The sequence below is a fragment of the Amycolatopsis sp. VC5-11 genome (genome assembly GCF_037034185.1).
Lineage (GTDB): Bacteria > Actinomycetota > Actinomycetes > Mycobacteriales > Pseudonocardiaceae > Amycolatopsis > Amycolatopsis nivea.
In genome coordinates, this window is record NZ_JBAGKF010000007.1 from 114,510 (window position 1) to 229,852 (window position 115,343).

Genomic DNA, 115,343 nt, shown 5'->3' on the forward strand with positions numbered 1-115,343 from the left:
CCCACCGTCCGCCGGGAGCGAAGTTGACCTGCTCGGCCCGCCTGCGCATGACCCGGCCGCCGCAGGTCCACAGGATCGTGCCGGTCTCGTCGGTGACCGCGGCGATGAAGCCCGCGTCGTCGGCGACGGTCCGCAGTTCGTCCTCGACGCGCCGCACCGGCTCGCGCAGCGGAGACCCGGCCCAGCGCGGCCGGACCACGCCGCCGTCGGCGACCGGTGCGCTGCCGGTCGCGGGGTCGACAGTGGGCAGCGACCTGATCCACGATTCGGTGACCTCGTGGCGGAGCATCAGGTCGCCGGAATCGGCACGGGGCGCCTGCCGCAGCCGGGGCACCACCTCCGCCCACCGCTGTTCGAGATCGATCCTGCGCCGCCGAAGCGCATCGAGTTCGTGCATGGACATCCCGACGTCGTCGTCTTGCGTGCCGGCCATCCATCCTCGCAAGCGCCCCCGCCGCGCGCACCTGTCCGATCGGACAGGTGCGCACGGCCGCGAAGGAGGGGGTGCCGCCGCCGGCGGGGGCTTACCCTGGAGAGCCCTCCGCCGGGCGGCGGAGGGGTTACCCTCGTGCAGGCATCACGCTCCTCAGCAGGTCGGGAGGTCCCGATGCTCCGACTCGCGGAAGGCGCTGCGATCACCATGGACCACGGGGCGGGCGAGGGCGGGCCGGGGGAGCTGTCCGGCCCGCAGGCCGTCGGCGCGCACCCCGCGCGCGAACCGGCGGGGCTGGCGAAGTTCCACGCCCCGGAGATCGTCTTCGGACCCGGTTCCCTGGCCGAGCTGGGCCACTGCACGCTGCGGGTCGGCGCGCGCCGCCCGTTCCTGGTCACCGACCCCGGGCTGATCGAGGCGGGCTGGGTCGACGAGGCCGTCGGGCACCTGCGGCTGGCCGGGCTGGCCCCGGTCGTCTGGCACGGCGTCACGCCCAACCCCAAGGACCACGAGATCCAGAGCGCCTTCGAGCAGTACTGCGAAAGCGGCAGCGACGTGATCGTCGGCCTCGGCGGCGGGTCGTGCATCGACGCGGCGAAGGGCGTCGCGATCCTGTCCGGCAACGGCGGGCGCATCCTCGGCTACGAGGGCGTGGACAAGGTCGTGCACCCGATCCCGCCCACCGTCATGGTGCCCTCCACCTCCGGCACCGGCGCGGACGTGTCGCAGTTCGCCGTCGTCACCGACACCAGCCAGCACGTCAAGATCACCATCATCAGCCGGACGCTGGTGCCGGAGATCTCGGTGATCGACCCGCGGCTGCTGACCACGATGCCGGACCTGCTCAACGCGGCCACCGGCCTCGACGCGCTGACCCACGGCATCGAGGCGTTCGTCTCCAAGGCGCACAACCCGCTCACCGACAACCACGCGCTGCAGGCCGTCGGCCTGATCACCCGCAACCTGCTGCGCACCCAGCTCAAACCGCGCGAAGCCGAGGCGCGCACGGCGATGGCGCAGGGTGCGCTGGAGGCCGGGATGGCCTTCACCAACGCGATCCTCGGCGCCACGCACGCGATGAGCCACCAGGTGGGCGGTCTGCTCGACGCGCCGCACGGCGTGGTCAACGGAGTGCTGCTGCCGCACGTGATCCGGTTCAACGCCGCGCGCGAACCGGAGCGGTTCGTCCCGCTCGCCGCGGCCGCCGGCATCGACACCGCGGGCCTGCCCGGGCTCGAAGCCGCGCACCTGCTCGCCGACCGCGCGCGCCGGCTCGCCGACGAGGTCGGCGTGCCGCGCGGACTGGCCGGGCTCGGCGTCACCGAGGACAAGATCCCGACGCTGGCCCGCACCACGATGAAGGACGCGTGCCTGGCGACCAACCCGCGCCAGGCCCGGGTGGAGGACATCGAGGCGCTGTTCCGGGCGGCGCTGTGAACGATCCTGAGCGAACCACGGCCGACCTGGGCGTCCTGACCGGGGTGCGGTCCGGCAAGCGGTCGTTCTATCCGGAGTACATCCGCTCGACCGAACGGGTTTCGCGGGCGGTCGAAGCGCTCGACGGGATCTCCCGCGCGCTCGTGCGCACCGCGGAGGGGCCGCGGGCGCTGGTCGAAGCGGTGCTCCGGGCGGCGTCGGAGCACCTGCAGGCGGACTGGCTGCTGCTCGCGGTCGCGGACGGCGCGTTGCGCGCCGCGCGGCCGAGGTTCGTGCTGAACGTCGGCGGGACGATCGTCGACGACCGGGCGGACGTTCCCGAGGAGGTCCTCGAACATCTCGACGTGCTGCGCACCCGGCCGTGGGAGCTCGACGGGTGGCCGCACCGGGACGGCCTGGTCCGCGCGACGATGACGCTGGACGACGAGCCGGTCGGCGGGATCGTCGCCCGGCCCGCGCCGGGTCTGGAAATCGCCGCCACCGACGTCGCCATCCTGCGCGTGCTGGGCAACCAGGCCGCGGTCGCGCTGCACAACTCGTTCCTGTTCCACGCGGCCGCCCAGCTGCGCGGCCGCACCGAACGGCTGTCCGAGGCCGCCGAACGCCAGGCCCGCGACCTCGCCGCGCGCAGCGCCGAGCTGGCCCAGACGCAGGAACGCCTGGTCGAGGTCATGCAGCGGCAGGTGCTCGACGACGAACGGCACCGGATCGCCCGCGAACTGCACGACAGCGTGGCGCAGTCCGTGCTGGGCGCGGGCATGACGATCGAGGTCTGCCGGGCCGAACTGGCCGCGCTGGGCGGCCGGGCCGCGGAGATCGCCGGGCAGCTCGCGCCCGCCAAGGAGCTGACGAGGCAGGCGGTCGAGCGGCTGCGCGCGTCGATTTACGCGCTGCACCACACTTCCGGCGAAACGCCCGGGCCGTTGCCGGTGCTGCTGGAACGACTGTCCACTGTGCACGGACTGACCGAATTGTCGGTCCAGGTGCGGGTCGCGGGCAGTCCGGTGGCGCTGCCGCCGCGGGCGGAACAGTCGCTCGTGCGGATGGCAGGCGAGGCGTTGTTCAACGCGGCCGCGCACGGCAAGGCGGAGCGCGCGCTGGTGCGCCTGCAGTACCGGCCGGACGGCTCGGCCGTGGTGCTCAGCGTGTCCGACGACGGCGACGGCGATCCCGCGCAGATCCGCCGGGCGCTGCGGCTGACGAAGGCGGCGGACCTTTCCGGGCGGCACCGCGGCCTGGCGAACATGCTGGCCAGAGCAGAGGAACTGGGCGGGGAGCTGACCATCCGCCGCTCCCGGATGGGCGGGATCCGCCTGCAGGTCCGGGTGCCGCTGCCGGTGCCCGCGGAATGGGAGGCGCCCGATGACGGCTGAGCAGACTGTGCCCGCGGAGGCCGCCGAGCCCGTGCGGATCGTGCTCGTGGACGACCACGCGATCGTCCGGCAGGGCCTGCGCTCGCTGCTGGAGCGCGAAACCGACCTGCAGGTCGTCGGCGAGGCCGGGGCCGCGGACGAGGCGCTGGCGGTGATCGAGTCCGCCCGGCCGTCGATCGTGCTGCTGGACCTCAAGCTGTCCACCGGCGCGGACACCGAAGGGCTGGACCTGTGCGCCCGGCTCACGCGGCGCTATCCGGACCTGGGCGTGCTCGTGCTGACGACGTTCCTCGACGACGCGCTGGTGGTCGACGTGGTCCACCACGGCGCGCGCGGTTACGTGGTCAAGGACGTGGACACCACCGAGCTGCTGCGCTCGATCCGCGCGGTGGCGCGCAACGAAAGCGCGTTCGATTCGCGGTCCGCGGCCGCGATGGCGCGTTCGATGCGGGTGGCGCGCGAACGGCCGTCGTTCACCGACCGGGAGCTGAACGTGCTGCGGCTGCTGGCGAACGGCCTGAGCAACCGCGTCATCGGCGGCAAGCTGTACATCTCCGAGACCACGGTGAAGTTCCACGTCCGCAACATCATGCGCAAACTCGACGCCAGCAGCCGGGCCGAAGCGGTCTACGAGGCCAGCAAGGCGGGCGTGATCTGAGACGGCCGGCCCGCCGCGGACGACACCACGCGACGGACCGGCCGGACCGGGTTCAGCCGACCAGCGGGCGGCCGAGCGGGAGCCCCTTTCCGCCGGTGGCCAGCGAGGCGACGTGGAAGAACAGGTAGACGCCGACCGCGACGAACGCGAACACGCCGACGCCGCCTGCGGTCTGCAGCGTCGCGGAGCCCTGGGCCGTGGCCGTCAGCACCAGCGCGAGCGCCACGTCGACGAGCACGAACAGCAGCGTGAACGCGAGCGGCAGCCGGAGCGTGGCGAGGGTGAGCAGCACGATGGTCACCAGCCACGAGATCAGGAACAGCTCCTGCGTCGCAGTGACGTTCGCGGCCGGGACCGCGAACCAGCTGTGCAGCAGGCCGAACACCAAGACCGCGTAGCTCAGCCAGAAGCCGGAGAAGACGCCGAAGATGCCGGCGACCGCGTTCTGCCCGAGCGCCGCCGCCCACACCGCGGACACGAGCTGGCCGATCCCGGTGGCGACGAGGATGATCGCCAGCGGCGCGCCGACCGCGGCGGCCGGGACGAAGCCGACCAGCGTGAGCCCGAGCGCGATCGAGCCGACGAGGAAGGTCGGCACGCCGATGAGGGCCGGATCGCCGCCGAGCGGCGAGGGCGCCGGGTCCGGTTCGGCGGCCGCGTGGGAAACGGGGACGTCGATTTCCGCTGCAGTCATCACTTCCTCCTTAGGTCGCCGCGCACCGTTGCGCGGCAGTCAGCGGGGATGCAGGATCAGCCAGCCGCCGTGGTGCTCGTGCACGCTGAACCGGCGGCCCGAGCGGACCCCGAGCCGGCGCAGCGCGGGCAGGTCGAAGACGCGGACGTGCCCGTACTCCTCGGCGGGCTCGTCCTCGAACGGCACGGCGAGCACCACCGGCCCGCGCGCCAGCCGCGTCGCCTCGCGCACGACCTCCTCGCCGACGTCCGGGTCCAGGTGCTCCAGCAGGTGCAGCAAGGTCACGGTGTCCGCGGACGCGTCCGGCAACGGCAGCCGGGCCGCGTCGCACACGAGCGTTTCCACCGGGAGATCCCGCCGCGTCGCGTAGGCCTCGAGCAGTTGCATGGCGCCGGCCGACACGTCCGAGGCGACCACCTCGTTGCGGCCGCGTCCGGCGAGCAGCAGGGCGAAAAAACCGAAGCACGAGCCGAGGTCCAGGACGCGGCCGGGCGGCGTGAGGCGCAGCGCGTGCTCGTACACCGGCGCGAATCCGGCGATCACCGAGCGGCCGGGCAGGCGCGGCGGCTCCCGCAGGCACGCGCGGATCCGGTGGAGAGTGTTGTCGTAGAACCGCAGCCACGCTCGCATCGGATCGTCCACAGTGGACTTGACGACGCCGGTGAAAGCGTGCTCGAAAACCTCGGCCCCGGACAGCCAGCCGGGTGCGAAGAGCTCGTCGGCCAGCAGCCCGGCCAGGTCGTTGTCGAGGTCCTCCGGGCGCAGCCGGTGCCGCAGTTCCACCCGGCGTCCGTCCTTGTGCAGGCTGAAGTGCTCGGTCCGTACCAGCGGGGCGGGGCCGTCCTGCCCGGCGGTTTCCCGGGCGACGGCGAGCGGCCGCGCGAAGTACGCCCCGGCGAGGACGGGGGCGAGCGGGTCGAGGAAGCGGCCGGCGGTGCTCGGCGCGGTCGTCGTCATCCCAGCACGTCCTCGGCCAGCCGGAACGCCGCCCGGTCGAGTCCGGCCAGATCCGCGGCGACCTGCACGTGGTCGCAGAACTCCGCGTACGCGGGCAGATCGCATCCGCCGAGCCGCCACGAATACCGCGGTTCCGGGGTCAGCCACAGGGTTTGCCGCACGCGCCGGGTGATTTCCTCGAACACTTCGAGCTTCGGATCGTTGCCGTTGCCGCGGCCGTCCCCGAGCACCAGCAGCGTCGTGCGCCGGTTCAGCGCGGCGCTGTGGTCCTCCATCAGCTGCTCGAACGCCCGTCCGTAATCGGAATTCGCGTCGACGTCCAGCAGTCCGCCCGCGGGCAGTCCGTCGAAAACCAGGCCCAGCGCGCGTTCGAGCGGGTGCTCGGCGAACAGTTCGGTGATCTCGGCCGGTTCGTCGACGAACGCGAACGTGCGCACCTGTCCGAAAAGCGACTGCAGGCCGTGCACCAGGTGCAGGGTGAACCGGGCGGTGGCGCGCACCGACAGCGAAACGTCGGCGAGCACGAGCAGCCGGGGCTTGTCCTCGGCCCGCGTGACTGTCACCGGACGGAACGGCACGCCGTCGTAGCGCATGTTCCGCCGCATCGTGCGGGCCGGATGCACCCGGCCGCGCAACGTGTTGCGCTTGCGGCTGGTCAGCGCGCCGCGCAGGGTGTGCGCCAAGCGCCGCAACGATTCTTCCAGCTGCGCGCGCTCGCGTTCGTCGACCCGCTCGGCCCGCGCCGCCTCGACGACCCGCGTCTCCACCGCGGTTTCGGCGAGTTCGGCCAGCTTCTCCAGATGCCGCCGCAGCAGTTCCGGGAGGTCTTCCAGCACCCCGGCCAGCCCGGGCGGCAGCTGCGCGAGGTCTTCTTCCGCGTCGTTCAGCCAGCCGAGCAAGGCGTTCTCCTGGGCGACGGTCAGCTCGACGTCGAGCCGGCGCCCGGTGGCGGGCGCGAGTTTGCCCGGCACCCCGGCGTTGTGCAGCGACGAGGTTTCCAGCTGCACGCTCGGCGCGGCCGTGCCGCCGGACGCGCTGTCCTTCGAAAGCACGATCTCGTCGGTCATCGCGGCCAGGTCGATCTTGTTCGCTTCCTGGTGCAGGTTGTACTGCTGGGCCAGGTCCTGCTGGTCGAAGTAGTCCCGGATGTCGGCGGGCTTGCCGTGGCTGTGCCCCTGCTCGGGGGTTTCGGACGGCTCCGGCGAGACGGTGAACGTTTCGAGTTCGCCGGTGTCGGACAGGTCGTCGTGGCCGTGCCCGTGCCCGGTTTCTTCGCGCAGCCGCTCGATTTCCCGCAGCGAGAAGTAGGCGTCGAACGCTTCCTCGAACAGTTCGTCGTCCCGCTGGTCCTTGACCAGCGTCATCCGCAACGCCTCGCGCAGGGTGGCGCGCTCGGCGAGAACCCCGGCCTGGGCGGCCGCGCGCATCGCGTCGGTCGCCTCGGAAACCGACATGCGCAAACCGAACAGGCGCAGCAGGCGCACGAACCGGTGCAGGCTGCTCTCCACGGCCGCCGCCTCAGACCGGACGCCGTCGGGTGAACGCCTCGAACGCCCGTCCGCCCTGACCGCCGCTCGACCGCTGCGCCGGGCCGGAGCCTGGAGAGCCGTAGTAGTTCTCGTCGTGGCGGCCGGGCTGGTCCTTGGCCAGCCGCGCCGCCCGGCCTCCGTCGTCCTCGTGGTGCGAATGGCCGTCGTGGTGGCCATGCCCGTGACCATGTCCGTGCCCGTGGCTGTGCGGCAGTTCGGCGGGCAGCTCGCGGTTCGGGTCGACCAGATCCGGCAGCACCTGCAACGCGCGCCCCAGGTCGCGTTCGTACTTCAGCACCACATTCGCCGTCTCGGCCAGGACTTCCGGCGACAGCTCCTCGACGCCGAGCACGGCGAGCGTGCGGGCCCAGTCGATGGTTTCGGAGATGCTCGGGCTCTTGCGCAGCCGCAGCCCGCGCAGCTTCCGCACCACCTCGACGAGCGTGCGCGCGGCCGCGTCGGGCAGCCCGGTTTTCTTGGAACGCAGGATCTCCAGTTCGCGTTCAGTGTCCGGGTAGTCCAGGAACAGGTGGAGGCAACGCCGTTTCAGCGCGGCGGAAAGGTCGCGCGTGTTGTTGGACGTGAGCACCACCAGCGGCGGGACCTTCGCGACGTAGGTGCCGACCTCCGGTACCGAAACCTGGTACTCCGCAAGGCATTCCAGCAGCACCGCCTCCAGCGCCTCGTCCGCGCGGTCGACCTCGTCGATCAGCAGCACCGCCGGTTCCTCGCCGCGCACCGCGTCCAGCAGCGGCCGCGGCGCGAGGAAGTGGTCGGAGAAGAACACGCTGTCCTGCGCGTCGATCCGGGCGACCGCACTGGCCAGGTCCGGTGCGTCGGCGATCACGTCGCCGATTTTCTCGCGCAGCATCTGGATGTAGAGCAACTGCTTGCCGTAGTCCCACTCGTAGAGGGCTTTCGTCTCGTCCTGGCCCTCGTAGCACTGCAGCCGCAGCAGCCTGCGGCCGGTGACCGCGGCGAGGGTCTTGGCCAGTTCGGTCTTGCCGACGCCGGCCGGGCCCTCCAGCAGCACCGGTTTGTCCAATGCAGACATCAGGTAGACGGTGGCGGCCAGCCGGCGGTCCGCGATGTAGCCGGCGCCGGCGAACCGGTCGGCCACCTCTTCGATCGAGCCGAACCGGGCGTGGTCGGGGATTGCGGTGGGCACGTCGCCTCCGGTGCGTCGAAGTCGGGAAGAAGCGCGGCGGGGCCGGAGCGAGCCCCGCCGCGCGGGATCAGCCGAGCAGGTCGTCGAGGTCGCCGTTGAGGCAGTGGTCGACGACCGGGCGGACCGTGTCGAAGGTGCACTCCTTGGCGTTGCCCGGGGTGCACGCGTCGCCGAGGACGTGGTTGGTGATGCGGTCCACGTCGGCGTCGTCGCCCTTGATCACCTTCGCCCGCTCGTAGTACTTGGTCGGGCCCTGGCCCAGCCGGTTCTTCGAGTAGGAGTCCGAGGTGACGTCGGTGAACTTCTCCGGGATGCCCACGTCGCGCAGCAACCGGATGGCCGCGGCGAGCGCGGCGTCGGCGGCCTGCACGTCGGTTTTGCCGTAGGTGTCGACGCCGAGCGCCTCGGCGATGTCAGCGAACCGCTTGTACGCGGCCGGCATGTTGAACGCCCACACCCGCGGCAGCGCGATCGCGTTGTTCAGGCCGTGATGGGTGTCGTAGAACGCGCTCACCGCGTGCGAGATCGAGTGGATGATCCCGAGTCCGCCGGAGTTGAACGCCTGCGCGGCGATGTACTGGGCGTACATCATGCCCTCGCGGCCGGCGAGGTCCTGGCCGTTCCACACCGCGGCTCGCAGATTCTGGCCGGTCAGCTTGATCGCGTGCAGCGCGTTTCCCAGCGACGGCTCGAAATTCAGCCGGGACACGTACGGTTCGGAGGCGTGCGCCAGCACGTCGAAACCGCACTGTGCGGTGTAGTCGATCGGGCAGTCGTAGTAGAGAACGGGGTCGTCGATCGCCAGCGTGGTCACCGACGCGTCGTCGAACGCCACGTACTTGTGCGGGTTCTCCGGATCGGTGGTGGTGTCGGTGATGACGTAGGCCCACGACGTCTCGGAACCGGTGCCCGCGGTGGTGGAAACCGCGATGTGCGGCGGGTTCTTCGGGTTCTCGGATTTGTTGAAGCCCTCGAACTCGTTGACGTTGCGGCCGTCGTGCGCGACCGAAATGCGCGCGCCCTTGCACGCGTCGTGCGAGGAACCGCCGCCGATCGAGACGAACGAATCGCACTTGTTCTCCTGGTACAGCGTCACGGCGTCCATGACGTTGTAGTCCTTGGGATTCGACTCCACCTGGTCGTACACGACGACCTCGAGACCGTGGTACTTCATCGACTCCACGATCTTGTGCACGATGTCCGTCCCGCGCAGGCCGGACGTCATGACGAGCACCTTCTTGAACCCCATCTTGAGGGCTTCCGGCCCGATCAGCTCGTGCGAGCCGGGACCGAGCAGCGCCCGCGGGAACGGGTGGAACTCCTTGATGGGAAACGGTTTCAACAGCTCATCGACCTGCATGATCGCACTGGTCCTCTCGGCACGTCCGGGCGACGTGCGTGCGGCGGGCGGCTGCTCTGGCAAGAGCACGGACAACCGGAAAGCTAGGCGCGCCACCGCGGTCCGGGAACCCGGCGCGGGCCGATCCCGGCCGACCGGAGACCCCGCTCGGCACGATCGGACGGGGCCCGCCTGCCCGATCGGCCAGGTGCGCGGTCCCGGCCCGCGAGCGAATCCGCGGTACCTGCCCGCCCGGACAGGTACGGCGCGCCCGATCGCACGGCGAGAACCGGGCCCGGGCCGACCTATCGTCGATCGGCGGACCAGCCCGCGCCCGAAACCCGAGGTGATGCCCGATGACGTCGATCGCGAGTACCCGCCCCGCCGCGCGCCGCCGGCTGTCGCGCCGGGAACGGGCGCACGTCGGCGGGATGGCCGCGTTCATCGCCCTGCTGCACGTCGTGGGCTGGGGCGTGCTGCTCCTGCTCGTCGTCCCCGGCCACTATCGGATCGGCGCGGGGGTGTTCGGCGCGGGAACCGGGCTGACCGCCTACCTGCTCGGGCTGCGGCACGCCTTCGACGCCGACCACATCGCCGCGATCGACAACACCACGCGCAAGCTGATCGCCGAGGGCAAACGCCCGCTCTCGGTGGGCTTCTGGTTCTCGCTCGGGCATTCCACCGTGGTGGTCGTGCTGACGCTGCTGCTCGCGTCCGGGATCCGGACGCTGGGCATCGAACTGACCGACGACGGGTCGCCGCTGCGCACGTTCGGCGGCCTGATCGGCACGGTTGTGTCCGGCGGGTTCCTGTGGCTGCTCGGCATCGTCAACCTGGTCGTGCTCGCCGGGATCGTGCGCGTCTTCCGTCGGATGCGCCGGGGAGACTACGACGAGGCGGCACTGGACACGCACCTGGAGAACCGCGGTTTCCTCACCCGGATCCTCCGTCGGACGATGCGCGCGATCTCCGCGCCGTGGCAGATCTATCCGGTCGGCATCCTGTTCGGGCTCGGCTTCGACACGGTCAGCGAAATCGCCCTGCTGGTGCTCGCGGGCACGAGCGTGGGCGCCGGACTCCCTTGGTACGCCGTGATGTGCCTGCCGGTGCTCTTCGCGGCGGGCATGTCGCTGCTCGACACCATCGACGGATCGTTCATGAACTACGCCTACGGCTGGGCGCTGTCACAGCCGCTGCGCAAGGTCTACTACAACCTGACGCTCACCGGCCTGTCCGTCGCGGTCGCGCTGCTCGTCGGCACCGTCGAACTGCTGTCGGTGCTGGCGGAAAAGCTCGGGCTGACCGGCGGGCTCTGGGACTGGGTCGCCGGACTCGACGTGAACCGGATGGGATTCGGGATCGTCGGAGTGTTCGTCCTCGGCTGGGCGATCGCGATCGGAGTGTGGAAACTGGGGCGGCTCGAAGAGCGATGGCCGGTGCCGGCCGGTGCGGAAGCCGTTCGCGGAGAGGGATCGGATCGGACTGGCTGAGCCGCTGGGGAAAGATGCGGGAGCCCCTGCTCGGCAAGGGCTCCCGCGTTCCGGATCAGCAGGCGTTGAGCTTCCAGTAGTCGGCGTTGTCGTTGGCGCCGGGGATGTTGGCCAGGTTCGGCACGTCCCCGTACGGCGGGACCTTGATCAGCAGCTTGTCGGGCGCGAGCACGACGTCGTTGTAGACGCAGATGGTGCGGTTGCCGTTGTTGATGATCGACGACAGCTGGTTGCGCTTGTTGCCGCTGGACGCGGGCGGGTTGTTGAAGTCCCCGGACTGCGTGCTGTTGTAGTTGAGATGCCAGCCGGTGGTGCCGCGGTTGTAGTTGGCGTCCTGGTAGAAGCAGTAGTAGCCGGCCGGGCACGGCGCGGTGGCCGCGGAGGCCGGGGCCGCGGCAAGGACGGTGCCGGCGGCGGCGCCGGCCACGGCGGCCGCGAGCGCCACTGCGGAGCGGATCGTGGGCATGCGGGTTTCTCCCCTCGAAGCGGTCGCCACCGGAGCGGGCGACCGGACGAGCACTACGCTGCCGGGATCCGTCCCCGTCTCGTCCTCGCGCTGTCCTCCCGCAGGTCAGGCCGATGAAGATCGCGGTTGGTCGAGCCACCAGCGGGAGCGATCTCTCAGCCGTGCTCGATCAGGGGCGGCGCGGGACTGGTTCGATGCGGGGGAGATGTCGCGCGGGATCTCGGCGGTGATCCCCGCGCCGCGTTCGAAATCGGCTGTCGTGAGGCGATTCCGCCGCTGAATCAGCCGTTTAGGGGCGTCGCGCGACTGGGCGGCGGAGCAGGTCGTGTCCGCGCACCGCCAGTTGAAGGCGTTGCTGTGATTCGCTGCTGCTCAGGTCGAGTCCGAGCAGCGCGGAAATGCGATCCAGCCGGTAATACAACGTCCGGCGCTGGACGAAAAGCATCTCCGCGGCGCGCGCTTTGTTGCCCGCCGCGTCCAGGAAAGCCCGCAGGGTGGGCAGCAGAGGATTCGTGCTTTGCGCGTCGTTGGCGAGGAGCGCGCCGATCTCGTCTTCGACGTAGCGGGCGAGCTCCGGGCCTTCGGCGAGCGTCACGAGCAGCCGGAGGGCGCCGAGGTCGTCGAAATGGAGGAAATGGCCGGCGGAGGTCGCGCAGGCTGCCGCCGCGGCGCTGCGGCCTTGCCGGACCGCGGCGGGCAACGCTGCCGCCGGGACGGTCCGGCTCACTCCGCCCCAATGTCCGGCTCCGGCGAGTGCCGCTTCGATCGCCGCCGCGGTCGTCCGACGGCCGGGCGCGACGACGGACAGGGCGAAATCGCCAAGGTCTCCGACGACGGCGCTCGCGTCCAGTCCGTGCAGGACGGAGTCCGCGGAGTGGACCGGGGACTGATCGGGCGAATCGCGGAGTGCGGACACGAAGACGACGAGGGTCTTGCTGCGCAAGTCTCGGCCGAGGGTGCGTGCGAGGCGGACGAAGTCCTCGCCGGAGATTTCCCCGAGCATGAGGCGGTTCAGCAGCGCACCCTGCCGCTGCGCTGAGCGTGCTCCGCTTTCCCGTTCGCTGAGCAGGCTGATCGCGACCGCGGCGGAAGCCCTTTCCAGCGCGTGGAGATCGGCTGGAGCGGGTGCCGCGGCCCCGTGGAGCAGATGCAGCCAGCCCCAGGACTCGCCGCGCAGGACGACAGGTCTGCGCGCGCAAGCGGCGACCTCGCGGAAGGAGCCCGCCTTGGCGACCGGCGCGGCGGACCCGTCGGTGATGGCGGGACGGTGCAGTTCGTGCATCGCGCGAGAGTGCGCTGCCCAGTCCTCGGCGACAGCGTCGGATTCGGCGGTCGCGCCCGCGTAGGCCAGCATCTGGTGGGCCACGTTTTCCAGCACCGCGGGCATTCCCGTCCGGCGCGACAGCTCCTCGACCATCGCGAGGTAGTCCTGATCGGACAGCAGGAGATTGAGAAACGCCTGCCCGGCTTCTTCTTCCGCGAGCAACTGCGAAACCCGGCCCTCGACCAGCATCTCGTGCACCTGTGCCGACGCTTCGGCGAACGGGATCTCGTCCAGGAGCCCGACGAGCGGCAGCCCGGCCGCCTCCGCCTCCTCGATCGCGGCGGCGGGCATCTCGTCGAACATCCGCCCCGCCAGTTCGACCACCAGCACGGACGCCCGCGCGTCGGCGACTCGCTTGACGAACGCCCGTTGCCGTTCCGGCGTGTCGCCCATGCCGAGACCCGCGGTCAGCAGCATCTCGTGGCCGCTGAGGAAGCGGTGGATGTCCGGGATCTCGCCGGTGTGCACCCACCGGACCGGCCGGTCTAGGTGCTGCTCACCGGCGTAGACCCGGGCGACGGTGCGCTGGAAGACCTCGAGGCGCAAAGCGGTGCGCGCGGTCAGGATTTCGGGCATGGTCCACCTCAGCCACAACAAAGGACGATCGGTTCTTCGGCGGGAAACGGGGGAGAGGCAAGCGTTTCAGCGCCGGCGCAAGGGCTATCCCGCGGGCGCGGCAGTGGTTTCTCGCACGACGAGGTCCACCGGCAGTTCGACCGTCTCCGCCGGGGTGCGTCCGTTCAGCAGGTCGTGCAGCATTTCCGCGACGATCCGGCCCTTCTCCCGCATCGGCTGGCGCATGGTGGTGAGCGACCAGCGCTCGGCGTCCGGGGCGTCGTCGAACCCGATCACCGACAGGTCTTCCGGCACTCGCAACCCGCGTGCGCGGGCGGCTTCCAGCGCCGCGATCGCCATGGTGTCCGAGGTCGCCGCGATCGCCGTGAGCGGTGCGGTGTCGAGGAGTTCGTGCGCGGCGGCGGTCCCGGCCGCGCGGTCGAAGCCCCCGGCCTCCATCACCGGGACCGGCCCGGCGGCGACGTCCAGGTAGCCGGCGACGCGTTCGCGCACCACCCGTTCCGTGGCTTCGGCCCGGCGGCCGGGTCCGGCGAGGCCGCGGCGGCCGTCGGGGGAGAGCCGTTCGGCCAGCACGCCGGTCTTCCGGTGGCCGAGGTTGAGCAGGTGCCGCATCTGGTCCCGGGCGGCGAGCCGGTCCTGGACGCACACCCGCGGCACGCCGGGCAGCAGCGGCGCGTCGACGACCACCATCGGCAGCCCGCGGGACTGCAAGGTCCGCAGGGACCGGTGGTCGTCCGGCAGGCAGTGCACGATCATGCCGTCGACGATCCCTTGCAGCGCAGCCTGATCGGGCAGCCCGTCGTCCGCGGCGACGGGCGAGCGCGGCAGCGGGACGAGCGTCAGCGCGTGGTCGTCGAACTTGCGGCTCTGCGCGATGCCTTCGAGCAGAGCCCGCGTCGACGGGTCGGTGAAGGCGTACTCGAGGCTGTCCATCACCATCACGCCGATGGCGCCGACCTTGCCCGCGCGCAGCCCCGCGCCCAGCACATTCGGCCCGGCGTACCCGAGCCGCGCCGCCGTGTCGAGGATGTGCCGCCGCTGCGTCTCGGACAGTTTCGCCGGGCGGTTGTACGCGTAGGACACCGCCGCCTGGGACACGCCCGCCGCTCGCGCGATCTCGCGCATGGTCACCATCAGGTCATTCTCCCGACCGTTGACGCCGCAGGGGCGCTATGTCAGAGTTGCCGCTCGTAGTTAATCGTATCACCGCAGTTCAGAGGTGTGAAGTGGGGACTACGGACGGTGCCGTCGGCGGTGGTGAGCGCGGTCTGCGCGGCGGACCAGGGTGTGCAACCGGCGCGGCGGACGCTGCACAGCTTGTGCCTGTCCCGCGCCGCGGCCCGAAGCCAGAATTCCTTCTCGAATCCACGGCAGCCGACCAGTTCGTCAAGGAGCGTGCAGTGTCCACTTCGGTCAAGATCGTGAAGGAGCGGCTCGCGGCGGAGCCGGTGCGGGCCGGCCGCCCGGAGATCGCCGACACGGTCGCGGAGATCATCGAGGACGTCCGGTCCGAGGGCGACGCCGCGGTGCGCCGGTGGTCGGAAAAATTCGACTCGTGGAGCCCGGAGTCGTTCCGGCTCGGGCCCGACGAGGTCGCGCGCGTGGTGTCCGGGGTGCCCGAGACGGTGCTGGACGACCTGCGCTTCGTGCAGCGGCAGGTGCGCGGATTCGCCAAGGCGCAACGGGATTCGCTCGCCGACTTCGAGGTCGAGACGCTGCCCGGAGTCTGCTTGGGACAGCGGAACATCCCGGTCGACGCGGCCGGGGCCTACGTTCCCGGCGGACGCTACCCGCTCACCGCGTCCGCGCACATGACCGTCGTGACCGCGAAGGTCGCCGGCGTCGGGCGGGTCGCCGCGACGACTCCGCCGGACCGCGGCCACCCGCCCGCGGTCAGCATCGCGGCGATGCACCTCGCCGGCGCCGACGAGATCTACGTGCTCGGCGGGGTCCAGGCGATCGCGGCGCTCGCGCTCGGCACCGAATCGATCGCCAAGACCGACCTGCTGGCCGGGCCCGGCAACGCCTACGTCGCCGAGGCCAAGCGGCAGCTGTTCGGCGAAGTGGGCATCGACCTGTTCGCCGGGCCGACCGAGGTCCTGATCGTCGCCGACGACAGCGCCGCCCCGTTCGTCGTCGCGACCGATCTGCTTTCGCAGGCGGAGCACGGACCGGATTCCCCGGCAGTGCTGATCACGACCTCGGACCGGGTCGCGACCGAAACCATCGGGTGGGTCGAGGAGCTGCTGCCCGGTCTGCCCACCCGCGACGTCGCCGGGGTCGCGTGGCGCCAGCACGGGGAGGTCCTCGTCGTGCCCGATCTCGACGCCGCCTATGCCCTCGCCGACGAATACGCCAGCGAGCACGTCCAGATCCTCACCGAACACCCGCGTGCCGCGCTCTCCGCGATGCGCAATTACGGCGCGCTTTTCCTCGGCGACAAGACGTGCGTCGCCTACGGCGACAAAGTGATCGGCACCAACCACGTCCTGCCGACGCGCAAGGCCGCGCGCTACACCGGCGGCCTGTGGGTCGGCAAGTACCTGAAAACCGTTACCTACCAGGAAGTCCAGGACCCGGCCGCGAGCGCCGAACTCGGCGCGCTGTGCGGCCGCGCGTCCCGGCTGGAGAACTTCGAAGGGCACGCGCGCTCGGGCGACATCCGGGCCGCGCGTTTCGGTTCGGCCGCCCTGGACTGGACCGACCACGTTTTCGGCCGCGCCTGACCGGCGCCTTTTCCCCTTGCCCGCCCGATCCCGATCCGGAGGTCGACGATGACCCCGACACACGAAACCCCCACGACCCCGCCGCCCAGCGGGCCGGTCGCGTCCGCGGAGGACGTCGAACTGCTCGCCGCGCTCGGCTACGAACAACGCTTCGACCGCAAAGTCAGCCTCTGGGGCAACTTCGCCCTCGGCTTCGTCTACCTGTCCCCGCTGGTCGGGGTCCTGTCGCTGTTCGCGGTGGGGTTGTCCACCGCGGGCGGCCCGTCCGTGTTCTGGATCGTCCTCATCGGACTCGGGCAGCTGCTCGTCGCGCTCGTGTTCGGCGAGATCGTGTCGCAGTTCCCGCTCGCCGGCGGTCTCTACCAATGGGCGCGCCGGCTCTGGAACGGCAGGTACGCCTGGTTCACCGCGTGGACCTACATCTGCTGCATCACCATCGGCATCACGAGCACCGCGCTGTTCAGCTCCGACTTCGTGGCCAGCCTCTTCGGCGGCACCGCGCAGCACCCCGGCGTGGCCTCGACACCGTTGCAGCGCTTGCTGATCGCGGTCGCCGTGACGGCGGTCTGCCTGGTGTGCAACAGTTTCGGCACCCGGGTGCTCGCTCTGATCTCGAAGATCGGCCTCGCCGCGGAGCTGATCGGCATCGTGCTGGTCGGGCTGTACCTGCTGCTGTTCCAGCGGCGCAACCCGGTCTCGATCTTCTTCCACGGCAGTTCGGCCAGCCACCCGGGCAGCTACTTCGCGGCCTTCGTCGCGGCTTCGCTGGTCGGCCTGTTCCTCTACTACGGCTTCGAGGCCTGCGGAGAGATCGCGGAGGAGGTGCCCAATCCGGCCCGGAGCATCCCGAAGGCCATGCAGCTCACCGTCGTCGTCGGCGGGCTCGCCGCGCTGCTCGCGTTCGCCGGCTACGCGCTGGCCGCGCCCGACCTCGAAGCCGTCCTGACCGGTTCCGACACCAACCCGATCCCCGCGATCCTGCAGAGTTCGGTCGGCACCGTCGGCACGAAGCTGATCCTGCTCGTCGCGCTGACGTCGTTCATCGCGGGCGTGATGAGCCAGCAGGCGGCGGCGAGCCGGATCGTGTTCTCCTTCGCCCGCGACGAGATGTTCCCGGGCGCGCGGATCTTCTCCCGCGTGACGAGCCGCTACCGGGTGCCGCGGAACGCGTTGCTCGCGGTCAATGTCGCCCCGCTGCTGATCTTCGTGTTCGTCTACTTCTCGCCGGATTCGCTGGTGCGGATCGCCGCGTTCCAGGTGCTCGCGGGCTACGCCGCGTTCCAGATGGTCGTGCTCGCCGCGTTGCGCATGCGGCTGAAGGGCTGGCGCCCGGCGGGAGCGTGGTCGCTCGGCCGGTACGGGTTCGCGGTGAATGTCGCCGCGCTCGTCTACGGCGTGCTGGCGATGATTCTGCTCGCCGCGCCGACCGGGGACCCGAACGCGTCCTTCGCGGACCGCTGGATCGCGCTGATCGGCTTCCTCGTCGTGTCGGCCGTGGGCCTGGTGTACCTGCTGACGGCGAAGCCGGACCGGAAGTCGACCGCGCCGGAAGGCGACGCACTGGAAATCGCGCAGCGGCTGCGCGACCGCGCCGCTTCGGCGGCCTCCGCGGAAAGGAGCGAAGCATGACCAGGGTCCTGTACCTCTACGGCGGCTGGCCGGGGCACAAGCCTTACGAGATCGCGAACGAGTGGGCGCTGCCGCTGTTCAAGGAACTCGGCTTCGACGTCGACCAGACCAACGACGTCTTCGCCCTCGACGCGGACCTCACCGGCTACGACCTCATCGCCCTCAACTGGAACAACGCGCTGCTGTCCGAAGGGCTTTCGGTCGCGCAGGAGGACGGCCTGCTGCACGCGGTCGAAGCGGGCACCGGGATCGCCGCCTGGCACGGCGCCGCGGCAGCGTTCCGCACCAGCATCCGCTACCACCTGATGCTGGGCGGCAGCTTCCTCGAACACCCGGCGGGGGAGGGCGTGAAGGACCCGTACCGGGTGTCCATTGTGGACCGCGACAGCGAGATCACCCGCGGGGTGGCGGATTTCGACGTCGCGTCCGAGCAGTACTACCTGTCGCTCGACCCGAACAACCACGTGCTCGCCGAGACCGAGTTCACCGGCGAGCACGTCCCGTGGCTCGCCGGGCGGCGGATGCCGCAGGCCTGGACGCGGACCTGGGGCGCCGGCCGGGTGTTCTACAGCGCCGTCGGCCACGACCTGGACGACCTGCAGCACCCCGATGTCACCCGGCTGTGCGCGCAGGGCTTCGCCTGGGCCGCGCGCCGCACCGCCTGAACCGGACCGAAACACCGAGGAGCAATCATGCCTGTCCTGACCGGAGGCCAGATCGTCGCGCGGACGCTGCGCAACTACGGCGTCGACTACGTGGCCGGGATCCCCGGCCACGGGATCTGGTCGCTGACCGACGCGTTCCTCGACGAGGAAGCGAAGATCCCGTTCGTCCAGACCTTCCACGAGCAGAGCGCGGTGCACCTGGCCGACGGGTACTACCGCGCCACCGGCCGCCCGATCGCCGCGGTGACCTCGATCGGCGCGGGGGCCAGCAACACCGTGATCGGGATGGGCACCGCGTTCACCGACTCGACCAGCGTCCTGGTGATCACCGGCGGCCCGCCGACACACATGCGCGGGCACGGCCTGCTGCAGGAGCTGGACCGCTACACCGCCAACGACTTCCCGAAGGTCGCCGAGGCGGTGTCGAAGCGGCACTGGGTGGTGACCCGCGCCGAGGAGCTGCCGTTCGTGCTGCACCGGTGCTTCAACTCGATGCTGACCGGGCGGCCCGGCCCGGTGCACCTGGAAGTCCCGATGGACGTGCAGGCCGAAGCCGCCGACGTCCAGTTGCACGACCTGGAACGCCGCCTCCCGGTCGGCCGCCAGCACCCCGACCCGGCCGCGGTCGAGCGGGCGGCGGCGGTGCTGCGCGCGGCCCGGCGGCCGGTGATCGTCGTTGGCGGCGGCACGGTCACCTCCGAAGCGGGGGACGCGGTGCGGGCGCTGGCTGAACACTGGCAGATCCCGGTCGTGACGACGTGGAACGGAAAGAGCGCCTTCCCCGAGGACCACGAGCTGTTCGCGGGCAGCGTCGGGCAGACCGGCACGATCGTCGGCAACGCGATCGCGAGCTCCGCGGACGTGGTCGTCTCGGTCGGCTGCCGGTTCACCGACTGGTCCGCCTCCAGCTACGCGCAGGGCGTCAGCTTCTCGATCCCGCCCGCCAAACTGATCCACATCGACATCGACCCGCACGAGATCGGCAAGAACTACCCGGCCGAAGTGGGGATCGTGGCGGACGCGCAGCGCACCGTCTCGGCGATCGCCGATTCGCTCCCGTCGGCGCGGGCGGAACGCGGCGAGTACCTGGCGGAACTGGCCGAGCACAAACGGAAATGGGAGGAGCAGCTGGCCGGTCGCCGCGACAGCGACCGGTTCCCGTTCACCTCGCAGCGTCCGCTCGGCGCCCTTCGGTCGGTCCTGCCGCGCGACTCGATCATCGTCGCGGGCTCGGGCAACACCCAGGGCGCGGTGAAGCAGACGTTCCCCGTTTTCGAGCCGCGGACGCACCTGACGTCCGGCGGTTTCTCCTCGATGGGCTGGGCGGTCCCGGCCGCGGTGGGCGCGAAGCTCGGCCGGCCGGACCGGACGGTCGCGTGTGTGCTCGGCGACGGCGATTTCCTCATGACCGCCCAGGAAATCGCGCTCAGCATCACGATGGACGCGCCGGTCGTGTTCGTCGTGCAGAACAACGCGGGCTACATGTCCATCCGCGGCGGCCAGCGCAAGCAGACCTCGCGGCACATCGGCACCGAGTTCTCGCGGCCGGACGGATCGCCCTACAGCCCGGATTTCGCCGCGCTCGGCGCCTCCTTCGGCATCGAGTCCTGGCGGGTGCCGGACGCCGGTTCGCTCGAGCCGATCCTGCGCAAGGCCGTCCAGTCCGGCGAGCCCGCGCTGGTCGAGGTCCCGACCGACCGGGACGCCGCCGGGCCGTGGGTGCCGGGCTGGTGGGACTTCCCGGTCCCGGCCTACATCACCGACGAACGGCAGGACGAGTACCACCGCACGCGCGCCACCGAACAGCATCTCTGAACGGGAGAACCCGCATGACCGACTACGACTACATCGTGCTGGGCGCCGGATCGGCGGGCTGCGCGGTCGCCGGGCGGCTGTCCGAGGACCCCGGCGTCCGGGTCGCGCTCGTCGAAGCCGGCCCGCCCGCGGCCGGGCGGCTGTTCGAGATCCCGGCGCTGTTCTCCCGGCAGATGAAAACGGCCTACGACTGGGATTTCGAGACCGAACCGGAGCCGGGGCTCGGCGGCCGTCGCGCGTATCTGCCGAGGGGCCGGGCGATCGGCGGCACCAGTTCGATGAACACCATGCTGTACGTGCGCGGCCACCGCCACGATTACGACACCTGGGAGCAACTGGGCAACAAGGGCTGGGGCTACGCCGACGTGTTGCCGTACTTCAAGAAGTCGGAGGACAACCAGCGCGGCGCCGACGAGTTCCACGGGATCGGCGGCCCGCTGACGGTGAGCGACCCGGTGTTCGTGCACCCCTTGCTGGCCGCGTGGGTCGAAGCGGCGCAGAACGCCGGGCACGCGTTCAACCCGGACTTCAACGGCGCGGAGCAGGACGGGGTCGGCTACTACCAGGTGACCCAGCGCGACGGACTGCGCTGTAGCAGCGCGGTCGCGTTCCTTGCCGAACGGCCGAATCTGACGGTCCTCACGTCGACGCTCGCCCTGCGGCTGCGGTTCGACGGCACGCGGGCGTCCGGAGTGGACGTCGACCACCTCGGCACGGTTCGAACGCTGCGGGCTTCGCGGGAGATCGTGGTGTCGCTCGGCGCCTACAACTCGCCGCATCTGCTGCTGCAGTCCGGCGTCGGCCCCGCGGGCGAACTCCGCGCCGCGGGCGTGGAACCGCTGCACGACCTGCCCGATGTCGGACGGAACCTGCAGGACCACGCCGGGTGTTTCCTCAGCTTCTCCAGCCGGGCCGAACCGGTGCCCGGCCCGGACACCTCGGCGGAGGAGCGGCGGCTGCGCGAGCACGGCGACGGCCCGATGGCCTGGACCGAGGTCGGCGGGTTCCTGCGGTCCGGCGACGGCCTGCCCGCGCCGGACCTCCAGGTGCACGCGGCGCTCGGGATCGTGCGCGACCAGGGGCTCACCGCGTCGGCCGAACCGGGGATGTCGTTCGGGCCCTACGTCGCGCGGCCCGCGAGCCGCGGCTCGGTCCGGCTGCGGCACAACCACCCGTACGCCAAGCCCCGTATCGTGCACAACTACCTCGACGACGCCGACGACCGGCAGCGCCTGCGCGAGGGGGTCCGGATGTGCATGCGGATCGCCCGGGAAACCCGGCTGACCGGGATGCTGGACGCGGACCTCGCCGGGGCCGCGGCGGCCGGCCTGGCCCCGGCTTCCGATCGCGACCACGACATCGACGAGTTCATCCGCACGCAGTCGTTCTCGTTCTACCACCCGTCCGGCACCTGCGTGCTGGGCAAGGTCGTCGACGAAAAACTGCGCGTGCGCGGACTGGACAATGTCCGCGTTGCTGACACCTCCGTGATGCCGACGCTCGTCACAGGCAACACCAACGCCCCGGCGATCATGATCGGCGAACGCGCCGCGGACTTCCTCCGCGGCGACGCCTGAGAAGGAGAACCTGTGTACATCCCGCCGGAGGCTCCCGCGGAGTCCATCGTTACGCCGGAGGACGAACTCGAAACCGATGTGCTGATCATCGGTTCCGGGATGGGCGGTTCGGCGCTCGCGTGGGCGCTGCGCTCGTCGGGGCTGCGCGTGCTCGTCGTGGAACGCGGCGGCTTCCTCCCGCGCGAGCCGGAGAATTCGCAGCCGGCGGAGATGTATCTCAAGGGCCGGTACAAGAACGCCGGCGAGTGGGTGGACGGCCGGACCGGACGGCCGTTCGCGCCCGGCGTCTACTACTGGGTCGGCGGCAACACGAGGTTCTACGGGGCGATGCTGCCGCGGTTCCGGCGCAGCGACTTCGGCGAGGTCGAGCACCACGACGGGGTCTCGCGGGCGTGGCCGTTCCCGTACGAGGAGCTGGAGCCGTACTACGGCCTCGCCGAGCGGCTGCTCGAAGTGCACGGCCAGCTCGGCGAGGACCCGACCGAACCGCCGCATTCGACGCCGTACCCGCATCCGCCGCTCGCGCACGAGCCGGTGATCGAGCGGTTCGCGGCGTCGTTGCGGCGGTCCGGGCTGCACCCGTTCCACACGCCGAACGCGCTGAACGTCGCGACCGACGCCGACCGGGCCGCGGTCACCGCCGCCGACGGGTGCCCCGACGAGACGGGACGCAAGTCCGACGCGGAGAACCGGCTGCTGCTGCCCGCATTGCGCGAGGGCGTGCGGCTGCTGCCCGAAGCCGAGGCGACCCGGTTGGTCGTCTCGCCCGACGGCAGCCGGGTCGCCGCCGCCGAGGTCCAGCACCGGGGGCGGACGCTGCGGATCAACGCCGGCCGGTTCGCCCTGGCCGGGGGAGCGGCGAACTCCGCGGCGCTCCTGCTGCGGTCGGCCTCGGCGCGCCATCCGGACGGGCTGGGCAACTCGTCCGGGCTCGTCGGGCGGAACTACATGGTGCACAACAGCACCTTCTTCGTCGGGGTGAACCCGTTCCGCACGAACCCCACGAAGTGGCAGAAAACGCTGGGAATCAACGACTTCTACGAGGCGCGGCCGTATCCGCTCGGCAACGTGCAGATGCTCGGCAAGCTCCAGGCCCCGATGCTGAAACCCGCCCGCCGGTGGGCCCCGATGCCCGCGCTCGCGTTCATGGCCGCGCGCAGCCTCGACCTGTACCTGACCACCGAGGACCTGCCCTCGCCGGACAACCGGGTCCGGGTCGAAGGCGGCCGGACGGTCGTCGACTGGACGCCGAACAACGTCGCGCCGCACCGAGAACTCGTCGCCCGGATGCGGCGGCTGGTGCGCAAAGCGGGGTATCCGTTGCTGTTCACCCAGCGCATGGGGATCGAGACCAACTCCCACATGTGCGGCACCGCGGTCGCCGGCCCCGACCCGGCGACCAGCGTCCTGGACGCCTCGTGCCGCAGCCACGACGTGGAGAACCTGTGGCTCGCCGATTCGTCGTTCTTCCCGTCCTCGGCAGCGGTCAACCCGGCACTGACGATCGCGGCGAACGCGCTCCGGATCGCGAAGTCGGTCGCCGGGACGCCCGAGGGCTTGCCCGGTCTCCTCTAGCGCGGCGGTGCGGGGAACCGCTCACGCCCGTCAGGCGCTGATCATCGTCACCACGCCGGACGTCACGATCAGCCCCACGATCGCCCGGTCGAACACCAGGCGCGGGACCCGGCCGATGAGGCGGCCGCCGAGGATGTTGCCCGCCAGGGCGGCCAGGACCAGGACCGGCAGGCGGGTGCCCAGGTCCGTGGTGTCGAACTGGCCCGCGGTGACCAGGAGGAGCAGGGACAGGCAGTTGGTCACCACGAAGTAGCCCGCCAGGTCGCCGACGAAGGTTCTCGGGGGGACTTTCGCCGAGGCCAGCAGGACGGCTGGGGGCGCGCCGTTCAGCGAAGTCGTCGTGGAGAGGTAGCCGCCCAGCAGGCCGGCGATCGTTTGCTTCGCGGGGGTCGCCGGGTGGGCGTCGCGGGTTGGGCGCAGGAGCAGGCGCAGGCCGGAGAGCACGACCACGGTGCCGGCCAGGATGCGGAGGGCGTGCGGCTCCAGCAGGTGCAGGGTGAGTGCGCCCGCGGCGGCGCCGGGGAGGCTTGCGGCGCCTAGGACGGCTACGCGGCGCCAGGCGATGTGGTCGCGTTCGCGGTGGAGCACGGCGAGCCGGGTGATCATGGTGGTGATCAGGTTGATCACGACCACCTGCGGCAGCGGGAGTCCGATGAGCAGCAGCAAGGGCGTGCCGACCAACGACGCGCCGAATCCGGTCAGGCCGCCGATGAAGCCGGCGAAGGCGACGGCTAGTGCGCCGAGGATCATGAGGCCGCCTGGTGGGGGAGCGAGCAGTCGGGGGAACGGGTCATGTGACCACCGCTTGGCCCACCAGGGCAAGGGAAAGCACCGCGAGGAGTCCCAGCACGATCCGGCGGGCGTCGCCGCGGGCGTGGCGGTACAGCCAGCTTCCGGCGGCGACTCCGGCCAGAGCCAGGGGGAGGAAGAGCGCGGTCTGCAGGAGGACGTCGCTGGTGAGGAGGCCGCCGGTGCCCGCGGTGGCGACCGTCATGGTGTCCGCGGCCAGGAAGAAGACGACCAGGCTCGCGCGGTTGACCGTCATCGGCAGCGGGGACGCCAGGTACATCAGGACGACTGGCGGGCCGCCCATGCCGCAGGCGCCGTTCAGGACTCCGAAGGCGGTGCCCATGCTCGCGCACGCGCCGCGGCCGGGCAGGCGGCGGGTTCGGCGGCTCAGAGCCAGCGCCAGTGCGGAGAGTCCGACGACCAGGCCGACGGTCAGTCTCGTCGCGCGTTCGGGCAGCGCGGCGAGGAACCAGATGCCGACGGGGAGCCCGAGGAGCGCGCCGGCCAGGAGCCAGCGGACGGACGGGCGGTGGGCGTCGGACCAGGCCTTCGGCAGCAGGGTCACGCTGGACGCTATTTCGAGCAGGAGCGTGCTCGGGACGACGGCCGGGGGCGGCAGGACCAGGCAGAGGCAGCTGACCCACACCAGGGACGCGCCGAAGCCGGAATAGCCGCGGATCAGGCCTCCGGCGAACAGGGCGGCGACGGCGAACGCCATCGCGGCCGGGGACAGCTGCCAGAAGGTCATGGACGGCCCGGGGGAGCGAGGACCCTGGACGGGTGCGGCATCAGACCTCCACGGCGCGGGCGGATCGCTCCACTGTGCGGGACGTCTGGTCGTGACGGTAGGTCCAGAATCGCGGCATCGGGGGGTGCCAGCCGGGAAAGCCGGGCGGCCCCGTCGAGGGACCGCCCGGCTTTCCCGCACAGACTGAGCAGCTCAGGTCGAGGCGACTCCGGCCTCGCCCCGCGATGAGTCCGTCTCGGTCGCCGCCGCGGGAGCGGCCGGACGGCGCTTCCGGAACTGGTAAGCGATCAGGATCAGCGCCAGCGTCACCGCGCTCAACCAGAACTGCGAGCGGGTCGTCGGCAGGAACGCCATGGCCAGGATGACCGCCGCCATCAAGGCGATGGTGGCGTAGCTCAGCCACGGGAACAGCCACATCTTCAGGCTCAGCGCGCCCGGATCGGTGTTCTGCAGCCGCTTCCGCAGCCGGACCTGGGCCAGCGCGATGGCGAGGTACACGAACAGCGCGACCGCGCCGTAGGAGTTCACCAGGAACTGGAAGATCAGGTTCGGCGAGGTGTACGCGGCGATCACCGACACGTACCCGATGACAGTCCCGGCGATGATGGCCCGGCGGGGGACGCCGCTGCGGGACAGTTTGGTGAACATCTTCGGGGCGTCGCCGTTGCGCGTCAGGGCGAACAGCATCCGCGAGGACGTGTACAGCGCCGAGTTCAGGCAGGACAGCACGGCCGTCAGCACGATGGCGTTCATGATCGTCGCGACGGCGGGGATGCCCAGCACGTCCAGGACCGCCGCGTACGGGCTGACGGCGGTGTCGGGGGCGTTCCAGGCCTTGACCGCGACCACCACGAAGACCGAGCCGACGTAGAACAGGACCACGCGGAACACGATGGAGCGCATGGCCTTGGCGATCGCGCGGCGCGGTTCGGCGGACTCGGCCGCGGCGATGGTGACGATCTCGGCGCCGGTGTAGAAGCCGACGCAGGGGACGACCGCGGCCAGCACCGCGCCGATGCCCATAGGAGCGAAACCGCCGTGGGAGACCAGGTTCCCGACGCCTCCGTGCGAGCCGGGCCAGACGCCGAACAGGTACAGGGCGCCGACCACCAGGAACACGAGGATCGCGATGACCTTGATCGAGGAGAACCAGTACTCGAACTCGCCGTAGGACCGCGCGGAGACCAGGTTGGTGGCGGTGAGCAGCAGGAGCAGGCCGAGGCTCAGCACCCACAGCGGCACGTTCGGCAGCCAGAGCTGCAGGATCCGGCCGCCGGCGACCGCTTCCACGGCCACCACGATCACGAAGAAGTACCAGTACATCCAGCCGACGGTGAAGCCGGCCCGGTTGCCCATCGCCTCCCTGGCGTAGACGTAGAACGAGCCGAGCGCGGGCCGCGCGACGGTCATTTCGGCCAGCATCCGCATGATGAGCACGGTGATCAGCCCGGCGATCAGGAACGAGACCACCGCCGCGGGCCCGGCCGACTGGATGACCACGCCGCTTCCGACGAACAGGCCGGCGCCGATCACGCCGCCGAGTGCGATCAGATTCATGTGGCGTTGCTTGAGGCCCGGTTTGAGACCGCTCTCGGCGGCTGTTTCCGGTGCAGAACCCACGTCTCCTCCTTCCGGCGGCGCCGGGGGACCTCGATGTCCCCGCGCCGGCCGCCGCCGCGATGTCGCTGAGAGCTGCTGTGTGGTTCCCGTCACCGTAGAAAGGAACAGGTCCCTTTGCGAGAGCCAGATACCACCGATGCTCTGGGACCAGAACGAGCCGGCCCCGGACAGCACGACGGGCGCCGGGTGCCCCGTGTCCTACGAGGTACCCAGCGCCCGCCGGCGCTATCCGTCAGGGCTGGATCGCCTTCTCCACGTCGGTGAGCATGCCGTCGACGCCGTGCAGGAGCTCGTCCAGCACGTCCGTGTCGGCCACCAGCGGCGGCGAGATCATGAGCATGGTCGCGCCCCGGTCGTCGCCGCGGAGGATGACCCCGGTGCGGCGGAACGACTCCGGCAGGACCTCGCGCAGGACCTGCAGCGACTCCTGGTCGGTCAGCTCGCGGCCGCCGTCGCGGTCGGCCATCAGCTCGATCGCGTAGAAGAACCCGGTGCCGCGGACGTCCTTGACGCAGCGGTGCGCGTCCTTAAGCGACTCCAGCGCGGCGTGCAGCTTCGGACCCTCGGAGAGGACGTGCTCGGGCACCTTCTCGTCGCGCATCGCGCTGATGTTGGCGACCGCGATGGCCGTCGACACCGGGTGGCCGCCCCACGTCGCGCCGTGGGTGAACACGCCGCCCTTGGGGGAGTCGTACAGCTCGGTGACCAGCTGCTCGCGCACGATCACGCCGCCGAGCGGGGCGTAGCCCGAGGTGGAGCCCTTGGCGAAGGTGATCAGGTCCGGTACGACGCCGGTGAGGCCGTGGCCGAAGAAGTGGCCGAGGCGGCCGAACGAGCAGATGACCTCGTCCGAAACGAGCAGGATGCCGTACTTGTCGCACAGCGCCCGCAGCGCCGGCCAGTAGCCCTCCGGCGGGACCAGCGCGCCCCGGCCGTTCTGGACCGGCTCGGCGAAGACCGCGGCGACCGTCTCCGGGCCTTCCTCGAGGATGACCGCCTCGATCGCTCGGACGCAGTCCAGCTGGTCGGCCGGGCCGCAGTCGCCGGTGAAGCCGAGGGTGTTCGGGACGTGCCGGATGCCCGGCAGCAGCGGGCCGAACGGCTCCTTGATCTTCGGCAGGCCGGTGACCGACAGCGCGCCCATGGTCGTTCCGTGGTAGGCCATTTCGCGGCTGATGATCTTCGTCCGCTCCGGGGCGCCCTGGCTGCGGTGGTACTGCCGGACGAACTTCAGCGCGGTCTCGACCGCCTCCGAACCGGAGTTGACGAAGAACGTGGTGCCGAGGTCGCCGGGGGCGAGGTCGGCGATGATCCGGGCGGCCTCGATCGACGGCGGGTGCGCCGAGCCCCAGTTGCTGGCGTAGGCGAGGGTGGCGACCTGGTCGGCCGCGGCCTTGGCGATGTCCGCGCGGCCGTGGCCCATGTTGACGCAGAACAGCCCGGCGAGACCGTCGAGGTGGCGGCGGCCCTCGGTGTCGATCAGATAGCTGCCCTCGCCGCGGACGAACACCGGGAATTCGCTTTGCCAGGTGTCCTTGCGCGTGAAGTGCGGCCCGAGGTGTCGGCGGGCAGTGGCCCGCAGCTCCGTGACGTTCACCTGGCGACCTCCTGTGTGTGCGAGAACGGGAATGTGTCGACGATCGCAATCTTTCTGGTCCACGCCCAGAGCCAGAAAGAGGCGGATCACTGGGGCCAGATCGGGGCCCGGACGCGAAAAACCGGCCGGGCGCGGGGCCCGGCCGGTTCGTCGGCTCGCTAGCGGGGGATTACACGTAGTCCTGGTACTTCTCCAGGAACCGCACCGGCTTCGACAGCGCGTCGCGGCGGAACGGGTCGCCCAGCTCGCGGGTGCACATGATCTCGATGACCGTGGTGCGGCCTTCGTTCATCTGCGCGTCCACGGCCTTCTTCAGCGCCGGGCCGACGTCCTCGAGCTTGTCCACGACGATGCCGTCCGCGCCCATCGCCTGCGCGATCCCGGCGAAGCTCTCGCTTTCCAGTTCTCCGGCGACGAACCGGCGGTCGTAGAAGTCGACCTGGTTCTTCTTCTCCGCGCCCCACTGGCGGTTGTGGAACACGACGGCGGTGACCGGGATGTCGTGCCGCACCGCGGTCATGATCTCGCCCATGCTCATGCCCCACGCGCCGTCGCCGGCGTACGCGATCGCCGGCCGGTCCATCGCGGCGGCCTTGGCCCCGATGATGGTCGGCAGCGCGTAACCGCAGTTGCCGAAGGACATCGGTGCGAAGAACGACCGCGGCTCCTCGAAGCGCAGGTAGCTGTGCGCCACGGAGTTGATGTTGCCGATGTCGGTGGAGACCATCACCCGCGGCGGCATGGCCTTCTCCAGCTCGCGCAGGACCTGGCGCGGGTGCAGCCAGTTGCCCTCCTCCTGCTCCTGCTCGGCGATCATGTCGAGGGAGTAGGGATCCTTCTCGTGGGTCCACGCGGAGAGTTCTTCCTCCCACGCGTCCTTCTCGGCCTTGGTGCGGTCGGCGCGCTCGCCGCGGGTGGCGTCGCAGGCGAGGGTGCGGTCGGCGAGGCGTTCGGTCAGCGCCGCGGCGGCGGCCTTCGCGTCGCCGCAGATGCCTACGGTGATCTTCTTGACCAGGCCGAGCATCTTGTGGTCCGCGTCGATCTGGATGATCTTCGCGTTCTTCGGCCAGTAGTCCATGCCGTGCTGCGGCAGGGTGCCGAACGGCCCGAGCCGGGTGCCGAGCGCGATCACCACGTCCGCCTGCGAGATGAGCTTCATCGCGGCCTTGGAGCCCTGGTAGCCGAGCGGGCCGCACCACTGCGGGTGGCTGGCCGGGAAGCTGTCGTTGTGCTGGTAGCTGTTGACGACCGGCGCGCCGAGCCGCTCGGCGAGCGCCTTGGCCTCCTCGACGCCGTCGGACATGACGACCCCGCCGCCGGAGATGATCACCGGGAACTCGGCGGTGGCCAGCAGTTCGGCCGCCTGGGCGAGGCTCTTCTCGCCGCCGGGGCCGCGGTCGAGCCGCTGCGGCTCGGGGATCTCGGTCTCGATCTCGCCGTAGAAGAAGTCGCGCGGGATGTTCAGCTGCGTCGGGCCGAGTTCCGCGTGCGCCCGGTCGAAGGCCCGCGCGGTGTACTCGGCCATCCGCTTCGGGTTGTTGACGTGCGCCTGGTACTTGGTGAACTCCTGGAACATCGGCAGCTGGTTGGCCTCCTGGAAGCCGCCGAGCCCGGTGCCCATGGTGCCCGCCTCGGGCGTGATCATCACGACCGGGCTGTGCGCCCAGAACGCCGCCGCGATCGCGGTGACGCAGTTGCTGATGCCGGGGCCGTTCTGCCCGATGACGACGCCGTGGCGCCCGCTGACCCGGGCGTAGCCGTCGGCCATGTGCGCGGCGCCCTGCTCGTGCACGACCGGGACGAGCCGGATGCCTGCCGGCGCGAAGATGTCCATCGCGTCCATGAACGCCGAGCCCATGATGCCGAAGATGTCGGTGACGCCGTTGGCCACCATCGTCTCGACGAAGGCCTCCGACGGGGTCATCTTCGCCGTTCCGCTGACGACGGTGCGGCCGTCGCCCGTCTTCCTCTCCGCCATGGTTGAACTCCTTCGACGCTGAAAGTCTTTGTTTTCGGTACGTGAGGTTCGTAAAAGCTGAACTCGATGGACCATAGGACGCCACGCGCGGGAGGTCAACCGGCAGTTGCTGGAAAACGAGACAGGATGTGCTACTTTTCGGAACGTGAGTGAGTTGCGGAAGACCAGCGCCGTGGAACTCGTGCGCGAGCCGGACGGCGCGGGCCTCGACGGAGACACCCCGACCATGCGGCTGTTCTCGCTGCTCGAGCTGATCGCGGCGAAGGACCAGCTGGTGACGCTGCAGAGCCTGGTCGAGGAGACCGGCCTGCCGAAGCCGACGCTGCACCGGATGCTGCAGCAGCTGGAAGGCGCGGGCCTGCTCGTGCGACAGGCCGACGGGCGGCATTACGGCACCGGCGACCGGCTGCGCCGCCTCGCGGAGAACCTGCTGCTCAACGCGACGCACCACGGCGCGCGGCGCGCGGTGCTCAACCACCTGGTCGACGAGCTGGGGGAGAGCTGCAACATCACCGCGCTGTCCGGCAGCGAGATCGTCTACCTCGACCGCGTCGAGACGCCCGAGCCGCTGCGGTTCTACCTGCGGCCGGGTTCGCGCGTGCCGATCCACTGCTCGGCCAGCGGCAAGATCATTCTCTCCCAGATGAGCCCGGCGCAGCGGCGCAAGCTGCTCGCGCACGCTCCGCTCAAGCAGTACACCGCCAAGACCGTCACCGATCTCGACGCGCTGGAGGAGGAGTTCGCCCGCATCCGGCGCGACGGATTCGCCCTCGACGACGAGGAATTCCTGCCCGGGCTCGTGTGCGTGGCGGTGCTGGTGCCGAGCCGCAGCGGGCGGTCCAACCTGGCGGTGGCGGTGCAGGCCCCGGTCATGCGGCTCACCGCCGACAAGGCTTTGCAGGCGCTTCCCGCGTTGCAGCGGGCCGCCGAAGCGATCAAGGAGGTCGAGGCCGAGGGTTCGGCCGACGACGCCGACAGCATCCCGTCCTGACGGAGGTCCCCTGATGAACCCGTTGTGCGGCAACGGTCCCGACGCCCGGATCGCCGTGCGCGACGCGTTCGGCATCGATTCGAGCCTGGTCGTCCCGGCCTTTTCCGAGCCCGGCGAGCACGTGCCCGAGATCGATCCGGCCTACCGGTTCAACCCGGACGTGACGCTCGCGTTGCTGGCCGGGTTCGCGCACAACCGGCGCGTGCTCGTGCAGGGTTTGCACGGCACCGGCAAGTCCACGCACGTCGAACAGGTCGCGGCGCGGCTGAACTGGCCGTGCCTGCGGGTGAACCTCGACGGCCACATCAGCAGGCTCGACCTCGTCGGCAAGGACGCGGTGGTGCTGCGCGACGGCAAGCAGGTCACCGAATTCCGCGAGGGCATCCTGCCGTGGGCGCTGCGGCGGCCGACCGCGCTGATCCTCGACGAGTACGACGCGGGACGGCCGGACGTCATGTTCGTCATCCAGCGGCTGCTCGAACGGGACGGCAAGTTCACCCTGATCGACAGCAACACCGTGCTGCGCCCGCATCCGGGATTCCGGCTGTTCGCCACCGCCAACACCGTGGGGCTGGGCAATCTCAACGGGCTCTACCACGGCGTGCAGCGGCTCAACCACGCGCAGATCGACCGGTGGAACATCGTCGCCGCGCTGGATTACCTGGCGCCGGAAGAGGAAGCGGCGATCGTGCGGGCGCGGGTGCCGCGGACGACCGAGCAGTTCGCCGAAGCGATGGTGGCGGTCGCCGGGCTGACCCGCGAGGGGTTCCGGGCCGGTGACCTGTCCGCGCTGATGTCGCCGCGCACGGTCATCACGTGGGCGGAGAACTGCGAGATCTTCGGCGATCCGGCGCTGGCGTTCCGGTTGACCTTCCTCAACAAATGCGACGAGGCCGAACGCCCGGTCGTCGCCGAGTACTTCCAGCGCTGCTTCGACCTGGAGCTGGCCGCGGCGTGAGCACGCCCGAGACCCGGCGGCGCCAGCAAGTCGAAGAGCTGTCCGCGGCGGCGATCCGGGCGGTCAGCGGGTCGCCGGACGCGCATTTCCGGGGCGGGCGCTTGCACCGCGGCACCCGTCCGGTGCCGATGCCCGCACCGCATCTGCGTTCTGAAGACGAGGACGTGCAGTCCTTCCGCGGTGCGGCGGACGGGATGGCGCTGCACCTGAGCCGGTCGGATCGGGAGCTGCACAAGCGGTTGCGGCCCGAGGGCGGTGTCGAGCGGCTGCTGTTCGAGCTGCTGGAGCAGTTTCGGGTCGAGTCGCTGATTCCGGCTGGTTTGCCCGGCGTGACGGCGAATGTGCGGCGGCGGCACGAACGCTGGTCGCTGTCGGCGCACCACAATGGACTGACCGAGACGGCGCGCGGCGTGTTGATTTACACCGTCGCGCAGGTCGCGCGGGCGCGGATCACCGGCGAGCCGGTCGTGGAAGAGACCGAGGATCTGATCGAGGCGACCCGGGCGGCGATCGCGCCGATGCTCGGTGCGCACTTGGCCGGGCTTCGGCGGAACCGGGCCGATCAGGCGGCATTCGCTGAGCACGCGCGGGCGCTGGCCGAGGCGGTCGCCGGGTTGCTGGAGCCGGAGAAGTCCGAGGACGCCGACGACGAGGAAGACGACAGCGCGGCGTACGCGCTGCTGCTGGATTTCGACGACGAAACCGGCAGCGAGGAAGGCGGTACTGCGGGCCTCGGCGACCACAACGGACCGGTGGCGGCCGGGTCGTACCGGGTTTTCACCACCGACTACGACCGCGAGGACCGGGCGGGACCGTTGGTGCGGCCGGAATTGCTGCGCGAGTTGCGCGAACGGCTCGACGCCCGGGTGGCGAAGCAGGGCGTCAACGTGGCTCGGCTCGCGCGGGAACTCACGGCGGTGCTCGCCGAGCCGGAACGGTCCGGCTGGGACGGTGCGCAGGAGGAGGGCCAGATCGACGGCCGGGCTCTCGCGCGGTTGATCGCGACGCCCGGGGACCATCGGGTGTTCCGGGTCGAGCGGACCGAACCGGTCGCCGACGTGCTGGTCACCTTCCTGATCGACTGCTCGGGTTCGATGAAGGCGCACCGGGAAACCGCCGCGGTGCTGGTCGATCTGTTCGCTCGCGCGCTCGATCTCGCCGGGGCCAGTTGCGAAATCCTGGGCTTCACCACCGGTGCCTGGCACGGCGGCCGGGCGCGGCGGGACTGGATGCGCGCCGGGCGGCCGAAGCACCCTGGGCGGCTCAATGAGCGCCGGCACCTGGTGTTCAAGGACGCGGCGACCCCGTGGCGGCGCGCGCGGCGGGATGTCGCGGCGTTGCTCAAAGCCGATCTGTTCCGCGAAGGCATCGACGGCGAGGCGTTGGCGTGGGCGGCTGAACGGGCCCGGGCGTGCGATGTGCGGCGGCGGCTGGTTTTCGTGCTGTCGGACGGAAGCCCGATGGACGGCGCGACCGCGCTGGCCAACGAGGAGCGGTACCTCGATCGGCATCTGGTGCAGGTGGCCGACGGGCTGGAGCGGAGCGAGACGGAGGTGTACGGCATCGGGGTCGGGCTCGATCTCAGCGCGTACTACCGCCGCAGTGTGGCCCTGGACGCCGCGGAAGGCACGGGATTCCGTGCCTTCCGCGAGATCCTCGACCTGATGGCGCGCCGCTAGCCTGCCGGTTGAGCGACCGGCGGGACCGCGGCGGGTTCGTTGCGCTCCAAGGCGATCGGCGATCGCTGCTTGCCCGGAGCGAGCAGGCTCCAGCCGAAGACGATCACCAGGTTGACGCCCATCGACACCAGACCGGTGTTGAGGCCGCCGAGCGTCACGCCGGTGGCGTACAGGACGACCGCGGTCACCACGCCGACCACCATGCCGGTCGCGATCGCGGCCGTGCGCACCCGCCGGGCGAACAGGATCGCCAGCCAGCCCGGCACGACCTGGGCCAGCAGGTTGTAGGTCAGGTTCAGCACGGTGAGCATGAGCGTCGAGGCGGTCAGCGTGAGCACGGCGGCGAGCACCAGGAACACCGCCACCGCCACGACCGTCCAGCGCCGTTGTGCCGCGGGCCGGACGTTCGGGGCCAGATTGCGGCTGACCATGCCGCCGATCGCCAGCGCCGTCGCGGACAGCACCAGCACGCCGGACAACGCGGCACCGGCGGCTACCAGACCCAGAACCGGTTCCGGGAGAAGGCCTTTCGCGGTCACCATGAAGACCGTGTTCGGGTTCTTCAGCCCGGGGTGCTGCTTGAGGCCGTAGTAGGCGGCGAAGACGAGGAACGGGTAGATGAGCATGTACAGCGGCATCCACACCGTCGAACTCTTCACCGCCCGCTCGGAGCGCGCCGGGAAGACGTACGCGCCGCCGAAGCCGAGGTAGAAGACCACGCTCTGGAACAGGATCGTGGTCATCGCGAACCAGAGGTCCTGGCCGCCCATCGTGGTCTGTGCCCTGGCGAGCGCCTCCGGCCCGGTCACCCCGGAGGTCCCGCCGGCGACCAGCACCGCGGCGAGGCCGACGAGCACCACGCCGAGCAGCATGAACGCGTCCTTGAGGATCGACACGAACGCGGGGGAGCGGATGCCGGACACGGCGATGTAGGCGAACGCGATGATCCCGGCCAGGATGACGCACTGCACGGGCGTCAGTTTCAGCCCGAGGTTGCTCAGCACGACTTGCAGGCCGATGAACTGGTACTGGCCCCACGGCACGAGCGCGATCAGCATCGTCACGCAGGTGATCAGCTCCAGCGTCCGGCTGCCGTAGTGGCGGCCGAAGACGTCCGGGACGGTCATCGCGTCGTGTTTGCGCGCCGCGCGCCAGACCAGCGGGGCGAGGAAGTAGCCCAGCGAATAGGCGAGCAGGATGTAGCCGAGGAACCAGATCCCGTAGCTCGCGCCGTGCGCGTAGATGCCGCTCGGGAAGCCGATCATCGTGCCGATGCTGTACACCTCGCCGACGGCCAGGAAGTACAGCAGCCACGGCGGGAACGAACGGCCGCCGACCAGGAACTCGGAGATCCCGCCGCCGCGCGACGAACGGCCCGCCCACAGCGCGAGCAGGATCGACAGCCCCATCACGACGGCGACAATGAGAATCAGCATTACTGGTCCTCCTTCGCCGCGGGCGTGTCCGCCGGGTAGTGCTTGCGGTCGAAGAACCGCCAGCTGATCCACAGGCACAGCGTGGTCAGCGGGAAGCAGAGGAACATCCAGAAGAACACCAGCGGGAACCCGGCTACGGTCGCGGGCGAACCCGCCACCAGCGGGATTCCGCCGAGGACCGCCACCGCGGGGATGCCGAGCCCGATGCACAGGCTGGGCCAGCTCCGGATCATCGCGCACCCCCGGCGGGGACGGGATCGCGTTGCCAGACCAGCCGTCCGCCGATCACGGTGGCGTCGACGGTCAGGTCCCGGATCCGGCTCGGGTCCACTGCGGTCGGATCCTCGGACAGCACGATCAGGTCGGCGAGCTTGCCGACCTCGATGCTGCCCTTGCTCTCTTCCTCTCCGGCCAGGTACGCGGCGTCGATGGTGTACCCGCGCAGGGCGGCTTCGACGTCGATCGCCTGCTCCGGGCCGAGGAGCTGGCCGCTGCTGGTTTGCCGGGCGACGGCGCACCAGATGCCTTCCAGCGGCGGCACCGGCGTGACCGGGGTGTCGGAATGGAGTCCGAAGTGGATTCCGCGGGAGCGGGCCGACGCGAGCGGGCTGATCCGGCGAGCCCGCTCCGGGCCGAGGAAAACGTCCCGGTGCCGGTCGCCCCAGTAGTAGACGTGCTTGATGAAGAACGACGCGGCGATGCCGTTTTCGGCCATCCGGTCGAGCTGGTCCTCGCGGGCGGTCTGGCAGTGTTCGATGCGGTGGCGGCGGCCGGTGCCTTCGGGCGCGCCGAGGCGGGCGTAGCCGTCGATGATGGCGTCGATCGCGGCGTCGCCGTTGCCGTGCACGGCGACCTGCCAGCCCGCTGCGTCGAGGGCGGCGATGCGGCGGGACAGTTCGTCCGGTTCGAGCAGCATCATGCCGTGTTCGTCGGGGTCGCAGGTGTAGCCCTCGGCCAGGCAGCCGGTGCGGCCCTGGATCGAGCCGTCCGCGACGATCTTGATGCCGTTCATGGTGAAGCCGTCCGGATTGGACGGGTCCGGCGATTCCGGGGCGCCTTCGGCGAGGCCGGGCAGGAGGGTGTGGAAGAGGTAGCCGTGGATGCGGGTGCGCAGCTTTCCGGCGCTGGTGAGCATCCGGTACGCGGCGAGTTCCTGTTCGCCGCCGATGAGGCCGATTCCCGTGTCGTGGACCGAAGTCACGCCGTTGCGCAGGTACTCGGCGTCGGCGAGCTGGAGCGCCGCGGCCAGTTCGTCGGGGCCTTGCGACGGCATCGCGGAGTTGACCAGGAACGCCGCGGTCTCGATGAGGAGGCCGGTCGGTTCGCCGCGTTCGTCGCGGGCGATGGCGCCGCCGGGCGGGTCGGGCGTGGCCGCGGTGATGCCGACGGCCCGCAGTGCGGCGGAATTGGCCACGCTGAAGTGTCCGGTCACGTGGGTGAGCAGGACTGGGTTCCGCGGCGAAGCCGGGTCCAGGTCGTGCCGGGTGGGGTGCCGGTTGTCGGCGAGAAGCGTGTCGTCGTAACGGAAACCCTTGATCCATTCGCCGGGGCCGAAGTCGCGCGCCGCCTGCCGGACGCGGTCGGCGATGTCGCTGATCCGGTCGTTGGGCGGGCTTCCGGCGTCGACCGGGGCGGCCAGCGCCATGCCGAAGAACGAGGGATGGTTGTGCGACTCCACGAAACCCGGGACGACGGTGCGCCCGGCCAGGTCGAGCACGGTCGTTCCGGGACCGGCGAGAGCGGCGATCGAACGGTCGTCGCCGATCTCGGCGATCCGGCCGTCGCGGGCGGCGAGCGCGGAGGCCCGCGTCCCGCCTCGGTCCAGGGTCAGCACCGTGCCCCCGAGCACCACCAGGTCGGGGGCCGGACGAGCGGATACCGCGGGTTCGCCCACGATGGGACCTCCTTGTCCACGTGTCCTGCCCCAAGACAGTGCCGGGGGAGCTGGCCCGCGAACAGGTCCAGAAGGCGACGCGCGCGTGGGTCCAGTCAGCTGTCCAGCAGCTCCCGGCACAGGTCGCCGAGCAGCCGGATGCCCGGGTCGATCGCGGACGGCGGGGTGGCGGAGAAGCCGATGCGGAAGTGGTTGCGGGGCGGGTCGTCGCCGAGGAAGAAGATGTCGCCCGGTTCGATGAGGATGCCCAGTTCCTCCGCGCGCTCCACCAGGACCCGGCAGTCCAGTTCGGACGGCCCGGTCATCCACAGGCTGACGCCGCCGGGCGGGTACGGGCCCTGCGCCCACGGCAGATACTCGGCGACCGCGGCGGTGGTGGCGGTCCACTTGCGCATCAGCTTCGTGCGGTAGCGGCGCAGGGAGCGGTGGTACTCGCCGCTTTCGATGAGCAGCGCCAGCGCCCGTTGCAGCTGGCCCGGCGGGTGGCGCAGGACGTACCGGCGGGCCTCGCGCAGCGCGCGCACCAGTTCGCGCGGCCCGACCAGGTAGCCGAGGCGCAGGCCGGGGGAGAGGAACTTGGAGAAGGTGCCGAGGTAGACGGCGTCGCCGGTGTTGTCGAGCGCCTTCAACGCCGGGGTCGGGCTGCCCTGGTAGCGGAATTCGCTGTCGTAGTCGTCTTCGACCACCACGGTGCCGGACGCGGCGGCCTGGGTGAGCAGCTGGCGGCGGCGGCCGATGCTGAGGGTCGCGTTGGTCGGGTGCTGGTGGCTCGGGGTGAGGTAGAGGAGGTCGACCCCGTCGAGCGATTCGGGCGGTTGCAGGCCGCGGGAGTCGACGTCGATCCCGGTCACGCGGGCGCCGGTGCGGAGGAAGATGTGCCGCGCGTCGAGGTAGCCGGGGTTTTCGATGGCGACGACCTGGTCCGGTCCGAGCAGCACGCGGCCGAGCAGGTCGAGGCCCTGCTGCGAGCCGACGGTGATCAGCACCTCGTCCGGGTCCGCCTCGATGCCGCGGGTGGTGAGCAGCTGGCGGCAGACCATCTCGACCAGCATCGGGTCGTCGGAGCCGACGCTGTCCTGCAGGCTGTGGAAGACGTGCGGGCGGTAGAGGGCGTCGCGGAGGCAGCGCGTCCACGACCGGGCCGGAAATGCGGTGATGTCGACCTGCCCGGCGAGGAACGGGTACGGATAGCTCGCCCAGTCGGTGCGTTTCTCGATGTGCGCGACGCCGGCGTCCGGGAACCGGCGCACCCGGGCCGCCCAGTCGATCCGCGATTCGGTGTCCCGTTCCTCCACCGCGCAGTGCGGGCGCATCTCGGTGTTGACGAACAGCCCGCTGCGCTCGCGGCTTTCCACGTAGCCCTCGGCGACCAGCTCCTGGTAGGCGAGGTTGATCGTGTTGCGGGAGACGCCCAGCTCGACGGCCAGTTCCCGCGAGCTGGGCAGCCGGCGGGCCGGGTCGAACGTGCCGATGGCGATGCCGTGCTCGATCGCCCGCCGGACCTGGCGGTACAGCGGTTCGTCCGACGAGCGGTCGATCTCGATCAGCGTGCGTGGCACGTGCGTTCTCCCAAGTGGCCGGCGTGCAGCGGGGTGGGCTGAAACGTAACTCGCAGTGGCCGGTTTTCCCACCCCGCCGCGCTGCGCCGGGCAGGCTCAGGCCAGCGCGTCGGCGACGTCGGTGAACGGCAGGCCGTGCGCCACGGCGACCGGCTCGTAGGTCAGCGCCCCGGCCACGGTGTTCACGCCGCCGCGGAGTTCGGGCGTGTCCTGCACCGCGGTGCGGAGGCCCTTGTTCGCGATTTCGAGCGCGTAGGGGAGCGTGACGTTGGTGAGCGCGTGCGTGGAGGTGTGCGGGACCGCGCCCGGCATGTTGGCCACGCAGTAGAACACCGACTCGTGCACCCGGAAGGTCGGGTCGGCGTGCGTCGTCGGACGCGAGTCCTCGAAGCAGCCGCCCTGGTCGATCGAGATGTCCACGAGCACGCTGCCCGGCTTCATCCGCGAGACCGTCTCGTTGGACACGAGGCTCGGCGCCTTCGCGCCGGGGACGAGGACCGCGCCGATCACCAGGTCGGCTTCCAATACCGCCTGCTCGATCGCGTACGAGTTCGCCGCGGCGGTGCGGATGCGGCCCTGGTACATCCGGTCGGCGGCGCGCAGCTTGTCGACGTTCTTGTCGAACAGCACGACGTCGCCCCAGGTCCCGGCCGCGACGGCGACCGCGTTCATCCCGGCGACGCCCGCGCCGAGCACGACCACGCGGGCCGGCGGCACCCCCGAGACGCCGCCGATCAGCACGCCGCGCCCGCCGTTGACGCGCATCAGCGTCTGCGCGCCGACCTGCGGGGCCAGCCGTCCGGCCACCTCGCTCATCGGGAACAGCAGCGGAAGGGAGCCGTTGGGCAGCTGGACCGTCTCGTAGGCCACCGAGGTGGTGCCCGCGTCGAGCAGGGCCTTGGTGCAGGGCTCGCTCGCGGCGAGGTGCAGGTAGGTGAACAGCAGCTGATCCGAACGCAGCCGGTGGTACTCCTCGGCGACCGGCTCCTTGACCTTCAGCACCAGGTCCGCGGTGCCCCACACGTCGTCCGCCTGGTCGAGCAGCTTCGCGCCGGCGGCCGTGTAGTCCTCGTCGCGGATCGACGAGCCTTCGCCCGCGCCGCGTTCCACGAAGACCTCGTGGCCGGCCGAGGTGAACTCGTGTACTCCGGCCGGCGTCGCCGCCACCCGGTATTCGTGGTTCTTGACCTCGCGAGGCACACCGATCTTCATCGCCTGCTCCCATCTGCCGTGTCTGGTGCGGTCGAGAGTGCGGGACGACTGGCCACGGCGAAAGTGCCAGAAACCGCTCGGTCGACGGGTCCAGACGACGGCCCTTCTGGACCTGTCAACGGGCACTGTTCTGGCTCTGTCCCTTGGGGCCAGGGGTCGGGATCCTGCTCGGGGAGCACTGCCGTCCGCGAGGGAGTTTGCGAGATGACCATGGCCCCTCTGGCCGAGACCTGGCGGGACCGCGTCGGCGGCGCCCGCCCGCGGATCGCGCTCGCCGACGGCGCCGACCCGCGCGCCGTCACCGCGGCCGCGCACCTGGCCGAACGCGGCGAAATCGAGCCGGTGCTGGTCGGACCCGCGGACGAGATCGCCGCAGCCGCGGCAGAGCTTGGCTTTTCAGTGCCACCTTTCCTGGACACGGCGGAACTGGCTGCCGACGACGCCGTCCTCGCGCGGCTGGCAACCGCGTTCCCCGACCGGGTGGAGACGGTCCGCACCGATCCGGTCGCCCTCTCCGCCGCGCTGCTCGCACTCGGCCGGGTAGACGCGTGCCTGGCAGGCGCGACGCGGCCCACTTCCGATGTCCTCCGGGCCGGCCTGCGAATCGTCGGCCTCGCTCCCGGCGTCCGGACTCTCAGCAGCTGCTTCCTGATGCTGTTGCAGGACGGCCGATCGCTCACTTTCGCTGACTGCGCCGTGGTTCCCGAGCCGGACGCGGAGGCACTGGCGGACATCGCCGTCGGCGCGGCTTCCACGCACCGGGCGCTGACCGGAACCGAGCCCGTCGTGGCGATGCTTTCCTTCAGCACCCAAGGCAGTGCCAAGCATTCCGCGGTGGACAAGGTCCGGCAGGCGACTTCGCTGGTGCGGGAACGACTGCCCGGCGTGGCGGTGGACGGCGAGTTGCAATTCGACGCCGCAGTCGTGGACGCGGTAGGGGTGGCGAAAGCGCCGCGGTCGACCGTCGCCGGGAGGGCGAATGTACTGGTGTTCCCCAACCTTGACGCGGGGAACATCGCTTACAAGATCGCCGAACGGCTGGGCGGAGCGACCGCGCTGGGACCGATCCTGCAAGGCGTCGCGGCACCGCTGCACGACCTGTCCCGCGGCTGCAGCGCGGCCGACATCGAGACGATGGCCCTGATCAGCGCAGTGCACGCGGTGACCGGCCGGGAAGTGGAGGGGGTCCGATGACGCGAGCGGTGGAACTGGTCGTGCTGGACATGGCAGGCACGACAGTCCGCGACGACGGCGCGGTCGAGGCAGCGTTCTCGGCGGCCCTGGAAGCAGTCGGGGTGCCCGCGGACTCGCCGGAGCGCGAGGATGTGGATGCCTACGTCCGCGACACCATGGGACAGTCGAAGATCGAGGTCTTCCGGGCGCTGTTCCCTGCGGACGGGGTGGCGGAGAAGGCGAATCAGGTTTTCGAGACTGCTTTTGCTTCGCAGGCTATCGAGGTTGCCGCGCCGCTTCCGGGTGCGGAGGAAGCGATCGACAAGTTGCGCGCGCAGGGCCGCCGGGTGTGCCTGAGCACGGGCTTCTCGGCAGCGACCCGCGATGCACTGCTGGAGCGGCTCGGGTGGACGGACTTGGCGGATCTGGTGGTGTGCCCGGCTGATGCGGGCGGGCGAGGCAGGCCGTTCCCGGACATGGTGTTGACTGCGGTGCTGCGCTTGGGAATCACCGACGTCCGCGCGGTCGCGGTCGCGGGGGACACCGGCTTCGACATGCTGACCGGCCGACGAGCGGGTGCATCGGTGGCGGCTGGGGTGCTGACCGGGGCGCACGACGAGGCGACGTTGCGGGCACACGGGGCGACGCATGTGCTGGGGTCGGTGGCTGAGTTGCCTGCGGTGCTTGAACTCTAGCGAGGCGTCGCCGTATCAGGCGGGCGGCGCGACCGCAGTAGCGATCAACGCCCGTGCCGCGATCTCGATCCGTTCTTCGTCCCCGGTCACGATGCGGTCCAGGCACAGCCCTCGCAAGCCCGAGATCAGCAGGCTCGCCCGGGCCGCCGCGTCGGGTTCGGCGTAGCCCAGTTTTCGATACACCGGCACCAGCGGGTCCACCATCGCGGTGATCGCTTCTCTCGCGACGGTCAGGTAGCGCTCCGGCTGGGTCGGGGCCAGTGCGAGGACCTGGAAGAGGATGTGGATCGGCCGTTGCTGGCGGCCCCGGGTGATCGCGTGCCACAAAGCGTGCGCCGCGGCGGCGAGGGATTCCTCATCGTGCACGGAGCGGAAGAGTTCGGTGACGTCCGGGCGGCTCGCGGCGATCGCTTCGGTGATCAGGTTTTCCCTGCTGCCGAAGTAGTACAGCAGCATCCGCTTGCTCGTCCCCAGCGCTTCGCCCATCGGCGCGAGCGACAGGTCCGCCAGGCCGTGCGTCGCCAGGTAACCCACGGCCTGCTCGAGCAGTTCGGCGCGACGGCCGGTTCCGGAATCCACCCCTTGACTGTACCGATCGGTACGCCGTACCGTCCATTCGTGTACCGATCGGTACATGGGCGAGGAGGGCTGATGGCGGGCAAAGCACTCTCGGTGGCGATCGTCGGCGGCGGGATCGGCGGGCTGACGCTCGCACTCGCGTTGCGGCAGCGCGGGATCGGGGCGGAGGTCTACGAACGGTCGGCCGAACTGCGCGAGGTCGGGGCGGCGGTGGCGCTGGCCGCCAACGGGTCCCGGATCCTCGGGCGGCTGGGGTTGCGGGACGAGCTGGCCGCGTGTTCCGCGGTGCCGACGGAGCTGGTCTACCGGCATTGGCGGAGCGGGCAGCGGGTGATGGCGTATCCGGTCGGGGACAGCTACGAGGAGCGATTCGCCGGACCCTATTTCGGGGTGCACCGGGCGGACTTGCAGCGGATCCTGGCGGACGCGTGCGGGAAGGTCCATCTTGGACGGCAGGTGACCGGCGTCGGTGCGGACGGATCGCGGTATCGGCTCGAATTCGCCGACGGGACAAGCGAAACCGCCGATGTCGTGGTGGGCGCGGACGGGGTGCACTCGACGGTGCGCGTGTGGGTGGACGACGCGCCGTTCGCCCGGTACTCGGGTTCGAGCGGTTTTCGCGGGCTGGTGCCGGTGGAGCGGCTGCCGTCGTTGCCGGACGCGGGGGCGATCCAGTTCTGGATGGGGCCGGGCGGGCATCTGCTGCACTACGCGATCGGCGACGGGTCGGTGGTGAATTTCCTTGCGGTGCTGGACGAACCGGACGTGTGGCCGGGGGAGTCGTGGACCGAGGACATTCCCCGGGAGCGCATCGAGGCGGCGTTCGAGGGCTGGCATCCGGCGGTGCGCGAGATGGTCGGCGCGACGACGCTGTATCAGCGGTGGGGGTTGTTCGGCCAGCATCCGCTCAACCGCTGGCACCGCGGCGGCGTGGTCCTCCTCGGCGACGCGGCGCACGCGATGCTGCCGCACCACGGGCAGGGCGCGAACCAGACGATCGAGGACGCGGTGACGCTCGCCGAATGCCTGGCACGGGACTCACGCGACGCGGCACTCGCCCGGTACGAGAAGCTGCGGCGGCCGCGGACCCGGGCGGTGCAGCGGAGCTCGTGGGTGGCGAATGCCTTGCTGCACCTGCCGGACGGTCCGGCGGCGGAGGCTCGGGACGCCGCATTGGGGCGGATCGGGGAGACGGTGGAGTGGATCCACGCGCACGACGCGCTGGCTGCGGCGGGGCGCGGCTAAGCGGCTCCGCGAATTCCGGGGTTGGGCGGGCCGCTGCTCCGGCGGGCGGGCGCATTCATGCGGTCCCTTCGCAAGGGGCTAGGCGGCTCCCCGGATTCCGAACCGGCCGGGGGGCTAAGCGGCTCCCTTTTCCGCCAGCGCCTTGAACTCCGCGCTCGTCAGCACGTCCGCAGTGGACTGGGCGAGAACAACCAGCGTCGCCGCGTGCACTTCCGCGGCGGACATCGGGCCGTGGCCCAGGTCGGGGTGGTCGTAGGTGGCGCACGCGTCGGACAGCACTCCGGTGCGGAAGTCGCGGAACATCGCGTCGCGGATGGTGGCGTGGACGCAGTCCTCGGTGGTCACTCCGGTGGCGATCAGGGTGTCCACGCCGCGTCCGCGCAGCTGCATTTCGAAATCCGTGCCGTAGAAGGCGCTGTAACGGTGCTTGGGGATCAGCGGTTCGTCCGGGCGGCGGTCAACTTCGGAGTACAGCGCGGCGCCAGGCGTGCCCTCGATGAGCGCGGTGCCGGCGGCGATCGGAGGGTACAGGTCGGCGAACCGGCCCATGTCGGTGCCGTCGGGGCGGTGGACGTGCGCGGTGAAGAACACTGGGATGCCCGCGTCGCGGCAGAACCGGATTGTGTCGTTGAGGGCCGGGATCATCGCGCGGCCTGCCGGGGATTCCAGCGGGGCGCCGGGTGCCAGGAAGTCGTGCTGCATGTCGATGACGACCAGCGCGGTGCGGGCCGGATCGACGGTGGACAAGCGGTAACCCATGGAACGCTCCTTCCGCGGAGGTCCATGAAGTATCACGGGTTGTCGTCGGTCGTCAAGAAAGCGACAGAGCGCGTCAGGCGTCTTCGATCTGCGCGGCGACGGTGTGCAGGGACTCGATCAGCGCCTGGGTGGCCGGGTTCAGCCGCCGGCCGGCGGCGAGGGTCAGGCCGACGCTGTGGCCGATGTTCTCCAGCGGCGTCGGCAGCGTGACCAGCCGCGGGTCGTCCATGCCGAGCAGGCCGGGGAGCGCGGCGACCATGGCGGTTTCGGTGAGCAGCTGCCGCACAGTCAGGAACGACGTCGCTTCGACGCGGTTGGCGGGCAGGTCCAGGCCGTGCTGGGCGAAGAGGCTTTCCAGCTCCTGGCGCAGCATCGTCTCGGTGCCGGGCACGATCCACGGGAACTCCGCCAGATCCTCCAGCGAGACGCTCCCGCGCGCGGCGAGCGGGTGGTGCGCCCCGGCGACGACGCGGATCGACTCCTGGTACAGCGCCCGCCGCCGGGTGTCTTCGGTGCCGGGGCCGCTCAGCCTGCCGACGATGACGTCCACCCGGCCCGCGGTCAGCTCCACCAGCAGCGACTCCGGCGTTCCCTCCCGGACGACGACCGTGACCAGCGGATGGTCTTCCTTCAGATGCGCGATGGCCCGCGGCAGCAACAGGTTCGAACCCGCGAGATGGATGCCCGCGACGACCCGGCCGCGGGTCGCGTCGGCGATCTCCACGACGTGCCGCGCCGCGTGGGTGAGCTGGGCGAGCACGGCGCGCGCGTGTTCGGTGAACGCGGTCCCGAACTCGGTCGGCGTGATCCCGCGCGGCCCGCGTTCGTAGAGCGGCACGCCGAGGATCGCTTCGAGATCGTGCAGGCCGCGCGTGACGACCGGCTGCGTGACGTGCAGCGCGGCCGCCGCGCCGACGACGCTGCCCTGCTCGGTCAGGGTGTCCACCAGCACGAGGTGCCTGAGCTTGAGGCGGCCGTCGAGCAGGCGGGGCATCTCCATTCCGGCGACATTACTGTCCGGCTCGGCTTCCGGCGTCACGAGAGGGCGAGCCGGATCAGGGCCTGGCCGAGCGCCGAGGCGGGGTCGGCCAGGTCGAGGAAGACGTCGAAGTGGTTCCGGCCGGGCACGACGGTCAACGAACCGGCGGCAGGCCAGTGTGCGTGGAAAGCCTTGCTCTGCCGATGGAATCCCGCGGCTTCGTGTTCCGCGACCGCCACGTGCAACGGCACGGGGCCTGGCGGCGCGAGGATCGGGCTGAGCGCCTCTGCACGGGTCGGGTCGAGGGACAGCCACGCGTTGGCGAACGAATCGACCAACGGGCGGAGGTCGAAGAGCCCGCTGATCGCCATCGCGCCTTTGACGACGTCCTCCGGCAGCCCGGCGGCGCGCTGCCATCCGGCGACGGCGGTCATCGCCGCCAGATGCCCGCCGGCTGAGCTGCCCACGACGTGGATGCGGTCCGGGTCGAGGCCGTGCGCGGCGCCGTGGTGGTGCACCCACGCGACCGCGGCGCGGACCTGACGCACGATCTCCTCCAGCGGCGCCGCGGGAGCGAGCGTGTAGTCCGGCACGACAGTGGCGACTCCGGCGTCAGCCAGCATTCGCGCCGGGAACGCGGTGTCGTGGCGCGAGAGCATCCGCCAGTAGCCGCCGTGGATGGCGAGAACGACGGGGCGCAGCTGCCCGGGGGAGATGCCCCAGACGTCGAGCCGTTCGGCGCTGAGCGGGTCGAAAGCCAGGTCGCGAACGCCTGCCAGACCGGCGGTCGCGGATTCGGAGGCGGAGCGGTAGCGGGCCATCACGGCGTCGAACTCGGCCTCGGTCACCGTGCCCTGCGCGCTGTAGTCCCGATCGACGTTCGGATGGTTCACGGGACCCATCCTTCGCCGCCGCTGTCATGCCTGACCAATGCCCATTCCGACGAAAGCCATGCCGCTACAGGCATGGGCGAGACATGTCCGGACAGCTATGGCAGCGGCGGCAAAGAGCATTGGCGAGGCATTCCGGACGTCCCTACGGTCAGCTTCATGGCTGCGGAACTCCACAACGTCGTCGGCGGGACCCGGGTCGCCGGGCGGCGCACCTTCGAGAAGATCGACCCGGTCGACGGGTCGCTGGTCGCGCACGTCCACGAGGCCGGTCCGGACGTGGTCGACGCGGCGGTCGCGGCTGCGCGCGCCGCGGCGGACGGGCCGTGGGGACGTGCCTCGGTCGCTGAGCGCACCGCCTTGCTGCGCCGGATCGCCGACCGGATCGAGGAGCGGTTCGAGGATTTCGTCGCCGCCGAGGTCCGCGACACCGGAAAACCGGAGCACCTGGCGCGCGACTTGGACGTGGCGCGGGCGGCGATGAACTTCCGTTCGTTCGCCGACACGATCGCGGCGGCCGGTCTCGACTCCTTCCTGACCGATCTGCCGAACGGCCGGAAGGCACTGAACTACGCGGTGCCCAAGCCGCTGGGCGTGGTCGCGGTGATCGTGCCGTGGAACCTGCCGCTGCTGCTGCTGACCTGGAAGGTCGCGCCCGCGCTCGCGTGCGGCAACGCGGTGGTGGTCAAGCCGTCCGAGGAGACGCCGTCGACCGCGACCTTGCTCGCCGAGGTGATCGCGGAGGCGGGTGCGCCGGCCGGGGTGTATAACGTCGTGCACGGCTTCGGGCCGGACTCCGCCGGCGAGTACCTCACCACTCACCGCGGCATCGACGGCGTCACGTTCACCGGTGAATCCAGGACCGGCTCGGCGATCATGCGCGCGGTCGCTCCGTCGGTACGGCCGGTTTCCTTTGAACTGGGCGGAAAGAACGCCGCGGTGGTGTTCGCGGACTGCGATCTCGAGAAGACCCTCGACGGCCTCGCCCGGTCGGTTTTCCTGAACACCGGGCAGGTGTGCCTGTGCACGGAACGGGTCTACGTCGAGCGGTCCGTCTTCGACGCGGTCGCGAACGGGCTCGCCGAGCGGGCGAAGGCGTTGCGCCTGGGCCGGCCGGGCGATCCGGACACCACGACCGGGCCGTTGATATCCCAGCAGCACCGGAAGAAAGTCCAGTCCTATTTGGACCTCGCGGTCGCCGAAGGCGCGACGGTGCTCGCCGGCGGCGCGGTTCCGGAACTGGGGCCGGACCTGGCGGGCGGGTCGTGGATCGAACCGACGTTGTGGACCGGGCTGGACAACTCGGCGCGGGTGGTGCGCGAGGAGGTCTTCGGACCGGTCGCGGCGCTGATCCCGTTCGACACCGAGGACGAAGCCGTCCGGCTGGCGAACGACACCGACTACGGGCTCGCCGCCGCCGTGTGGACGACGAACCTCGAGCGCGGCCACCGGGTCGCGCAGCAGATGCGGGTCGGGATGGCCTGGGTCAACACCTGGTACCTGCGCGATCTCCGGTCGCCGTTCGGCGGCGTCGGGCTTTCCGGCATCGGCCGCGAGGGCGGCCTGCACTCGATGCACTTCTACACCCAGCCGACGAATGTGTGCGTGCAGCTATGACGATCGAGGACCACGCCGCGCGGCTGGACCGGGCGACCGCTACCGGGCAGGCGATCCCGCAGCTCACCAGCGCCGGGCCGATGAGCCTGGAAACCGCGTACGCCGTGCAGCACAAAGGAATCGCGCTGCGCGAAGGGCGCGGGGAGCGGCTGGCCGGGGTCAAACTGGGCTTCACGAGCAGGGCTAAGGCAGAGCAGATGGGCGTCTCGGACGTGATCATCGGCTCGCTGACCGACCGCATGCAGATCGAGGACGGCGGGACGTTCGACGTCGGCCGCGGGGTGCATCCGCGCGTCGAGCCCGAGGTCGCGTTCCGGCTCGGCCGCGACGCCGAGATCGTCGCCGTCGCGCCCGCGCTGGAAATCATCGACAGCCGGTACCGCGACTTCAAGTTCAGCCTGGCCGACGTCGTCGCCGACAACACCTCGGCGTCAGCGTTCGTGCTCGGCCCGTGGACCCGGCTCGACCAGGTGGACGCGCTGGCCGTGGACCTGCTTTTCGACGGCGAGGTCGTCGCCACCGGCTCGACCGCCGACATCCTCGGCGACCCGCTGCGGGCGCTCCCCGCCGCACAGCGGATGGCCGCCGCGTACGGGCACCGGCTGCTCGACGGTTCGGTGCTGCTGGCCGGTGCGGCGACGGCGGCGGTCGCGCTGCAGCCCGGGACGCACGTCGAGGCGCGGGTCGCCGGTCTGGGTTCGGTTTCCGTTCACACGATGGAGGGATGAGCGTGGCGCAAGCCCATGTCGTCGCCGGGAAGGCGACGCCGCGCGGGCGGTTCCCGCACGTGAAAGTGGTCGGGGACCTGGTGTTCGTCTCCGGCACCAGCAGCAGGCGGCCGGACAACACGTTCGCCGGCGCGGAGGCCGACGAGTTCGGCGTGACCACTTTGGACATCCGGGCGCAGACGCGCGCGGTGATCGAGAACATCCGCGACATCCTGGCCGCGGCCGGCGCGGGGCTCGAAGACCTCGCGCAGCTGACCGTGTTCCTGGTCACCATGAACGATTTCGGCGGCTACAACGAGGTCTACGGCGAGTTCTTCGACGAGAACGGCCCGGCCCGCACCACCGTCGCGGTGCACCAGCTGCCGCATCCGCATCTGCTCATCGAGATCCAGGCGATCGCCCGGATCCCCGGCAAGGAGGAACGATGACCGCCATCCCGCCCGTGTTCGACTTCGCGAAGTGGATCAAAGAGCACGAGGACGAGCTGAAGCCGCCGGTCAACAACAAGCAGATGTGGGCCCCGATGGGCGATTTCATCGTGCAGGTCGTCGGCGGGCCGAACCAGCGCACCGACTTCCACCTCGACCCGTACGAGGAATGGTTCTACCAGTACAAGGGCGACATGCACGTCAACCTGATGACCGACGACGGCCCGCAGCGCGTCGACATCCGCGAGGGCGAGATGTGGATGCTGCCGCGGAACGTGCACCACTCGCCGCAGCGTCCGCAGGAGGGCTCGATCGGGATCGTGATCGAGCGCATCCGGGAGGAGGGGACGCTCGAGAAGTTCGTGTGGTTCTGCCTGGAGTGCGACGCGAAGGTGCACGAGGTCGAACTGCAGGTGCGCGACATCGTCGACGACCTGCCGCCGGTGTTCGAGCAGTTCTACGAGTCCGAGGAAGCCCGGACCTGCGGGGCGTGCGGCACGCTGCACCCGGGGAAGGGCTGAGCGTGCGCGCGATCGACGTCCACAGCCATTTCGTCCCGCACGGCTGGCCCGACCTCGGCGAGGGAATGCCGTGGCTGCGCGCGGAAACCGAACGCGAGGCCATGATCATGGTCGGTTCGGAGGAATTCCGCCGGATCCGGTCCGACTGCTGGGACGCCTCGGTCCGGCTGCGCGACATGGACGCCGACGGCATCGAGGCGCAGGTCGTCTCGCCGACGCCGGTGTTCTTCGGCTACGACACCAGCCCGGGCCAGGGCGAGAAAATCGCCCGGGTGTTCAACGACCTGGCGCTGGAAATCTGCGCGCCCGCGCCGGACCGGCTGGTCCCGTTCTGCCAGGTTCCGTTGCAGGACACCGACGCCGCCTGCCGCGAACTGGACCGCGCGGTCGCGGCCGGGCACCGCGGCGTGGAGATCGGCAACCACGTCGGCGACCGAGACCTCGACGACGCGGGCGTGGTGACATTCCTCCAGCACGCGGCTTCGCTCGGCGTCCCGGTTTTCGTGCACCCGTGGGACATGCCGGACGCGCCGCGGCTGGACCGCTGGATGGCGCGGTGGCTGACCGGAATGCCCGCGGAGACGCACCTGTCGATCATCGCGATGATCCTCGGCGGGGTGTTCGACCGGGTGCCGCCGAGCCTGCGGATCTGCTTCGCCCACGGCGGCGGGTCGTTCGCGTTCTGGCTGGGGCGGCTGGAGAACGCTTGGCACCAGCGGGCGGACATCATCGCCAAGTCGGAGAAGCCGCCGTCGGAGTATGTCGGACGGTTCAGTGTCGATTCGGTGGTGTTCACCGAGCCGGCGCTGCGGAACCTGGTCGACACGCTGGGGGCGGAGCAGGTGATGGTGGGGAGCGATTACCCGTACCCACTGGGGGAGCGCCCGGCCGGCGGGGTGGTGCGACGGGCGGAGTTCCTCGACGAGGCCTCGCGGGAGTTGCTGTTGCGGGGCAACGCGAAGCGGTTCCTGGCGGGAACGTCGGTGCCTGCTTCTTCGGCCGTCGACGGCTCTTCTTCGGGGAGGGGATGATGGTACGTCGCCATGCTGCAGACCTGCGGAATGTCTGCAGCATGGTGTCCGAGCCGCGACTTTGCGCCCTTGTCGATGCTCAGACGTGGATTGAGGAGTCAGCGGACGACGGAGGAGGCCCAGGCGCGGTGCCGTTGTGGAGCGCGACGAACACGTGCTGCCGGTGCCATGCGTAGTACTTGTCCCGCTCGGTGTTCCACCACGTGCTGGAGCGTCCTTCGAGCCGGTCGCGGACGAATTCCGCGACGGTGGGGGATTCGGCGACGATGTCGCTGACCAGGATCTCGCCGCTCTCGCCGACGGAGATATAGCCTCGTTCGAAAAGGCTGTCGCAGCCGAGAACGCATGCGAGCATGCCGACGTTGTCGAAATCCTTCCGTTCTTCCTCCGTGCAATGCGCTCGTTTCTTGATATGCGCGCCGACGAGGAAAGCCGCCGGGATGTGCTTGCCGCACAATCCGCAGGTGTCGCCCGCCAGTTCGACGAGCCGCTTCTTCAGGAGAGGATGCTCCCGCCGCCAGCTCGCGGTCCGGGTGCCGTCGGTCGGGCCGTCCGGTGCGGTCGTCGCGCGGACCCGGCGGGTGAAGGCCTCGCAGGCGACCAGGAGATTGCCGGTGTCCAGAAGGTTCACGAGCTCGGCCAGATCGTTTGCCTGATCGCCCTTCACCACGGTGAACCCCTGGACGAAGGCGTTGTCGCTCCAGCCGAGGGCCGCGCGGATCTCCTCGATGGGCAGCGTCACCTCGCGGAGATTGACGAGCGCGAACATGAGTTCCCAGGTGAGCCCGTTCGCGTCGAAGCCCCAGAGCCGCTCGGCTAAGGCCCGGTTGCGGAACGGGAGGGCGATGTGCCCCGCGAGGTAGATCCGCTTCTGGCCGTAGAAGAACACCGCGTCGCCTGGCGCCAGCTTCTCCCATTTGCCGATGTTGGTGCCGCTGACGCCAGGTGTCGCGCCCCAGAACTGTGCGGTGCCGTCGGGAAAGACCTCGTGCAGCGCGGCCAGGACCGGAGCGTCGATGACGTCCGCGTGGTCAGTGAAGCGGACCCTGGTGTCGATAGTGTCGTGGTAGTGCTGTGCCACGTCGCGGTCGTTGCGAGCCGCTGGCTGGAGCGCGATCCTCATCAGCGCTCCGATCCGAGGCGGTCGTACTTCTGCGCGGATCCTCGAGCCAGGTCGACGGGGTATTTGGCGCCGTTGACGGCGATCTTCTCGGACAGGGCGGCGGAGACGTCGATCTCGAGCACGTCGGCCAGCCGAAGCAGGTAGGCCAGCACGTCGGCGATCTCGTGGCGGACCTGCTCGGCGGCGTGCGGGTCGTCCATGATCCGCGCGGACTCCGCGGGCGACAGCCATTGGAAGAGCGCCGTGAGCTCGCCCGCCTCCCCGGCGAGAGCCATGACCAGGTTCTTCGGGGTATGGAACTGATGCCAGTCGCGGGACGACGCGAACTCGCGCAACTCCTGGGTCAGCTCATCAAGATCCATGATTCGGACCTTACCGAAGTCTGCCTCGCGAGATCGCGAAAACGACTCAGGTCGCTGAGCGGTCGGGGGTCAGGAGATCCCGAGGTGGTCCCGCAGCGTAGGCCCGCTGTAGTCCTCCCGGAACACCCCGCGTTCCTGCAGCCGCGGCACCACCTGGTCGGCGAACTGGTCCAGCCCGCCCGGCGTGACGTGCGGGACCAGGATGAAGCCGTCCGACGCGTCGGCCTGGACGAGGTCGTTCATGGTCGACGCGACGGTCTCGGGGGAGCCGATGAAGTTCTGCCGTCCGGTGACCTCGATGATCAGTTCCCGGCTCGACAGGTGCTTCGCTTCCGCCAGCTGCCGCCACTCGTTGGCGGTCGCGACCGGGTCGCGGTGCATGCGGACGCTCGCGCGGCCCTTCGAGATCAGGTCGCCGACCACCGGGTCGAACGACGGCAGCGGGCCGTTCGGGTCGTGGCCGCTGAGGTCGGTGTTCCAGAGCTGTTCGAGGAACTTGATCGCGGTCTGGTCGCTGACCTGCTGCAACCGGACCTCGTGGGCGAGTTCGTGCGCTTCGGCGTCGGTGTCGCCCAGGACGAACGTCGCGGCGGGGAGGATGACCAGTTCGTGCGGGGCGCGGCCGTATTTCGCCAGGCGGCCCTTGACGTCCGAGTAGAACGCTTGGCCCGCTTCGAGGGTGCCGTGCCGGGTGAAGATGGCGTCGGCGGTCGCGGCGGCGAATTCGCGGCCTTCTTCGGAGTCTCCGGCTTGGATGGTCACTGGGCGGCCTTGTGGGCTGCGCGGGACCGGGAAGCGGCCGGAGATGTCGAAATGGGCGTCGTGGTGGGCGAAGTCGCCGCCGTCGGCCAGGAAGCGGCCGGATTCCTTGTCCGCGAGCAGTTCGCCGCCGCGCCAGGAGTCGAAGAGTTCCCACGCCGTGCGCAGGAAGGTTTCGGCGCGCGAGTAACGCTGGTCTTGCGGCAGGAAGCCGCCGCGGCGGAAGTTTTCGCCGGTGAAAGCGTCCCACGACGTCACGACGTTCCACGCGGCCCGGCCGGCGGAAAGGTGGTCCAGGGAGGCGAACTGGCGGGCCACCTCGAACGGTTCGTTGAAGGTGGAGTTGATGGTGCCGGCCAGGCCGAGCCGGTCGGTGACGGCGGCGAGCGCGGACAGCACGGCGAAGGTGTCCGGGCGGCCGACGACATCGAGGTCGTAGATTTCGCCGTTCTGTTCCCGCAGGCGCAGGCCTTCGGCGAGGAAGAAGAAGTCGAACTTCGCGCGTTCGGCGGTCTGGGCCAGCTTGACGAACGAGCTGAACTCGATGTGGCTGCCCGCTTCGGGATCGCTCCACACGGTGGTGTTGTTGACCCCGGGGAAGTGCGCGGCGAGGTGGATTTGCTTGGCAGTCATGGAAATCTCCCGGGACTCAGGCGGCGTAGCGGTTGGCCGGGCGCGGCAGGCCGAGCAGCCCGCGCAGGGTCGAGGCCTCGTATCCGGAGCGGAACGCGCCCCGGTCGCGCAGTTCGGGGACCAGCGCGCGGGTGATGGCGGTCAGGTCGTGCGGCAGCGCGCCGGGGCGGAGCCGGAAACCGGTCAGGCCGGCGGCGTGCCAGTCGAGCAGGAGGTCGGCCAGCTGGGCCGGGGTGCCGGTGAAGACATGCGCGTCCGAGCTGAACTCGGCGCGGTCGTCCAGGCGGGCTTTGCGCTCGGCCGCGGCCTGCGAGGTTTCGTCGAGGAAGACCACGAGGTCGGCGAAAACCTGAAGGGGCGCACCGATTTCGTCGATGATCGACGCGGCGTGCGCGCGGTCGTCCGGGGTCACATACACGACGTCGGCCTGGCGGGCGGCGAGGCGATAAGCGTCGGGACCGTGCGCGAGTGCGGCGACGATCGGCTGGCCCTGCGGAGGGCGCGGCGTGATGGACGGGCCTTTGACAGCGAACCAGCGGCCCTCGAAGTCGATGTAATGCAGTTTGTCGCGGTCGATGAACCGGCCGGTCGCGACGTCGCGGATTTCGGCGTCGTCCTCCCAGCTGTCCCACAGCCGGCGCAGCACCTCGACGTAATCGGCGGCTTCCTCGAACAGTTCAGGCACTTCGGGCGGCGTGCGGCGGCCGAAGTGCCGGAACTCCTCCGGACTCCCGGACACCTGCACGCGGACCCCGGCGCGGCCGGTGCTCACGTAGTCGAGCGTCGCGATCGCCTTCGACAGGTGGAATGGCTCGGTGTGGGTGACGACGGCGGTCGGGATCAGGCCGATATGCGACGTCAGCGGCGCGATCCGCGAGGCGAGCAGCACGGCGTCCAGGCGGGTCTGCGCGCGGTCGGCGCGGGCCGTCGGCTCGGCGGGGTCGCGCAGGGAGAGGAAGTCCTCGAAGGTGACGAAGTCCAGGTGCGCGGCTTCGGCTTCCTGGACCAGTTCGGTCCAGTATGCGGCGCTGAGCAGGTCGGCCGGGCGGGCGTCCGCTTCGCGCCACGCGGCCGGGTGCCAGCCCGCGCCTTCCAGCGCGACGGCGAGCCGTGGTCCGGTAAGCCCTGTCATGCTGCGTCCTTTCCCCGTGGATGCCAGCAGTGTGGCGCGGAAACCGAGGCGGACGCGACGGCAACCAGTTTCTGGGACAGGCGGCCGGAGCGGGAATAAACCGGTTGCCCGCTGTCACGCCGACGCGGTTTGCTCGATGCTGATGAATCGGATGCACGCGGATGAAGCGGAAATCGACGACGACCTGGTCCGTCGCCTCGTCGCGGCCCAATTCCCGCAGTGGGCCGAGCTGGCGGTCTCGCGGGTCGCCTCGTCGGGGACGGAAAACGCGATGTTCCGGCTCGGCGACGAACTCGTCGCCCGGCTGCCGCGGCTGGAACGCGGGGCCGCCGAGATCGGCCACGAACAGCGCTGGCTGCGGTGGCTGGCGCCGCGGCTGCCGGTCGCGGTGCCGGAAGTGCTCGCCGAAGGACGGCCGGGCGAGGGCTTCGAGTGGGACTGGTCGGTGCTGCGCTGGCTGCCCGGCGTCAACCCGGATTTCGGCGACGCACAGGTGGCGCGGGACCTGGGCGCGTTCGTGAAAGCGTTGCGCGGCCTCGATACTTCGGGAGCACCGGAGGTCAGCCGGGGCCGTCCGCTGCGCACGCGGGACGCGCCGACCCGGGAGGCGATCGCGCAACTCGGCGGCGATCCGGCGTACGTCGCGGCGTGGGAGAAGGCGCTCGCGGCACCGGAGTGGGCCGGGGCGCCGGTGTGGCTGCACGCGGACCTGTCGCCGGGAAACGTGCTGGTCGACGACGGCGGGCTGAGCGCGGTGCTGGACTTCGCGGGAGTCGGGATCGGCGATCCGGCGGTCGACCTGATCCCGGGATGGAACACGTTCGCGGCGGCTGAGCGGGAGGTGTTCCGCGAGGCAGTGGAGGTAGACGACGCGACGTGGGAGCGCGGGCGGGGCTGGGCGTTGTCGATCGCGCTGATCCAGCTGCCGTATTACCGGGAGACGAATCCGGTGCTGGCGGCGAATGCGCGGCGCACGATCGAGGCCGTGGTGTCGGACGGTTAGTCGAGGTCGATCCGGATCGTCAGCAGGTCGGTTCCGAACGCCTGGACCGCGGTGCTGTTCCAGCGTGGCAACGACTTCAGCCGCGCGCGGGCGTCGTCGTCCGGGAGCAAGCGCGCGACCCCGCGCAGCCAGCGGCCGTGCAGTCGCAGCCGGACGCGCGGGTCGGCCTGGATGTTGCGCACGTACTGCGACCGTTCGCCGAACTCCGACACCAGCCAGAATTCCTGACCCACGCGGCGGCCGCCGATCGGCGTCTGGCGAGGGAGACCCGAGCTGCGGCCGGTCGTTTCGAGCAGCGTCTGGCCGGGCAGCCGCGACAGGACCGGGTTGCCGAGCCGGCGCTGGAACGTCGTGACGATCCGGTGCTGGAGGTCGCCAGGCCGAGTTCGACCGGCGGCGGCGCGCAACCGGGCGGGGATGACCCTTTCGTGAATCGGCACGGCCAGGGCCCACAGCTGGCGCGCCGGGAACCGGTTGTAGGTGACTTCCGTGGTCCAGTACACCCGGTCCGCGTCGAGGTGGACGATGTTGCGGGTGGTCATCAGGGGCGAGGGCGCTTCGAGCACGACCCGGTCCGGGGTGGCCGAAGCGACGGTCCAGCCGAGTACCCGGTCGGGCGACAGACGAGTCGTCAGGCCGAGGCCGAGCCACCCGGTGCGCAGGAAGGCCCGCAGCGGCGGGGGAGCGTCTTCCCACACCGCCCGGGCCCACGCCAGGGCGTCGCGCTGGTCTCCGGCAGGACGCGAAATGTCCACTGTGGACGTGAAATCCGGCACTCCGCCACGCTAGCACTCACCACCGTCAGGACGCTGGTTTCCAGCCCAGCTCCGGGCCGAGCCGGGTGGCCAGGTCGGTGAGGATCTGCACGTAATCCTCGTGCTCGAAGGTAAACGGCAGCGCGAACGCGACCTCATCGATCTCCCGGAACGCGGCGTGCCGGTAGAGCTGTTCGGCAATCTGGGCGGACGTGCCGACATAGTCGCGCGAGAACAGCAGACCGCCCGGACCCTGCGGGGTTTTCGTGCGCGGCAGGCGTTTTGCCGCATAATCCTCGTACTTCGCGCGCTGCTCAGCTGAGGCGCTGTCGGTCGGAATCACCACCAGGCCTTGCGAAACCCGCGCCCGCTCCCCGTCCGGATGGTGCGACCGGAACGCGCGCACGTGCGAGAGCTGGATCTGCTCGAAGTCCGTCGAGCCCTCCTCGGCGCGGACAACGCTGCTGGTCAGGTAGTTCATCCCGGCTTGTCCGGTCCAGATCGCCGACCGGGTGCTCGCGCCGCCGTACCAGAGGCGGCTGGCGAGGCCGGGCGAATGCGGCTGCACGCGCTCGGAGAACGTCTCGATGCCTTCGACGCCGCTGAACGTCGACGCGGGCTCGCCGCGGACCAGCGACAACAGCCGCGACACCCGGTCGTAGCCGAAGTCTTCGCGGTCGCCGGTGTCCGGGTACAGCGCGCCCCGGACGTCCTCGTAATGCATCGGCGGGCTGACGCTCACGCCCGGGTTGAGGCGCCCGCCGGACAGGACGTCGACGGTGGCCAGGTCTTCCGCAAGGCGCAGCGGGTTTTCCCAGCCGAGGGGGATGACTGCGGTGCCCAGTTCGATCCGGCTGGTGCGCTGGGTGGCGGCGGCGAGCACCGCGACCGGCGACGAGATGCCGTACTGCAGGTGCCGGTGGCGGACCCAGGCGTTGTCGAATCCGAGCTGCTCGCCGAGTTCGAGCACGCGCAGCGTGGATTCGTGGCCGGGCCGCGGGTCGTCGCCGTCGAACAGGCCGATCGTCAGGAAACCCAGTTTGCGCAGCGGGTGCGTTTCGCTCGGCACGGCGGATCCTTCCTCGGGCGGACTAAGCCGGAATAACCGCGGGCCGGACCAGGTTGTTCCGGCTCGCTGACACTGAACACTGGGGAGTACGCACCATGCGCGCTTTGTCCATCACCCGCTACGGCGGTCCCGAAGTCCTCGAAGAGATCGAGGTGCCCGAGCCCGTTCCGGGGCCGGGGGAAGTGACCATCACGGTCTCGCACGCGTCCGTGGGACTGATCGACGCGCTGATCCGCCGCGGGACGCTCGCGGAGTACGACTACGCGCCGAAGCCGCCGCTGGTGCCTGGGCTCGAGGTCGCGGGCACGATTCGCGCGGCCGGACCGGGGAGCGGCTTCTCGGTCGGGGACGAGGTCGTCACGCTCACGCTGCCCGGAATGGGCGGATACGCCGACGTCAAGCTCGCGCCCGCCGCGCTCGTCGTGCCGCTGGCGGGCACCGGCGTGGAGCGCGCGCAGGCGGTGGCCGGTCTGGCGAACACCGTGACGGCCTACCTGTCGCTCACCGAGGCGGTGCGGTTGCCGAAGGACGCGCGGGTGCTCGTGCACGGCGCGCTCGGCGGGCTTGCCTCGATATACCCCGAGGTGGCGCGGCTGCTCGGCGCTCGCGAGGTGGTCGGCACGGTCCGGCGGCCCGAGCAGGTCGAGGCGGCGAAGCAACTCGGTTTCGACCGGGTCGTGCTGTCCGGGGAGCTCGGCGAGCTGAGCGACGAGCGGTTCGAGATCATCGTCGACCCGGTGGGCGGCGACCTGCGGATCGCCTCGCTGGACCTGCTCGCGCCGATGGGCCGGATGTTGGTCGTCGGCAGCGCGGGCAGCGAGACCGCGCCGCTGGTGGACTCGAACGCCGTGTGGGGCAAGAACATCGGCGCGGTCGGCTTCAACGTGGGCGGCTTCCTGGCCGCCGACCCCACGCCCGCCCGCCCCGCCGCGGACGCCGTGCTGCCGCTGTACACCGACGGCCGGATCCGGCTGCCCGTCACCGTCCTGCCGATGGCGAAGGCGCGCGAGGCACACCGGCGAATGGACACGGGCGAGGCCGTGGGGCGGCTGGTGCTCGCCAACCCCCACTGACCGCGTCTTGACGGTCGTGAGGGGACCCCTGAGGGAATCAGATTCCTTCAGGGGGCCCCTCACGGACCGCAATCTTGGGCGCGCGGCCGGTCCGGACAGTGGCGCTCCTGACGTCACGCGCGCACCTGCTCCCCGCCGGGAATCGCGGCCAGGAGGTCGCGGGTGTACTGCTCGCGCGGCCGCAGCAGGACGTCGTCGGCCGGGCCAGTTTCGAGCAGTTTGCCCTGGCGCATGACTCCGACCTGGTCGGCGATTTCCCGCACCACGGCCAGGTCGTGGGTAATGGACAGGGATGTCGGGCGGTTGGTGCTCGCCAACTAACGTCACGCGCGCACCTGCTCCCCGCCGGGAATCGCCGCCAGTAGGTCGCGGGTGTACTGCTCGCGCGGCCGCAGCAGGACGTCGTCGGCCGGGCCAGCTTCGAGCAGCTTGCCCTGGCGCATCACCCCGACCTGGTCGGCGATCTCCCGCACCACGGCCAGGTCATGGGTGATGAACAGGTACGTCAGCCCCAATCCATCCTGCAGTTCCACCAGCAGGTTCAGGATCTGCGCCTGCACCGAAACGTCCAAAGCGGACACCGGCTCGTCCAGCACGACGAGATCCGGTCGCAGCGCCAGCGCACGGGCGATCGCCGCGCGCTGGCGCTGGCCGCCGGACAGTTCGGCTGGTTTCCGGCGCAGCACTGACGACGGCAGCGCGACCTGGTCCGCCAGTTCGGCGACCCGTTCCGCCCGGCCGCCGACGCGGAACGCGCGCAGCGGTTCGCCGATCACGTCGGCGATCGAGAAGCGCGGGTTCAGCGACGCATACGGGTTCTGGTAGACGAGCTGGAACCGGCGGCGCAGCCTGCGCAGTTCGGCGGGGGACAGCTGCGTGACGTCCTGACCATCGAAGCTGATCGTGCCCGCGGTCGGGGTTTCCAGGCCGACCGCGATGCGGGCGGTCGTCGTCTTGCCGGAGCCGGATTCGCCGACCAGCGCCAGCGTCCGGCCGCGCGTGAGCTGGAACGACACGTCGTCCACGGCTTGCACGGAACCGGCGCGCGAAGCGAAAGTCTTCGAGACCGACTCCACGGACAGCAGGACTTCCGGGCCTTCCGCGCGGCGGGGCCGGAGCGGTTCGCGGCTGAGACTCGGGGCGGCGGCGAGAAGCCGTTGCGTGTAGTCCTGCGTCGGCGCGGCGAGGAGTTCGCGGGCCGGTCCTTCCTCGACCAGCCGTCCCTCGGACAGCACGGCGATCCGTCCGGCCCGGTCGGCGGCGACGCCCAGGTCGTGCGTGATCAGCAGGATCGCGGTCCCGTCGTCGGCGGCCAGTTCGGCCAGATGGTCGAGGATTTCCTTCTGCACGGTCACGTCCAGCGCACTGGTCGGCTCGTCGGCGATGATCAGCCGCGGTTTGCCTGCCAAAGCGATGGCGATCAGCACGCGTTGCCGGAGCCCGCCGGACAGCTCGTGCGGATACTGCCGCGCGCGAAGCTCCGGCCGGTCGACTCCGGCCCGGCGCAGCAGGTCCACTGCGCGGGCGGCGGCCTCGTTCCGGGCGGCCAGGCGGTGGATGAGCAGCACCTCGGCCACCTGTTCGCCGATCCGCCGGACCGGGTTGAGCGACACCGTCGGATCTTGCGGCACCAGCGCGATCCCAGTGCCGCGGACCTGCCGCCAGTCCTTTTCGGACAGTGTGGTCAGGTCGCGTCCGTCGAAGGCGATCCGGCCGCGGCGGACCAGGCCGCCGCGGGGGAGCAGCCCGATCGCGGCGTGCGCGGTGGTGCTCTTCCCGGAACCGGATTCGCCGACCACCGCGACGATCTCGCCCGCTCCGACCCGCAGGCTCACGTCGCGCACGGCGGGCACCACGCCGCCCGAGGTGCGGTACGAGACCGCCAGTTCGCTGATCTCCAGCACTTGTCAGCTCCGTTCGCCGTCGAGAGCCCGGGACACGCGGTTCGCCGCCAGCACGACGGCCGCGACGGTCAAGCCCGGGAACGTGGTCATCCACCAAGCGGTGGCGAGGAAATTGCGCCCGCCGGCCACGAGCGCGCCCCATTCCGGCGCCGGCGGGCTCGCGCCGAACCCGAGAAAACTGAGCGCGGACACTTCGAGCACCGCGGTCCCGACCGTCACCGTGGCCAGCACCAGCACCGGCCCCAGCGCGTTGGGCAGCACGTGCCGCCCGAGCACCCCGGCCCAGCGCACGCCGGACGCCCGGGCCGCCTCGACGAACACGCCGGAACGCACCCGCAGCACCTCGGCGCGCATCAGCCGGGCGAACGCGGCGAGGTTCGCGACCCCGACCGCGATCGCGACGTTCGTGGTGCCGAACCCGAGCGCGGTCACCAGCGCCAGCGACAGCAGGATCGCCGGAACCGCCTGGAGGACGTCGACGATCCGCATCACGACCGCGTCGAGCCATCCGCCGCGGAACCCGGCGAGCAGTCCCAGCGCGGACCCGGCGGCGAACGCGACGAGGACCGCGAGCACGGTCGCGCGCAGGGAGAGCCCGGCTCCGTGGACGACGCGGGCGAACACGTCGCGGCCGGTTTCGTCGGTGCCGAAGAGGTGGCTGAGCGACGGGCCTTGGAGCCGTTCGGAGGGGACGCCGGTGATGGGATCCTGGCCGGTGAACAGCGTCGGCGCGAAGGCCGCGATCAGCACCGCGACGAGCACGAGACCGGACAGCAGCAAACCGGGTCGGCGGACGAGGAATCGTTGGGAGAGCACGGCTTCAGACACGCGCGGGCACCTCCTTGCGCACAGAGACCCGCGGATCCAGCAGCGGGTACACGAGATCGACAACCAGGTTGAGTACCACGAAGAAGAACGCCGCGAGCACGATCACCGCCTGCACCACCGGCACGTCCTGCGCGGTCACCGCCGACGCCGTGACGCGGCCGAGCCCGTCGCGCGAGAACACGGTTTCGGTCACTACCGAACCGGCCAGGAGATTGCCCGCGACCACGCCCGCCAGGGTGAGCGCGGGCAGTCCGGCGTTGCGCAGCGCGTGTCCGAAGTGGACTCGACGACGGCTCGCGCCTTTCGCCCGCACCACTTCGATGTACGGCTCGGCGAGCTGAGTTTGCAGGCTCTTCGCCAGCACCTGCGCGATGATCGCCCCGGTCGGCAGTGCGAGCGTGATCGCCGGGAGAACCAGCGACGCGAAACCGGTCGACCCGAGTGCCGGGAACAGCCGCAGCTGGAATGAGAACAGCTGGATCAGCAACAGCCCGACCCAGAACGTCGGCAGCGAAGTGCCCAGCGGCGGCAGGGAAAGCAGCAGCTGGCTCACCCAGCGGGTGCGGGTGAACGTGCCGAGCACGGCGATCCCGCCGCCGAAGACGATCGCGAGCACCAGTGCCAAGCCGGAGACGGCGAGGGTCGGCGGCAACGCGGCGAGGACCTGGTGGGTGGCGTCGTCGCCGGTGGCGATCGAGGTGCCGAAGTCGCCGTGCAGCGCGGCGAGGAGGTGCTTGCCGTACTGCACGAGGACCGGGTCGTCCAGCCCGTACTCGGCGCGCAGGGCGGCGGTCTGCTCCGGCGACGCGCTGGGTCCGCCCTCGGCCGAGCCGAGTTTGGTGAGCACCGCGTCGCCGGGCAGCAGGTACAGGATGACGAACGACAGCGTGAACGCCGCCCACAGCACCACTACGGCCTGCAGTACGCGGCGAAGCAGCGGGAAGCCTTTCACGAGCCCGAAACCCAGGCGTCGAACAGCTGCAGCCGCGAGGAGGCCTCGAAGCCCACGTCATGCGCGGTCGGGCCGACGCCGAGCACCTGCGTCAGCTCGAACACCGGGATCGAGTAGGCCTGCTCCACGATGGTCCGCTGCGCCTTTTCCGCTGCTGGCTTGCGCTTCGCGGGATCGACCGTGGCGGACTGTTCGGTCAGGGACGCGTCGAGCGGGTTGTCCGCGGGCAGCTTGCTGCGGTTGTTCGTCTTCGTGGAGAACTGCTGGCGCAGGATGTCCGGGTCGGCGCGGGTGACGTTGTACCAGAGAAAATCGTAGTCGCCGGCCTGCTGCAGGCGGGTGACCTCGGCGTTGGTGTGCAGCTCGATCTTCAGGTCGAAGCCGATCTTGCGCAGCTGCTGCTGGATCAGCTCCAGCACGCTCTGGTTCTGGTTGAACACCGGGGAGAACAGCACCGACGCGCCGAGCCGCTGCCCGTTCTTGGTCCGGATCCCGTCCGGGCCGGGGACCCAGCCGTCTGACTGCAGCAGCGCCTGCGCGCCCGCCGGGTCGTAGGCGAGTTCTTTGGACAGATCCGTGTACAGCGGCGTCGCGGAGCCGAGGATGCTCGTGGCGGGCTTGTAGTTCGGGGTGAGCACGGTGCTGGTGACTTCGGGCCGGTTCACGCCCTTCGACACCGCCTGGCGCACCTTCTGGTCGGCGAGGGCGCCGCGGGTGACGTTCGCGTGCAGGTTGAACACGATGCCCGGGTTCGGCCGGACCGGTTCGGCGAACCCGTTGCCGGAGAACTGCGGTTCGTCCACCGGCTGGACGTCGGTGATCGCGTCGAGCTGGCCGGACGTCAGGCTGCCCGACCGCACGCCCGGCTCCGGCGCCACGCGGAAGTCGATCTTGTCGACGTACGCCTCGCCCTGGTGCCGCCACAACGGCGATCCCCAGCGGTAGCCGGTGCGCTTGCTGAGCACGATGTTCTGGTTCGGCTTCAAGCTAGTGAACACGAACGGACCGGAGCCGATCAGTCCGGTGCCCTGGCAGCGCTGCTCGGCGGTGTGCCGGAACGCCGCCGGAGCGAGCACGCCGAGCGACATCGTGGAGCTCGCCTGCAGGAACTGCGCGCTGGGCTGGGTGAAATCGAGCCGGACCGTCGCCGGGTCGAGCACCGTCGCGCCGCGGTAGGCGGCGAGGTAGCTGGACCCGAGCAGAGCCTTCGCGCCGAGCGCCTTGATGCCGTCGAAGCTGGTCTTCACCGCGGCGGCGTCCACGGGGGAGCCATCGGAGAAGGTCGCGCCGGGACGGAGGTGGAAGGTGAAGCTCGTGGAATCGGGGCTGACCGTCCAGCGGTCGGCGAGCCAGGGCGTGATCGCGCCGGTTTTCGGGTCCTGGTCGGTGAGCGAATCGACCAGCTGACGGCCGACGTTCACCGAGGCGTTGGTGCTGGCCTGCTGCGGGTCGATGCAGTCCGGATTGGACGAGATGCCCAGCCGGAGCGTGCCGCCCGGGCGCGGGGGACCGGCGTCCTGCGAGCCGGCCCCGCCCGCCGTGCCGCACGCGGCGAGCAGCAGCGGAAGGGCCAGCACGAAGGCGGAACGGGACCGCGCGCGGGCGGCACGGCCGGGTCGGGGCGGGGTGTGGCGGGGCACGGAATTCCTCCAGCGGGGACGGAACGGATGCGTCCAGCTCACCCGTTCGCGGCGGTTCGCTGAAGCCCGTCCCAGCAGATGAGCCGGTGTCCCGCGATCCGGCCGGGCGCGCCGGTTCCGGTTGACGGACAAGGAAAGGCGTGGCCCGCGCCCGCGTGATAACCGGAGCGGTTTTGTTCGGCGAGAAGGTCCGGGGAACGGGAGCATCCGGCGGTGTGCTGCGGAAAACCGGTTGCGGCGCGGGGGAGACTGGCGGACATGGCGGGGCGGGGTGGGAGCGGGTCGGCTTGGGTCCGGCTGCAAGCGGTGGCGGTGTCGGGTTCGACCTGTGAAGGGCTTTTGCTCGCGGCACTGCCCTTGCTGGCCGTCTCGATCACCACCGACCCGCGTGCGGTGTCGCTGGTGAACGTCGCCGGACAGGCGCCGTGGCTGCTGCTTTCGCTGTTCGCCGGGGTGGTGATCGACCGGGTCCGGCGGACGACCGTGCTCGCTTCCGCGTACGCGGTGCAGATCGTCGCCGCGCTCACCTTGGCGCTGCTCGGTTCCACCGGTTCGCTGAGCCTGCCCGCGCTGCTGGTGGTGGCGTTCGTGCTCACGACGGCGCAGGTGTTCGGCGACGGGGCGGCGGGCTCGGTGGTCCCCGAGGTCGTCACGCCGGATCAGCTCAACATGGCCAACTCCCGGCTGCAGGTGATCGACCGCGGCATGGTCCAGTTCGTGGTGCCGCCGGCGACCGGGTTGCTGATCGGGATCAGCGCGGGGCTGCCCGCGTGGCTGGCGGCCGTCGCCGCCCTGGTCGCGTTGCTGCTCGCGCGCGGGATCCCGTCGGCGAAACCGGTGCGGACGCCCGCGCATCCGCTGAAGGACCTCACGGCCGGGCTGCGCTATCTAGTCGGCACGCCGTTGCTGCGCTCGATCACTATCACGGTCGCGCTGGGGTCGTTCGCGGCGGCCGCGGGCAACTCGATGCTCGTCCTGTACGCCACGCAGGAACTGCATCTCGCGCCGTTCGGCTACGGCGTGCTGCTGGCCTGCCTGGCGGTCGGATGGGTGGCGTCGTCGTTCTTCGTGGACCGGTTCGTGCGCCGGTTCGGCTACTCGACGGCGATGCGGATCGCGCAGGTGTGCGCGGTGCTGAGCCAGCTGCTGATCGCGATCGTGCCGCCGTGGCCGGTGCTGGTCGGCGCGGTGCTGATCTTCCTGACCTCGACGACGTTGATCTGGAACGTGTGCTCGCAGTCCAGCAGGCAGCGGTTCACGCCGTCGGAGCTGCTCGGGCGCGTGCTGACCAGCCACCGGGCGCTCGCCTGGGGCCTGACGCCGCTGGGCGCGCTCGCGGGCGGGTTCGTGGCCGTGCACTGGAGCTTGCGCGGGGTGTGGGTGATGGCGGCGGCGGTCCAGCTGCTCGGCACGACGCTGGTGTGGCGGCAGTTGACCCCGGCGGCGTTCCGGGACGCAGAGGCCGCGATGGCGCGCTGAGTCAGGCGCGCTTCGGCAGCTTCCAGCCGGGACGCGGGAAGTGGCAGGTGTAGCCGTTGGGGTAGTGCTGCAGGTAGTCCTGGTGCTCCGGTTCGGCTTCCCAGAAGTCCCCGGCGGGGGTCACCTCGGTGACGACCTTGCCGGGCCAGAGTCCGGAGGCGTCGACGTCGGCGATGGTGTCTTCGGCGATCTGCTTCTGCTCGTCGGTGGTGTAGAAGATGGCGGATCGGTAGCTGGTGCCGATGTCGTTGCCCTGGCGGTTCTTGGTGCTGGGGTCGTGGACCTGGAAGAAGAACTCCAGCAGCGCGCGGAAGTCGGTCTGTTCCGGGTCGTAGGTGACCTCGATGGTTTCGGCGTGCGTGCCGTGGTTGCGGTAGGTCGCGTTCGGCACGTCGCCGCCGCTGTAGCCGACGCGGGTCGCGGTCACGCCGGGCTGGTGGCGGAACAGCTCCTCCATGCCCCAGAAACACCCGCCGGCCAGAATCGCCTTCTCCGTGGCCATTTCGCCTCCTCCGTGCTCGGACCGCTTCCGCCGCCATGCTAGTCGCCCGGCAGCAGCCCGAGGACGAGGGCGAGCGGCGGCCACGCGTCGCGCCCGTGGCGGGTGCAGGCGAAGGCCCGCAACCGGACGTCCGGCCCGGTCAGCGCCACGACGGCGACGTCGGGCCGGGTCGGCCAGGACTCGGGCAGCAGGCCGACCCCGCCGCCCGCGGCGATCAGGTCCTGGACCAGGTCGAGGTTGTCCGCGCGGTGGGTGAAGCGCGGCGCGAACCCGGCCATCGACGCCAGCGTCCCGACGACTGTCTCGTCCGCGCCGTTGCGGGAGTTGCCGATCCAGTCGCGGTCGCGGAACGCGGTGAAGACCTCCAGGGTTCCGTTGCCCCGCAACCGTTTCGCGTCCGCGCGCGGCACCGCGAGACCCCACGGCGCCGTCCACAGCGGACGGACGGCGAGCGAGGGATCGGCGGGCGCGGGCGCGAGGTTGTAGTCGTAGGTGAGGGCGAGGTCGACGTCGTCGGTCCGGAGCTGGGCGAGCGCTTCGGCGGGTTCGTGCTCGCTGATCACGACACGGACTCGCGGATGCCGCTGCGCGAGGAGATCCGCGACCGGGAGCACCGCGTGCCGCACGCCGGTCCCGAATCCCGCGACTCGCACGGTCCCGGCGGGTTCGGCTTCCGGATCGAGGTCGACCCGGGCGGCCTCGACCGCGCCCAGGATGGTCACGGCGTGCTCGGCGAGCCGTCGCCCGGCCGGAGTGAGCCGCACGCGGCGGCCGTCCGGTTCGAGCAGCGCGACGCCGGTTTCCTTGGCCAGCACCGAGATCTGCTGGGAGACGGTCGACGTTGTGGTTTCGAGCACGTCCGCGACCGCGCGCATCGAGCCGAGCCGCGACAACTCGAGAAGGAACTGCAGCCTGCGGGTGTCCATCGCCCGATTGTCCAGGATATCCGGACGGTACGTCCAGGATTGGCACGTGGACACGAACGGTCCGGATGGGTTCTCCTGGACAGCGTGCTTCCCTCCACTCCCCGGACCGGTGTCGTCCTCGCCGTCGGCGCCATGCTGTCCGTCCAGCTCGGACTGGCGGTTTCGGTCAGCCTCGCGAACCAGATCGGGCCGACCGGCGTCGCGTGGCTGCGGCTCGCGTGGGCCGGCGTGCTGCTTCTGGTGCTCGTGCGGCCGCGGCCGTCGGCGTTCCGCCGTCCTGCGTTGCTGACGTGCGTGGTGCTCGGGTTCGCGACCGCCGGGATGACGATCTTGTTCATGGTCGCCGCGACGCGGTTGCCGCTGGGCACGGCGAGCGCGCTGGAATTCCTCGGCCCGCTCACCGTCGCGATCGTGCGCGGCCGCGGCGGAACCCGGGTGTGGCCGGTGCTGGCGGCGGCCGGAGTGGTGCTGCTGACCCAGCCGTGGCAGGGCGGCACCGACCTGATCGGCGTGGGCTGCGCGCTCGCGGCGGCGGTGTGCTGGGGCGCGTACATCGTGCTGACGCAACGGGTCGGCGACGAGGTGTCAGGCCTGCGCGGGCTGGCGGTGTCGATGCCGGTGGCCGGTCTGGTCGCCACTTTCGTGCACGCCCCGGCGGTGGTCGGCGACCTGACGTGGCCGCTGGTGCTCGCCGGGCTCGGGCTCGCGGTGCTCGTGCCGGTGGTGCCGTTCAGCCTGGAAATGCTGGCGCTGCGCCGGTTGACGACCTCGGCGTTCGGGACGCTGATGAGCCTGGAGCCGGCGATCGCGCTCGTGCTCGGCTTGATCGTGCTGCACCAGGTGCCGAACGTCGCCGCCGCGGCCGGGATCGCGTTCGTGGTGGCCGCGGGCATCGGCGCGGAACGGACCGGGGCGCGGGAACCGGTGAAGACCGCGGTCTAGGGCGGGTCCGAGAACCTCCGGGCCAACGGTTAAGCCCCGCGCTGTCCGGCGGAGAATCGCGTGGTCCCCGAGGGGTTTTCGGGCCTATTCTTGGCCGATGCGACTGGGCGGGGGGCGGGGCTGTGCGGGGGACGTCGCGGTGGTGGCTCGTTGCTGCGGTGCTGGGCGTGCTGGTGTTCGCGGTCTTCACCGCCGGGACAGCCTGGTCGCTGCTGTACCCCCGCTACGTGCTGGAAGACGGTGAGCTGGCGGCCGACTTCGCCGTTCTCGCCGGGTCGTTGTCCTTGGCGGTGTTCGGCGTCTTCCGCGCCAGTCGGCCGGACGGCCGGGTCTCGGCGCGGGCGGACAGGCGGTGGCTGCCGCCGCGCGGAAAGCACGACGGGCAGGCGGCGCTCGACCTGGACGCCGAGATCCGGCGGCTGCGGGGCACCGGCGTCAGGGCGTGGGGGTTCGCGGGGTGCTGGTTCGTCGTTCTCGTCGGATGCGTCGTGGGAATGGTCCGCATGGAGGCGTCGGCGGAGACCCTGCTGGCCACGGGAGCCCGGACCGCGGGGGAGGTGCTGAGCGTCGACGACCCCGTGAGCGGGCGAGGGGCTTCGTCGATGCGGGTCCGCTACGCGGCAGGCGGCACGAGCTGGACTGCCGAGATCGTGCGGAACTCCGGCCGGAGCTACTCGCCGGGCGAAAGCGTGACGGTGGTCTACGACCCGGCGGACCCCGACGACGTGCGGACCACCGAGGAGCAAAACGACAACCAGGCTCTCGTCGGGTTTTCTGTGGTGCCGGGGATTCTGGCTGTGGTCTGCTTGCCTTTCGCGCTGGTGGCGGCCGTGGCGTGGCGCCGCCGGCACCGGGAGGTGCGCCGCACCGGTTGGCGCGCGGCAGAGGTGACGGTCGTGCCCGACCCCGCGCGCAGGTCCCGGCGCGGACCGGTCGTCCTGGTGCGGTACCGCGACGGCTCCGGAATCCGCTTGCGCCAAGCCATGTCGACTCACGGGTGTGGCCTCGTGCGGGAGGCGCCGGCCTGGGTGGGCGGAACGGGACGGGACATGGTCGTGCTGTTCCCGCACGGCCGGTGGAGGCAACGCCCGAACGCCATGCCCGCCGTCGCCGAGTCCGAGCGAGTCCGGCGCTGGTCCGACCTGGTGCGGTGATCCGACCTCGCCTCCCGGTGCGCGGCGGAAGACGTTCTACGCTGGCGGCATGCAGGTGGAAATCTGGAGCGATGTCGTGTGCCCGTGGTGCTACCTCGGGAAGGCGCGGTTCGAGAAGGCGCTGGCCGGATTCGAGCACCGGGACGAGGTGACCGTGACGTACCGGTCGTTCGAACTGGACCCCGGGAAGGCCGGGACCGAGCCGTTGCTGGACATGCTCACCGCGAAGTACGGGCCGCAGGCCGCCGAGATGGAGCAGCGGGTCGCCGGGCTCGCGGCGGCGGAAGGGCTCGGCTACCGGACGGACCGGGAGATCGGCAACACCTTCGACGCGCACCGCCTGCTGCACCTGGCCCGCGAAAAGGGGCTGGAGAACGAGATGGTGTCGGCGTTGTTCCGCGCGAATTTCGCCGAGGCTCGGCCGGTGTTCACTTCGGACGTGCTGGCCGATGTCGCCGAGGAAGCCGGATTGCCGCGCAGCGAGGCCGAAGCGGTGCTGGCGGACCCGTCCCGCTACGCGGAGGCGGTGCGGGCCGAGGAACGCGAAGCCACGGAACTGGGCGCGGGAGGAGTGCCGTTTTTCGTGCTGGGACGACGGTTCGGGGTGTCCGGCGGGCAGTCGGTGGAGGTTTTCGCGCAGGCGTTGGAGAAGGCCTGGGCGGCGTCTGCGGGGAGCTGAGCCCGGCTGCCGGGAAGCAGCCGGGCGTCGGTGCCGGTGTGGTTATTCGGACCAGGTGCTGAGGCGTTCGAGCACCTGCGGGTCCGCGATGACCGGGTTCGTCGGCCAGCGTGCGCCGGTCGTCGCGGCGGGGGAGGCGTGGGCAGTCGGTGGAGGTTTTCGCGCAGGCGTTGGAGAAGGCCTGGGCGGCGTCTGCGGGGAGCTGAGCCCGGCTGCCGGGAAGCAGCCGGGCGTCGGTTCCGGTGTGGTTATTCGGACCAGGTGCTGAGGCGGTTGAGGAGGCGTTCGAGCACCTGCGGGTCCGCGGTGACGGGCTCGCCGGACACGGGTTCGTCGACCAGCGTGCGGCGGTCGCCCCGGCGCGGGAGGCGGACCTGTCCGGCGGAAATCCCGCCGGGCAGCGCCAGTTCGCACCACGTGGTGCGGCCGCCGCGTTCGCCGGGGCGTACGCCGATCCGTTCGTCGCGCGGCGGGGTCGGGGCGACGAGGTCGTCGTCGACTTCGATGACGAGCCGGTCCCCGCGCAGCTGCAGCCGGACGGTCACGAAAGCGGGCGCGGACGGGCTGCTCTGGTCGACGACGTCGCCCACGAGCCGGACCGCGGCGTTCGTGACCTGGTCCAGCATCGGCATCAGGGACCAGTCGGTCAGGATCAGGCGGACGAACAGCTCGGTGCACGGGACCGCGCTCGGCTGCGCCACCAGCCGGAGGTCGTCCACCTGGGTAGTGCGCGTGCTCAAGCGTCACCTTCCTCCTCGGCGAGCGGTCCGATCGGCCGGGACCGTGCGGGCATCATGCCACCGTCGCCGCACCGCGCTGCGGCGGGAGGGCGGTGTCCGGGAGAACCGCAGGTCACGCGCCTCCGCCGCGGAACTCCTATGCTGGCCCGATGTCGGCAGAGTCGGCCCGGTGGGCGATCCAGGACTTGATCATGACCTACGCCGCGCGCATCGACGCGGGCGATCTGGCCGGAGTGGGCGAACTGTTCCGCGACGGCACCCTGCACAGCGGCGGCGGCCGGACCGGGCGGGAGGCCGTGGAGAACTGGTTCCGCGACATCCTGGTCATCCATCCCGACGGCACGCCGAGGACCCGCCACGTGACGACGAACGTCCGGATCACGGCGGGGGAGGACACGGCTTCCGCACACAGCTACTTCACCGTTTTCCAAGCCGCGGAAGACTTTCCGCTGCAACCGATCGCGGCCGGGCATTACGACGACCGGTTCGTCCGGCGCGGGGACGAGTGGCTGTTCGCGGAGCGGACGCCGGTGCTGCAGATGACCGGGGACCTGACGCGGCATCTGCGGATGGACGTCGTGCGGGCGGCCAGTTCCGCCGGGTGACGGGTGGTCCAGACCTCGCTCGCCGCGGCTTCGCTCCCGGCCCCGTAAAAGTCCGTGAAGGACTCCTTGAGGGAATCTGATTCCCTCAAGGAGTCCTTCACGGACGCCCGCATCGTGGATCGAGCCTGGCGGCGAGGGGGCGTCGCAGGGCCGCACGCGAAGGGTCAGTCCTGTTTGCTCAGCTTCCGCCGCAGGCCGCGCCCGGCGGCGAGGGCCGGGAACGCCAGCAGCGCCCCGGCCCCGAGCGGGATTCCCTGCTGCCACGCAGGGGCCCCGAGCGCGGCGGGCGCGGCTTGCGGGTCGTGGTCGCTGACGCCGCCCCAGCGCGACGGCGGCAGGACGATCACCCGCGCCTTGCCGATGACGTCGTCCACCGGGACGGTGCCGTTGACCCCACCGCCGCCTTGGCAGCGGGAGTCGCACGAGTTCTCGCGGTTGTCGCCCATCACCCAGAGGCTGCCCTTCGGGACAGTGACCGGGGCGAACGTCTGCCGCGCTGTCGGCGGCTGGTCGAGCCAGTGCACGTACGGCTCGTCGAGCGGTTTGCCGTCGACCAGGACGCGGCCCTGCGGGTCGCAGCACTGGACGGTCTGGCCGCCGACGGCGATCACGCGTTTCACGAAGTCGCGCTCGTCCGGCGGCGCGAAGCCGACGAGGGAACCGAGGCCGCGCAACGTCTTCGTGAAGAAGTTGCCCGACTCCTGCGGCGCGATCTCGTTCGCGGTCCACGGCTGCGGGCCGCGGAAGACGATGACGTCGCCGGGGGCGGGGTCGGTGAAGTCGTAGGTGACGCGGTCGACGACGACCCGGTCGCCGAAGCAGCCGTCGCAGCCGTGCAGCGTCGTCTCCATCGACGCCGACGGGATCAGGAACACCTTCGCGACGAACTGCTGGATCAGGATCGTCAGCACCAGCGCGATCCCGATCAGGATCGGCAGCTCCTGCCAGAACGGGCGCTTGCGCCGCCCCTTCCTGGGCGGCTCGTCGGTGCCGGGACGGTCGGATCCGGACTCGCCGGGGGCGGGGACTGGGGGGATCGGGTCGGCCACGCCGTCAGGCTACCCAGATCCGCGCGCCCGGCGGCGGACCGCGCGCGGCCACGATCGGGGGGTCGTGCCGGTGAGCGGGACGGCAACCGGAGAATTCGCCCGCGGGGAAGGAAAACGGGCCGGAACCGGGGACGGATTCCGGAATCCAGCGCCAGCCGGAGCGCCGTGGCACGGTTTGCGTCACCGCGGGACCGGAGCGGCGCGCCGATCGAGTGCGGTCAGCTGCTCGACGAATTCCGCGACCCGATGGCGCCACGTGTACCGGCTCATCAGCCAGCCGCCGATCAGCACCGCCGCTCTGTGCTCGCCTGGGGAAGGAACATGGCGGCCGGTCCTGCCTGGACGCGAGTATGCGCCTTGCGATGCAACGGTAATCGGACGCGACTACTTCTCGAACGACCCGTGCCTGCCCGCGCCCGCGGCGAACCGGGTAGCACCCGCGAGCGTGTCCGATTCCAAGGACCGAATCCCGTGCCGGAATTCGTTCTCCAGTGCGGATTCCTCGCTCAAGGACTCGCTTTCCAGCAATGCCGCCCGGTCCTCGCGCAAGCAGGTCTGCGGAAACGCGGCGATGTCCCGCGCGAGGGCGATCGCGGCGGGCAGGGACTGCCCGGCAGGCACGACGCGGTTCGCCAAACCGATCCGGTGCGCTTCCGCCGCGTCGACCGGGCGGCCGGTGAGCACCAGGTCGAGCGCGTGGCTCCGGCCGATCAGCCGCGGCAGCCGCACCGTGCCGCCGTCGATCAGCGGGACTCCCCAGCGGCGGCAGAACACGCCGAACACCGCCGTTTCTTCGACGATCCGGAGGTCGGCCCAGATCGCCAGCTCCAGCCCGCCCGCGACGGCATGGCCGGACACCGCCGCGAGCACCGGCTTGCGCAGCCGCAGGCGCGTCGGTCCCATCGGGCCGTCGCCGTCCGGCTCGGTGCGGTTGCCGTGCCCTTCGCTGACCGCCTTGAGGTCCGCGCCCGCGCAGAAAGTCCCGCCGACGCCGTACAGCACCGCGACCGAGGCGTCCGAGGCGTCGAATTCCCGGAAGGCGTCGGCCAGCGCCTCGGCGGTGGCGCGGTCGACGGCGTTGCGCCGCTCCGGCCGGTTGATGCCGATGGTGGTGACCGGACCGTCGTGCTCGACCAGCACAGTGCTCACGCGGGGCCTCCTGGGGGAAGAAGCGGCTGTCCGGGCAGCATGCCACGCCCCGTAGGCTCCGGCACTGGTGTCGGCACGGGAAGGGGAGTGCGAAATGGACGGCCTGGCCGTGTTCGGGTTCGAGCTGGGGGTGCTCAAGCGGGTCCGCCGCGCGGGCTGGTGGCAGGCGGGCGTTCGCGACCCCGAGTCGGTGGCCGAGCACAGCCTCCGCGCGGCGCAGCTGGCCGCGCTGCTCGCCGCCGAGGAAGGCGCGAACCCCGAGCGCGCGGCGTTTCTCGCGCTGTGGCACGACACCCAGGAGACCCGCACCGGCGACCTGCCGCACACCGCCGCGCCGTACCTGACGAAGCCGGAACCGAGGGCGATCACGGCTGACCAGACCGCGAGCCTCCCGCGTGCGTCGGCGGAAACCGTGCAGTCGGCGGTAGACGAGTACGAAACGCGCGAGTCGCCCGAAGCGCGATGCGCGAAGGACGCCGACAAACTCGAGATGCTTTTCCAGGCCCTCGAATACCGCGCGACCGGAGTCTCCACAGTGGACGAATGGCTCGCGTCGGCGCAGGCAGGGCTCTTCACCGAAACCGCCCGGCGCGTCGCCGAAGCAGCCTTGGCGACGTCGCCGCTGTCGTGGCGCTCCCGTTAGACCTCACCCACATGGGCGCACTTTTGGTTTAAGACTGACCTCTCTGGGAAAGATCCAAAGTACGACCATCTCGGGGAGGCACAGGATGAACCGGAAACTCACGGCAACACTGGCCAGTATCGCGGCGATGGCGGCAACGATCGGATTCTCCGCGACCGCGGAGGCGGCGGGCCCGCCGTGCGGCCCCCAGGCGAAGGCGTGCCTGAAGCTCTCGGCGAACACGGCGTGGCTGATGGACAACGGCAAGGTCACCCGCGGCGGCGTGCCGGTCACCGTCGGCAAGCCCAAGTACCCGACCCCGGTCGGCACGTTCCGCGTGCAGTACAAGGACATCGACCACTACAGCAAGCAGTTCCACGGTCCGATGCCGTACTCGGTCTTCTTCACCAACACCGGGGTCGCGTTCCACCAGGGCAGCCTGAAGGTCCAGTCGCACGGCTGCGTCCACCTCTCGCACGCCGACGCGGTGGCGTTCTTCAATGCGCTGCAGCCGGGCGACGTGGTGCAGGTCGTGCGGTAGTCACCCGACGGGCATCGGCCGCCGCAGCGCTTGCCGGCGCAGGCGGCCGAACCCCCTCGGATTGTTGAGGCCGAACACCGCCACGGTCTGCCCGTCGCGGTGATAGGTAGCCAGGAAGGACTCGTCGTCCGGACTGCCGTCGGCGAAGCGCACCTCGTCCTCCGGCGCGGGATGTCCGGCGAGCTGGATGGTCCCGGCGTACTGATCGGACCAGACGTAGCCGCTCGGCTCGTACTCCCGGACCACTTGCCCGGCCAGCAGATTGGCGACCGCGACCGAAGCCTGTTCGGTCGCGTTTGTCCAGTGCTCGTGCCGCGTACCCGCCGGCCCGTACGACGCGACGTCGCCCGCCGCGACCACGTTCGGCAGCGAAGTGACCAGACCGGCATTGGTGCGGACGCCGTTGCTCACCGCCAGCCCGGAGCCGTCGAGCCACTCGACCGCCGGCACCATCCCGATCCCGGCGACGACCACGTCAGCGGGCAGATTCTCGCCGGTTTCCAGCTGTACCCCGGTGACCCGGCCGGAGAGCGTGGAAAGTCCGGCCACCGAGGTGCCACAGCGCAGAGTGACGCCGTTCCGGTCGTGCAGGCGCGCGCAGATCGAGCCGAGTTCCGGACCCAGCACGCGGGTCATCGGCGTCGGCAGCGCCTCCAGCACGGTGACCTCCAAGCCCAGGCTGTTGGCCGTCGACGCCACTTCGGCCCCGATGAACCCGCCGCCCACGATCACCACGCGCGCACCGGGAACCAGCTCGTCGCGCAGGGCGAGCGCGTCGTCCAAGGTGCGCAGAACATGAACTCCGGCAACGGATTCCGTCCCCGGCAAGGCGCGCGCACGGCCACCGGTCGCCAGGACCACGCCGTCCGCTTCCAGCTCCCCGTCCGACAGCACGAGGCGGCCGGTCGCCGGGTCGAGCCGTTCCGCGCGGGTGCCGAGCCGGACGTCCAGCGAAGCCAGATCGTCGGCGTCGAGCAGGTCCAGCGACTCGCGCGACGCGGACCCGGCCAGGAACGCCTTGGACAGCGGCGGCCGGTCGTAGGGGAGATGCGGCTCTTCGCCGACGAGCACCACCCGTCCGTCGAACCCCTGGGCGCGCAGCTCCTGCGCGGCGCGGGCGCCGGCGAGCGAGGCGCCGACGATCGCGACCGTTTTCACGCGGCGTCCTCGGCGGCGTCGGCGAGCACGTAGATCACGCCCTCGTCGACGTGCACCTGGTACGTGCGCACCGGCTGCTTGGCGGGCAGGCAGGACGGCATCCCGGTGCGCAGGTCGAAGAGCGCCGCGTGCAGCGGGCACTCCACGAAGCAGCCTTCGAGCCAGCCGTCGGCCAGTGACGCGTCCTGGTGGGTGCAGGTGTCCCCGATCGCGTACAGCTCGCCGTCGGCGTTGAAGACGGCGATGGGCTCGGGCCCCGCGATCCGGACGGACTCGCCCGGGGGCAGCTCGTCCACAGTGCACGCGCGCAGCATTGATTCCTCCGAAGCCAGTGATTGTTGCGTATTGAGGAACACCCGACGTGATACGCAACAGAGTCTGGGCGTGCCGGAGGGGCGCCGTCAAGAGGTTCCGGGGTGGAGTTTTTCGGAGCGCAGTTCCGGATGAAAGCCCTGGTCGAGGGCGGTTCCCGCGAACGGGTGCGGCACCGCCGCGGGTGCTTGACAGCGCCCCCGCTGAGCCTCATCTTGTTCCGGAGAGGGCAACAAGACGCGTAATACGCAACTTCGATCGTGTGTGAGAGGAGCCCTGCCGGTGACCGCTGTCGACCTCCCGCAGAGCCTGCTGCCGACCCTTCCCGGGCCGCACTACACCGACCCGGCGATCTTCGCCCGGGAGCAGGAGCGGATCTTCGAAGCGGGGTGGTTCTGCGCGGTGCGCAGTGCCGACCTGCCGTCGCCCGGCTCGTTCGAGACCGTGCAGGTCGGTCGCGAAAGCGTGCTGATCGCGCGCGGCCGCGACGGGGCGTTGCGCGCGTTCCTGAACGTGTGCCGCCACCGCGGCGCGCGACTGTGCACCGACGAGAAGGGTTCGGTGAAGCGCGCTTTCCAGTGCATGTACCACGCCTGGACCTACGGTCTCGACGGAAAGCTTGTCGCCGCCCCGAATCTGACCGGGATGCCGGACGTCGACCGCGTCGAATACGGCCTGACCGCGGTGCATCTGCGCGAATGGCTCGGCTACGCCTGGGTTTGCCTCGCCGAAGACGCACCGTCCTTTGCGGACACTGTGCAGGCGGACGTGAGCGCACGGCTCGGCGGCCCGGGCGAGATCGAGGCGTACGGGATCGAGAATCTGGCGCTGGGCCGGCGCATCGAGTACGACGTGCGCGCGAACTGGAAGCAGATCATCGAGAATTTCATGGAGTGCTACCACTGCGCGACGATCCATCCGGAACTCACCGAGGTGCTCCCGGAGTTCGCCGACGGGTACGCCGCGCAGTATTTCGTCGGCCACGGCGCGGAATTCGGCTCGGACGTCACCGGGTTCACTGTGGACGGCGGCGACGGCTTGCAGCGCCTGCCGGGCGTCGGCGAGCACCAGGACCGCCGGTACTACGCGATCACGATCCGGCCGCAGGTGTTCGTGAACCTGGTGCCGGACCACGTGATCGTGCACCGGATGTTCCCGCTCGCCCCGGACCGCACGCTCGTCCGCTGCGACTGGCTGTACCTGCCGGAGGTCGTGGAATCGGGCGCGGACCTCGACCGTTCGGTGGAGCTGTTCCACCGCGTGAACCAGCAGGATTTCGAGGCGTGCGAACGGTGCCAGCAGGCGATGGGCTCGCGCGCCTACGCCCGCGGCGGCGTGCTGGTGCCGAGCGAACACCACATCGGAGAGTTCCATGCCTGGGTGCGCGCCCAGGTCGGGGACTAGGGCGCTAGATCAGCGCCCGGATCGCCTTCTCGAACCCGGTCACGTGCTCGAGCGTCAGCGCCGAAGCCTTCTTCGCGTTCCCCTCGGCGATCGCCGTCAGCAGCGGCGAGTGCTCGTCCACGTGCCCGGCCATGCCGCGCAGCCGGGGGAGGAACACACACCAGATCCGGGTCGCGAGGTTGTCGTAATGAACGAGCGTGTCTTCGAAGAACGGATTGTGCACGCAGCGGTAGATCGCGCGGTGGAGTTCGAGATCGGTGCGCAGGAGTTCGGCGTTTTCCCTCGGTGTGGCCGAATCCAGCTGGTCGCGCAGCCGGACCAGATCGGCGCGGTCCTCGTCGGTCGCGCGCGTGGCGGCGGACGCCGCGGCGGTCGGTTCGAGGGTGCGCCGGACCTCGGAGATGTGGGCGAGGTCGGAGATGTTGACGTCCGTGGCGAACGTGCCGCGACGCGGGTACGCGACCACGAGCCGTTCGGTTTCGAGGCGCTTCAGCGCTTCGCGGATCGGTGTGCGGCCCATGTCGAGGACGCTGCCCGCCCACTCCTCGTTGATCGGGTCGCCCGGCTTGATGTCGAGCATGACGAGGCGGTCGCGCAGGAACTCGTAGGCGCGTTCGGCCAGCGACGGTGCGGCGGCCGGGATGACGTGGTTGACCGGGGTGCTCACCCGGCTTACTCTACAGCGAAGATTGATATATCAGTAGTCGACCAGTCGTCCGATACGGGAGGCCAGCCGGAATGACCACGACGGACCAGCCCCGGCCGCCGGGCGCGGACCTCCCGGACCATCCGGATTTCCTCTGGCGGGACCCGGAGCCGCGGCGCGCGTACGACGTCGTCGTGGTGGGCGGCGGCGGGCACGGCCTCGCCACCGCCTACTACCTCGCCAAGGTGCACGGCATCACGAACGTCGCCGTGCTGGAGAAGGGCTGGCTCGCCGGCGGGAACATGGCCCGCAACACGACGATCATCCGCTCCAACTACCTGTGGGACGAAAGCTCCGGCATCTACGAGCATTCGCTCAAGCTGTGGGAGGGCCTCGAGGAAGACCTCGGCTACCCGATCCTGTTCAGCCAGCGCGGCGTGCTGAACCTCGCGCACAGCCTGCAGGACGTCCGCGACAGCGTGCGCCGGGTGAACGCCAACCGGCTCAACGGGATCGACGCGGAATGGGTCGACGCGGACGGGGTCAAGGAGCTCTGCCCGATCGTCAACACCTCGCCGGACGTCCGGTACCCGGTGCTCGGCGCGACCTACCAGCCGCGCGCCGGGATCGCCAAACACGATTACGTGGCTTGGGGTTTCGCCCGCGCGGCGGCCGCGATGGGCGTCGACCTGATCCAGAACTGCGAGGTCACCGGCATCGACACGCGGGACGGCAAGGTCGTCGCGGTCGAGACGAGCCGGGGCCGGATCGCCGCCGGGAAGGTCGCGCTGTGCGCGGCCGGGCACAGTTCGGTGCTGGCGCGGATGGCCGGGATCGACCTGCCGCTGGTGTCGCATCCGCTGCAGGCGCTCGTGTCGGAACTGCTCGAACCGGTGCACCCGACGGTGGTGATGTCGAATGCCGTGCACGTCTACGTTTCCCAGGCGCACAAGGGCGAACTCGTGATGGGCGCGGGCATCGACTCCTACGCCGGCTACGGCCAGCGCGGCGCGTTCCACATCATCGAGGACCAGATGGCCGCCGCGCTGGAGCTGTTCCCGGTGTTCGCGCGGGCGCACCTGCTGCGGACCTGGGCGGGCATCGTCGACGTGACCCCGGACGCGTCGCCGATCGTCGGGCTGACCCCGGTGGAGAACCTGTACCTCAACTGCGGCTGGGGGACCGGCGGGTTCAAGGCCACGCCGGGCGTCGGCGACTGCTTCGCGCACACCGTCGCGAAGGGCAAACCGCATCCGTACGCCGAACCGTTCGCCCTCGACCGGTTCACCACCGGCGCGCTCGTCGACGAGCACGGCGCCGCCGCCGTCGCGCATTAGGAGCCACTGTGCAGCTGATTCCCTGCCCCTGGTGCGGTCCCCGCGAGGAGACCGAATTCCACTACGGCGGCCAAGCCCACGTCGCGTACCCGCAGGAACCGGCGGCGCTGTCGGACGAGGAGTGGGCGAAGTACGTCTTCTTCCGCGCCAACCCGAGCGGCCCGCTCGCCGAGCGCTGGACGCACAGCGCCGGCTGCCGCCGCTGGTTCAACGCCGTCCGCGACACCCGCACCCACGAACTCGCGGCGGTCTACCGCCTCGACGAACCCCGGCCGGTGATCCCATGACCTTCCGCCTCCCCAGCGGCGGCCACGTCGACCGCGACACCCTGCTCCAGTTCACCTTCGACGGCCGCGTCCTCAATGGACACCCCGGCGACACGCTCGCGTCCGCGCTGCTCGCCAACGGCGTGCACCAGGTCGCGCGGAGCGTCAAGCTCGGCCGCCCGCGCGGCATCATGGCGGCCGGGGTCGAAGAGCCGAACGCGGTGGTGCAGCTGGAAAAGCCGTTCCCCGAACCGATGCAGACCGCGACCACCGTCGAGCTGTACGACGGCCTGGTCGCGCGCAGCCTCTCCGGCCAGGGCCGGTTGGCGACCGAACCGGACCCCGCACGGTACGACGCGAAGCACCTGCACTGCGACGTGCTCGTGGTCGGCGCCGGTCCGGCCGGGCTCGTCGCGGCCCGCACGGCGGCACGGACTGGAGCGCGGGTCGTGCTGGTGGACGACCAGCCCGAACCCGGCGGTTCGCTGCTCGGCTCGAACGAATACCTCGACCTCAAGCCTGCGATCGAGTGGGCCCGCGCGATCGCCGACGAGCTCCGCGCGACCCCGGACGTCGAAGTACTCGACCGGACCACCGCCTTCGGTGCGTACGACGACGGTTTCGTCCTGGCCGTGCAGCATCGGACGTCCGGTGCGGCCCGGCAGCGCGTCTGGCGGATCCGTGCGCAGCAGACCGTCCTGGCGACCGGCGCGCACGAACGCCCGATCGTGTTCCCGGACAACGACCGCCCCGGCATCCTCCTCGCCAACTCCGCACGGACGTACCTCCACCGGTACGGCGTCGTCCCCGGCCGCCGCGCCGTCGTGTTCACCATGGACGATTCCGCCTACGCCGCCGCGATCGACCTCGCCGACGCTGGCGTGGAAATCCCGCTGGTGGCCGACGTCCGCCCGGCCGCCCCGGAAAACTGGGCCGCCGCCTGCGCGGAACGGGGGATCGAAGTCCGGGCCGGGGCCGCGGTGACGGGGACGGAGGGGACCGAACGCGTCACCGGCGTGCGCGTAGCCGGGGAACTGATCCCGTGCGACACGCTCCTGGTCTCGGGCGGCTGGACCCCGGCGGTCCACCTGTTCAGCCAGCAGCGCGGCCCCCTGCGCTACGAACCCGCGCTCGGCGCGTATCTCCCCGACGGCGACCTCCCGGCCGCGCGCGTGGCAGGCAGCGCCAACGGAACCTTCGACTTTGCCGGGTGCGTGCGAGAAGGCCGGGAGGCGGTAGCCGGGGCACCGGAGGAGAACCCGCTCCCGGTCTCGGACGCGCGTCCCCGCGAGCTGGCCCCCGCCGTCGAATGGCAGATCCCCGGCGCGGAGTCCGAAGTGGACACCCGCTTCGTGGACCTGCAGCGCGACGCCACCGTCTCCGACGTGCTCCGCGCGACCGGCGCAGGCCTCACCTCGCTGGAGCACGTCAAGCGCTACACCACCATCGGCACGGCGCACGACCAGGGCAAAACCTCCGGCATGCTCGCCGCCGGGATCACCGCCGAAGCCCTCGGCGTCGACCTCGCGGACCGCCGCCCGACCACCTACCGCCCGCCGTACACGCCCGTCGCCTTCGCGGCGCTGGCCGGGCGGAACCGCGGCGAGCTGCACGACCCCGTCCGCGTCACCGCGCTGCATTCGTGGCACGTCGAGCACGGCGCGGAATTCGAGAACGTCGGCCAGTGGAAGCGCCCGTGGTATTACCCGCAACCCGGAGAGGATCTCCACGCGGCCGTGCGACGGGAATGCCTTGCCGCCCACACCGACGTGGCCATGATGGACGGTTCCACCCTCGGCAAGATCGACGTGCAAGGCCCGGATGCCGCCGAGTTCCTCGACCTGCTCTACACGAACCTGATGAGCACGCTCAAGGTCGGCCGGATCCGGTACGGCGTGATGTGCGGCGTCGACGGGATGGTGATCGACGACGGCACCGTCATCCGCGTGGCCGAGGACCGTTTCCTCGTCACCACGACGACCGGCAACGCCGCGATGGTGCTGGACTGGATGGAGGAGTGGCTGCAGACCGAGTGGCCGCACCTGCGCGTGTTCGCCACCTCGGTCACCGAGCACTGGGCCACAGTCGCGCTCGTCGGCCCGCGTTCGCGCGAGATCCTGGCGGGCCTCGCGCCGGAGCTGGACGTCAGCAACGACGCCTTCGGCTTCATGGCCTGGCGCGACGCCGAGGTGGCCGGGATCGCCGCGCGGGTGTGCCGGATCAGCTTCTCCGGCGAGCTCGCTTACGAGATCAACGTGCCCTCTTGGTACGGCCTCGCGCTCTGGGAAGCGCTGGCGGCGCAAGGAATCACGCCGTACGGCACCGAAACCATGCACGTCCTGCGCGCGGAGAAGGGCTACCCGATCATCGGCCAGGACACCGACGGCACGGTAACCCCGCAGGACCTCGGCATGAGCTGGGCGGTGTCCAAGAAGAAGGCCGATTTCCTCGGCAAACGGTCCTTCTCCCGGGCGGAAAACCTGCGCCCGGACCGCAAGCAGTTCGTCGGCCTGCTGCCGGCCGATCCGACGGTGCTGCTGCCGGAGGGCGCACAGATCATCGAGACCCCGCACGTCCCGAAGCCGCCGGTCCGCATGCTCGGCCACGTCACCTCCAGCTACCCGAGCGCCGCGCTGGACCGCACCTTCGCGCTCGCCCTCGTCCGCTCCGGCCGGGAACGGATCGGGGAGACGCTGTACGTCCCGGTCGGCGACGAGGTGGTGCCGGTGACGGTGACCGAATCCGTGCTCTACGACAAGGAGGGGGACCCGCCGTGACGGCTAAGACCCTGTCTCCGCTCGCGGAGCACGCGAGCCTGCTCGCCGGCTGCGCGCCGGCCGTGCTCGCCGAGGAACGTCCGTTCGTCTCGCAGCTCAACGTCCGCATCCGCGAAGGCCACGACGCCGCAGCGGCCGTGCTCGGCACCGCGCTGCCGGACGTCTGCCGGTTCACCAGCGGCATCGGCGACGTCCTGTGGCTCGGCCCCGACGAGTACCTCGTGCTCGACGCACCCGAAGGCACCGAAGAAGCACTGCGGGAAGCGATCGCCGTCGGCGCGGTGACCGACGTGTCCGCGCAGCGCACCACGGTGCGGCTGGCCGGACCGGCGGCCCGCGACGTCCTGGCGCACGGCTGCGCCGTCGACCTCCACCCGAAGGCCGCGCCGCCGGGCACCTGCGTCCAGACGCTGTACGCCCGCACCGGAATCGTCCTGCTGGTGCGGGAAGCGGGCGAGTTCACCGTGCTCGTGCGCCAGTCGTTCGCCCCCTATTTCGCCGCCTGGCTCGCCGACGCGGCGCTGGAATACCGAGAGGAGGAGTCTTGACCCAGTTCACCTTGACCCTGCACTGCCCCGAGCGCTCCGGGATCGTGCACGCCGTGACGACGTTCCTCGTGAGCAACGGCTGCGACATCGTCGAGCACCAGCAGTTCGACGACGACGTGCACGGGGAACTCTTCCTGCGCACCGAATTCGCCTGCGCCGGACCGGCCACTGTGGACGATCTCACCCGCGAGTTCGACGTCGTCGCCCGCGACTACGCCATGCGGTACCGGTTCTCCGACCGCACCCCGGACCGGCTGCTGGTGATGGTGTCGAAGGCCGGGCACTGCCTCAACGACCTCCTCTTCCGCTGGCGCGCGGGCGCGCTCGGCGCGGAAATCGCGCTCGTCGCGTCCAATCACGAGGACCTGCGCCCGATGGCCGAGGCCGCAGGGCTGCCGTTCGTGCACATCCCGGTCACCCCGGCGACCAAGCCGGAGGCCGAACAGCGCCTGCTCGACCTGGTGCGGGACCACGACATCGACCTCGTCGTGCTCGCCCGCTACATGCAGGTCCTCTCCGACGAGCTGTGCCAGAAGCTCCAGGGCCGCGCGATCAACATCCACCACTCGTTCCTGCCCGGCTTCAAGGGCGCGAAGCCGTACGCGCAGGCCTACGACCGGGGCGTCAAGTACGTCGGCGCGACCGCGCACTACGTGACCCCCGAACTCGACGAGGGCCCGATCATCGAACAAGAGGTGCAGCGGGTCGACCATTCGCACTCGCCGCGCGCGCTCGCGACCGTCGGCCGCGACGCCGAAGCCCTCGCGCTTTCCCGTGCGGTGCGCTGGCACTGCGAGCGGCGCGTTCTCCTCAACGGCAACCGGACCGTCGTCTTCCGCTGACCTATCCCAGGGAGTTCTCATGACCCGTGTCGTGATCATCGGCGCCGGAATCGTGGGCGCGAACCTCGCCGACGAGCTGACCCTGCGCGGCTGGACCGACGTCACCGTGCTCGACCAGGGCCCGCTGCCGCTGACCGGCGGTTCGACGTCGCACGCGCCCGGGCTGGTGTTCCAGACCAACCCGTCCAAGGCGATGACGGAATTCGCCGGCTACACCGTCGCGAAACTGCTCGACCTCGGCTGTTTCGAGCAGGTCGGCGGCATGGAGGTGGCCAGCACCGCGGCGCGCTGGGAGGACCTGAAACGCAAGCACGGCTGGGCGACGTCGTGGGGCGTCGAGGCGCGGCTGATCGACCCGGACGAGTGCGTCCGCCGCTGGCCGATGCTGGACGAGGACCGGATCTTCGGCGCGCTGTACGTCCCGACCGACGGGCTCGCCGTCGCCTCCCGCGCGGTGGACGAGCTGATCAAACGGGCTTCGTCGCGCGGTGCCCGGTTCGTCGGCTCGACCCGCGTGACCGGCATCGAGCAGGCGCATGGGCACGTCACCGGCGTCAAGACGGCCGACGACGTGGTCCCGGCCGACATCGTGGTGTCCTGCGCCGGATTCTGGGGCCGGGAGATCGGCGAGATGGCCGGCATGGCCGTGCCGCTCCTGCCGCTCGCGCACCAGTACGCGAAAACGGGCCAGCTCGCCGAACTGGCCGGGGCCGACCCGGTGCACCCGGCGCTGCCGATCCTGCGGCACCAGGACCAGGACCTGTACTTCCGCCAGCACGGCGACCGGCTCGGCATCGGCTCGTACGCGCACCGCCCGATGCCGGTGGACAAGTTCGCCGAGCCCGGCGAGGTCACCGCGTCCGCGATGCCGTCGATGCTGCCGTTCACCGAGGACGATTTCGCGCCGTCGTGGGAGGAAAGCAAGCTCCTGCTGCCCGCGCTCGGCCGGACCAAGGCGGAGGAGGGCTTCAACGGCATCTTCTCCTTCACCCCGGACGGCGGTTCGCTCGTGGGCGAATCGAGCGACGTCCGCGGATTCTGGATCGCCGAGGCCATCTGGGTCACGCATTCCGCGGGCATCGCGAAGGCGGTCGCGGAGTCTATTGTGGACGGCCGCTCCGAAACCGATCTGCACGAACTGGACGTGCACCGGTTCGAGGACGTCCAGCTGGCCCCGGAGTACATCAGCGAAACCGCGCAGCAGAACTTCGTGGAGATCTACGACGTGCTGCACCCGCTGCAGCCCCGGCTTTCCCCGCGCGACCTGCGGGTCAGCCCGTTCCACGCCCGGCAGCGCGAGCTGGGTGCGGTGTTCCTGGAGGCGGGCGGCTGGGAACGCCCGCACTGGTTCGAGGCCAACGCGTCGCTGCTGAAAGACCTGCCGCACGACTTCCTCCCGCCCGCGCGCGACGCTTGGGCCGGGCAGTTCCACTCGCCGATCGTGGCGGCAGAGGCCTGGCACACCCGAAACCGCGTCGCGATGTACGACATGACCCCGCTGAAGCGCGTCGAGGTGAGCGGGCCGGGTTCGCTGGAGTTCCTGCAGGGGCTCACGACGAACCAGCTGGCGAAATCGGTCGGCTCGGTGACTTACACGCTGATGCTGGACGACGCGGGCGGCGTGCGCAGCGACATCACCGTGGCACGGCTGGAACCGGAGCTGTTCCAGGTCGGCATCAACGGGAACATCGACGTCGCGTACCTGCGCAGCCGCGCCCCGGAAGGCGTCCGGGTCGTCGACACCACCGGGGGCACCTGCTGCATCGGGGTGTGGGGTCCGCTCGCCCGGGACCTGGTGCAACCGCTGTCGGCGGAAGACCTTTCGCACACCGGGCTCAAGTACTTCCGCGGCCGCCGGGCCCGGATCGCCGGGGTGCCGGTGACCGTCCTGCGACTGTCCTATGTGGGCGAACTCGGCTGGGAGATCTACACCTCCGCGGACAACGGCCAGCGCCTGTGGGACGCGCTGTGGCGCGCCGGGCAAGGGCTAGGCGTCATCGCGGCCGGGCGCGGCGCGTTCAACAGCCTCCGGCTGGAGAAGGGCTACCGGCTGTGGGGCACCGACATGACCACCGAGCACGACCCGTACGAGGCCGGGGTCGGGTTCGCGGTGCGCCCGGCGAAGGGCGAGTTCGCCGGGCGGGCCGCCATCGACGGCCGCAGCGAAGAGACCTCGGCGCGGCGGCTGCGCTGCCTCACCGTGGACGACGGCCGGACCGTCGTGCTGGGCAAGGAACCGGTGTTCGTGGACGGCGCCGCCGCGGGGTACGTCACGAGCGCGGCTTACGGCTACACGATCGGCCGTCCCATCGCGTACGCCTGGCTGCCCGGCTCGGTGGCGATCGGCGACCAGGTGGAAATCGAGTATTTCGGACGGCGAGTCGCCGCGACGGTAGCCGCGGAACCGCTGGTCGACCCCGGGATGGAGCGCATCCGGCGCTGAGTGGAAGGGACCCTGCCATGCGGGACCAGATCGTGAGCGACTTCCTGAACACCCTCGCCCGGCCCGCGATCCCGGCTCCGGCCGGGGCGACGGTCGCGGCCCTCGCCCTGGCCCAAGCGGCGGCCCTGCTCAGCCGGGCCGCCGGCGGCGACGCCGAAGCGGACCAGTTGACCCGGCACGCGTTGCGGCTGGCGGAGATCGACGCCCACGCCGTCACGCACGACGTGCCCGACCGCGCCCAGCCCGCCGCGGACGTGGTCGCCGTGGCAGTGGAGGTAGTCCGGGTGGCGGAACGGCTGCTGTCCATTGTGGACCCGACGGCCCTGCCGGACGTCTCCGCGGCGGCGGAAATGGCGCGTTCGTCCGCGATGACCGCACGGGTCGCCGTCGAAGCCCGGCACGGCGTCCTGCTGGCCGCGGAGCCGGACGAGATCGCCGAGAGAGCCGCCCGGGTCACGGAGGCGGTGCGGGTCCGTGAAGGACTCCTCGAAGGAATCTGATTCCCTCAAGGAGCCCTTCACGGACGTCGAGCGGCGGACCGCGGCGGGGGACGCGAGCGGCGGCGGCCGGACAGTGGCAAGATCTGCGGTGTTCCCCAGGAGACCCGTCCCCGAGAACACCGCAGTGAGGATCGCCGCATGGCTGTGCCGCCCCTGCTCACGCTGAACAACTCGGTCGTCATCCCGCAGCTCGGACTCGGCATGTACCAAGTCCGGCCGGACCAGGTCGCGAAGGTCGTCGCGACGGCGTTCGAAGCCGGGTACCGCAGCATCGACACTGCCGCCATGTACGGCAACGAAGCCGAAGTCGGCGCGGCGGTGCGGGAGTCCGGGCTGCCGCGCGAGGACGTCTTCGTGACCACCAAGGTCTGGAACACCGACCACGGCTACGACAACACCCTGCGCGCGTTCGACCGCAGCGCCGAAGCCCTCGGCCTCGGCCCGGTCGACCTGTACCTGATCCACTGGCCGAAACCGGAGCTGGACCGCTACGTCGAGACCTGGCGCGCGCTCGAACTCCTGCTCAACGAGGGCCGCGTCCGGGCGATCGGCGTGTCGAACTTCGGCGTCGACCACCTGCGCCGCCTACTCGACGAGACCGACGTCGTGCCGGTGGTCAACCAGGTCGAACTGCACCCGTGGCAGCAGCAGGCCCCGCTGCGCGCGTTCCACGCCGAGCACGGCATCGCGACCGAGGCGTGGAGCCCGCTGGCCCGCGGCCGGAACCTGAACGACCGGGTGATCACGGCGCTGGCGGCGAAGTACGGGAAGACGCCCGCCCAGCTGGTGCTGCGCTGGCACCTGCAGCTGGGCATCATCGCGATCCCGAAGTCGGCGACCCCGTCGCGGATCCGGGAGAACGCGGACGTGTTCGACTTCGAACTCGCCGAGGACGACCTGCTGGCCCTGGCAGAACTCGACTCCTGAACGGCTGGTCGGGAAGCGCGGATGCCCGCCGCGGCTTCGGGAATCAAGGCCTGGCCCGGCCGCGCCGCTCCGCCTCAGCCCAGGGCGCATGCGCGTCGCAGCGGCAGTCAGCTGCGCGGATGCCGGTCGCTGCGGCTTCGGGAGCCCAAGAGCTGCCCAGGATGCTCCGCGCCGCCTCAGCCCAGGGCGCGTGCGCGTAGCTGCGGAGGCAGCCAGCTGTGCGGGTTTTGGCGACTTCCTCGCGGCCCCGGAAACACCGCACCGCCCCAGCCGGGGGAGGAGGCGGTGCTTGCCGTTCGAGGGGGCGCATGCCCGTCGTTGCGGTGCCAGGCTGCTGCGCGGGTTCTGGCGATGTCCTCGAGGCTTGCCCCACATACACCGCACCGCCCCAGCCCAGTCGAGGGCGGAGGCGGTGCCAGCGGGTTCGAAAATCAGGAAGCGCGGATTCCCGCCGCCGCGAAGTCGGCCAGCTGGGCCGGTTCCTTGAGGAACGCGCGGAAGCTCTGCGTGCCGCGCTGCTGGACCTCGTCGATCGTCTTCCCGGACAGGCCGACGAACGGGTAGTCCGCGGGCGGGCCGGAGCCGATCGGCATCGCGGGGGAGCCGATGACGTCCGGCTTGGACTTCGAGAGCTGGGTCACCCAGTACGACGATTCGGGGATCCAGCCGTCGGGCAGGCCGCCGATCGTGTCGAGCGAGGATTTGCCGGTGAGCGCGCTCAGCACCTCGGAGGCGGGCTTGCTCTGCACGGCCACGTGCACGCAGCTGCCGTGGACCTGGGTGAGGTCCTGGTTCCAGCGCGCCGCCGCGGTCTCGACCGGCTTGGCGATCTGCGGGGTCACGACGATCCGGACGTCGGTGCGGCCGCCGTTGCAGCTGGCGGCCTGCGCCTCGGCGCGGTTGTTGAGCACGCTGTCGGCCCAGTTCCAGCCGACCACGCCGAGCGTGGCCAGCACCACGAGCCCGACGGCCACGAGAGGCCACTTCGCGATCCGCCTGCGAGGCGCCTTCTTGGCGACGATCCGGTGCGACCCGGTCGTCTCGCTGCGGCCGGCGGGCCGCTTCGGCGGGTCGAGAGGGTGCGGCACCGGCTCCTCGGGCAGGCTGTGACGCCCCATCGTTGTCCTTTCGTGACTTGCACAACACGCTCAGTTATGCAATCGAACCGTTATCACTCTATCAGGCCAGCGACCTGCGGTGAATACCGTTACGCAGAGTTGTCAGCTCCACGGCCGGGCGACTCCGGCACGGGATCCGGCGGCTGGGCCGGGTCGGCGAGAAGGTCGCGGCAGAGGCCGATCAGACGGGCCCGCAGCGGCGCGGCCCGCTCGGCGAATCCGGCCTGGGCGCGGGCGTAGGAGGCCCGCCCTTCGGCGGTCTCGATCGGCACCGGCCGGTAGCCGTAGTCCGCTAGATCGTACGGGCTGGCCCGCATGTCCAGTTCACGGACGTCCGCGGCGAGCGCGAAACAGTCGCCGACCAGCTCCGCGGGCACGAACGGATCGAGCTTGTAAGCCCACTTGAAAAGATCCATGTTCGCGTGCAGGCAGCCCGGCTGCTCCAGCGCGACCTGCGATTCCCGGGTCGGCTCCAGGGTGTTCCGCGGCCGCGCCGGACCGGTGAAGAACCGGAACGCGTCGTAGTGCCCGCACCGGATGTCCATCGATTCCACGACCCGGTCGGTCCCGGCCGAGCCGAGCCGCAGCGGGACCTGCGCGTGCCGGACCGAGTCCGCGGGCTCGCGGTAGACCATGGCCCATTCGTGCAGCCCGAAGCAGCTCAGCCGCGGCGCTCGCGAAGCTGTGGCCGAGAGCAGCTTCAGTACGAACTCCGCGGTGCGCGCCCGGCGGCCGGTGAACGCCGCCGGGTCGAGCATCACCCCGGCCTCGGTCTCGACATAGGCCGGACGCTCGAGGAACCGCCGCGCGGACGCTCCCGCGAGCACCACGCCCGGACCCGGCTGCCAGCGTTCGAGATGCCCCGGCCGGTGCGAGTAGTAGGTGAACAGGAAATCCAGCACGGGGTGTTTCTCGCCCCGCGCCCGGCGTTCCTGGTGCGGCCCGGTCCACGCGCGCATCCGCTCGGCGTGCGCTCGCTCCCGGGCCTGCCAGTCCGCCTCGGCGAGCACGACCACGCTCATGCCGCCACGTGGGTGCCGTCGCGCACGGTCCCCACGTACTCCTCGACGAGGTCTTCCAGCGCCACCACGCCGACGGCCGCGCCGGAAGCGTCGAGCGCCCGCGCGAGGTGGCTGCCTTCCTTGCGCATGGCCGAAAGCGCGACGTCGAGCCGCGCGTCCGACCGCAGTTCGGTGAGCGGCCGCGTCTTGTCGTCCGGCACCACCGTGTCCGGGTCCTGGCCGACGAGGTCGAGCACGTCCTTCACGTGGATGTAGCCGGTGAGCGAACCGTCGTCGGTGCACACCGGGAAGCGCGAGAACCCGGTGGTGGACACCGCCCGCTCGACGTCGCCGAGCGTCGGCCCGCAGGGGAGCGTCGTGAGCTCCGAGGTGGGCACCAGCACGTCCGCGACGGTCTTGGCGACCGACGACAGCGTCTGCGAAAGCCGCCGGTGCTCGGACTGGTCGAGCAGCCCTTCCTGGCGCGATTCGCTGAGCAGTTCGGCGAGTTCGTCGGAGCTGTACGCGGTCTCCAGTTCGTCCTTCGGCTCCACCTTCATCAGGCGCAGCAGCGAGTTCGCGACGAAGTTGAGGAACGCGATGACCGGGTTCGCCACCTTCACCCACGCCACGTGGACCGGCACGAGCCACAGCGCGAGCCGCTCCGGTTCGGCGATCGCGAGGTTCTTCGGCACCATCTCGCCGATCAGCACGTGCAGCATGGTGATGAACGCCAGCGCGATCGCGAACGAAATCGGGTGCAGCAGCTGGTCGGGCAGGCCGAGCAGATCGAAGAACCCGGACAGCCGGTGCGCGACCGCGGGCTCGCCCAAGCGGCCGAGCAGCAGCGAGCAGATGGTGATCCCCAGCTGCGCCCCGGCGAGCATCTGCGAGACGTGCTTGCTCGCGTTGATCACGATCTGCGCGCGGGTCTTTCCCTGTTCCAGCAACGCTTCCAGCCGGTCGCGGCGCGAGGAGATCAGGGTGAATTCCGCGCCGACGAAGAACGCGTTGGCCAGCAGCAGGACCACGACGAGGGCGATGTTCAGCCAGTCGCTCACGCGGTCACCTCGCGTTCGGCCGGGCGCACCTGGACCTCGGCGACGCGGTGCCGGTCCATGCTGGTGACCGCGAGCCGCCAGCCGTCGACCTCGACGGCGTCGCCCTCGGCCGGGATCGCGCCGAGCCGCTCCAGGATCAGCCCGGCGATCGTTTCGTAGTCGCCCTCGGGCATCCGGAACCCGGTGATGTCGCGGACCTCGTCCGCGCGCAGCTGCCCGGACACGAGCCAGCGGTCCGCGCCGAGCTGCTGCGCGGCCGGGGCCTCGCGGTCGTCGTGCTCGTCGCGGACGTCGCCGATGATCTCCTCGACCACGTCCTCCAGCGTGACCAGCCCGGCGGTGCCGCCGTACTCGTCCACCACGATCGCCAGCTGGTAGCGCGAATCGCGCAGCCGGTTCAGCAGATCGTCGCCGGGCAGCGATTCCGGCACCGTCGGCACCGGCCGCATCGCCGACCGGATCCGCGTGGTCGCGCGGTCGGCGGCCGGGACGGCGAACGCCTGCTTGACGTGCACCGCGCCCTGGACGTCGTCGAGATCCTCGGTGTAGACGGGGAACCGCGAGAACCCGGTGCGCCGCGAGATGTCGATGAGGTCGTCGATCGTGTCGTCCACGGTGAGCGATTCGACCTGCACGCGCGGGGTCATCAGCTCGTCCGCGGTGCGGTCGCCGAAGCGCAGGGAGCGGTCCAGCAGCTCCGCGGTGGACGTGTCGAGCTTCCCGCTTTCCGCGCTGGAGCGGACGATCGAGCCCAGCTCCTGCGGCGACCGCGCGGAACGCAGCTCCTCCTGCGGCTCGATGCCGAACTTGCGGACGAGGAAGTTGGCGCTGTTGTTCATCAGCGTGATGAGCCAGCGGAACAGCGCCGAGAACCGGGCGTGGTAGCCGGAAACCGCGCGCGCGGTCGGCAGCGGCCGCGCGATCGCGATGTTCTTCGGCACCATCTCGCCGAGAATCATCGACAGGAACGTGGCCAGCACCAGCGCGACCGCCACCGCGACCCCGGACGCCGCCGAAGCGGGCAGGCCGGTCGCGTCGAGCAGCGGGCGGACCAGGTCGCCGATGAGCGGTTCGGCGAGGAAACCGGTGATCAGCGTGGTGAGCGTGATCGCGACCTGCGCGCCGGAGAGCTGGAAGCTCAGCGTGCGGTGCGCCTTCTGGACGGTGCGCGAACGCTTGTCACCGACCTGGCGGACGTCCGCGTCGACCGTGCTGCGCTCGAGCGCGGTCAGCGAGAACTCGGCCGCCACGGCGAGACCGGTGCCGATCGTGAGAAGAAGGAAGAGCAGCACGCCGAGCACGGAAAGCAGGACGTGGATCACAGCGCACCGTCCGGGACGGCGGAACGGACGGCGGGCGGAAAGCCGGGTCGATGCGGACCCGGCCCGGTACTGTCACCGGGCGATGGCGCAGCGCGCACGGATGGAAGTCACTCCTCGGCATAACGGGTTTGTAGTGCGACGATGCCGACAATCGTACCGGGTCCGGGCAGCCGTGCGGCGACAGGACGCGAACCTGGTGCCCGTTTTTCCGCCCGCCGCTGCGGGAACCGAGCTCCCGCCTGCGGCATCCCAGGCCGCTGACGTGCTCCAAGCCCTCGTGCCGCGTTGCGGTTTCTGAACAGGGTGAGCGCGGCGCTCGCCAGCGATGCGGAACTCCGGCGGACGAGACGCGCCGGACGGCTTCCCTCCCGCTGCGGTCCGTGAAGGGCTCCTTGAGGGAATCTGATTCTGTCAAGGAGCCCTTCACGGACCTCGCCAAACGCGCGCGCCCGCCGCAGCAGGGGAGAACCCCGCGGGCGCAGTGCGCGAAGCTGCCCGCTGGCGCAGTGCGCGAAGCTGCCGTTGCCGTTGCCGTTGCCGTTGCCCGCCCTGCGGCCGTTGCCCGTCCCGCGGCCGTCGCCCGCCCTGCGGCCGTCGCCCGCCCTGCGGCCGCTGCCTGCCGCTCGGTGCCTCTGCCCTTGCTGCCTGCCCTGTTTGCTCTGGCCCGCCTCGCCGCCTCGCCGCCTGCTGCCGCTGCTCGCCGCGCCTGCGCCCGGCTGCTGGACGCGGCCGGACTGGCACGAATGTCCGTGAGGGGTCCCCTCACGACCTCAACGAGACCACGCCACCCGCCCGAACGCGGCCGCGCGTCCGTCCACAGTGGTGCTTCAGCGCGGCCGTCGCCCCAGCAACGCCACCAGCCGGTCCGGAGCCGCCGCGTTGCGGCCGGCCGCGACTGGCGGGTCGAACAGCCCGAGCCCCTGCCAGTCGTCAATCATCGGGCGCAGCACGTCGAGCAGCCGCCCGGCGAGGACGTCCGGGACCGGGTTCGGGCGGCCGAGCGCGGTGGCGAGGTCCCAGCCGTGCACGGCGAGGTCGAGCGTCATCTGCCAGCCGTACTCCTCGGCGGGCACCAGTCCGAACGAGACGTGCACGGTGCGACGCAGCGCGCCGGGGGAGAGCCACGCTTCGCGGGCGGCGGCGGACGCCTTCTCCCACGCCGAGAGTGGGTCGTCGCCGAGGACGTCTCCGTCGTAGCGGGTGCCGACCTCGTCGAGGGTCGCTCCGGCGAGCAGATGGGGTACCCAGAGTTGTTCGACGGCCAGATGATTCACCAGATCGCGTACCGACCAATCGGTGCACGGCGTGCCGCGGGCCCAGTCGCCGGGACCGGCCGCGCGCACGGCGGCGTCGAACACGTCCAGTGCGCTGCCGTGGGCGGCGAGGAGATCCACGGGGCACATTGAACACGATTCAGCTGCGCGCGCCCGGCCGGTGCCGTCGCACGGTCTCTTCGACCAGGTCCAGCACCGGGCCCAGATCGTCGCCCGGGAGGCCCATCGCGAGGTGCGACACGAGCCCTTCCAGCACGAGTTCCAGGAACGCGGTCAGCACGCTGACGTCGACGTCGTCGCGCAGGTTGCCCGCCTTGCGCTGCCATTCGAGACGGTCGCGGGTCGCCTCGGTCAGCTGCTGCGAGCGTTCCGCCCACCGGCCGCGGAACTCCGGGTCGGTGCGCAGCCGCCGCGAGACCTCCAGCCGCGTGCCGAGCCAGTCCGCCGGATGTTCGCTGTTCCCGGCCAGCAGGTCGCGCATGACCTGGACCAGGCCCTGTTCGGCGACGACGTCGGCCATCCGCACCGCGTCGTCCTCGGCGAGGGCGAGGAAGAGCGATTCCTTGTCGCGGAAGTGGTGGAAGATCGCCCCGCGCGACAATCCGGTGGCTTCTTCCAGACGGCGGACCGTGGCACCCTCGTAGCCGTAGCGTGCGAAACACACGCGCGAGCCGTCGAGGATCTGCCGGCGGCGTGCGTCGAGGTGATCCTGGCTGACCCGTGGCATCCTGAAATCCTGACATCGAGGACCGGGTTCTCGCAATCCGTACGTACGTACTGTGACGAGACGGCGGAACGGATGCGCGCCGTCACACTGGCGGGTTCTCGGCTGACACGACCGGGCCGGTTGACTACGCTGTGCACATCACGACGTGAGCACCGGAAAGGGAGCGGCCTTGGTCATCGGCGAGTCGGGCCGTGCGCGCGGCGGTTTCGCCATGGACGCGGCGGAGCTGACCGCGGTCATCCGGTTGTGGGAGGACCAGCTCGCGAAGATCGCCGCCGACGGCCGTGCGATCGACGAGATCCTCGCGGTCTTCGCCGCCCCCGGCTCGGACCCGGCGAGCACGGAGTACGCCGCCGCCGGCGCGGACTCCCTGCACACGCTGCGCGACCAGAACGAGGCGCTGCGCCGGTACGCCGCCGGATACCTCGACAAGCTGCGCGCCGCGCGGGACCGGACGACCGAGGCGGACCAGGCCGGCGCCGACCTCAGTCGCGGCCGGTAAGCGGACGGCCCCGGCCGCGCACGAAGGGAACCAGGTGGACGGCAAGCAGATCTTCGACAACTTCCGCGGCGGCGACACGTCCGGTTTGCGTGCCGCCGCGGCGAAGGTCCAGGAGCTTTCGGCGGCCTACCTGGAGCGCGCGCAGAGCGTGAAAGAACTTCAGGAGCGGATGGCGCGCTCGTGGACCGGCGATTCCGCGGATGCCGCGAAGGCGGGTGCGGGACCGGTCGAGGCTGGGTTCCGGGAGTCGGTCGACCCGCTCGACCTCACCAGCGCGTCGATGGACACCCAGGCCAGCAGCTTCGAAAGCTCCCGGCACGCGGTCGTCGACGTGCCGCCCCGCCCTGAGCGGCCGCAGCCGTGGGCCGGGCCGTTGCAGGCGGTGCTGCCCGCGTCGGCCGCGCCAGTGTCCTTTCAGGACAGCATCGACCGGTTCCACGGCGCGAACGAGAACAACGTCCGGGTGATGGAGCAGTACCACGGCGTCACCGCGAACACGAAACGCGTGCTGCCGAAGCAATACGGCCCGATCGTCGCCGACGGCGTCGCGGTCCGCCGGACCACTTCGGACAGTACGGCCACGCAGACCGCCGCGAGCCACGACCGGAACGGCCCCGGCGCCGCGGTGCTGCCCGCTCCGGTGAGCGAACCGTCCCAGCGCGGCTCGGGCCCGGCGGTCGGCGGCGCGCCCGTCGCGGCGGGCGGCCCCGGGGACGGCCTGCACTGGCGGCCGGAGTACCTCCTCGAGTCCGATCCGGAGGGCGCGTTCGGGGCGGACGGTTCGGCGACCCAGCCGGTTCTCGGCGACGAGGAGGAGTAGCCGGTGGCCGATCCGGCGGGACGGGTGGACGTCCCGGTCGAAGCGCTCGCGGCGCTGGCCGAACGCGAGCAGGTGGGCCGGTTGCACGTGACGCTGCGGCCGGATCCGGCGTGGCTGTCGGAAACCGAACGCGACGAAGCCGCCAAGCGGGTGGACGACGCGCTGGCGCTGGCCGGCCTGGTCGACTCGCGCGGCCGGGCCACGGTGGACTTCCTGGACTGGCTGCCGCTGCTCGTGCGCCCGGTGGTCGAGTACTACGGCTGGGTCGCGACCGGCGACCGCACGTACGGCGTGCTCGCCGCGGCCAGCGGACTGCAGGCGGTGCTCGCGGTGTCGGACGGCGAACACGTCGGCGTCCAGGAGATCGACCGCGAACGCGTGCTGGAAACGCTGGTGGAGCAACTGCCCGCGGTGGGCCCGGGCGGCGGATACGTGCGCACCGTGCGCGTCGCGGACCTGACCGAAGCCGCCCGTCGCGGCGAGGACGCTTTTCCGTTGGACCCGGTGCTGTCGGACGTGCTAACCCTGGTGCAGCGTCCGGTGCACGGAAGCGGAGAGCTGTACGCGGGACGACGCGACGACGTCGGCCGGTACGTCCGGTTGGAAGAACCCCTGCACTACGCGGACACGGACTGGGGCCGGTACCTGAGCTACACCGTCGGGGCCGGGCCGGACGCGGAAATCCGGATCGGGCCGGCCGGCCCGGCCGAACTGTGCGGTGCGCTGCGGGCTCTGGAGCGCACCCTGAACTGAGGGGACGCTGCGGTGCGCTATCCGGAAATCGAACCGTACGACAGCGGCCTGCTGGACGTCGGCGACGGCCACCGGGTGTACTGGGAAACCTGCGGCAACCCCGAGGGCAAACCGGTCGCCGTCCTCCACGGCGGCCCGGGAACCGGCTGCAGCGAAGGCATGCGGCAGTTTTTCGACCCGGAGAAATATCGAATCGTCCTGCTGGACCAACGCGGCTCCGGCCGCAGCACTCCGCACGCAGGCGACACCGTAGAAGCGCTGAAGGCGAACACCACCAGCCACCTGATCGCAGATCTGGAATTGCTGCGAGAAACCTTGAAAATCGACCGCTGGCAACTCTTCGGCGGCTCCTGGGGCTGCGTACTGGGCCTGGCTTACGCGGAACAGCATCCCGAACGAGTGACGGAAATCGTCATGATGGGCCTGGCCACCGACCGCCAGATCGAAATCGACCAGCTGACCGGCGGCCTCGCAGAAATGTTCCCGGAAGCCTACGCAAGCTTCCGCGACGGCGTACCGGAAACCGAACGAGACGGCGACCTGTCAGCGGCCTACTACCGCCTGCTCACCGACCCAGACCCCGCAGTCCACGAGCCAGCCGCACAACGTTGGTGCGCTTGGGAATCCGCCATGCTCCCCGGCGTTCCGCCGTCCCCGAAATTCGAAGACCCCCGCTTCCGCCTGGCCTTCGCCAGAATGGTCACCCACTACTTCTCCCAAGGCTGCTTCCTGGAAGACGGCGGAATCCTCCGCAACGCAGGCAAACTGGCCGGAATCCCGACAGTCCTGGCACAAGGCATCCTGGACCTGAGCAGCCTGGCAGGCACCCCCTGGCTCCTGGAACAAGCAATCCCGGACGCAGAACTAATCCTGGTAAGCGGCGCAGGCCACACGACAGCAGTCCCCTCGATGGAACACACCCTAATCGCAGCCACCGACAAATTCGCCGCCCGTCCCTGAAGGAGCCCTTCACGACCTTTTCGGTACGTGAGGGCCACCCTGAGGGAATCTGATTCCCTCAGGGTTCCCTTCACGACCCTCGCCCCGCCCACGACCCGCCCCGCATCCACCCGGGATTCGCCCCAATGCGGCATTGGGTGCATCAGACGCAACGAACGCCACTTTGGGTGCATCGCACGCACCCAATGCCACTTTGGGGCGCTAGCCCCGCCGCGAACGAAACCGCCACCGATGCACCCAACAATCGGTGCACCCACACCACCCCCGCACCCCGATACGAAGCCAAAATGCGGTCTGAGGGTGCTTGTCAAGGCATCTTTCCCGCCTTGACAAGCACCCTCAGACCGTCATCACAATCAGCTTCGGGGTGCCCCACGCAACCAACAGGCGCAATGTCGCCGCCAGGCGACGAGCCGCCTCTCCTACGGAATCATCAACGCAGGCACCCCCGTCGGACTCGACGCCTCCGCATTCCGCGCCTCCCGAGTAGCTTCAGCCTGCCGCAACGCAGTAACCCGAGGCGGAACCCGATCCAAGTGCCACTCCGCCAACACCAACGCCACCTTGGCCTGCATCTCCGTCCGCAACCGCAAGAACGAATCAGCCGGATCCGCCCCGACCTCCCCGAGCAGCAACCACCAAGCCCAAGCCGCAGCCCCGGCATTGGCGATAAAGTCCGGAATCACCGCAACCCCACGAGCCGACAACGCCGCCTCGGCCTCCGGAGTAGTAGCAGCGTTAGCCGCCTCCACCACCACCTTGGCCTTGACGAGATTCTCGTTGTCCACCCGCAACGCGTAAGAAATGGCCGCCGGAACAAAGATATCCGCCTCAGCAGCCACCACCACCTCCCGCGGCAGCGACTGGACGCCTTCCGGCAACCGCCCCCGGTCAACCTCCCCGAACCGGTCCCGCAACTCCAGCAACGCGGGAACGTCCAACCCCTCCGGGTCGTACAACGTCCCAGCCGCATCCGCGACAGCCACGACCTTCATCCCCGCCTCGTGGAGGTACCAAGCCGCGCCGCCCCCCATCGTCCCGATCCCCTGAATGGCGACAGTCGTCTCCGGAACAGCCCACCCCCAGGTGTTGGCAGCCCCGAGACAAGCCTGTGCCACCCCGTACCCGCCGATCACGTCCCCGAGCAACTGCCCGCCGGGAACCGGCGCGTTCAGCCCAGCTTGAACCCGCCGAAGCGTGCGCGCCGGATCAGCCGACCGGCGGATCGCGGCGTGGTACGACTGCTCCAGCCCGAGCGTCGCGAAAACCTCGTCGATGAGATGCTGCGGCACCCCCAGGTCCTCCGCGGTCACCCAGCTGGAGTCCAGCCAGGGACGCAGGAACTCGCAGAACCGGGTGAGCACACCGGTCGCGCGCGGGTCCTTGGGGTCGAAGTCGATGCCGCCCTTCGCGCCGCCGACCGGGAGGTTGAACGCGGCCGTCTTGTTCGCCATGCCGCGCGCGAGGTCGGCCACCTCGTCGACCGTGCAGCCGGCGCGCATTCGCGTGCCGCCCGTGGCGACGCCGGAAACCAGGCTGTGCACGACCAGGTAGCCGCGCGCGCCCGTGACCGGGTCCGTCCACGTGAGCTTCATCAGCGGTTCGGCGATCCGCGTGTCCATCGAGCCACTCACCTCCTCGAGTCCTTGGCAGCGCGCTTCGCCGCCTGCTTCCGAGGGTGCTGCCACTTCGGGGGCCGCGTCCATTTACCGAATGTGCACGAAGTTGTTTAGGGTTCGTACATGGAGCTTTCGTTGCACCGCTTGAGGATGCTCCGCGAACTGCACCGCAGGGGCACGGTCACCGCGGCTGCCGCGGCGTTGCATTACACCGCTTCGGCGGTGTCGCAGCAACTCGCGCAGCTGGAACGCGACGTCGGCGCGAAGCTGTTCGAGCGGCTCGGCCGCCGGGTCCAGCTGACCGAACTCGGCATCCTGCTCACCGAGCACGCCGAGGAGATCCTGGGTTCGGTCGAGCGCGCGACGCTCGCGCTGGAGGAAGCGCAGGGTTCGATGTCCGCGCGGCTCACCGCGGGAGTCTGGGCGTCGGTGGCGTCCGGCTTGCTGCCGACCGCGCTCACCGCGCTGGCCGCGGATTACCCGGGAATCCAAGTGCGGACGAAGGAACTGGCCCCGGAGGCGACCGCGGACGCGGTGCGGGACGGCTCGCTGGACCTGTCGTTCGTCATCGACTACTCGGATGCCCCGATGGAGTGGAGCGACGGGCTGGAGCGCGCGGTCGTGGCGGTGGAACGGCTGCACGCGGCGGTCCCGGCGGGCGCGCTGCAGTCGGCCACGGTGCCGCTCGACGCGCTCGCGGAGCATCCGTGGATCCTGGCGAGCCCTAAGTCCCATTTCGGCCGCGCGATCCGGATTGCCTGCCAGCGGCACGGTTTCCAGCCGAAAATCAATCACGAGGTCGAGGAGCAGTCGACCGCGATGGCGATGGTGGGCGCCGGGCTCGGCGTCACCCTGGTGTCCGACCTCGGCCTGCGGCTGCTGCGCCCGCCGGGAATCGACGTCGTCGCGTTGGCCCCGCCGCTGCTGCGGACGGTGTCGATCGCTTATCGCCGCACGGAGATCCGGCGGCCGGCGTTGCACCTGGTGGTGGCGGCGGTGCAGGAAGCGGCGGCGGAGCTGGGACTGGGGACCGAGCCCGCTCTGCCGTGAGCCCGGGGCGCCCCGGATGGAGCAGTGCCCGCCAGGTTGATCCATTCGGTGAACTCCCAGGTCAACCAGGATTACGGGTTCCTTATCGATCGTCTCCGGCGCTTCTCGGCCCTGTTTTTGTCGGACCCCGCGTGTAGCGTCGCGAAGCGACGAGGTCCGGCCCCGCGGACCTCCTGATGGGGACGGCGACAGATGACTGCAGTGCACGACTTTCCGGACAGATCGGGGAGTGCGGCGAACCGGACCGCGCGGGTGCTCGCTGACCGCGCGGAGGGGGAGCGGTACGTCGCGTCGGTCTGTTTCAAGCACGGCCCGCCGAGACTGCTCGGGGTGGAACTGGAGTTCACCGTGCACCATTCCGGCGACCCGGTCCGCCCGCTCGACCCCGATGTCCTCGCGACGGCGCTCGGCCCGCACACCCCGCGGACGCTGCGCCCCGACAGTCCCGCGATCCCGCTCCCGGCCGGCGCGCCGGTGAGCCTGGAACCGGGCTGCCAGGTGGAGATCTCCGCTCCGCCGCAGGCCTCGCTGCGTGCCCTGCACGCGGCTGTGGAGGCCGATCTGGCTCATCTCACCGGTCTTCTCGCCCGCCACGGCCTCGAACTCGGGGCCGCGGGCATCGACGAACACCGTCCGCCCCGGCGCGTTCTGCGCACGCCCCGCTACGCCGCCATGGAACGCCGGTTCGCCCCGATCGGGGCGGGCGGCATCACCATGATGTGCAGTACCGCGGGGCTGCAGATCTGCGTCGACGCGGGCGAAGCCCACGAGGTCGCCGCGCGCTGGGCGGCCGCGCACGCGATGGGCCCGCCGCTGCTGGCCCTGTTCGCGAATTCCCGCGTGCACGCCGGAACCGACACCGGATTCGCGTCGGCGCGCTGGCTCGCGGTCATGGAAACCGAACCGGTCCGCACCCAGTCGCCCGAACCCGGGGACGACCCGGCGCGCGAATGGGCCCGCCGGATGATGGACACGCCGCTGATGGTGTTCCCGCGCGGCGAACGGCCGTGGGACGCGCCGGAGGGGCTGACCTTCGCCGAGTGGATCGGCGGCCGGGGCGCGGCCACCGTGCTGCGCCGCCCGACGGCCGCGGACCTCGACTACCACCTCACCACGATGTTCACCCCGGTGCGGCCGCAGGGCTACCTCGAGCTGAGGTACCTGGACGGGCAGCCGCCGGGGGAATGGCTGCCGCCGGTCGCGCTGGTCACCGCGCTGCTGGCGAATCAGTCCACTGTGGACAAAGTACGCGAGGTGTGCGCGCCCGCGGCCGGCCGCTGGGCCGACGCCGCCCGGTGCGGGATGGCCGACGCGCAGCTGGCGGCGGTCGCCAGGGAGCTGGTGGAACTGGGCGTGGCCGAGCTGCCCGCCACCGGGCTTCCGGACGACACCGTCGCCCGGCTGGCCGCCGGGCTGCGGACGCGGGCCGCCGGGGTCCCGCGCCAGGACCGATGAGCAGGACCGAGAACACCGCCGGGCGGGGAGCCCGGCGAACCGGACTCGAGGAGTCAGGAGCCATGAGCACCATCCCCGAACAGAACCCGTTGCTGGAGCTGAGCCCGCAAGACCTACGGGCGCACGCGGCCGCGGCCCTCACCCGGGCGCGCGAGCGCAGCGTGGCCCTCACCGACGCGGTCGACGACGAGGACCTCGTGCGGCAGCATTCGAAGCTGATGTCGCCGCTCGTGTGGGACCTCGCGCACATCGGCAGCCAGGAAGAACTGTGGCTGGTCCGCGACGTCGGCGGCCGGGAGCCGCTGCGGCCGGACATCGACGACCTGTACGACGCCTTCCAGCACGCCCGCGCGGACCGCCCGGCGCTGCCGCTGCTCGGCCCGGCCGAGGCCCGGGCGTACGTGAAGGAAGTTCGCGAAAAGGCGTTCGACGTCTTGGAAACCGCCCCGCTGGAAGGCAGGCGGCTCACCGAGAGCGCGTTCGCGTTCGGCATGATCACTCAGCACGAACAGCAGCACGACGAGACCATGCTGGCCACCCACCAGCTGCGCAAGGGCGAACCGGTGCTGCACGCCCCGGAGCCGCCGCGCGCGCCCGCCCGGAAGCTGCCCGCCGAGGTGCTCGTGCCCGGCGGCCGGTTCACCATGGGCACCACCGCCGAACCGTGGGCGCTGGACAACGAGCGCCCGGCGCACGAGGTCGACGTGCCCGCCTTCGTCCTCGACACCACCCCGGTCACCTGCGGGGCGTACGTCGAGTTCCTGGAATCCGGCGGATACCACGACCAGCGGTTCTGGAGCGAGCCCGGCTGGGCCTGGCGGCAGGAGCACGACATCACCGCGCCCCGGTTCTGGCGCCGCGAACCAGACGGCTGGTGGCGCACCCGTTTCGGCGTGCGCGAGCGCGTCCCGGAGAACGAGCCGGTCGTGCACGTTTCGTATTACGAGGCGGAGGCGTACGCGCGCTGGGCGGGCAAGCGGCTGCCCACCGAGGCGGAGTGGGAGAAGGCCGCCCGGCACGATCCGGAGAGCGGACGGTCGCGGCGATTCCCGTGGGGCGACGAGGAACCGACCGCCGAGCACGCCAACCTCGGGCAGCGCCACCTGCGCGCGGCCGAGGCGGGCGCGTATCCGGCCGGTGCGTCGCCGCTGGGCGTGCACCAGCTGATCGGCGACGTCTGGGAGTGGACGAGCACCGATTTCCACGGCTACCCGGGCTTCGCGGCGTTCCCGTACCGGGAGTACTCGGAGGTGTTCTTCGGACCGGAGTACAAGATCCTGCGCGGCGGGTCGTTCGGCACCGACGCGGCGGCGATCCGGGGCACGTTCCGCAACTGGGACTACCCGATCCGGCGGCAGATCTTCTCCGGTTTCCGGTGCGCGCGCGATCCGCGCCCGGGCGAGGCAGGCTAGCCGGATGTGCCGTCATCTCGCCTATCTCGGCGCGCCGGTGTCCCCGGCGGAGCTGATGTTCGCCGCGCCGCACGCGCTGCTCGTGCAGTCGTACGCGCCGCTCGACATGCGCGGCGGCGGTTCGGTGAACGCCGACGGCTTCGGCCTCGGCTGGTACCCGGAGCCGGGTGCGCCGCCGCAGCGCTACCGCCGCCGCGAACCGCTGTGGACCGACCAGACGCTGCCGGCGCTGGCCGCGTCGGTGCGCACTCGCGCGTTCGTCGCGGCGGTGCGCAACGGCACCACCGGAATGCCGGTCACCGAAGCGGCCGCCGCGCCGTTCGCCGAGGGCCGCTGGCTGTTCAGCCACAACGGCGTGGTGCGCGGCTGGCCCGGTTCGATGCGCGGGCTGGCCGGGCGGCTGGACGTGACCGAGTTGTTCACGCTCGAGGCGCCGACGGATTCCGCACTGCTGTGGGCGTTGCTGCGCGCCCGGCTGCGCGCGGGGGAGGAGCCGCTCGAAGCGGTGACCGGCCTCGTGCGGGAGGTCGAGGCGGTCGCCCCGGGCTCCCGGCTGAACCTGCTGCTCACCGACGGCGAACTGCTCGTCGGCACCGCCTGGACGCACGCGTTGTCCGTGCGCCGCACCGAAACCGGCGTGGTGCTGGCGTCCGAGCCGTGCGATCCGGACCCGGCCTGGACCGCCGTGCCCGACCACCACGCCGTGCGCGTCACCGCGGCCGGCGTCGACGTCCTTCCCCTGACCCTGGAACGGAGCACCGCCCGATGACCGAAGCGGACCTGGAGAGCCATCGCCGCGACGTGACCGCCGAACTGCGCGCGGACGTGCGCGAGGGGCTCACGGCCGACCAGAAGTGGTTGCCGCCCAAGTGGTTCTACGACGCCGAAGGCAGCAAGCTGTTCGAGAAGATCACCGCGCTGCCGGAGTACTACCCGACCCGCAGCGAGCGCGAGGTGCTCGCGGAGCGGGCGGCCGAGATCGCCGAACGCACCGGCGCGCACACGCTCGTCGAGCTGGGGTCGGGGTCGAGCGAGAAGACCCGGTTGCTGCTGGACGCGCTCACCGCGCACGGCACGCTGGAGGCGTTCGTGCCGATGGACGTGTCGGAAACCGCGCTCGCCGAGGCCGCCGCGGCGATCACGGCGGACTACCCGAAGCTCGAGGTGCGCGGGGTGGTCGGCGACTTCACCCAGCACCTGCAGCTGCTGCCCGGCACCGCGCCGCGGGTCGTCGCCTTCCTCGGCGGCACGATCGGCAACTTCCTGCCCGACGAGCGGGCCGAGTTCCTGCACTCGGTGCGCGACGTGCTCGGCGAGGGGGAGTGGCTGCTGCTCGGCACCGACCTGGTGAAGGACCGGGAAACGCTGGAACGGGCCTACGACGACGCGGCGGGCGTCACCGCGGCGTTCAACCGCAACGTGCTGCGCGTGATCAACGCCGAACTAGGCGCGGACTTCGACCCGGACGAGTTCGACCACGTCGCCTACTGGAACGCCCACCGCGAGTGGATCGAAATGCGGCTGCGCGCCCGGTGCCGGACGGAGGTGCGCATCCCCGGCGCGGACCTGATCGTGCCGTTCGCCGAGGGCGAGCACATCCGCACCGAGGTGTCCGCGAAGTTCCGCCCCGACGGCGTCGAGGCGGAACTGAACGCCGCCGGGTTCGCGCTCGAGCGATGGTGGACAGACTCACAGCAGCGGTTCGGGGTGAGTTTGGCAAGATCAGTGCGTGCGTAACCCTCTCGCGGCACTCGCCCGCAAGCTCGGCACCCAGCGCCGGCTGATGGGCGCCTCGCGCGCCATCATCGCGACCGACCGGCAGCTGCACCGGTGGTTCGGCGGCCGGATCAGCCTGGTCGGCCTGGCCGGACTGCCGTCGCTGCGCCTCACCACCACCGGACGGCGCAGCGGCCTCCCGCGGAGCACGAACTTGCTGTACTACCCCCACGGCAGCGAGTTCGTGCTCACCGGCTCCAACTGGGGCCGTCCGAAGAACCCGGCGTGGACGCACAACCTCCGCGACAACCCGAAGGCGACGGTCGCGCTGCGCGGCCGCGAGATCGAGGTCAAGGCGCGGGAACTGGAAGGCGCGGAGTACGACCGGATGTGGGCGGAACTGCTCGAATTCTGGCCGGGCTACGAAATGGAACGCGCCACGGCGGGGCGGGAGCTGCCCGTATTCGTGCTGACCCGCTGCTGACGATCGAGCGGTGAGCGGAATCGAGCTGCTGGGCTCCGCACGGGTTTGCGAAACCAGCCGTGAGCGTGCTTGGCCCCCGCGGGGAGGCAATGCGCGAGAGAGTGCGCGTGGCCGGTTGCTGGAAATCGTCGCTGACCGCGGATCAGCGCGATGCGTCCAATCGGAGCAAGGCTGTCGCGTCTCCGGGCGGGGTGGTCGCTATCCCGATCTGGGTGTCGGCGTTGGGGTTGACGTCCACCGTCGTGTCAGCTGCCCGGCGGACCCGGTGACCTCGAAGCAGAGTTTGCCGTTGCCCGCCGAGCCGATCCGGTCGGTGGAGCGGACGATGGTCAGACCGACAGTTTCGGGCGCGGGGCAGGGTCTGTAGAGAATGTGGCCGTCGCCGCTGATCAGCTGCACGTGGTCGCTGGCGAGGATCGCCGCGGCAGCCGCTGGCAGCAGTACGGTATCGAGCCTGTTGTCAAAATCGGACCTATCTCGGAGATCTGAATGTATGTGGTGCACGGCTGGTTCGAGCTGTGGGAATCCCCGGCCGAGCCGGAGTGGGGCGAGGAGAAGTTCGACGAGCTGGTCGAAGAGGTCCGGGCGCGGATCGCCGGCACCGACTTCGGAACCAGCGAAGTGACGATGAAGATCTTCAACGGCATCTACGTCCTGAGGGTGGACGGGGCTCCCAACCACCGCGGGACGGAAATACCCGAGGTGATCGGATTCCTGGAGTACGTCGCCCGGCTGCTTCCCGGGTCGCACGGGCTCCTGTACGAACGAGACGAGGAGGCTACCGACGCGCCCGGGCAGAACGGGTTCCGGGTCCGGGTCATGGCGCGCGGGGAACTGAGTCTCCGGCTGGACCCGTTCCTCTCGCCGATCCAGCCCGTCGTCGAGGATCCCTGATCGGCGGTCGCTCGGCAGAACCCCGCACATCCTCCTTTTGGCCGGTGCCCGGCTTGGCCGGATTGTGCCAGTCTCGGTGACGCCCCGTAATCAGACGGGTGCGCAACCAGGGGAGATTCCACGTGCGCGGAGCGAAAAGAGCACGAGCCGGAGCACTGGTCGCGGCGATCGCGACCGCGCTGACCGGGCTGGCGGGCACTGCCGTCGCGGCGCCCGCCGGTCCGGCGGCGCAGCAGGCCACACCCGCGGAGATCGCGCGCACCGCGCCGGTCAGGTGGGAGGACTGCACCAAAGACCAGTTGCGCGGGGTCCCGGAAGACCAGGTGAAGCTGTACAGCTGCTCGCGTTACCGCGTGCCGGTCGACCACGACGACGCGTCGCTCGGCAGCATCGACATCGCGCTGATGAAGCGCGCCGCCAAGGTCCCCGGGCAGCGGATCGGGTCGCTGTTCCTCAACCCGGGCGGTCCGGGCGGGTCCGGGCTGCGGATGCCGATCGCGGGCGACCGCTACTTCCGCCCGCAGGTGATGGACCGCTTCGACCTCGTCGGGTTCGACCCGCGCGGCGTCGGGGCCAGCAATCCGCTGCGCTGCTTCACCACCGCCGAGGACGCCGCGGACGTGCAGAACGAGATGGTCCCGGTTCCGTTGTCGCGCAAGGAAATCTCCGGCACGCTCGCCGCGTACCGCGATTACGGCCAGTTCTGCCGCCGCAACGCGGGCGCGCTGCTCGACCACATGTCCACCCGCGACGTCGTGCGCGACCTCGACCAGTTGCGCGCCGCCGTCGGCGACAAGCAGCTGACCTACACCGGGTTCTCCTACGGCACGCTCGTCGGCTCCACCTACGCGGCGATGTTCCCGAAGCAGACGCGGGCGATCGTGATCGACGGGAACGTCGACCCGCAGCTGCGCACCAGCGACGGCGTCACCTACGACCTCGCGCGGGCGCAGGGCTTCGAGATCGCGCTCGCCGGTTTCCTCGACCGCTGCGCCCAGGCCGGCGACAAATGCGCGTTCAGTGCGGGCGACCCGCGCGCGAAGTTCGACGAGCTGCGCGAGCACGTGCGCACCGATCCGATCACGTTGCCCGACGGCACGAAGATCGACCTCGGCGCGTTGACCGGCGCGGTGTCGAGCTCGCTGTATTCGCCAGCCTCGTTCGGCGAGCTGGCGGAGGGCTTGCAGCAGGCGTACTCGGTGCTGCATCCGTCGTTGCAGGCGCAGTCCGCGCGGAAGGGCACCTTGTCCGCGGGCCGCGGCGGTCTGCTCGACCTCGCTCCGGACAGCCCGTACACCGGCGACGACTCCTACTTCGCGGTGAACTGCGCGGACAAGCCGATGCGGATCCGGCAGGAGCAGGTACCGGGCATCGCGGCGAAGGCGGACCGGGAATCGCCGACTTTCGGCCGCTACCAGGTGTTCTCCGACATCGCCGCGTGCCCGGTGTGGCCCGCCGCGAAGACGTCCGACCCGTACCGCGGGCCGTGGCGCGCGAACACCGCGACGCCGGTCCTGGTGGTGAGCAACTTCTACGACCCGGCCACCCGGTACCGCTTCGGCCAGCGGATGGCCGAGGAACTGGGCAACTCGCGGCTGCTGTCGGTCGACGCGTTCGGCCACTGCATCCTCGGCAAGGCCCGCGGCGTGGACGACGCGACCGCCGCGTACCTGATCGACCTGAAGGTGCCCGCCGCCGGCCAGGTGTTCCAGCCGGACCAGCAGCCGTTCACGACGCCCGCGAAGGGCTGATCGGTTGATCTTCGGCCCGGAATCGGGCATATCGGGACAACCCTCTTGTCAGCGCCCGGCGGATCGGTGAAAGTGTCCGCCAGAAGTTCACCTGAGGGGGGTTGACGTGCGGCGCTGGGCGGGCGGGTTCGGCGCGGCCGCGGTCCTTGCCGGGACCGCGGCGCTCGCCGGGTGTTCCGGCTCGCCCGCCCAGCCCGGTCCGGTCGAGGTTTCGCGCTCGGCCTGCGGCGACGGCTGGACCGCGCCGCCGGCCGGGCCGCAGACCCTGCAGGTCCGCAACAACGCCGCCGTCACGATGGAGATCGAACTCGTCGACCCGGCCACCGGGACGGTCTTCGGGGAACTGGAAGGCGTCGGCCCCGGCACGACGCGCGCGTTGCCGGTGAACTTCGGCAACGGCGCGTACGCCCTGCGCTGCGCTCCCGAGGACGGCACGCCCTTCGTCGGCCCGACCGTCCAGGTCACCGGCGGCGCGGACCGTCCGGGCCCGGCGGTGGTGCCGGTGACCAACGCGGATTTGCTCGGCCCGCTCAAGCAGTACCACGCCTACGTCGCCGACGGCCTCGGCACGCTCACCGGCCAGACCGCGGCGCTGGCGCAAGCCGTCCGCTCGGGCAATCGCGGTGCGGCGCAACAGGCTTGGCTCACCGCACACCTCACCTACGAACGGCTCGGCGCCGCTTACGACGCCTTCGGAGACTCGGACGGGGCGATCAACGGCACCACCGCCGGGCTGCCGGGCGGTGCCGCCGATCCGGGCTTCACCGGCTTCCATCGCCTCGAGAACGGCTTGTGGCACAACGAAGCGATGCCCGCGCTGAGCCCGATCGCCGATCAGCTCGACCAGGCGGTCCAGAAGCTGCGCACGTCGTTCGCCGACGCCCAGATCGACCAGAACGATCTCGGCCTGCGCGCGCACGAGATCATGGAGAACACCCTCCAGTTCGAGCTGACCGGCCGCACCGACTACGGCAGCGGCTCCACCCTGGAGACCGCCCGCGCGAACCTCGCCGGGACCCGTGCGGTGCTCGACGTGCTGCGCCCGCTGCTGACGACGAGGTTCCCCGGCTTGAAGGATCTCGACGCCTGGATCGCCCGCACGGACCACGATCTCCAAGCGGTCGCCGGGAAACCGCTCTCCGCTCTCGACCGGAAGCAGCGGCAGCGGATCAACGCCGACGTCTCGGAGCTGACCGAACGCCTGGCCCCGGTCGCGGCGATCGCGGAGCCGAGGAGGGTCTCGTGAGCCTGGGACGGCGCGCGTTCCTGCGCGGAGCGGCAGCGGCCGGGGCGGGCGCGGGTCTGGTCGGCCTGTCTGGAAGCGCGACGGCCGCCGGGGGAGCGGTGCCGTTCCACGGTCCACATCAGACAGCCGCGCTGGCGGAACCGGCGAGACATTCGGTCGTCGCCGCGTTCGACGTCGTCGCCGAGAATCGCGCCGAACTCACCGCCCTGCTCAAGGAACTGACCGACCGCGCGCGTTTCCTCACCGGCGGCGGTGCCCCCGCGTCCGTCGGGATCACCGGACCGCCCGCGGATTCCGGCGTGCTCGGTCCGGAAGTCCCGAAAGGACAGCTGTCCGTGCTGGTGGGCGCGGGCGCGTCGCTGTTCGACGACCGGTACGGGCTCGCCGCGCGCAAACCGCCGAAGCTCAAGCAGATGCCGATGTTCCCGGACGACGCGCTCGATCCGCAGTGGTGCCACGGCGATCTGTCCCTGGTGCTCAACGCCGCCGAACTGGACACCGTGCTGCACGCGCTGCGCGACATCGCCCGCGCGACCCGGGGCGGGATGCAGCTGCGCTGGAAGATCGACGGATTCAGCTCGCCGCCGCGGCCGTCCGGGACCCCGCGCAACCTGCTCGGGTTCAAGGACGGCACCGCGAATCCCGGGCCGTCCGAAGCGGACAGTCTGGTGTGGACCGACGACGGCGGCAGCTACCAGGTCATCCGGCTGATCCGGATGCTGGTCGAGTTCTGGGACCGGGTGTCGCTGTCGGAGCAGGAGAACATGATCGGCCGCCGCCGCGACACCGGCGCCCCGCTCGACGGCGCGGCCGAGCAGGACGCGCCGCGCTACGCCGACGACCCGATCGGCACGGTCATCCCGCTGACCAGCCACATCCGGCTCGCGAACCCGCGCACGCCGCAGACGGACGGACAGCGGATCCTGCGCCGCGCGGTCAATTACGACCGCGGCGTCGACTCCAACGGCAACCTCGACATGGGCCTCGTCTTCACCTGTTACCAGCGCGATCTCGAGCAGCAGTTCGAGGCCGTGCAGAAGCGGCTCGCCGGCGAGCCGCTCACCGACTACGTCTCGCCGTTCGGGGGCGGATATTTCCACCTGTTCCCGGGCGTGACGGATCCGGCCGACCACTACGGCCGGGCAGTGCTGGGCTGAGCGGAAGGAGTTCTGCAGTGAAGCGGACCAGGAAGCGGGCCACCGCGGCGGCCGCGCTGGCGGCGACCGCGGCGCTGGCCGCGGCGTGCGCGAGCAGTTCGGCGTCGACCTCGGCCCCGGCGCACGCGATCGCCGCCGAGACGTTCACGACGTCGACGCCGATCAAGCACGTCGTGGTGATCTTCGGCGAGAACATCTCCTTCGACCATTACTTCGGCACCTATCCGAACGCGACGAACGAGAACGGCACTCCGTTCCATGCCGCGCCCGGCACTCCGAAGGTCAACGGCCTGACTCCGGAACTGCTGCAGCACAACCCGAACGCTTACAACCCGAAGCGGTTGAGCCCGGACCAGGCGCTCACCTGTGACCAGGCGCATGACTACAAGAAGGAACAGGCCGCGTTCAACGGCGGCAAGATGGACAAGTTCGTCGAGTACACCGAGAAGGACAAGTGCACTGGGCAGCCTGTGTTGTTCGGCGAGCCCGGTCTGGTGATGAATTACTTCGACGGCAATACTGTTACCGCGATGTGGAATTATGCGCAGCACTACTCGTTGAATGACAACTCGTTCAATACTGTGTTCGGGCCGTCTAGTCCTGGGGCGATCAATCTTGTTTCGGGGCAGACACATGGGTTGCAGCCGGTGGATTCGGTTACCGGGGAGCCCAAGGTTGATCCGCATACTGCGGCTTCGCCCGATGCTCATGGGATCGGGACGATGATTACCGATCCGGATCCGGCGTTCGACGATTGTTCGGACAAGAATCACACTGCTAAAGATAATCTTGGGGCGTTCCAGGGGCGGAATGTCGGGGATTTGCTGAATGCTCGCGGGGTTACATGGGGTTGGTTCGAGGGTGGGTTCCGGCCTACTGGCGAGGCTAACGGGTACGCCGTTTGCGGGACTAAGCATCCTAACGTGGGTGGGCAGGCGTCCGTTGACTACAGTCCGCATCACGAGCCGTTCCAGTACTACCGGTCGACGGCTAATCGGAAGCACCTTCCGCCGTCCTCGTTGCATGCGGTGGGGCAGCAGGATCAGGCTAATCATCAGTATGACGTCCGGGACTTCAATGATGCGCTTGCTGCGGGGACGATGCCTGCGGTGAGTTTTCTGAAGGCGCCGGAGTATCAGGACGGGCATGCTGGGTATTCGGATCCGTTGGACGAGCAGGCCTTTGTGGCTGAGGAGGTCAATCGGATCCAGGCTTCGCCGCAGTGGAAGAATACGGCGATCGTGTTGGCTTATGACGATTCGGACGGGTGGTATGACCATGTTGCGCCGAAGGTTCTGAACGGGTCGCATGATTCTGCGCAGGATGCTTCGGTTTGTACTTCGAAGCCGGTTAAGCTGGGCGGGTTCGCGGATCGGTGCGGGTATGGGCCTCGGTTGCCGTTGCTGGTGATTTCGCCTTATAGCAGGGTTAATTATGTTGATCACACTATGACTGATCAGACTTCGGTGCTGCGGTTTATTGAGGACAACTGGCATTTGGGGCGGATTGGTGGCGGGTCGTTTGATGTGATGGCGGCTCCGTTGACTGGGATGTTCGATTTTTCGCATGCTAAGGCGAAGTCGTTGAAGTTGGATCCTAAGACTGGGGCGGTGGTTGGTTAGGGGCGCTGCGGTTACGGGGCGGCTCGTCGCCTGGCGGCGACATTGCGGCCTTGGTTGCGTGGGGCACCCCGAAGCCCATTGTGATGACGGTCCGGGGGTGCTTGTCAAGGCGGGAAAGATGCCTTGACAAGCACCCCCGGACCGCATTTTTGGCTTCGTATCGGGGTGCGGGGGTGGTGTGGGTGCCTCGATTGTTGGGTGCATCGGCGGCGGTTTTAGGGCTGGGTGCCTTGATGCGTTGGGTGCATTGGCTGCGGTTTTCGGGCGCGCGGGGTGGGTGCGTGGTTGGGATGGGGTATGCGGGTGTCGGTTGGGGTGGGGGTAGCGCCCCAATGTGGCATTGGGTGCGTCTGACGCACCCAATGCCACATTGGGGGCGCATCGCGGCGGCGGGGGCGGCGGGGCGGAGCCGGAGCCGGAGCCGGGTGGTCCGTGAAGGGCTCCTTGAGGGAATCCAAGTCCGTGAAGGAGGCCCTCACGGCCGGCGGGCGGGTCGTGAGGGGAACCCTGGGGGAATCAGAGTCAACGGGGGTTCCCCTCACGCACGGCGGCGAAGCGGGCGAAGCCGGAGACAAGTGTGGCCCGCTCCGAAAGATCGGAGCGGGCCAACAACTTGGAGGTCAGACCGTCAGGACTGGGTCATCTTCCGCAGCACGTACTGCAGGATGCCGCCGTTGCGGTAGTAGTCCGCTTCGCCGGGGGTGTCGATGCGGACGACCGCGTCGAACTCGACCTTTGAGCCGTCTTCCTTCGTGGCCGTCACGTGGACCGTTCGGGGCGTTTCGCCCTTGTTCAGCTTCGTGATGCCCTCGATGTCGAACGTCTCGGTGCCGTCGAGCTTCAGCGACGACGCCGATTCTCCCTCCGGGAACTGCAGCGGGATGACGCCCATGCCGATCAGGTTGGAGCGGTGGATGCGCTCGAACGACTCGGTGATCACCGCGCGCACGCCCAGCAGGCTAGTGCCCTTGGCCGCCCAGTCGCGGGACGAACCGGAGCCGTACTCCTTGCCGCCCAGGACGACCAGCGGGGTGCCTGCCGCCGCGTAGTTCTGGGCCGCGTCGTAGATGAACGCCTGCGGGGCGCCTTCCTGCGTGAAGTCGCGGGTGTAGCCGCCCTGCACGTCGTCCAGCAGCTGGTTGCGCAGCCGGATGTTCGCGAACGTACCGCGGATCATGACCTCGTGGTTGCCTCGGCGCGAGCCGTAGGAGTTGAAGTCCTTGCGCTCGATGCCGTGCTCGACCAGGTACTGCGCGGCCGGCGTGCCGGGCTTGATCGCGCCGGCGGGGGAGATGTGGTCGGTGGTGACCGAGTCGCCCAGCTTCGCCAGCACCCGGGCGCCGGAGATGTCCTGCACCGGGGCCGGTTCGGCGGTCATGCCGTCGAAGTACGGGGGCTTCCGGACGTAGGTGGACTCGGCCTCCCACTCGAAGGTCTTGCCGGTCGGCGTCGGCAGCGATTTCCAGCGCTCGCCGCCGTCGAACACGTCGGCGTAGTCCTTCTTGAACATCTCCTGGGTGATCGCGGAGTCGATGGTCTCCTGGATCTCCTGCGGCGACGGCCAGATGTCCTTCAGGAACACGTCGTTGCCGTCGCTGTCCTGGCCGAGCGGCTGGGTCGCGAAGTCGAAGTCCATCGTCCCGGCCAGCGCGTACGCGATGACCAGCGGCGGGGACGCCAGGTAGTTCATCTTGACGTCCGGGTTGATCCGGCCCTCGAAGTTCCGGTTGCCCGAGAGCACCGAGACCGCGGTGAGGTCGTTCTCCTGGATCGCGGCGGAGATCTCGTCCGACAGCGGGCCCGAGTTGCCGATGCACGTGGTGCAGCCGTAGCCGACCAGGTGGTAGCCCAGCTTCTCCAGGTACGGCCAGAGGCCGGCCTTGTCGTAGTAGTCGGTGACGACCTGCGAACCCGGCGCCATCGACGTCTTGACCCACGGCTTGACCGACAGGCCCTTGTCGACCGCGTTGCGCGCGAGCAGCGCCGCGCCCAGCATGACCGACGGGTTCGAGGTGTTGGTGCACGAGGTGATCGAGGCGATCACCACGGCGCCGTGGTCGAGCACGAACTCGCCGCGGTCGGCGGTGGACACCTTGACCGGCTTGGTCGGCCGCCCGGTGGCCCCGTTCGCCGCGGACTGCACCGGCACCGCGGTCTCGTCCTGGAACGACAGCGCGGCCGGGTCGGAGGCCGGGAAGGTCTCCTCGACGGTCTCGTCGACGTTGGTGTGCGGGGTCGGCTGCTCGTCCTCGGCGTAGTCGTGCACCGACTTGCGGAACGAGGACTTCGCGTCGGTCAGCTCGATGCGGTCCTGCGGGCGCTTCGGGCCGGCGATCGACGGGACGACCGTCGACAGGTCCAGCTCGAGGTACTCGGAGTACTGCGCCTCGTGCGACGGGTCGTGCCAGAGGCCCTGCTCCTTGGCGTACGCCTCGACCAGCGCGACCTGCTCGGCCGAACGGCCGGTGAGCTTGAGGTAGCGGACGGTCTCGTCGTCGATCGGGAAGATCGCCGCGGTGGAGCCGAACTCCGGGCTCATGTTGCCGATGGTGGCGCGGTTGGCCAGCGGCACCTGGGCGACGCTCTCGCCGTAGAACTCGACGAACTTGCCGACCACGCCGTGGCGGCGCAGCATCTCGGTGATCGTGAGCACGACGTCGGTCGCGGTCACGCCCGCCGGGATCTCGCCGGTCAGCTTGAAGCCGACGACGCGCGGGATCAGCATGGAGACCGGCTGGCCCAGCATGGCCGCCTCGGCCTCGATGCCGCCGACGCCCCAGCCCAGCACGCCCAGGCCGTTGACCATGGTGGTGTGCGAGTCGGTGCCGACGCAGGAGTCGGGGTACGCCTGGCCGTTGCGGGCCATGACCGTGCGGGCCAGGTGCTCGATGTTGACCTGGTGCACGATGCCGGTGCCCGGCGGGACGACCTTGAACTCGTCGAAGGCGCCCTGGCCCCAGCGCAGGAACTGGTAGCGCTCGCGGTTGCGCTCGTACTCGATCTCCACATTGCGCTCGAAGGCGTCCGCGCGGCCGAACACGTCGATGATCACCGAGTGGTCGATGACCATCTCGGCGGGCGCGAGCGGGTTGACCTTGTCCGGGTCGCCGCCGAGGGCGGTCACGGCCTCGCGCATGGTGGCCAGGTCGACCACGCAGGGCACGCCGGTGAAGTCCTGCATGATCACCCGGGCGGGCGTGAACTGGATCTCGATCGACGGGTCCGCGTTCGGATCCCATCCGCCGAGCGCGCGGATGTGGTCGGCGGTGATGTTCGCGCCGTCCTCGGTGCGCAGCAGGTTCTCGAGGAGGATCTTCAGGCTGTAGGGCAGCCGGGCGGCGCCTTCGACCTTGTCCAGGCGGAAGATCTCGTACGAGTTCTCTTCCACCTGCAAGGTGTCCTTGGCGCCGAAGCTGTCCTTGCTAGGTGCAGTCACGTCTAACTCCAGTGGCATGGATTCCACGCCGCCGCCGGCGTGTCCTCCCGGGTCAGTTCGGTGTCGGTCTTCGGGTCGTCGGGATCGACCCGCGCGAGTCTTGCGCACCCCCACCGTAGAACCGGAACCGGGAGGGCACACCTCGTCTTCTCGACCCAAACAGTACGCGTGTCCTGTATTTCGTTCAAGACGACACGCGGAGTGACGTGCGCCATCCGGACACGCGGTCCCGCCAGGTCCCCCGAACAGGGGAAATGATCTCCGCGGTGTGTAAGTTCTTCCTGAGGCTTGTGATAGTGGTGTGACTGCAGAGGTACGCGGTGTGCCCGCGGGACGGCAGCGGGCGAGCGGAGGTGGCGGGCGTGAGGGTCCGGCGTGGACAGTCCGGGACGGCGGGCGCGCTGGTGCGCGGAGCCGGGGCCCGGCGCGGGCTGGCGATCGCGACGGTCACCCTGGCGGCCCTGCTCGGCGCGACGAGCACCGGGCTCGCGGTGCCCCCGCCGCCGCCGAACCCGAGCGACTCCTCGATCGACTCCGCCAAGGGCGACGCGAACGCGAAGGCCGGCGAGGTCGGCAGGCTCACCAACCAGCTCGCGCAGGCCGAGCAGAAGCTCAGCGCGCTGCAGGACAACGTCGAGCTGAAGC

105 protein-coding genes (2 of these 105 cut by a window edge) are annotated in these 115,343 nt (G+C 70.5%); 55 read left to right on the forward strand and 50 right to left on the reverse strand.

The window, feature by feature from the left end; all coding sequences use genetic code 11:
• Positions 1-433, reverse strand: the 5' end (the start) of a protein-coding gene (locus tag WA670_RS22200) for a GAF domain-containing protein (protein ID WP_336158740.1). 821 nt of this gene lie to the left of the window's left edge; the window shows 433 of its 1,254 coding nt (coding positions 1-433); its start codon is at positions 431-433; its stop codon lies off the left edge, out of view.
• A gap of 174 nt (positions 434-607) precedes the next feature.
• Between WA670_RS22200 and WA670_RS22205 the strand changes: the two genes are divergently transcribed.
• From WA670_RS22205 to WA670_RS22215, 3 genes are read left to right on the forward strand one after another with little or no spacing between them, the layout of a single operon-like run.
• Positions 608-1,870, forward strand: coding sequence for an iron-containing alcohol dehydrogenase (locus tag WA670_RS22205; RefSeq protein WP_200864500.1), 1,263 nt, complete (start codon positions 608-610; stop codon positions 1,868-1,870).
• Positions 1,867-3,243 carry a MadS family sensor histidine kinase gene (locus WA670_RS22210; RefSeq protein ID WP_134666191.1) on the forward strand — a complete coding sequence of 459 codons (1,377 nt, stop codon included), beginning with the start codon at positions 1,867-1,869 and terminating at the stop codon, positions 3,241-3,243. The genes WA670_RS22205 and WA670_RS22210 overlap by 4 nt, the downstream gene beginning before the upstream one ends.
• Positions 3,233-3,901 (forward strand): MadR family response regulator transcription factor, encoded by a 669-nt coding sequence (locus WA670_RS22215; protein ID WP_336158741.1) that lies wholly within the window; start codon positions 3,233-3,235, stop codon positions 3,899-3,901. Before WA670_RS22210 ends, WA670_RS22215 begins: the two co-directional genes overlap by 11 nt.
• Positions 3,902-3,953: 52 nt before the next feature.
• Here WA670_RS22215 and WA670_RS22220 read toward each other — a convergent pair whose 3' ends face one another.
• The 5 genes from WA670_RS22220 to mdo form a co-directional block, all read right to left on the reverse strand.
• Positions 3,954-4,595: a GPR1/FUN34/YaaH family transporter gene (locus tag WA670_RS22220; RefSeq protein ID WP_205673437.1), complete on the reverse strand. Its 642-nt coding sequence runs from the start codon at positions 4,593-4,595 to the stop codon at positions 3,954-3,956.
• A 39-nt stretch (positions 4,596-4,634) separates the two neighbouring features.
• The gene (mftM, locus tag WA670_RS22225; RefSeq protein WP_336158742.1) at positions 4,635-5,552 is read right to left on the reverse strand and encodes a mycofactocin oligosaccharide methyltransferase MftM; all 918 of its coding nucleotides are present in this window, start codon (positions 5,550-5,552) and stop codon (positions 4,635-4,637) included.
• Positions 5,549-7,060, reverse strand: a complete 1,512-nt coding sequence (locus WA670_RS22230) for a VWA domain-containing protein (protein ID WP_275291917.1) — start codon at positions 7,058-7,060, stop codon at positions 5,549-5,551. The genes mftM and WA670_RS22230 overlap by 4 nt, the downstream gene beginning before the upstream one ends.
• Before the next feature lie 10 nt (positions 7,061-7,070).
• A complete protein-coding gene (locus WA670_RS22235) occupies positions 7,071-8,249 on the reverse strand; it encodes an AAA family ATPase (RefSeq protein ID WP_037814404.1) in 1,179 nt (392 codons plus the stop codon).
• Positions 8,250-8,316: 67 nt separating this feature from the next.
• Positions 8,317-9,609 (reverse strand): NDMA-dependent methanol dehydrogenase, encoded by a 1,293-nt coding sequence (gene mdo / locus WA670_RS22240; protein ID WP_037814402.1) that lies wholly within the window; start codon positions 9,607-9,609, stop codon positions 8,317-8,319.
• 335 nt (positions 9,610-9,944) lie between these two features.
• On the opposite strand from mdo, the gene WA670_RS22245 reads away from it, so the two are divergent.
• Positions 9,945-11,078, forward strand: a complete 1,134-nt coding sequence (locus tag WA670_RS22245) for a HoxN/HupN/NixA family nickel/cobalt transporter (RefSeq protein WP_336158743.1) — start codon at positions 9,945-9,947, stop codon at positions 11,076-11,078.
• A 55-nt stretch (positions 11,079-11,133) separates the two neighbouring features.
• Here the strand turns inward: WA670_RS22245 and WA670_RS22250 are convergent, their stop codons facing one another.
• The 3 genes from WA670_RS22250 to WA670_RS22260 form a co-directional block, all read right to left on the reverse strand.
• Positions 11,134-11,544 carry a peptidase inhibitor family I36 protein gene (locus tag WA670_RS22250; RefSeq protein WP_037814400.1) on the reverse strand — a complete coding sequence of 137 codons (411 nt, stop codon included), beginning with the start codon at positions 11,542-11,544 and terminating at the stop codon, positions 11,134-11,136.
• 289 nt (positions 11,545-11,833) lie between these two features.
• Positions 11,834-13,444, reverse strand: a complete 1,611-nt coding sequence (locus tag WA670_RS22255) for a PucR family transcriptional regulator (protein WP_336158744.1) — start codon at positions 13,442-13,444, stop codon at positions 11,834-11,836.
• Between the two features lie 84 nt (positions 13,445-13,528).
• Positions 13,529-14,578 carry a LacI family DNA-binding transcriptional regulator gene (locus WA670_RS22260; RefSeq protein WP_336158745.1) on the reverse strand — a complete coding sequence of 350 codons (1,050 nt, stop codon included), beginning with the start codon at positions 14,576-14,578 and terminating at the stop codon, positions 13,529-13,531.
• A 266-nt stretch (positions 14,579-14,844) separates the two neighbouring features.
• On the opposite strand from WA670_RS22260, the gene hisD reads away from it, so the two are divergent.
• From hisD to WA670_RS22290, 6 genes are read left to right on the forward strand one after another with little or no spacing between them, the layout of a single operon-like run.
• Positions 14,845-16,170, forward strand: a complete 1,326-nt coding sequence (gene hisD / locus WA670_RS22265) for a histidinol dehydrogenase (RefSeq protein ID WP_336158746.1) — start codon at positions 14,845-14,847, stop codon at positions 16,168-16,170.
• Between the two features lie 48 nt (positions 16,171-16,218).
• Positions 16,219-17,799: an APC family permease gene (locus WA670_RS22270; protein WP_336158747.1), complete on the forward strand. Its 1,581-nt coding sequence runs from the start codon at positions 16,219-16,221 to the stop codon at positions 17,797-17,799.
• A complete protein-coding gene (locus WA670_RS22275; RefSeq protein ID WP_336158748.1) occupies positions 17,796-18,464 on the forward strand; it encodes a ThuA domain-containing protein in 669 nt (222 codons plus the stop codon). The genes WA670_RS22270 and WA670_RS22275 overlap by 4 nt, the downstream gene beginning before the upstream one ends.
• Positions 18,465-18,491: 27 nt before the next feature.
• A complete protein-coding gene (locus WA670_RS22280) occupies positions 18,492-20,279 on the forward strand; it encodes a thiamine pyrophosphate-binding protein (protein ID WP_336158749.1) in 1,788 nt (595 codons plus the stop codon).
• 14 nt (positions 20,280-20,293) lie between these two features.
• A complete protein-coding gene (locus WA670_RS22285; protein WP_336158750.1) occupies positions 20,294-21,856 on the forward strand; it encodes a GMC family oxidoreductase in 1,563 nt (520 codons plus the stop codon).
• A gap of 12 nt (positions 21,857-21,868) precedes the next feature.
• The gene (locus WA670_RS22290) at positions 21,869-23,431 is read left to right on the forward strand and encodes a GMC family oxidoreductase (RefSeq protein ID WP_336158751.1); all 1,563 of its coding nucleotides are present in this window, start codon (positions 21,869-21,871) and stop codon (positions 23,429-23,431) included.
• Positions 23,432-23,461: 30 nt separating this feature from the next.
• On the opposite strand, the gene WA670_RS22295 is transcribed toward WA670_RS22290, so the two are convergent.
• The 5 genes from WA670_RS22295 to xsc form a co-directional block, all read right to left on the reverse strand.
• Entirely contained in the window at positions 23,462-24,181 is a 720-nt protein-coding gene (locus WA670_RS22295) for a sulfite exporter TauE/SafE family protein (protein ID WP_037814390.1), read from the reverse strand.
• Positions 24,182-24,221: 40 nt separating this feature from the next.
• On the reverse strand, positions 24,222-24,968 hold the full coding sequence (locus tag WA670_RS22300) for a sulfite exporter TauE/SafE family protein (RefSeq protein ID WP_043838116.1): 747 nt from the start codon (positions 24,966-24,968) through the stop codon (positions 24,222-24,224).
• Between the two features lie 192 nt (positions 24,969-25,160).
• Positions 25,161-26,525 (reverse strand): amino acid permease, encoded by a 1,365-nt coding sequence (locus WA670_RS22305; RefSeq protein WP_051729058.1) that lies wholly within the window; start codon positions 26,523-26,525, stop codon positions 25,161-25,163.
• Between the two features lie 295 nt (positions 26,526-26,820).
• The gene (locus WA670_RS22310; RefSeq protein ID WP_336158752.1) at positions 26,821-28,185 is read right to left on the reverse strand and encodes an aspartate aminotransferase family protein; all 1,365 of its coding nucleotides are present in this window, start codon (positions 28,183-28,185) and stop codon (positions 26,821-26,823) included.
• Between the two features lie 169 nt (positions 28,186-28,354).
• Entirely contained in the window at positions 28,355-30,163 is a 1,809-nt protein-coding gene (xsc, locus tag WA670_RS22315) for a sulfoacetaldehyde acetyltransferase (protein WP_037814386.1), read from the reverse strand.
• Positions 30,164-30,308: 145 nt separating this feature from the next.
• Between xsc and WA670_RS22320 the strand changes: the two genes are divergently transcribed.
• From WA670_RS22320 to WA670_RS22330, 3 genes are read left to right on the forward strand one after another with little or no spacing between them, the layout of a single operon-like run.
• On the forward strand, positions 30,309-31,154 hold the full coding sequence (locus WA670_RS22320; protein ID WP_037814385.1) for an IclR family transcriptional regulator: 846 nt from the start codon (positions 30,309-30,311) through the stop codon (positions 31,152-31,154).
• A gap of 13 nt (positions 31,155-31,167) precedes the next feature.
• Complete coding sequence (locus WA670_RS22325) at positions 31,168-32,112, forward strand: AAA family ATPase (protein WP_037814384.1); 945 nt, start codon at positions 31,168-31,170, stop codon at positions 32,110-32,112.
• Entirely contained in the window at positions 32,109-33,791 is a 1,683-nt protein-coding gene (locus WA670_RS22330; protein WP_275291921.1) for a cobaltochelatase CobT-related protein, read from the forward strand. The genes WA670_RS22325 and WA670_RS22330 overlap by 4 nt, the downstream gene beginning before the upstream one ends.
• On the opposite strand, the gene WA670_RS22335 is transcribed toward WA670_RS22330, so the two are convergent.
• The 5 genes from WA670_RS22335 to ald form a co-directional block, all read right to left on the reverse strand.
• Positions 33,788-35,227, reverse strand: a complete 1,440-nt coding sequence (locus WA670_RS22335; protein WP_275291922.1) for a sodium:solute symporter family protein — start codon at positions 35,225-35,227, stop codon at positions 33,788-33,790. The two genes, WA670_RS22330 and WA670_RS22335, sit on opposite strands and share 4 nt — an antisense overlap.
• On the reverse strand, positions 35,227-35,460 hold the full coding sequence (locus WA670_RS22340) for a DUF3311 domain-containing protein (RefSeq protein WP_037814381.1): 234 nt from the start codon (positions 35,458-35,460) through the stop codon (positions 35,227-35,229). Before WA670_RS22340 ends, WA670_RS22335 begins: the two co-directional genes overlap by 1 nt.
• Positions 35,457-37,121, reverse strand: a complete 1,665-nt coding sequence (locus WA670_RS22345; protein WP_238606660.1) for an amidohydrolase — start codon at positions 37,119-37,121, stop codon at positions 35,457-35,459. The genes WA670_RS22340 and WA670_RS22345 overlap by 4 nt, the downstream gene beginning before the upstream one ends.
• 95 nt (positions 37,122-37,216) lie before the next feature.
• Positions 37,217-38,680 (reverse strand): MocR-like pyridoxine biosynthesis transcription factor PdxR, encoded by a 1,464-nt coding sequence (gene pdxR, locus WA670_RS22350; RefSeq protein WP_037814380.1) that lies wholly within the window; start codon positions 38,678-38,680, stop codon positions 37,217-37,219.
• Positions 38,681-38,776: 96 nt separating this feature from the next.
• Positions 38,777-39,892, reverse strand: a complete 1,116-nt coding sequence (gene ald / locus WA670_RS22355) for an alanine dehydrogenase (protein WP_037814379.1) — start codon at positions 39,890-39,892, stop codon at positions 38,777-38,779.
• 204 nt (positions 39,893-40,096) lie between these two features.
• Between ald and WA670_RS22360 the strand changes: the two genes are divergently transcribed.
• Positions 40,097-41,086, forward strand: coding sequence for a phosphotransacetylase (locus WA670_RS22360; RefSeq protein ID WP_134733946.1), 990 nt, complete (start codon positions 40,097-40,099; stop codon positions 41,084-41,086).
• The gene (locus WA670_RS22365) at positions 41,083-41,760 is read left to right on the forward strand and encodes a phosphonatase-like hydrolase (RefSeq protein ID WP_037814377.1); all 678 of its coding nucleotides are present in this window, start codon (positions 41,083-41,085) and stop codon (positions 41,758-41,760) included. The genes WA670_RS22360 and WA670_RS22365 overlap by 4 nt, the downstream gene beginning before the upstream one ends.
• Positions 41,761-41,775: 15 nt before the next feature.
• Here the strand turns inward: WA670_RS22365 and WA670_RS22370 are convergent, their stop codons facing one another.
• On the reverse strand, positions 41,776-42,339 hold the full coding sequence (locus WA670_RS22370) for a TetR family transcriptional regulator (protein ID WP_037814375.1): 564 nt from the start codon (positions 42,337-42,339) through the stop codon (positions 41,776-41,778).
• Positions 42,340-42,411: 72 nt separating this feature from the next.
• Between WA670_RS22370 and WA670_RS22375 the strand changes: the two genes are divergently transcribed.
• Positions 42,412-43,584, forward strand: coding sequence for an FAD-dependent monooxygenase (locus WA670_RS22375; protein WP_336158753.1), 1,173 nt, complete (start codon positions 42,412-42,414; stop codon positions 43,582-43,584).
• 114 nt (positions 43,585-43,698) lie between these two features.
• Here WA670_RS22375 and WA670_RS22380 read toward each other — a convergent pair whose 3' ends face one another.
• The 3 genes from WA670_RS22380 to WA670_RS22390 form a co-directional block, all read right to left on the reverse strand.
• The gene (locus WA670_RS22380) at positions 43,699-44,343 is read right to left on the reverse strand and encodes a cysteine hydrolase family protein (RefSeq protein WP_037814372.1); all 645 of its coding nucleotides are present in this window, start codon (positions 44,341-44,343) and stop codon (positions 43,699-43,701) included.
• Between the two features lie 73 nt (positions 44,344-44,416).
• On the reverse strand, positions 44,417-45,343 hold the full coding sequence (locus WA670_RS22385; protein ID WP_043838096.1) for a LysR substrate-binding domain-containing protein: 927 nt from the start codon (positions 45,341-45,343) through the stop codon (positions 44,417-44,419).
• A gap of 35 nt (positions 45,344-45,378) precedes the next feature.
• A complete protein-coding gene (locus WA670_RS22390; RefSeq protein ID WP_275291924.1) occupies positions 45,379-46,215 on the reverse strand; it encodes an alpha/beta hydrolase in 837 nt (278 codons plus the stop codon).
• A 156-nt stretch (positions 46,216-46,371) separates the two neighbouring features.
• On the opposite strand from WA670_RS22390, the gene WA670_RS22395 reads away from it, so the two are divergent.
• The 5 genes from WA670_RS22395 to WA670_RS22415 are packed head-to-tail and all read left to right on the forward strand — an operon-like array spanning position 46,372 to position 50,537.
• Positions 46,372-47,829, forward strand: a complete 1,458-nt coding sequence (locus WA670_RS22395; protein WP_336158754.1) for a 2-hydroxymuconic semialdehyde dehydrogenase — start codon at positions 46,372-46,374, stop codon at positions 47,827-47,829.
• Positions 47,826-48,557 (forward strand): 2-keto-4-pentenoate hydratase, encoded by a 732-nt coding sequence (locus WA670_RS22400; protein WP_336158755.1) that lies wholly within the window; start codon positions 47,826-47,828, stop codon positions 48,555-48,557. Before WA670_RS22395 ends, WA670_RS22400 begins: the two co-directional genes overlap by 4 nt.
• A complete protein-coding gene (locus WA670_RS22405) occupies positions 48,554-48,985 on the forward strand; it encodes a RidA family protein (protein ID WP_134733941.1) in 432 nt (143 codons plus the stop codon). Before WA670_RS22400 ends, WA670_RS22405 begins: the two co-directional genes overlap by 4 nt.
• A complete protein-coding gene (locus WA670_RS22410; protein WP_134733940.1) occupies positions 48,982-49,506 on the forward strand; it encodes a 3-hydroxyanthranilate 3,4-dioxygenase in 525 nt (174 codons plus the stop codon). The genes WA670_RS22405 and WA670_RS22410 overlap by 4 nt, the downstream gene beginning before the upstream one ends.
• 2 nt (positions 49,507-49,508) lie before the next feature.
• Positions 49,509-50,537: an amidohydrolase family protein gene (locus WA670_RS22415; protein ID WP_336158756.1), complete on the forward strand. Its 1,029-nt coding sequence runs from the start codon at positions 49,509-49,511 to the stop codon at positions 50,535-50,537.
• Between the two features lie 79 nt (positions 50,538-50,616).
• Here WA670_RS22415 and WA670_RS22420 read toward each other — a convergent pair whose 3' ends face one another.
• The 4 genes from WA670_RS22420 to WA670_RS22435 form a co-directional block, all read right to left on the reverse strand.
• Positions 50,617-51,660: a hypothetical protein gene (locus tag WA670_RS22420; RefSeq protein ID WP_336158757.1), complete on the reverse strand. Its 1,044-nt coding sequence runs from the start codon at positions 51,658-51,660 to the stop codon at positions 50,617-50,619.
• Positions 51,660-52,022, reverse strand: coding sequence for a nucleotide pyrophosphohydrolase (locus tag WA670_RS22425; protein ID WP_336158758.1), 363 nt, complete (start codon positions 52,020-52,022; stop codon positions 51,660-51,662). The genes WA670_RS22420 and WA670_RS22425 overlap by 1 nt, the downstream gene beginning before the upstream one ends.
• Positions 52,023-52,091: 69 nt before the next feature.
• Positions 52,092-53,414, reverse strand: a complete 1,323-nt coding sequence (locus tag WA670_RS22430) for an NtaA/DmoA family FMN-dependent monooxygenase (protein WP_336158759.1) — start codon at positions 53,412-53,414, stop codon at positions 52,092-52,094.
• 16 nt (positions 53,415-53,430) lie between these two features.
• Positions 53,431-54,546: an LLM class flavin-dependent oxidoreductase gene (locus WA670_RS22435; RefSeq protein ID WP_238606652.1), complete on the reverse strand. Its 1,116-nt coding sequence runs from the start codon at positions 54,544-54,546 to the stop codon at positions 53,431-53,433.
• A 136-nt stretch (positions 54,547-54,682) separates the two neighbouring features.
• Between WA670_RS22435 and WA670_RS22440 the strand changes: the two genes are divergently transcribed.
• On the forward strand, positions 54,683-55,549 hold the full coding sequence (locus WA670_RS22440; protein ID WP_308196551.1) for an aminoglycoside phosphotransferase family protein: 867 nt from the start codon (positions 54,683-54,685) through the stop codon (positions 55,547-55,549).
• Here the strand turns inward: WA670_RS22440 and WA670_RS22445 are convergent.
• Positions 55,546-56,325: a nitroreductase/quinone reductase family protein gene (locus WA670_RS22445; protein WP_238606651.1), complete on the reverse strand. Its 780-nt coding sequence runs from the start codon at positions 56,323-56,325 to the stop codon at positions 55,546-55,548. The genes WA670_RS22440 and WA670_RS22445 overlap by 4 nt on opposite strands.
• A 25-nt stretch (positions 56,326-56,350) precedes the next feature.
• Entirely contained in the window at positions 56,351-57,373 is a 1,023-nt protein-coding gene (locus WA670_RS22450; protein ID WP_336158760.1) for an LLM class flavin-dependent oxidoreductase, read from the reverse strand.
• Between the two features lie 95 nt (positions 57,374-57,468).
• Here WA670_RS22450 and WA670_RS22455 point away from each other — a divergent pair, with 95 nt between their 5' ends.
• Positions 57,469-58,446: a quinone oxidoreductase family protein gene (locus tag WA670_RS22455; RefSeq protein ID WP_336158761.1), complete on the forward strand. Its 978-nt coding sequence runs from the start codon at positions 57,469-57,471 to the stop codon at positions 58,444-58,446.
• Positions 58,447-58,559: 113 nt separating this feature from the next.
• On the opposite strand, the gene WA670_RS22460 is transcribed toward WA670_RS22455, so the two are convergent.
• Genes WA670_RS22460 through WA670_RS22480 form a run of 5 tightly spaced genes read right to left on the reverse strand, consistent with a single transcriptional unit; the run spans position 58,560 to position 63,707 of the window.
• Positions 58,560-58,763, reverse strand: a complete 204-nt coding sequence (locus WA670_RS22460; protein WP_199817717.1) for a hypothetical protein — start codon at positions 58,761-58,763, stop codon at positions 58,560-58,562.
• Positions 58,764-58,769: 6 nt separating this feature from the next.
• Positions 58,770-60,350, reverse strand: coding sequence for a dipeptide ABC transporter ATP-binding protein (locus WA670_RS22465; RefSeq protein ID WP_037814351.1), 1,581 nt, complete (start codon positions 60,348-60,350; stop codon positions 58,770-58,772).
• Between the two features lie 3 nt (positions 60,351-60,353).
• Positions 60,354-61,178 (reverse strand): ABC transporter permease, encoded by an 825-nt coding sequence (locus tag WA670_RS22470; RefSeq protein WP_336158762.1) that lies wholly within the window; start codon positions 61,176-61,178, stop codon positions 60,354-60,356.
• Positions 61,171-62,130 (reverse strand): ABC transporter permease, encoded by a 960-nt coding sequence (locus WA670_RS22475; protein WP_336158763.1) that lies wholly within the window; start codon positions 62,128-62,130, stop codon positions 61,171-61,173. The genes WA670_RS22470 and WA670_RS22475 overlap by 8 nt, the downstream gene beginning before the upstream one ends.
• A complete protein-coding gene (locus tag WA670_RS22480) occupies positions 62,127-63,707 on the reverse strand; it encodes an ABC transporter substrate-binding protein (protein ID WP_442893120.1) in 1,581 nt (526 codons plus the stop codon). The genes WA670_RS22475 and WA670_RS22480 overlap by 4 nt, the downstream gene beginning before the upstream one ends.
• Before the next feature lie 321 nt (positions 63,708-64,028).
• On the opposite strand from WA670_RS22480, the gene WA670_RS22485 reads away from it, so the two are divergent.
• Positions 64,029-65,249, forward strand: a complete 1,221-nt coding sequence (locus tag WA670_RS22485) for an MFS transporter (RefSeq protein ID WP_037814347.1) — start codon at positions 64,029-64,031, stop codon at positions 65,247-65,249.
• 1 nt (position 65,250) lies between these two features.
• Here the strand turns inward: WA670_RS22485 and msrA are convergent, their stop codons facing one another.
• Positions 65,251-65,751, reverse strand: a complete 501-nt coding sequence (gene msrA, locus WA670_RS22490) for a peptide-methionine (S)-S-oxide reductase MsrA (RefSeq protein ID WP_043838070.1) — start codon at positions 65,749-65,751, stop codon at positions 65,251-65,253.
• Positions 65,752-65,789: 38 nt separating this feature from the next.
• Complete coding sequence (locus WA670_RS22495; protein ID WP_336158764.1) at positions 65,790-66,677, reverse strand: LysR family transcriptional regulator; 888 nt, start codon at positions 66,675-66,677, stop codon at positions 65,790-65,792.
• A gap of 84 nt (positions 66,678-66,761) precedes the next feature.
• On the opposite strand from WA670_RS22495, the gene WA670_RS22500 reads away from it, so the two are divergent.
• The 3 genes from WA670_RS22500 (at position 66,762) to WA670_RS22510 (ending at position 69,452) form a co-directional block, all read left to right on the forward strand.
• A complete protein-coding gene (locus WA670_RS22500) occupies positions 66,762-67,619 on the forward strand; it encodes an EamA family transporter (RefSeq protein WP_240690946.1) in 858 nt (285 codons plus the stop codon).
• A 122-nt stretch (positions 67,620-67,741) separates the two neighbouring features.
• The gene (locus WA670_RS22505; RefSeq protein WP_336158765.1) at positions 67,742-68,773 is read left to right on the forward strand and encodes a DUF3592 domain-containing protein; all 1,032 of its coding nucleotides are present in this window, start codon (positions 67,742-67,744) and stop codon (positions 68,771-68,773) included.
• A gap of 49 nt (positions 68,774-68,822) precedes the next feature.
• Entirely contained in the window at positions 68,823-69,452 is a 630-nt protein-coding gene (locus WA670_RS22510) for a DsbA family oxidoreductase (RefSeq protein WP_336158766.1), read from the forward strand.
• Positions 69,453-69,700: 248 nt separating this feature from the next.
• Here WA670_RS22510 and WA670_RS22515 read toward each other — a convergent pair whose 3' ends face one another.
• Positions 69,701-70,192: a hypothetical protein gene (locus WA670_RS22515; RefSeq protein WP_037814340.1), complete on the reverse strand. Its 492-nt coding sequence runs from the start codon at positions 70,190-70,192 to the stop codon at positions 69,701-69,703.
• A gap of 149 nt (positions 70,193-70,341) precedes the next feature.
• Here WA670_RS22515 and WA670_RS22520 point away from each other — a divergent pair, with 149 nt between their 5' ends.
• On the forward strand, positions 70,342-70,797 hold the full coding sequence (locus tag WA670_RS22520; protein ID WP_336158767.1) for a nuclear transport factor 2 family protein: 456 nt from the start codon (positions 70,342-70,344) through the stop codon (positions 70,795-70,797).
• A gap of 164 nt (positions 70,798-70,961) precedes the next feature.
• Here WA670_RS22520 and lepB read toward each other — a convergent pair whose 3' ends face one another.
• Positions 70,962-71,846: a signal peptidase I gene (gene lepB / locus WA670_RS22525; RefSeq protein ID WP_336158768.1), complete on the reverse strand. Its 885-nt coding sequence runs from the start codon at positions 71,844-71,846 to the stop codon at positions 70,962-70,964.
• A 384-nt stretch (positions 71,847-72,230) separates the two neighbouring features.
• On the reverse strand, positions 72,231-72,995 hold the full coding sequence (locus WA670_RS22530; protein ID WP_037814338.1) for a crotonase/enoyl-CoA hydratase family protein: 765 nt from the start codon (positions 72,993-72,995) through the stop codon (positions 72,231-72,233).
• Between the two features lie 94 nt (positions 72,996-73,089).
• Here WA670_RS22530 and WA670_RS22535 point away from each other — a divergent pair, with 94 nt between their 5' ends.
• Positions 73,090-73,638 carry an HD domain-containing protein gene (locus WA670_RS22535; RefSeq protein ID WP_238606641.1) on the forward strand — a complete coding sequence of 183 codons (549 nt, stop codon included), beginning with the start codon at positions 73,090-73,092 and terminating at the stop codon, positions 73,636-73,638.
• An 85-nt stretch (positions 73,639-73,723) separates the two neighbouring features.
• Entirely contained in the window at positions 73,724-74,158 is a 435-nt protein-coding gene (locus WA670_RS22540) for a L,D-transpeptidase (protein ID WP_037814335.1), read from the forward strand.
• Here the strand turns inward: WA670_RS22540 and WA670_RS22545 are convergent, their stop codons facing one another.
• On the reverse strand, positions 74,159-75,316 hold the full coding sequence (locus tag WA670_RS22545) for an NAD(P)/FAD-dependent oxidoreductase (RefSeq protein WP_336158769.1): 1,158 nt from the start codon (positions 75,314-75,316) through the stop codon (positions 74,159-74,161).
• Positions 75,313-75,630: a bifunctional 3-phenylpropionate/cinnamic acid dioxygenase ferredoxin subunit gene (locus tag WA670_RS22550; protein WP_037814333.1), complete on the reverse strand. Its 318-nt coding sequence runs from the start codon at positions 75,628-75,630 to the stop codon at positions 75,313-75,315. Before WA670_RS22550 ends, WA670_RS22545 begins: the two co-directional genes overlap by 4 nt.
• Before the next feature lie 280 nt (positions 75,631-75,910).
• Between WA670_RS22550 and WA670_RS22555 the strand changes: the two genes are divergently transcribed.
• On the forward strand, positions 75,911-77,032 hold the full coding sequence (locus tag WA670_RS22555) for an aromatic ring-hydroxylating oxygenase subunit alpha (RefSeq protein WP_336158770.1): 1,122 nt from the start codon (positions 75,911-75,913) through the stop codon (positions 77,030-77,032).
• Between the two features lie 4 nt (positions 77,033-77,036).
• Here the strand turns inward: WA670_RS22555 and WA670_RS22560 are convergent, their stop codons facing one another.
• Positions 77,037-77,699 carry a GntR family transcriptional regulator gene (locus WA670_RS22560; protein ID WP_199817716.1) on the reverse strand — a complete coding sequence of 221 codons (663 nt, stop codon included), beginning with the start codon at positions 77,697-77,699 and terminating at the stop codon, positions 77,037-77,039.
• Positions 77,700-77,770: 71 nt separating this feature from the next.
• On the opposite strand from WA670_RS22560, the gene WA670_RS22565 reads away from it, so the two are divergent.
• The 8 genes from WA670_RS22565 to WA670_RS22600 all read left to right on the forward strand — a co-directional run bounded on the left by WA670_RS22565 (position 77,771) and on the right by WA670_RS22600 (position 87,318).
• Entirely contained in the window at positions 77,771-79,015 is a 1,245-nt protein-coding gene (locus WA670_RS22565) for a sarcosine oxidase subunit beta family protein (protein WP_134733982.1), read from the forward strand.
• An 8-nt stretch (positions 79,016-79,023) separates the two neighbouring features.
• Positions 79,024-79,302: a sarcosine oxidase subunit delta gene (locus WA670_RS22570; protein ID WP_037814329.1), complete on the forward strand. Its 279-nt coding sequence runs from the start codon at positions 79,024-79,026 to the stop codon at positions 79,300-79,302.
• Positions 79,299-82,058 (forward strand): 2Fe-2S iron-sulfur cluster-binding protein, encoded by a 2,760-nt coding sequence (locus tag WA670_RS22575; protein ID WP_442893118.1) that lies wholly within the window; start codon positions 79,299-79,301, stop codon positions 82,056-82,058. Before WA670_RS22570 ends, WA670_RS22575 begins: the two co-directional genes overlap by 4 nt.
• Positions 82,055-82,606, forward strand: a complete 552-nt coding sequence (locus WA670_RS22580) for a sarcosine oxidase subunit gamma (protein ID WP_275291948.1) — start codon at positions 82,055-82,057, stop codon at positions 82,604-82,606. Before WA670_RS22575 ends, WA670_RS22580 begins: the two co-directional genes overlap by 4 nt.
• The gene (gene purU / locus WA670_RS22585; RefSeq protein ID WP_037814327.1) at positions 82,603-83,448 is read left to right on the forward strand and encodes a formyltetrahydrofolate deformylase; all 846 of its coding nucleotides are present in this window, start codon (positions 82,603-82,605) and stop codon (positions 83,446-83,448) included. Before WA670_RS22580 ends, purU begins: the two co-directional genes overlap by 4 nt.
• A 19-nt stretch (positions 83,449-83,467) precedes the next feature.
• Positions 83,468-85,891, forward strand: a complete 2,424-nt coding sequence (locus tag WA670_RS22590) for a GcvT family protein (protein WP_336158771.1) — start codon at positions 83,468-83,470, stop codon at positions 85,889-85,891.
• 17 nt (positions 85,892-85,908) lie between these two features.
• A complete protein-coding gene (locus tag WA670_RS22595) occupies positions 85,909-86,391 on the forward strand; it encodes a hypothetical protein (RefSeq protein ID WP_336158772.1) in 483 nt (160 codons plus the stop codon).
• Between the two features lie 138 nt (positions 86,392-86,529).
• Positions 86,530-87,318, forward strand: a complete 789-nt coding sequence (locus tag WA670_RS22600) for an aldo/keto reductase (RefSeq protein ID WP_037814324.1) — start codon at positions 86,530-86,532, stop codon at positions 87,316-87,318.
• A 431-nt stretch (positions 87,319-87,749) separates the two neighbouring features.
• Here WA670_RS22600 and WA670_RS22605 read toward each other — a convergent pair whose 3' ends face one another.
• The 6 genes from WA670_RS22605 to WA670_RS22630 all read right to left on the reverse strand — a co-directional run bounded on the left by WA670_RS22605 (position 87,750) and on the right by WA670_RS22630 (position 93,821).
• Positions 87,750-88,436 (reverse strand): hypothetical protein, encoded by a 687-nt coding sequence (locus tag WA670_RS22605; protein WP_336158773.1) that lies wholly within the window; start codon positions 88,434-88,436, stop codon positions 87,750-87,752.
• 89 nt (positions 88,437-88,525) lie between these two features.
• Positions 88,526-89,458 (reverse strand): 3-methyladenine DNA glycosylase, encoded by a 933-nt coding sequence (locus WA670_RS22610; protein ID WP_336158774.1) that lies wholly within the window; start codon positions 89,456-89,458, stop codon positions 88,526-88,528.
• On the reverse strand, positions 89,455-90,498 hold the full coding sequence (locus tag WA670_RS22615; protein ID WP_037814302.1) for a hemolysin family protein: 1,044 nt from the start codon (positions 90,496-90,498) through the stop codon (positions 89,455-89,457). The genes WA670_RS22610 and WA670_RS22615 overlap by 4 nt, the downstream gene beginning before the upstream one ends.
• A complete protein-coding gene (locus WA670_RS22620; protein WP_439098637.1) occupies positions 90,495-91,817 on the reverse strand; it encodes a hemolysin family protein in 1,323 nt (440 codons plus the stop codon). The genes WA670_RS22615 and WA670_RS22620 overlap by 4 nt, the downstream gene beginning before the upstream one ends.
• An 830-nt stretch (positions 91,818-92,647) precedes the next feature.
• Entirely contained in the window at positions 92,648-93,214 is a 567-nt protein-coding gene (locus tag WA670_RS22625) for a TIGR03086 family metal-binding protein (RefSeq protein ID WP_336158775.1), read from the reverse strand.
• 19 nt (positions 93,215-93,233) lie between these two features.
• The gene (locus tag WA670_RS22630) at positions 93,234-93,821 is read right to left on the reverse strand and encodes a TetR/AcrR family transcriptional regulator (protein WP_037814298.1); all 588 of its coding nucleotides are present in this window, start codon (positions 93,819-93,821) and stop codon (positions 93,234-93,236) included.
• A gap of 145 nt (positions 93,822-93,966) precedes the next feature.
• Here WA670_RS22630 and WA670_RS22635 point away from each other — a divergent pair, with 145 nt between their 5' ends.
• From WA670_RS22635 to pip, 4 genes are read left to right on the forward strand one after another with little or no spacing between them, the layout of a single operon-like run.
• A complete protein-coding gene (locus WA670_RS22635) occupies positions 93,967-94,323 on the forward strand; it encodes a hypothetical protein (protein WP_043838036.1) in 357 nt (118 codons plus the stop codon).
• 34 nt (positions 94,324-94,357) lie between these two features.
• Positions 94,358-95,143: a WXG100 family type VII secretion target gene (locus WA670_RS22640; RefSeq protein WP_275291955.1), complete on the forward strand. Its 786-nt coding sequence runs from the start codon at positions 94,358-94,360 to the stop codon at positions 95,141-95,143.
• A gap of 24 nt (positions 95,144-95,167) precedes the next feature.
• Positions 95,168-95,896 (forward strand): ESX secretion-associated protein EspG, encoded by a 729-nt coding sequence (locus tag WA670_RS22645; RefSeq protein WP_107051067.1) that lies wholly within the window; start codon positions 95,168-95,170, stop codon positions 95,894-95,896.
• Positions 95,897-95,908: 12 nt separating this feature from the next.
• Positions 95,909-96,856 (forward strand): prolyl aminopeptidase, encoded by a 948-nt coding sequence (gene pip, locus WA670_RS22650; protein WP_336158776.1) that lies wholly within the window; start codon positions 95,909-95,911, stop codon positions 96,854-96,856.
• A 422-nt stretch (positions 96,857-97,278) separates the two neighbouring features.
• On the opposite strand, the gene WA670_RS22655 is transcribed toward pip, so the two are convergent.
• Complete coding sequence (locus WA670_RS22655; RefSeq protein WP_336158777.1) at positions 97,279-98,478, reverse strand: Glu/Leu/Phe/Val dehydrogenase dimerization domain-containing protein; 1,200 nt, start codon at positions 98,476-98,478, stop codon at positions 97,279-97,281.
• A 120-nt stretch (positions 98,479-98,598) separates the two neighbouring features.
• On the opposite strand from WA670_RS22655, the gene WA670_RS22660 reads away from it, so the two are divergent.
• The 11 genes from WA670_RS22660 to WA670_RS22710 all read left to right on the forward strand — a co-directional run bounded on the left by WA670_RS22660 (position 98,599) and on the right by WA670_RS22710 (position 111,262).
• Positions 98,599-99,525 (forward strand): LysR family transcriptional regulator, encoded by a 927-nt coding sequence (locus WA670_RS22660; RefSeq protein WP_336158778.1) that lies wholly within the window; start codon positions 98,599-98,601, stop codon positions 99,523-99,525.
• Positions 99,526-99,717: 192 nt separating this feature from the next.
• Complete coding sequence (locus WA670_RS22665; RefSeq protein ID WP_275291958.1) at positions 99,718-100,980, forward strand: glutamate-cysteine ligase family protein; 1,263 nt, start codon at positions 99,718-99,720, stop codon at positions 100,978-100,980.
• Between the two features lie 62 nt (positions 100,981-101,042).
• Positions 101,043-102,392 carry an ergothioneine biosynthesis protein EgtB gene (gene egtB / locus WA670_RS22670; RefSeq protein ID WP_037814289.1) on the forward strand — a complete coding sequence of 450 codons (1,350 nt, stop codon included), beginning with the start codon at positions 101,043-101,045 and terminating at the stop codon, positions 102,390-102,392.
• Between the two features lie 4 nt (positions 102,393-102,396).
• Positions 102,397-103,161, forward strand: a complete 765-nt coding sequence (gene egtC / locus WA670_RS22675) for an ergothioneine biosynthesis protein EgtC (RefSeq protein ID WP_134668409.1) — start codon at positions 102,397-102,399, stop codon at positions 103,159-103,161.
• Positions 103,158-104,129: an L-histidine N(alpha)-methyltransferase gene (egtD, locus tag WA670_RS22680; protein ID WP_336158779.1), complete on the forward strand. Its 972-nt coding sequence runs from the start codon at positions 103,158-103,160 to the stop codon at positions 104,127-104,129. The genes egtC and egtD overlap by 4 nt, the downstream gene beginning before the upstream one ends.
• Positions 104,122-104,592, forward strand: coding sequence for a nitroreductase family deazaflavin-dependent oxidoreductase (locus WA670_RS22685; protein WP_134668414.1), 471 nt, complete (start codon positions 104,122-104,124; stop codon positions 104,590-104,592). The genes egtD and WA670_RS22685 overlap by 8 nt, the downstream gene beginning before the upstream one ends.
• A gap of 489 nt (positions 104,593-105,081) precedes the next feature.
• Positions 105,082-105,486 carry an Imm7 family immunity protein gene (locus WA670_RS22690; protein WP_037814282.1) on the forward strand — a complete coding sequence of 135 codons (405 nt, stop codon included), beginning with the start codon at positions 105,082-105,084 and terminating at the stop codon, positions 105,484-105,486.
• Between the two features lie 122 nt (positions 105,487-105,608).
• Positions 105,609-107,237 carry an alpha/beta hydrolase gene (locus WA670_RS22695; RefSeq protein ID WP_442893119.1) on the forward strand — a complete coding sequence of 543 codons (1,629 nt, stop codon included), beginning with the start codon at positions 105,609-105,611 and terminating at the stop codon, positions 107,235-107,237.
• Positions 107,238-107,343: 106 nt separating this feature from the next.
• On the forward strand, positions 107,344-108,483 hold the full coding sequence (locus WA670_RS22700; protein ID WP_336158780.1) for an EfeM/EfeO family lipoprotein: 1,140 nt from the start codon (positions 107,344-107,346) through the stop codon (positions 108,481-108,483).
• Positions 108,480-109,640 (forward strand): Dyp-type peroxidase, encoded by a 1,161-nt coding sequence (locus tag WA670_RS22705; protein ID WP_336158781.1) that lies wholly within the window; start codon positions 108,480-108,482, stop codon positions 109,638-109,640. Before WA670_RS22700 ends, WA670_RS22705 begins: the two co-directional genes overlap by 4 nt.
• A gap of 17 nt (positions 109,641-109,657) precedes the next feature.
• Positions 109,658-111,262, forward strand: a complete 1,605-nt coding sequence (locus WA670_RS22710; RefSeq protein WP_336158782.1) for a phospholipase C — start codon at positions 109,658-109,660, stop codon at positions 111,260-111,262.
• Positions 111,263-111,890: 628 nt separating this feature from the next.
• On the opposite strand, the gene acnA is transcribed toward WA670_RS22710, so the two are convergent.
• Positions 111,891-114,698: an aconitate hydratase AcnA gene (acnA, locus tag WA670_RS22715; protein ID WP_336158783.1), complete on the reverse strand. Its 2,808-nt coding sequence runs from the start codon at positions 114,696-114,698 to the stop codon at positions 111,891-111,893.
• Positions 114,699-115,060: 362 nt separating this feature from the next.
• On the opposite strand from acnA, the gene WA670_RS22720 reads away from it, so the two are divergent.
• Positions 115,061-115,343, forward strand: the 5' end (the start) of a protein-coding gene (locus WA670_RS22720; protein ID WP_051728557.1) for an NlpC/P60 family protein. The gene runs 1,097 nt beyond the window's last position; only the first 283 of its 1,380 coding nucleotides appear in the window; the start codon lies at positions 115,061-115,063; its stop codon lies beyond the right edge, outside the window.

Excerpts from the sequence above, each read along its gene's own strand:
- WA670_RS22360 (WP_134733946.1), top strand. The coding sequence starts at position 40,097 with ATGACCATGGCCCCTCTGGCCGAGACCTGGCGGGACCGCGTCGGCGGC.
- WA670_RS22295 (WP_037814390.1), bottom strand. The coding sequence starts at position 24,181 with ATGATCCTCGGCGCACTAGCCGTCGCCTTCGCCGGCTTCATCGGCGGC.
- WA670_RS22425 (WP_336158758.1), bottom strand. The coding sequence starts at position 52,022 with ATGGATCTTGATGAGCTGACCCAGGAGTTGCGCGAGTTCGCGTCGTCC.
- WA670_RS22495 (WP_336158764.1), bottom strand. The coding sequence starts at position 66,677 with ATGGACACCCGCAGGCTGCAGTTCCTTCTCGAGTTGTCGCGGCTCGGC.
- WA670_RS22270 (WP_336158747.1), top strand. The coding sequence starts at position 16,219 with ATGACCCCGACACACGAAACCCCCACGACCCCGCCGCCCAGCGGGCCG.
- egtC (WP_134668409.1), top strand. The coding sequence starts at position 102,397 with ATGTGCCGTCATCTCGCCTATCTCGGCGCGCCGGTGTCCCCGGCGGAG.
- WA670_RS22365 (WP_037814377.1), top strand. The coding sequence starts at position 41,083 with ATGACGCGAGCGGTGGAACTGGTCGTGCTGGACATGGCAGGCACGACA.
- WA670_RS22380 (WP_037814372.1), bottom strand. The coding sequence starts at position 44,343 with ATGGGTTACCGCTTGTCCACCGTCGATCCGGCCCGCACCGCGCTGGTC.
- WA670_RS22520 (WP_336158767.1), top strand. The coding sequence starts at position 70,342 with ATGTCGGCAGAGTCGGCCCGGTGGGCGATCCAGGACTTGATCATGACC.
- WA670_RS22550 (WP_037814333.1), bottom strand. The coding sequence starts at position 75,630 with ATGCTGCGCGCGTGCACTGTGGACGAGCTGCCCCCGGGCGAGTCCGTC.
- WA670_RS22655 (WP_336158777.1), bottom strand. The coding sequence starts at position 98,478 with ATGGACACGCGGATCGCCGAACCGCTGATGAAGCTCACGTGGACGGAC.
- WA670_RS22285 (WP_336158750.1), top strand. The coding sequence starts at position 20,294 with ATGACCGACTACGACTACATCGTGCTGGGCGCCGGATCGGCGGGCTGC.
- WA670_RS22400 (WP_336158755.1), top strand. The coding sequence starts at position 47,826 with ATGACGATCGAGGACCACGCCGCGCGGCTGGACCGGGCGACCGCTACC.
- WA670_RS22600 (WP_037814324.1), top strand. The coding sequence starts at position 86,530 with ATGGCTGTGCCGCCCCTGCTCACGCTGAACAACTCGGTCGTCATCCCG.
- WA670_RS22630 (WP_037814298.1), bottom strand. The coding sequence starts at position 93,821 with ATGCCACGGGTCAGCCAGGATCACCTCGACGCACGCCGCCGGCAGATC.
- WA670_RS22610 (WP_336158774.1), bottom strand. The coding sequence starts at position 89,458 with ATGAGCGTGGTCGTGCTCGCCGAGGCGGACTGGCAGGCCCGGGAGCGA.
- WA670_RS22375 (WP_336158753.1), top strand. The coding sequence starts at position 42,412 with ATGGCGGGCAAAGCACTCTCGGTGGCGATCGTCGGCGGCGGGATCGGC.
- xsc (WP_037814386.1), bottom strand. The coding sequence starts at position 30,163 with ATGGCGGAGAGGAAGACGGGCGACGGCCGCACCGTCGTCAGCGGAACG.
- WA670_RS22335 (WP_275291922.1), bottom strand. The coding sequence starts at position 35,227 with ATGCTGATTCTCATTGTCGCCGTCGTGATGGGGCTGTCGATCCTGCTC.
- WA670_RS22540 (WP_037814335.1), top strand. The coding sequence starts at position 73,724 with ATGAACCGGAAACTCACGGCAACACTGGCCAGTATCGCGGCGATGGCG.
- WA670_RS22305 (WP_051729058.1), bottom strand. The coding sequence starts at position 26,525 with ATGAATCTGATCGCACTCGGCGGCGTGATCGGCGCCGGCCTGTTCGTC.
- WA670_RS22440 (WP_308196551.1), top strand. The coding sequence starts at position 54,683 with ATGCTGATGAATCGGATGCACGCGGATGAAGCGGAAATCGACGACGAC.
- WA670_RS22325 (WP_037814384.1), top strand. The coding sequence starts at position 31,168 with ATGAACCCGTTGTGCGGCAACGGTCCCGACGCCCGGATCGCCGTGCGC.
- WA670_RS22395 (WP_336158754.1), top strand. The coding sequence starts at position 46,372 with ATGGCTGCGGAACTCCACAACGTCGTCGGCGGGACCCGGGTCGCCGGG.
- WA670_RS22300 (WP_043838116.1), bottom strand. The coding sequence starts at position 24,968 with ATGACCTTCTGGCAGCTGTCCCCGGCCGCGATGGCGTTCGCCGTCGCC.
- egtB (WP_037814289.1), top strand. The coding sequence starts at position 101,043 with ATGAGCACCATCCCCGAACAGAACCCGTTGCTGGAGCTGAGCCCGCAA.
- WA670_RS22245 (WP_336158743.1), top strand. The coding sequence starts at position 9,945 with ATGACGTCGATCGCGAGTACCCGCCCCGCCGCGCGCCGCCGGCTGTCG.
- WA670_RS22535 (WP_238606641.1), top strand. The coding sequence starts at position 73,090 with ATGGACGGCCTGGCCGTGTTCGGGTTCGAGCTGGGGGTGCTCAAGCGG.
- WA670_RS22690 (WP_037814282.1), top strand. The coding sequence starts at position 105,082 with ATGTATGTGGTGCACGGCTGGTTCGAGCTGTGGGAATCCCCGGCCGAG.
- mdo (WP_037814402.1), bottom strand. The coding sequence starts at position 9,609 with ATGCAGGTCGATGAGCTGTTGAAACCGTTTCCCATCAAGGAGTTCCAC.
- WA670_RS22410 (WP_134733940.1), top strand. The coding sequence starts at position 48,982 with ATGACCGCCATCCCGCCCGTGTTCGACTTCGCGAAGTGGATCAAAGAG.
- WA670_RS22280 (WP_336158749.1), top strand. The coding sequence starts at position 18,492 with ATGCCTGTCCTGACCGGAGGCCAGATCGTCGCGCGGACGCTGCGCAAC.
- WA670_RS22385 (WP_043838096.1), bottom strand. The coding sequence starts at position 45,343 with ATGGAGATGCCCCGCCTGCTCGACGGCCGCCTCAAGCTCAGGCACCTC.
- WA670_RS22275 (WP_336158748.1), top strand. The coding sequence starts at position 17,796 with ATGACCAGGGTCCTGTACCTCTACGGCGGCTGGCCGGGGCACAAGCCT.
- msrA (WP_043838070.1), bottom strand. The coding sequence starts at position 65,751 with ATGGCCACGGAGAAGGCGATTCTGGCCGGCGGGTGTTTCTGGGGCATG.
- WA670_RS22255 (WP_336158744.1), bottom strand. The coding sequence starts at position 13,444 with ATGCCCGAAATCCTGACCGCGCGCACCGCTTTGCGCCTCGAGGTCTTC.
- WA670_RS22485 (WP_037814347.1), top strand. The coding sequence starts at position 64,029 with ATGGCGGGGCGGGGTGGGAGCGGGTCGGCTTGGGTCCGGCTGCAAGCG.
- WA670_RS22435 (WP_238606652.1), bottom strand. The coding sequence starts at position 54,546 with ATGACAGGGCTTACCGGACCACGGCTCGCCGTCGCGCTGGAAGGCGCG.
- WA670_RS22260 (WP_336158745.1), bottom strand. The coding sequence starts at position 14,578 with ATGGTGACCATGCGCGAGATCGCGCGAGCGGCGGGCGTGTCCCAGGCG.
- WA670_RS22205 (WP_200864500.1), top strand. The coding sequence starts at position 608 with ATGCTCCGACTCGCGGAAGGCGCTGCGATCACCATGGACCACGGGGCG.
- WA670_RS22340 (WP_037814381.1), bottom strand. The coding sequence starts at position 35,460 with ATGATCCGGAGCTGGCCCAGCCTGTGCATCGGGCTCGGCATCCCCGCG.
- WA670_RS22510 (WP_336158766.1), top strand. The coding sequence starts at position 68,823 with ATGCAGGTGGAAATCTGGAGCGATGTCGTGTGCCCGTGGTGCTACCTC.
- WA670_RS22455 (WP_336158761.1), top strand. The coding sequence starts at position 57,469 with ATGCGCGCTTTGTCCATCACCCGCTACGGCGGTCCCGAAGTCCTCGAA.
- WA670_RS22605 (WP_336158773.1), bottom strand. The coding sequence starts at position 88,436 with ATGGGGCGTCACAGCCTGCCCGAGGAGCCGGTGCCGCACCCTCTCGAC.
- WA670_RS22590 (WP_336158771.1), top strand. The coding sequence starts at position 83,468 with ATGACCCGTGTCGTGATCATCGGCGCCGGAATCGTGGGCGCGAACCTC.
- WA670_RS22420 (WP_336158757.1), bottom strand. The coding sequence starts at position 51,660 with ATGAGGATCGCGCTCCAGCCAGCGGCTCGCAACGACCGCGACGTGGCA.
- WA670_RS22215 (WP_336158741.1), top strand. The coding sequence starts at position 3,233 with ATGACGGCTGAGCAGACTGTGCCCGCGGAGGCCGCCGAGCCCGTGCGG.
- WA670_RS22405 (WP_134733941.1), top strand. The coding sequence starts at position 48,554 with ATGAGCGTGGCGCAAGCCCATGTCGTCGCCGGGAAGGCGACGCCGCGC.
- WA670_RS22575 (WP_442893118.1), top strand. The coding sequence starts at position 79,299 with ATGACCTTCCGCCTCCCCAGCGGCGGCCACGTCGACCGCGACACCCTG.
- WA670_RS22250 (WP_037814400.1), bottom strand. The coding sequence starts at position 11,544 with ATGCCCACGATCCGCTCCGCAGTGGCGCTCGCGGCCGCCGTGGCCGGC.
- WA670_RS22430 (WP_336158759.1), bottom strand. The coding sequence starts at position 53,414 with ATGACTGCCAAGCAAATCCACCTCGCCGCGCACTTCCCCGGGGTCAAC.
- WA670_RS22665 (WP_275291958.1), top strand. The coding sequence starts at position 99,718 with ATGACTGCAGTGCACGACTTTCCGGACAGATCGGGGAGTGCGGCGAAC.
- mftM (WP_336158742.1), bottom strand. The coding sequence starts at position 5,552 with ATGACGACGACCGCGCCGAGCACCGCCGGCCGCTTCCTCGACCCGCTC.
- WA670_RS22595 (WP_336158772.1), top strand. The coding sequence starts at position 85,909 with ATGCGGGACCAGATCGTGAGCGACTTCCTGAACACCCTCGCCCGGCCC.
- WA670_RS22565 (WP_134733982.1), top strand. The coding sequence starts at position 77,771 with ATGACCACGACGGACCAGCCCCGGCCGCCGGGCGCGGACCTCCCGGAC.
- WA670_RS22220 (WP_205673437.1), bottom strand. The coding sequence starts at position 4,595 with ATGACTGCAGCGGAAATCGACGTCCCCGTTTCCCACGCGGCCGCCGAA.
- egtD (WP_336158779.1), top strand. The coding sequence starts at position 103,158 with ATGACCGAAGCGGACCTGGAGAGCCATCGCCGCGACGTGACCGCCGAA.
- WA670_RS22660 (WP_336158778.1), top strand. The coding sequence starts at position 98,599 with ATGGAGCTTTCGTTGCACCGCTTGAGGATGCTCCGCGAACTGCACCGC.
- ald (WP_037814379.1), bottom strand. The coding sequence starts at position 39,892 with ATGAAGATCGGTGTGCCTCGCGAGGTCAAGAACCACGAATACCGGGTG.